83 protein-coding genes, 2 pseudogenes and 1 CRISPR repeat array are annotated in these 102,668 nt (G+C 38.4%); of the genes and pseudogenes, 42 read left to right on the top strand and 43 right to left on the bottom strand.

All coding sequences use genetic code 11. The features are described from left to right. The first annotated feature begins 33 nt into the window (after nucleotides 1–33). Nucleotides 34–400: a CRISPR direct-repeat array (repeat unit 36 nt; unit sequence GTTTTAGAGGTTTACAGAATTACACTACTCTCAAAC). A gap of 64 nt (nucleotides 401–464) precedes the next feature. The 5 genes from csn2 to RWZ05_RS04430 all read right to left on the bottom strand — a co-directional run bounded on the left by csn2 (nucleotide 465) and on the right by RWZ05_RS04430 (nucleotide 8,349). Beyond that, on the bottom strand, nucleotides 465–1,139 hold the full coding sequence (gene csn2, locus RWZ05_RS04410; protein WP_314642501.1) for a type II-A CRISPR-associated protein Csn2: 675 nt from the start codon (nucleotides 1,137–1,139) through the stop codon (nucleotides 465–467). After that, complete coding sequence (gene cas2, locus RWZ05_RS04415; protein ID WP_314642506.1) at nucleotides 1,136–1,456, bottom strand: CRISPR-associated endonuclease Cas2; 321 nt, start codon at nucleotides 1,454–1,456, stop codon at nucleotides 1,136–1,138. The genes csn2 and cas2 overlap by 4 nt, the downstream gene beginning before the upstream one ends. After that, entirely contained in the window at nucleotides 1,446–2,321 is an 876-nt protein-coding gene (gene cas1 / locus RWZ05_RS04420; RefSeq protein WP_314642508.1) for a type II CRISPR-associated endonuclease Cas1, read from the bottom strand. Before cas1 ends, cas2 begins: the two co-directional genes overlap by 11 nt. Before the next feature lie 28 nt (nucleotides 2,322–2,349). After that, nucleotides 2,350–6,546, bottom strand: coding sequence for a type II CRISPR RNA-guided endonuclease Cas9 (gene cas9 / locus RWZ05_RS04425; protein WP_314642511.1), 4,197 nt, complete (start codon nucleotides 6,544–6,546; stop codon nucleotides 2,350–2,352). A 543-nt stretch (nucleotides 6,547–7,089) separates the two neighbouring features. Continuing rightward, nucleotides 7,090–8,349 carry a hypothetical protein gene (locus RWZ05_RS04430; protein ID WP_314642514.1) on the bottom strand — a complete coding sequence of 420 codons (1,260 nt, stop codon included), beginning with the start codon at nucleotides 8,347–8,349 and terminating at the stop codon, nucleotides 7,090–7,092. A 715-nt stretch (nucleotides 8,350–9,064) separates the two neighbouring features. Here RWZ05_RS04430 and RWZ05_RS04435 point away from each other — a divergent pair. Continuing rightward, nucleotides 9,065–10,483, top strand: a complete 1,419-nt coding sequence (locus RWZ05_RS04435; RefSeq protein ID WP_314642516.1) for a sodium:solute symporter family protein — start codon at nucleotides 9,065–9,067, stop codon at nucleotides 10,481–10,483. A gap of 385 nt (nucleotides 10,484–10,868) precedes the next feature. Here the strand turns inward: RWZ05_RS04435 and RWZ05_RS04440 are convergent, their stop codons facing one another. Together RWZ05_RS04440 and RWZ05_RS04445 are read right to left on the bottom strand one after the other, a co-directional pair. Continuing rightward, nucleotides 10,869–12,089, bottom strand: coding sequence for a hypothetical protein (locus RWZ05_RS04440; RefSeq protein ID WP_314642518.1), 1,221 nt, complete (start codon nucleotides 12,087–12,089; stop codon nucleotides 10,869–10,871). 79 nt (nucleotides 12,090–12,168) lie between these two features. Beyond that, entirely contained in the window at nucleotides 12,169–12,579 is a 411-nt protein-coding gene (locus RWZ05_RS04445) for a YadA-like family protein (RefSeq protein WP_314642519.1), read from the bottom strand. Between the two features lie 69 nt (nucleotides 12,580–12,648). Between RWZ05_RS04445 and RWZ05_RS04450 the strand changes: the two genes are divergently transcribed. Continuing rightward, nucleotides 12,649–12,921, top strand: a complete 273-nt coding sequence (locus RWZ05_RS04450) for a hypothetical protein (protein WP_314642522.1) — start codon at nucleotides 12,649–12,651, stop codon at nucleotides 12,919–12,921. A gap of 349 nt (nucleotides 12,922–13,270) precedes the next feature. On the opposite strand, the pseudogene RWZ05_RS04455 reads toward RWZ05_RS04450, so the two are convergent. Further along, nucleotides 13,271–13,585 (bottom strand): annotated as a pseudogene (locus RWZ05_RS04455) (transposase family protein); the annotation flags it as partial. Between the two features lie 318 nt (nucleotides 13,586–13,903). Here RWZ05_RS04455 and RWZ05_RS04460 point away from each other — a divergent pair. After that, nucleotides 13,904–14,884, top strand: a complete 981-nt coding sequence (locus tag RWZ05_RS04460; RefSeq protein ID WP_314642525.1) for an alpha/beta hydrolase — start codon at nucleotides 13,904–13,906, stop codon at nucleotides 14,882–14,884. A 436-nt stretch (nucleotides 14,885–15,320) separates the two neighbouring features. On the opposite strand, the gene RWZ05_RS04465 is transcribed toward RWZ05_RS04460, so the two are convergent. The 14 genes from RWZ05_RS04465 to RWZ05_RS04530 all read right to left on the bottom strand — a co-directional run bounded on the left by RWZ05_RS04465 (nucleotide 15,321) and on the right by RWZ05_RS04530 (nucleotide 31,921). Continuing rightward, on the bottom strand, nucleotides 15,321–15,929 hold the full coding sequence (locus tag RWZ05_RS04465) for a hypothetical protein (RefSeq protein ID WP_314642527.1): 609 nt from the start codon (nucleotides 15,927–15,929) through the stop codon (nucleotides 15,321–15,323). Nucleotides 15,930–16,280: 351 nt separating this feature from the next. Further along, the gene (locus tag RWZ05_RS04470; protein WP_314642529.1) at nucleotides 16,281–17,246 is read right to left on the bottom strand and encodes a sigma-70 family RNA polymerase sigma factor; all 966 of its coding nucleotides are present in this window, start codon (nucleotides 17,244–17,246) and stop codon (nucleotides 16,281–16,283) included. Between the two features lie 275 nt (nucleotides 17,247–17,521). Continuing rightward, nucleotides 17,522–18,586 (bottom strand): ATP-binding protein, encoded by a 1,065-nt coding sequence (locus RWZ05_RS04475; RefSeq protein WP_314642530.1) that lies wholly within the window; start codon nucleotides 18,584–18,586, stop codon nucleotides 17,522–17,524. Between the two features lie 430 nt (nucleotides 18,587–19,016). Beyond that, on the bottom strand, nucleotides 19,017–20,165 hold the full coding sequence (locus tag RWZ05_RS04480; RefSeq protein ID WP_314642532.1) for a glycoside hydrolase family 3 N-terminal domain-containing protein: 1,149 nt from the start codon (nucleotides 20,163–20,165) through the stop codon (nucleotides 19,017–19,019). Between the two features lie 443 nt (nucleotides 20,166–20,608). After that, nucleotides 20,609–22,039 (bottom strand): [FeFe] hydrogenase, group A, encoded by a 1,431-nt coding sequence (locus RWZ05_RS04485; RefSeq protein ID WP_314642534.1) that lies wholly within the window; start codon nucleotides 22,037–22,039, stop codon nucleotides 20,609–20,611. A 264-nt stretch (nucleotides 22,040–22,303) separates the two neighbouring features. Further along, nucleotides 22,304–22,678 carry a hypothetical protein gene (locus RWZ05_RS04490; protein ID WP_314642536.1) on the bottom strand — a complete coding sequence of 125 codons (375 nt, stop codon included), beginning with the start codon at nucleotides 22,676–22,678 and terminating at the stop codon, nucleotides 22,304–22,306. A gap of 89 nt (nucleotides 22,679–22,767) precedes the next feature. Further along, nucleotides 22,768–23,811: a Fic family protein gene (locus RWZ05_RS04495; RefSeq protein WP_314642538.1), complete on the bottom strand. Its 1,044-nt coding sequence runs from the start codon at nucleotides 23,809–23,811 to the stop codon at nucleotides 22,768–22,770. Between the two features lie 90 nt (nucleotides 23,812–23,901). Further along, nucleotides 23,902–24,267, bottom strand: coding sequence for a hypothetical protein (locus RWZ05_RS04500; RefSeq protein WP_314642540.1), 366 nt, complete (start codon nucleotides 24,265–24,267; stop codon nucleotides 23,902–23,904). Between the two features lie 338 nt (nucleotides 24,268–24,605). Continuing rightward, nucleotides 24,606–24,977, bottom strand: a complete 372-nt coding sequence (locus tag RWZ05_RS04505; RefSeq protein WP_314642542.1) for a hypothetical protein — start codon at nucleotides 24,975–24,977, stop codon at nucleotides 24,606–24,608. Between the two features lie 186 nt (nucleotides 24,978–25,163). After that, a complete protein-coding gene (gene gyrA, locus RWZ05_RS04510; RefSeq protein WP_314642544.1) occupies nucleotides 25,164–27,638 on the bottom strand; it encodes a DNA gyrase subunit A in 2,475 nt (824 codons plus the stop codon). Between the two features lie 115 nt (nucleotides 27,639–27,753). Further along, nucleotides 27,754–28,956, bottom strand: a complete 1,203-nt coding sequence (locus RWZ05_RS04515; RefSeq protein WP_314642545.1) for an ATP-binding protein — start codon at nucleotides 28,954–28,956, stop codon at nucleotides 27,754–27,756. A 261-nt stretch (nucleotides 28,957–29,217) separates the two neighbouring features. Beyond that, nucleotides 29,218–29,340: a hypothetical protein gene (locus RWZ05_RS04520; RefSeq protein ID WP_314642548.1), complete on the bottom strand. Its 123-nt coding sequence runs from the start codon at nucleotides 29,338–29,340 to the stop codon at nucleotides 29,218–29,220. Nucleotides 29,341–29,665: 325 nt separating this feature from the next. After that, a complete protein-coding gene (sfsA, locus tag RWZ05_RS04525) occupies nucleotides 29,666–30,826 on the bottom strand; it encodes a DNA/RNA nuclease SfsA (protein ID WP_314642550.1) in 1,161 nt (386 codons plus the stop codon). Between the two features lie 231 nt (nucleotides 30,827–31,057). Continuing rightward, nucleotides 31,058–31,921 (bottom strand): HigA family addiction module antitoxin, encoded by an 864-nt coding sequence (locus RWZ05_RS04530; RefSeq protein ID WP_314642553.1) that lies wholly within the window; start codon nucleotides 31,919–31,921, stop codon nucleotides 31,058–31,060. A gap of 541 nt (nucleotides 31,922–32,462) precedes the next feature. Here RWZ05_RS04530 and RWZ05_RS04535 point away from each other — a divergent pair. The 3 genes from RWZ05_RS04535 (at nucleotide 32,463) to RWZ05_RS04545 (ending at nucleotide 34,637) form a co-directional block, all read left to right on the top strand. Then, nucleotides 32,463–33,419: a DUF1858 domain-containing protein gene (locus RWZ05_RS04535; protein ID WP_314642556.1), complete on the top strand. Its 957-nt coding sequence runs from the start codon at nucleotides 32,463–32,465 to the stop codon at nucleotides 33,417–33,419. A gap of 1 nt (nucleotide 33,420) precedes the next feature. After that, nucleotides 33,421–34,086 (top strand): hypothetical protein, encoded by a 666-nt coding sequence (locus tag RWZ05_RS04540; RefSeq protein ID WP_314642558.1) that lies wholly within the window; start codon nucleotides 33,421–33,423, stop codon nucleotides 34,084–34,086. 263 nt (nucleotides 34,087–34,349) lie between these two features. After that, the gene (locus RWZ05_RS04545) at nucleotides 34,350–34,637 is read left to right on the top strand and encodes a cupin domain-containing protein (protein ID WP_004694414.1); all 288 of its coding nucleotides are present in this window, start codon (nucleotides 34,350–34,352) and stop codon (nucleotides 34,635–34,637) included. A gap of 92 nt (nucleotides 34,638–34,729) precedes the next feature. Here RWZ05_RS04545 and RWZ05_RS04550 read toward each other — a convergent pair whose 3' ends face one another. From RWZ05_RS04550 to RWZ05_RS04595, 10 genes are all read right to left on the bottom strand, one after another. Beyond that, on the bottom strand, nucleotides 34,730–34,996 hold the full coding sequence (locus RWZ05_RS04550; protein ID WP_314642560.1) for a nitroreductase family protein: 267 nt from the start codon (nucleotides 34,994–34,996) through the stop codon (nucleotides 34,730–34,732). A gap of 260 nt (nucleotides 34,997–35,256) precedes the next feature. Further along, nucleotides 35,257–35,715, bottom strand: coding sequence for an OmpH family outer membrane protein (locus RWZ05_RS04555; RefSeq protein ID WP_314642563.1), 459 nt, complete (start codon nucleotides 35,713–35,715; stop codon nucleotides 35,257–35,259). A gap of 258 nt (nucleotides 35,716–35,973) precedes the next feature. Then, the gene (locus tag RWZ05_RS04560; RefSeq protein ID WP_314642565.1) at nucleotides 35,974–36,351 is read right to left on the bottom strand and encodes a spore germination protein GerW family protein; all 378 of its coding nucleotides are present in this window, start codon (nucleotides 36,349–36,351) and stop codon (nucleotides 35,974–35,976) included. A gap of 109 nt (nucleotides 36,352–36,460) precedes the next feature. Beyond that, nucleotides 36,461–37,600 carry a hypothetical protein gene (locus RWZ05_RS04565; RefSeq protein WP_314642659.1) on the bottom strand — a complete coding sequence of 380 codons (1,140 nt, stop codon included), beginning with the start codon at nucleotides 37,598–37,600 and terminating at the stop codon, nucleotides 36,461–36,463. 29 nt (nucleotides 37,601–37,629) lie between these two features. Then, the gene (locus RWZ05_RS04570) at nucleotides 37,630–38,208 is read right to left on the bottom strand and encodes a cob(I)yrinic acid a,c-diamide adenosyltransferase (RefSeq protein ID WP_314642567.1); all 579 of its coding nucleotides are present in this window, start codon (nucleotides 38,206–38,208) and stop codon (nucleotides 37,630–37,632) included. A gap of 176 nt (nucleotides 38,209–38,384) precedes the next feature. Beyond that, nucleotides 38,385–39,341, bottom strand: coding sequence for a peptidoglycan DD-metalloendopeptidase family protein (locus tag RWZ05_RS04575; protein WP_314642660.1), 957 nt, complete (start codon nucleotides 39,339–39,341; stop codon nucleotides 38,385–38,387). A gap of 9 nt (nucleotides 39,342–39,350) precedes the next feature. Further along, a complete protein-coding gene (locus tag RWZ05_RS04580; RefSeq protein WP_314642569.1) occupies nucleotides 39,351–39,872 on the bottom strand; it encodes a DUF4446 family protein in 522 nt (173 codons plus the stop codon). 89 nt (nucleotides 39,873–39,961) lie between these two features. Continuing rightward, nucleotides 39,962–41,323, bottom strand: a complete 1,362-nt coding sequence (gene hydF, locus RWZ05_RS04585; protein ID WP_314642571.1) for a [FeFe] hydrogenase H-cluster maturation GTPase HydF — start codon at nucleotides 41,321–41,323, stop codon at nucleotides 39,962–39,964. Nucleotides 41,324–41,604: 281 nt separating this feature from the next. Continuing rightward, on the bottom strand, nucleotides 41,605–42,534 hold the full coding sequence (locus RWZ05_RS04590) for a ParB/RepB/Spo0J family partition protein (protein ID WP_314642573.1): 930 nt from the start codon (nucleotides 42,532–42,534) through the stop codon (nucleotides 41,605–41,607). Between the two features lie 87 nt (nucleotides 42,535–42,621). Next, nucleotides 42,622–43,389 (bottom strand): AAA family ATPase, encoded by a 768-nt coding sequence (locus RWZ05_RS04595; protein WP_314642574.1) that lies wholly within the window; start codon nucleotides 43,387–43,389, stop codon nucleotides 42,622–42,624. A 1,258-nt stretch (nucleotides 43,390–44,647) separates the two neighbouring features. Here RWZ05_RS04595 and RWZ05_RS04600 point away from each other — a divergent pair. The 3 genes from RWZ05_RS04600 to RWZ05_RS04610 all read left to right on the top strand — a co-directional run bounded on the left by RWZ05_RS04600 (nucleotide 44,648) and on the right by RWZ05_RS04610 (nucleotide 48,898). Continuing rightward, on the top strand, nucleotides 44,648–45,415 hold the full coding sequence (locus RWZ05_RS04600) for a methionine synthase (protein ID WP_314642578.1): 768 nt from the start codon (nucleotides 44,648–44,650) through the stop codon (nucleotides 45,413–45,415). A 49-nt stretch (nucleotides 45,416–45,464) separates the two neighbouring features. Further along, nucleotides 45,465–47,900 carry a homocysteine S-methyltransferase family protein gene (locus RWZ05_RS04605; protein WP_314642580.1) on the top strand — a complete coding sequence of 812 codons (2,436 nt, stop codon included), beginning with the start codon at nucleotides 45,465–45,467 and terminating at the stop codon, nucleotides 47,898–47,900. A gap of 140 nt (nucleotides 47,901–48,040) precedes the next feature. Further along, on the top strand, nucleotides 48,041–48,898 hold the full coding sequence (locus tag RWZ05_RS04610) for a methylenetetrahydrofolate reductase (RefSeq protein ID WP_314642662.1): 858 nt from the start codon (nucleotides 48,041–48,043) through the stop codon (nucleotides 48,896–48,898). A 141-nt stretch (nucleotides 48,899–49,039) separates the two neighbouring features. Here the strand turns inward: RWZ05_RS04610 and rsmG are convergent, their stop codons facing one another. The 8 genes from rsmG to rpmH all read right to left on the bottom strand — a co-directional run bounded on the left by rsmG (nucleotide 49,040) and on the right by rpmH (nucleotide 57,062). Beyond that, a complete protein-coding gene (rsmG, locus tag RWZ05_RS04615) occupies nucleotides 49,040–49,792 on the bottom strand; it encodes a 16S rRNA (guanine(527)-N(7))-methyltransferase RsmG (RefSeq protein WP_314642582.1) in 753 nt (250 codons plus the stop codon). 929 nt (nucleotides 49,793–50,721) lie between these two features. Further along, nucleotides 50,722–52,593, bottom strand: coding sequence for a tRNA uridine-5-carboxymethylaminomethyl(34) synthesis enzyme MnmG (gene mnmG, locus RWZ05_RS04620; RefSeq protein ID WP_314642585.1), 1,872 nt, complete (start codon nucleotides 52,591–52,593; stop codon nucleotides 50,722–50,724). A gap of 402 nt (nucleotides 52,594–52,995) precedes the next feature. Continuing rightward, nucleotides 52,996–54,381, bottom strand: coding sequence for a tRNA uridine-5-carboxymethylaminomethyl(34) synthesis GTPase MnmE (gene mnmE, locus RWZ05_RS04625; protein WP_314642587.1), 1,386 nt, complete (start codon nucleotides 54,379–54,381; stop codon nucleotides 52,996–52,998). Between the two features lie 189 nt (nucleotides 54,382–54,570). Then, complete coding sequence (gene jag, locus RWZ05_RS04630; RefSeq protein ID WP_314642588.1) at nucleotides 54,571–55,371, bottom strand: RNA-binding cell elongation regulator Jag/EloR; 801 nt, start codon at nucleotides 55,369–55,371, stop codon at nucleotides 54,571–54,573. 8 nt (nucleotides 55,372–55,379) lie between these two features. Next, entirely contained in the window at nucleotides 55,380–56,048 is a 669-nt protein-coding gene (locus RWZ05_RS04635) for a YidC/Oxa1 family membrane protein insertase (protein ID WP_314642590.1), read from the bottom strand. Nucleotides 56,049–56,218: 170 nt separating this feature from the next. After that, a complete protein-coding gene (gene yidD, locus RWZ05_RS04640; RefSeq protein ID WP_012865047.1) occupies nucleotides 56,219–56,440 on the bottom strand; it encodes a membrane protein insertion efficiency factor YidD in 222 nt (73 codons plus the stop codon). Between the two features lie 48 nt (nucleotides 56,441–56,488). Beyond that, a complete protein-coding gene (gene rnpA, locus RWZ05_RS04645; RefSeq protein WP_105094806.1) occupies nucleotides 56,489–56,848 on the bottom strand; it encodes a ribonuclease P protein component in 360 nt (119 codons plus the stop codon). A gap of 79 nt (nucleotides 56,849–56,927) precedes the next feature. After that, nucleotides 56,928–57,062: a 50S ribosomal protein L34 gene (gene rpmH / locus RWZ05_RS04650; protein ID WP_004692946.1), complete on the bottom strand. Its 135-nt coding sequence runs from the start codon at nucleotides 57,060–57,062 to the stop codon at nucleotides 56,928–56,930. 1,525 nt (nucleotides 57,063–58,587) lie between these two features. On the opposite strand from rpmH, the gene dnaA reads away from it, so the two are divergent. From dnaA to RWZ05_RS04695, 9 genes are all read left to right on the top strand, one after another. Then, on the top strand, nucleotides 58,588–60,162 hold the full coding sequence (dnaA, locus tag RWZ05_RS04655) for a chromosomal replication initiator protein DnaA (RefSeq protein WP_314642611.1): 1,575 nt from the start codon (nucleotides 58,588–58,590) through the stop codon (nucleotides 60,160–60,162). A 436-nt stretch (nucleotides 60,163–60,598) separates the two neighbouring features. After that, complete coding sequence (gene dnaN / locus RWZ05_RS04660) at nucleotides 60,599–61,711, top strand: DNA polymerase III subunit beta (RefSeq protein WP_314642613.1); 1,113 nt, start codon at nucleotides 60,599–60,601, stop codon at nucleotides 61,709–61,711. Nucleotides 61,712–62,062: 351 nt separating this feature from the next. Continuing rightward, a complete protein-coding gene (locus RWZ05_RS04665) occupies nucleotides 62,063–62,296 on the top strand; it encodes an RNA-binding S4 domain-containing protein (RefSeq protein WP_314642615.1) in 234 nt (77 codons plus the stop codon). A 3-nt stretch (nucleotides 62,297–62,299) separates the two neighbouring features. Further along, nucleotides 62,300–63,400, top strand: a complete 1,101-nt coding sequence (gene recF / locus RWZ05_RS04670) for a DNA replication/repair protein RecF (RefSeq protein ID WP_314642617.1) — start codon at nucleotides 62,300–62,302, stop codon at nucleotides 63,398–63,400. Beyond that, complete coding sequence (locus RWZ05_RS04675; RefSeq protein ID WP_314642619.1) at nucleotides 63,387–64,289, top strand: DUF721 domain-containing protein; 903 nt, start codon at nucleotides 63,387–63,389, stop codon at nucleotides 64,287–64,289. Before recF ends, RWZ05_RS04675 begins: the two co-directional genes overlap by 14 nt. Nucleotides 64,290–64,302: 13 nt before the next feature. Then, on the top strand, nucleotides 64,303–64,551 hold the full coding sequence (locus RWZ05_RS04680) for a DUF370 domain-containing protein (RefSeq protein WP_105098632.1): 249 nt from the start codon (nucleotides 64,303–64,305) through the stop codon (nucleotides 64,549–64,551). A 73-nt stretch (nucleotides 64,552–64,624) separates the two neighbouring features. Next, a complete protein-coding gene (gyrB, locus tag RWZ05_RS04685) occupies nucleotides 64,625–66,526 on the top strand; it encodes a DNA topoisomerase (ATP-hydrolyzing) subunit B (RefSeq protein WP_314642621.1) in 1,902 nt (633 codons plus the stop codon). Nucleotides 66,527–66,536: 10 nt separating this feature from the next. Next, the gene (locus RWZ05_RS04690) at nucleotides 66,537–68,018 is read left to right on the top strand and encodes an amino acid permease (protein ID WP_314642623.1); all 1,482 of its coding nucleotides are present in this window, start codon (nucleotides 66,537–66,539) and stop codon (nucleotides 68,016–68,018) included. Between the two features lie 13 nt (nucleotides 68,019–68,031). Continuing rightward, on the top strand, nucleotides 68,032–68,349 hold the full coding sequence (locus RWZ05_RS04695; protein ID WP_314642625.1) for a YbjQ family protein: 318 nt from the start codon (nucleotides 68,032–68,034) through the stop codon (nucleotides 68,347–68,349). Between the two features lie 201 nt (nucleotides 68,350–68,550). On the opposite strand, the gene RWZ05_RS04700 is transcribed toward RWZ05_RS04695, so the two are convergent. The 3 genes from RWZ05_RS04700 to RWZ05_RS04710 all read right to left on the bottom strand — a co-directional run bounded on the left by RWZ05_RS04700 (nucleotide 68,551) and on the right by RWZ05_RS04710 (nucleotide 74,374). Then, nucleotides 68,551–71,613: an efflux RND transporter permease subunit gene (locus RWZ05_RS04700; protein WP_314642627.1), complete on the bottom strand. Its 3,063-nt coding sequence runs from the start codon at nucleotides 71,611–71,613 to the stop codon at nucleotides 68,551–68,553. Beyond that, a complete protein-coding gene (locus tag RWZ05_RS04705) occupies nucleotides 71,610–72,674 on the bottom strand; it encodes an efflux RND transporter periplasmic adaptor subunit (RefSeq protein ID WP_314642630.1) in 1,065 nt (354 codons plus the stop codon). The genes RWZ05_RS04700 and RWZ05_RS04705 overlap by 4 nt, the downstream gene beginning before the upstream one ends. Nucleotides 72,675–73,015: 341 nt before the next feature. Continuing rightward, nucleotides 73,016–74,374: a hemolysin family protein gene (locus RWZ05_RS04710; RefSeq protein WP_314642632.1), complete on the bottom strand. Its 1,359-nt coding sequence runs from the start codon at nucleotides 74,372–74,374 to the stop codon at nucleotides 73,016–73,018. Between the two features lie 499 nt (nucleotides 74,375–74,873). Between RWZ05_RS04710 and RWZ05_RS04715 the strand changes: the two genes are divergently transcribed. The 24 genes and pseudogenes from RWZ05_RS04715 to RWZ05_RS04830 all read left to right on the top strand — a co-directional run. After that, nucleotides 74,874–75,473: a class I SAM-dependent methyltransferase gene (locus RWZ05_RS04715; protein WP_314642636.1), complete on the top strand. Its 600-nt coding sequence runs from the start codon at nucleotides 74,874–74,876 to the stop codon at nucleotides 75,471–75,473. A gap of 398 nt (nucleotides 75,474–75,871) precedes the next feature. Continuing rightward, on the top strand, nucleotides 75,872–76,867 hold the full coding sequence (locus tag RWZ05_RS04720) for a transcriptional regulator (RefSeq protein ID WP_314642638.1): 996 nt from the start codon (nucleotides 75,872–75,874) through the stop codon (nucleotides 76,865–76,867). A gap of 313 nt (nucleotides 76,868–77,180) precedes the next feature. Continuing rightward, nucleotides 77,181–79,211 (top strand): sulfatase-like hydrolase/transferase, encoded by a 2,031-nt coding sequence (locus tag RWZ05_RS04725; protein ID WP_314642639.1) that lies wholly within the window; start codon nucleotides 77,181–77,183, stop codon nucleotides 79,209–79,211. A 44-nt stretch (nucleotides 79,212–79,255) separates the two neighbouring features. Then, nucleotides 79,256–80,929, top strand: coding sequence for a PIG-L family deacetylase (locus tag RWZ05_RS04730; protein ID WP_314642640.1), 1,674 nt, complete (start codon nucleotides 79,256–79,258; stop codon nucleotides 80,927–80,929). Nucleotides 80,930–80,931: 2 nt separating this feature from the next. Then, entirely contained in the window at nucleotides 80,932–81,927 is a 996-nt protein-coding gene (locus RWZ05_RS04735; RefSeq protein ID WP_314642641.1) for a glycosyltransferase family 2 protein, read from the top strand. A gap of 58 nt (nucleotides 81,928–81,985) precedes the next feature. After that, the gene (locus RWZ05_RS04740; RefSeq protein ID WP_314642642.1) at nucleotides 81,986–82,741 is read left to right on the top strand and encodes a glycosyltransferase family 2 protein; all 756 of its coding nucleotides are present in this window, start codon (nucleotides 81,986–81,988) and stop codon (nucleotides 82,739–82,741) included. 65 nt (nucleotides 82,742–82,806) lie between these two features. Next, nucleotides 82,807–84,831, top strand: a complete 2,025-nt coding sequence (locus RWZ05_RS04745; protein WP_314642643.1) for an LTA synthase family protein — start codon at nucleotides 82,807–82,809, stop codon at nucleotides 84,829–84,831. Nucleotides 84,832–84,901: 70 nt separating this feature from the next. Continuing rightward, nucleotides 84,902–85,972: a glycosyltransferase family 4 protein gene (locus RWZ05_RS04750; RefSeq protein WP_314642644.1), complete on the top strand. Its 1,071-nt coding sequence runs from the start codon at nucleotides 84,902–84,904 to the stop codon at nucleotides 85,970–85,972. A 4-nt stretch (nucleotides 85,973–85,976) separates the two neighbouring features. Further along, nucleotides 85,977–86,924: a DUF535 family protein gene (locus tag RWZ05_RS04755; protein WP_314642645.1), complete on the top strand. Its 948-nt coding sequence runs from the start codon at nucleotides 85,977–85,979 to the stop codon at nucleotides 86,922–86,924. Nucleotides 86,925–87,078: 154 nt separating this feature from the next. Next, nucleotides 87,079–88,209 carry an O-antigen ligase family protein gene (locus RWZ05_RS04760; RefSeq protein ID WP_314642646.1) on the top strand — a complete coding sequence of 377 codons (1,131 nt, stop codon included), beginning with the start codon at nucleotides 87,079–87,081 and terminating at the stop codon, nucleotides 88,207–88,209. A 227-nt stretch (nucleotides 88,210–88,436) separates the two neighbouring features. After that, entirely contained in the window at nucleotides 88,437–89,873 is a 1,437-nt protein-coding gene (gene wbaP / locus RWZ05_RS04765; protein WP_314642647.1) for an undecaprenyl-phosphate galactose phosphotransferase WbaP, read from the top strand. Continuing rightward, nucleotides 89,873–90,970: a UDP-galactopyranose mutase gene (gene glf / locus RWZ05_RS04770; protein ID WP_314642648.1), complete on the top strand. Its 1,098-nt coding sequence runs from the start codon at nucleotides 89,873–89,875 to the stop codon at nucleotides 90,968–90,970. The genes wbaP and glf overlap by 1 nt, the downstream gene beginning before the upstream one ends. 58 nt (nucleotides 90,971–91,028) lie before the next feature. Next, on the top strand, nucleotides 91,029–91,799 hold the full coding sequence (locus RWZ05_RS04775) for a DUF4422 domain-containing protein (RefSeq protein WP_314642649.1): 771 nt from the start codon (nucleotides 91,029–91,031) through the stop codon (nucleotides 91,797–91,799). An 8-nt stretch (nucleotides 91,800–91,807) separates the two neighbouring features. After that, complete coding sequence (locus RWZ05_RS04780) at nucleotides 91,808–92,872, top strand: glycosyltransferase (RefSeq protein WP_314642651.1); 1,065 nt, start codon at nucleotides 91,808–91,810, stop codon at nucleotides 92,870–92,872. A 14-nt stretch (nucleotides 92,873–92,886) separates the two neighbouring features. Continuing rightward, on the top strand, nucleotides 92,887–94,032 hold the full coding sequence (locus RWZ05_RS04785; protein ID WP_314642652.1) for a glycosyltransferase: 1,146 nt from the start codon (nucleotides 92,887–92,889) through the stop codon (nucleotides 94,030–94,032). A 17-nt stretch (nucleotides 94,033–94,049) separates the two neighbouring features. After that, the gene (locus RWZ05_RS04790) at nucleotides 94,050–95,942 is read left to right on the top strand and encodes a hypothetical protein (RefSeq protein WP_314642653.1); all 1,893 of its coding nucleotides are present in this window, start codon (nucleotides 94,050–94,052) and stop codon (nucleotides 95,940–95,942) included. Between the two features lie 9 nt (nucleotides 95,943–95,951). Beyond that, nucleotides 95,952–97,196 (top strand): flippase, encoded by a 1,245-nt coding sequence (locus RWZ05_RS04795; protein ID WP_314642654.1) that lies wholly within the window; start codon nucleotides 95,952–95,954, stop codon nucleotides 97,194–97,196. 22 nt (nucleotides 97,197–97,218) lie between these two features. Then, nucleotides 97,219–97,881, top strand: a complete 663-nt coding sequence (locus RWZ05_RS04800) for a hypothetical protein (protein ID WP_314642655.1) — start codon at nucleotides 97,219–97,221, stop codon at nucleotides 97,879–97,881. Continuing rightward, on the top strand, nucleotides 97,871–99,181 hold the full coding sequence (locus RWZ05_RS04805; protein WP_314642656.1) for an O-antigen polymerase: 1,311 nt from the start codon (nucleotides 97,871–97,873) through the stop codon (nucleotides 99,179–99,181). The genes RWZ05_RS04800 and RWZ05_RS04805 overlap by 11 nt, the downstream gene beginning before the upstream one ends. A 390-nt stretch (nucleotides 99,182–99,571) precedes the next feature. Beyond that, nucleotides 99,572–99,982, top strand: coding sequence for a hypothetical protein (locus tag RWZ05_RS04810; protein WP_314642657.1), 411 nt, complete (start codon nucleotides 99,572–99,574; stop codon nucleotides 99,980–99,982). Between the two features lie 225 nt (nucleotides 99,983–100,207). Next, nucleotides 100,208–100,372: a hypothetical protein gene (locus RWZ05_RS04815; RefSeq protein ID WP_314642658.1), complete on the top strand. Its 165-nt coding sequence runs from the start codon at nucleotides 100,208–100,210 to the stop codon at nucleotides 100,370–100,372. A 314-nt stretch (nucleotides 100,373–100,686) separates the two neighbouring features. Beyond that, complete coding sequence (locus RWZ05_RS04820; protein WP_303938717.1) at nucleotides 100,687–101,013, top strand: Tat pathway signal protein; 327 nt, start codon at nucleotides 100,687–100,689, stop codon at nucleotides 101,011–101,013. A 228-nt stretch (nucleotides 101,014–101,241) separates the two neighbouring features. Continuing rightward, on the top strand, nucleotides 101,242–101,703 hold the full coding sequence (gene tnpA, locus RWZ05_RS04825) for an IS200/IS605 family transposase (RefSeq protein WP_005380067.1): 462 nt from the start codon (nucleotides 101,242–101,244) through the stop codon (nucleotides 101,701–101,703). A 558-nt stretch (nucleotides 101,704–102,261) separates the two neighbouring features. After that, nucleotides 102,262–102,668: pseudogene (locus RWZ05_RS04830) on the top strand (IS256 family transposase); the annotation flags it as partial.

Here is a 102,668-nt window from a genome sequence, read left to right on the forward strand (position 1 = left end):
AACTATTGAACTGGATAAAACAAATTCCTAGTGGTTTTAGAGGTTTACAGAATTACACTACTCTCAAACTCCCATAGTTTCCCCTGCGCTCTTGCACCTCGTTTTAGAGGTTTACAGAATTACACTACTCTCAAACATGTGAGGTGGATAATATATGGCTAAATTAGTTTTAGAGGTTTACAGAATTACACTACTCTCAAACTGTTTGAGTGTTCCGCCCTCCGCTATGATAGTTTTAGAGGTTTACAGAATTACACTACTCTCAAACTCAATCCATAATGCAAGGAAACCTACTAATGTTTTAGAGGTTTACAGAATTACACTACTCTCAAACAAATTGTTCTGTGTCTTAACAATCGCTGTTGTTTTAGAGGTTTACAGAATTACACTACTCTCAAACCCCAAATTAAATTTGAGGCTCAAGAGTAACTCGGGCTACCACCAGGTGTAATTCTGTATTCTCTTTAAATAACACAGAAATCATTATCTAAAATATACCCATTTATAAGGCTTTTATCAAGTTTTTCTTTATTTAGAGATCCTGTTGTTAGACAAACTAACTGTAATTGCCGACTCAAAATATTTTGATAAAATGCATTAAGTTCATCATCATTTAAAACTAGATCTAAATTAACCACAATATATAACATAGGAGATAATAATGTGTCTACCACTTCTATATAGGACATTAGATCCATAATATCTCCTTTACGATTAAACTCAAAATTAAAACTTCCTAATTTAATAAGTTCAGCAGTACCAATTTCAAGTTTATGTTGAATCGATAAAGGATATCCAAATTCTAAAGAGTAATAAAACGCATGTAGTCGATTAACAATATCAGCTACCTCTTCTGTCATCAATAAAGCTTCTTTAGATAGCTGGTTTTGTAATTTAGTTAACAGAGTTTTACTATTTACATCCACATATAATGGGTTCAGTATTATATGACTATATTTATCTATACTAAATGCCTTATCCTTGTCATTTAAGATCCACGGACCTTCACCACCATCACACTGTATATCAAGTTCTGTAATCATACGTCGAAATACTTTACGATCTTCAAAGGATATCACCGTTACCTTGTCATGAGATATTTCAAAATCCAATATAGAATCTTGATACATCAATTTCATATCATGAGCACCCTCTCTGTTGAATCTATAACTTCACTTTGCTTATCCCCAACTACAATTTCCATTCTGGAAAACTGCTTTTCTGTGACAGTTAACATAAATAAGCTACCACTAGGCGGCTTATTTTTTCGTACATGTTCCATGATAAGATTAGCACTAGTTGTATTAAGAACTAACTTTGAATATACAGACTCTTGCAACATAAGGAAGCCAGATACAATTAAATACTTTCTAAAATTCCTATATTCTTTTCGATCTTCCGATGTTAACGTCGGCAAGTCAAACATCACTAGTATTCTCATAAATCTATAGCTCATATTCTATAAACCTAATCTGATTAGCATCTTGAGTACGCAATGCATCAAATACACTTTTACAATAAATCCGAATTGCAGCACTAAAGGTTTGAACGGTATCATTTATCTTTACATCTTCAGATAAAAGTTCTATAAGTGAAAGCTTTACATTCCGGTCAAATTCTGTAGGTCTTAACTTGATAACTACCGCATCAACAAACCCACGCAATGGTTCCATTAAATCAGATCCTAGATTATACGGATTAAATTGATTACAGTGATTTAGCCCTAACTGCGTAATATATCCTAAGGATAAAACCTCTCGATTTACTGCGGAAAGCAATATAGCATATCCATAATTAAGTGCAGCATTAATAGGATTATCTTGTTCTCGAGAAAATGATTTTCCAAATAAAGCATTGAAATATACCTTTGCAGCATGTCCTTCACGTTGAGTTTCATCATTTACAGTCAACTCATCTAGATATTGATATAGTAGCTCTGCCTCAGCTAACTCTTGATGTTGCAACAAGTCGGCTTGATTCATAATTTTATGCCGTACAATTTCAGTCCAAATATAAGCTTGCAAATCTTTCGACCACTCAGCCTGTTCACGACAGCGTTTACTACTATTATGACTACCGTATAAGGGAAGAACCTCACTAGCAGGATTACGTTTCTCATCACAAAAGACAATAGCGACCTTCTTTTTAATCAATTCATTTAGGAGTACGGCGGTGAGACTCACCGCCGTAGATTCAATAATCAACATATAGATTTCATCAATATATACTTTAGTCGTTTCAAAGTCTTTACGAACAATCATGTAATTCATTTTAAAATCTAACTTAGAACGACTACCTATGACCACTGTACGCCAACTCATAATAACCCCTAATACTAACTATCACGTTTTAAACTATAGTAATCTCATTAGAATATAGACCAGTAATTGATTCATTTATAATTTTAAATTCATCTAAAGTATGAATTTTAACCCCAATCGTTGAGCGAGAAGCTGTTATGCCTAATGGTTTTACATCAAATGTAGTTTTACTGTTAGTAAGTAAATTCAACACTTCAAGTAGATAAATACTTTGATCCTCTAGTGTCATATTCGTAAATTTATTGCGTCCTATCGTAGATAGCTCATCCACTTTATTTCCCTTCATTTTCATATATAATGGGGTACGCAATTTACCCATGAGATAATCATAAACAATAAGTCCATCCTTATCGTTTATAGAAACTATTGCTGTAGAACCCTCATTATATATGCGAGTTGTTACTGTAGATGCTTTAATCACTTTATTGTCTTTACGTAGCAAATCAAATTTTTCAAGTACTTTAATATAAGTAGCAATATTTGTAGGTACCACTAATTCTATCGCATTATCAATATAAATATTATTATTAGTTTTCCCGCCCAAATAGTAGTAGAATCCATTAACCTTAACAAGTTGATTAATACATAGCTTTCTATAAATAATAGAAATATCTTTCGCTTCTGAAGTGATAGAGGCTACATAATCAATTAAATCTTGGTCTGTTGTATTTCTATTTGTTAAATAAATTGGTAGTGGCACAATCTCTTTAACAATTTCACCTTTTTTACCAACATATTGAACAATGATAGAATAGGCATTTTTGATCTTTGTCATGCCACCATATTTAGATACATCCGCAAATACACTGGACTTTGTTTTCATACCAATGTAAGCACCATCTTTAGCCTTTCCTGCGATAGCGGCCTTATATACAGTTGCATCAGCTAATGCACCAGATTGTTCTAACAAACGTTTTGTCACTCGAACATCATTGCTATCCATCATTTTCTTAACGATGTCCATACTTGTTTTTACATCCCAAGCTTTACCATCTTTAGCATTAGTACATTTCACATCATAGTTAAACATCTTCGCTAAGTTGTATGTACGATTAGCACCATTCTGTCTGAAGAATGCGCGGAAGTTACGTGTGAATTTCTCATGGTACACATTGCCTACTACGATATTTAAATATGCATCTTTAGCGTGGTGATGGTGATTCAATGAGCGAACCTTGATAAAGTTATTATCATGACGGAAGTCCGTTACATTCTCTGCTTTTACAAAGACAACATCAACATCTGGGTAAAGACGACGCAACAATGTTGTAGCTGCCTTAACAGATTGATTAGTTTCTACTAATTGACGAGTAATAAAGCCACTTAGATCATCAGCAGTAAGAGGAGTGTTGCGAGTTAGACGCTCATATTTTCGTTCGCTAATAAGTCCTTGTTGTTTTAAGAAAGTCCAGAACGGCTTTTGTGACTTTTGAATGTCCTCAGCAATTGGATATGTATCTGACTTCTGAGCATTTGCTGTTCGTTTACATAACACTAAATTGTCAAAACTATCATCTTTAGTAAGGCTACGAGGATAAATATGGTCAATATCATAATTATCTGTATTTAACTGACTTAGATCTATAACTTCACCAGTATAAGCACAGCGGCCCATTTGAGTGTAGTATAAATAGAGTTTTTTACTTCTCAAAGCCGCATCATCATAGTTAGCTAGTCCTGATTTCAGACCGTCAAACTCTGTGCCCTTTAGCCCACTCAATAAGGCTTCATCTTTTTTAATCGCAGCATATAAATCAGATAATCGTTTTTGACGAGAATCCTTTTTCTTTTTCTCTGTTTTATTAGACCGCGTTACCTCTACAAAGATACGAGATGGTAGCGCTTTTTTTATATGTATAACCTCATCAACAATACGCAAAGCTTGCCATACCGCACGTTTAACAGCAGGCGAAAGCGCCAATTCGTCAATAATATCATGAGGATCTAATACTTGACCTTCTGTCAATTTATCATTTATCTCTTGAATATGTTCCATAAAGGAGAATTTATCTCCTAATAGTTCCATCAAGTTATAGCTAAAATTGCGCATCAATTCAATTATTGTTTCAGGTGTACCATCACCAGCTTTATCGCAGCCTTGGATACCATTCAATAGTTTTTTAGAGAGACGCCCCCAATCTCGATATCTCAATTTTGAAAGCTTTTTAATAGTTTCATCATCAAGGTACGAAGCAAATTTATTACGCAATGTTTCTCGCAACATTTTTTTGCTTTCACCAAAGATAGTAATATCCATAATAATGGCTTCTGCTATAGATCTATCAAAATTAGTCCCTAAAATACGAACCATATCACGATAGGATGTCAAATCATTTTTAATTTCCCCATCAAGGCCTGTAATATCTGGTTTATGCTTGTTAGGGATATAATTATTATCCTTCAAGAACTGTTCAATACGATTTTTGGTCATCTTCTTATGGTCTTGCTTAAATACAGCCTCAATAAGATATTCTTTTACCGCCGTTTCTAATGGTTTGCCATCAATACGTATATTATTTAGTTCATTGAGTAACATGAACTCACTATATAAAAGAGATGATTTAGGCAATACATCTTCACCTAAAAGGTATGTACATTTATTAGTGAGATTCTTGATAAAAGCTGCTGCTGATTTTTCTCGATCAATCTTATCATCAAAATTCCATGGTGTAACACGGCCACTAGCTTTACGAACAGCCCATGCAAAACCACCCTTATCTACATTATGATAAGTATTTAAAGGGCCTACATAATAAGGGATACGGAACTCAAGCATTTTAATAAGTTTCTCTGCTACAGTATAACCGTCTGCCACTTCATTCAAGAATGGGAATTTAGGTCCACAAGTCTTAAGAATAGTTTTAAGTTCTTCCAAATGTAATTGATACGGAATTACGCCATTATCTTTAATCCGTTGTAATGGCAATAACGTTTGTAATTCAATTTCACTAAGAATATATTCTTTATCCTTAGAATCTGGTAATCCCTCTACTACCTTCTTAGTGTACTTATAAAAATCTTCACGATTACAACTTGTTTCCTCTGTACGACCTTGTTTAATATAGTGCACATAGTTGTGTAAACCTTTTTCATCAGCCTTGAACATCGTATTGTAAATGCTTCTATCAGTCTTTAATAAAGATTTCAGTATAACTAAATCCTCTTTATGCTTGTTGAAAGCTTTTACCTTAGATTCAGAAATAGTAAGACCTGGTTCCTTAATAGCCATCAGAATAATAGCATCATACACAGACTTACAATCATCAATGATATGAATCTCATCGCCCCATGCTTTAGCTAGTTCCTCACGTTTATCGTCATATGTATCCCCTGTAATTTGAAGCTTTTTAAGATCATCATCTAACTCCTCTACAGATCCGAACAAGTCTGTAAGGCTAGCAGATAAACCTAATACTAAATTAGCAAACGCTTTCAGTCTTTTTTTATCCTCTTTGACCTGTTCTTTTTGAGTTTTACTTGAAGTATCTTCTATATCAGCAGCTATATATGTGTCGACTAGACGTTCGATAGCCTTTGCTTTATCAGATTTTGTTTTACCAGCGTCCATAAGAACCTGACCTATAGCGCTAATAGCAGAATTACAATCAAAGCAATTAAATGTAATATTTTCTAAAGCTTGTTTAAGAACATCATCAAGTGTTGATGCATTGGAATCAAATGTAGCACCTTCATAAAGGAAGTTACCACGATATTTTAAAATATGATGTACTGCTAAAAATAGTTTACGAATATCATCAGTACCAGACTTCATCAATTCCGCACGTAAGTGATAAATAGTAGGGTACTCTTTAAAGTAATCTTGATCTGTATAGTCTTTATCGATAAATAAAATATGTTTAGAACTATGACCAGTCGTTTTATCCTCATAGTGATATTTACTTTCGCGAAGACGCATGAAGAATGTAGGATCCACCTGTGCCATAGCATCAGCAAATAGTTCTTCTAGTAATTTTAATCGTAATTTACGACGCTCCAAACGACGACGTATAGAACGGAAGCTACGGCGTCCTACAGCTGATTCAGCTTCATCAAACAAACGACTGCCCCACATTTTATGAGATCTGAATTTTAATAACTCATATGACTGATTCGTTACTGCCCAACCGACAGAGGCTGCACCAATATCTAGTCCTACAAAATAATCCTTAATCGGATATTCTTTTAAATGACTTGAGATGAGTTGTTTCGATGTTTGCATTTCCATAAGACCTCTCCTTCGGAAATTAATAATTGACATTCATCAAATGCTTAACTATACTATAAGTAATCCAATTAGTTTTGGAGGTTTACAGAATTACATTACGAGTTCAAATACAAATTTATTTACAATGCCTTCGGGCCGCCCGACGTAGGGCACCTACTCTCAATTCTTCGGAATTGAGATTTTTTATTGCCAAAATTTACTATTTAAACGATACATATAATCTATAAGTCGCCAATCACCGTATAATTACCTTCATTTTAGCATAAAACAATAAATTAATTCATTATTTTTTCATAAAACTTATAGTTATACGGATATATCTCATTTTGACGATATATATCTTTATCCCTATAATATAGGTAGATAGTCAGACGAGTAGTTGCGTCAGGCTCATCTCGAAAATAATGAAATCTTAGGAAATGGCCTTTCTGTTTACTTAGCTACCATGCGGTAACGAAGGGCTATTTGCTTTTTGTAAGGCAAATAAAACCGAGCTACTAATCTAATAATAGCTCGGTTTTTAGTTTATATGATATTTATTTCTTATTGAGTCAACAGTTTAACCCATTCCATATACCAAGGAATAAATATAGGTCCGCGTTCAAGTCGCTCTTTATAGCTACCATCTTCTCGCCATTGTGGTCCTTTTCTAAGTTTTACCGCATCATCAAATCCTACATATTCAATCATATCTCTCCATTGTTTATGTGAATAAGATGTTTTACTTTCATCATAGTTAATACGATAACTATAAAAGTACACAGAATCTTTCACAACATGACGGAGATAAGACGCTCCATTAGGCTTGTAAGAATCAATCAAAGAACCTGCAATTCCATTATTCCATACAACTGCATATTGCGTAGGTGTTTCTAAATCGTTATATTTTTTCAAAAAGGATAATATTGAACTCTTGATGACCGTTCCATCTCGTTTTTCACCAAGGATTGATGTACGAACTACACGTATTTTAGCCCCTACATCCTCATAGGTTCGCACTTCATAATGACTATCTTCTACAGTCTCACTCACTAGCTTTGCAGTCTTAGGAACACGATAACTAAAATTACCCCAATGCTCAATCTGACTATAAGTATCTAACCCAGATAAAGATTCTATGGACGGAATAATATAATTACTCATCACCACTTCAGGTGCTTTATCTTGATATGGATCTTCCCTATTTACCCAACCACCATAGGTAATGCCATACGCATTTTTTGAATCATTCGGTGTAAACTCCGTATACATCACACGAGCACTATTCGACATAAACTTCCAAGATGCCTTCTGCAAACTAGGATACGTATATTTTCCTTCCTCCTCAACATATTTATTGAGAGCTGTACCATGTGGCGGCCCTACTACCAAAAAGGAGCTAAGGCTTCGAACAGCAAAAAATGGACCTCCTTTTCCGGATGGAGCCTCTACAACATCCCCACGGAAGCTAATGTTTGGTACGGATAGTCTGATATTCTTATCCCCTTCATGTATCAATACAACGGTAGACTGAGAATAATTTGCTAACTCCAACGCCTTAGCCAAACCAGGGCGTTCCTGATATAGCTTATCCATCCCTGACTTGGGATTTATAGGTTGTGATTTTATAAATTGACTATAGGACTCAGCCTTTTTCTCGGATACTTCATTAACATGACGGTAGTTTTCATAGGCATTGGCAGGAATACTTGCATCAGCACCTAGCATAGGTGGTTGTCCGGCGGGGACTTCGATCTGCACAGCGCTTACATTCATGGTGAAAGCAGCTGCTACTGCCATCATGATTATACTTTTACGTAACATAAAACCCTCTCTTCTTTTCGTCTTTCACATTTACAACATAAATAAGCACAACCTTATTAGCATAAGTATACTATGCAAACAAGGCTGTGCCTATTATTAATAATTTTATAATTTAGTATATAGGATGTACTTCTAATTAATATTTATAAGATATATCTCCATTTGACGATATATCTCTTTGTCCCTATAATATAGGTAGATAGTCAGACGAGTCGTGACGTCAGGCTCATCTCTAAATCAGTAAAAAATTAGGAAATGGCCTTTCTGTTTACTTAGCTACCATGCGGTAACGGAGGGCTATTTGCTTTTTGTAAGACAAATAAGGGCTACTAAGGCTCCAAAAGCAATGACAATAGCCAAGACTTGTAAGAGGAGCATGATTATTTCATAATCACTCATAGGCTTATCCCTCCCTTCAAAAACGAAGAGAGGCCCAACCTCGTCCAACTATCCTAAGTCTATTATAGAACGAACTAATATACGATACAATAAGGAACGAATAATAGAGATATACAGATAAATGCATAAATAGCCCGTCATTGACGGGCTATTTTTAGTTCCTAATATATATACATTCTCCAACATTCCAAGAAACTCCTCTTTGTAATTTCCCCAGTTTTTAGGGATAATAAAGTTATACTTGATATATGCACCGCAAGTAGTAAGGGTGATTTAGTATGTATCTCTAACTAGTTTGTAGTTTAGGAGGTGGCATATGGAGTCTTTAACTATTATATGGGTTATTGTTTGTGCCTATTTATTACTGAATTTATTGGTCGGCGTGTATTGTCATATTCGTGTAAAAGATAGTACTGACTATCTACTCGCAGGTCGTCGTATTGGGGTTCTTATGACGGCAGGCACGTTAGCAGCTACGGAGATCGGTGGCGGGAGTACCGTTGGTGTAGCCGCAAAAGCGTATGGTTCTTGGGGTTTATCTGCAGGTTGGTACGTAGTCTCTGCAGGGATTGGGGTTATTCTCGTTGCTTTCATCGCACCGCTTTTACGTCGTGCTATGGCAACAACAGTACCAGAGATCATCGGTCGTCGCTTCGGTGCGGCTAGTCATCTCATTACGTCTATTCTGTCTATGCTAGCAACGATTACGCTAGCAGGCGTACAGATTACAGCGACAGCAACTATTATTAGCGTTCTCACCGGGCTTTCAACAGAGCTCGCCATCCTCATCTGCGGCGCGGTTCTCGTAATTTACACCATGTCCGGCGGCATGTGGAGCGTAACGATGACGGACGTTATCCATTTCTTCGTTCTCGTTGGGGGCTTCTCCCTCGCTGTGCCGTTCGTATTGCACAATGTGGGCGGTTGGGAAACGGTAGTGGCAAAATTACCACCTGAGCAGCTCGGCTTCACTAAGGTTGGTTGGAAAACCATCATCGGCCTGATTATCATGTACTTCATGACCTTCTCCACCGGCCAAGAGTCCGTTCAACGGTACTTCGCCGCGAAGGACGAAAAAACAGCCGTTCTCGGTTCCATCATTTGTGGTATTATCATGGCTCTATTTGCCTTCGTTCCTGCCGTATTGGGCCTCGTAGCATTGGCTGAGTTCCCGAATATCGAAGCGAACAATGCGGTGGCAACGGTTGCCCTTAACCTCATGCCTCCAGTAATGGCGGGCTTCGTTATGGCCGCTGTCGTATCGGCGACACTTTCATCAGGCGCAGGCGACCTATTAGGCGCCGCTACTGTATTTACCAAGGATATTGTGGAACATCATTTTGGTAAAAGCCTCACCGATGCGCAGCTCACAAATTATAGCCGTCTATGCGTGCTATTCCTCGGCATCATCGCCATCATCATCTCCCTCGTAAGCAAAGCCATCATTCCGATGCTCGTATTTGCTTTCACCATGAGATCTGCTGGCCCATTCGCAGCATTCCTATTAGGCCTCACTTGGAAAAATGCAACAGCTGGCGCTGGCATTTGGTCCATCGTGCTCGGCTCCATCGCTGGCGTGTACTGGGAATTCATGGGCAACCCATACGGCATTATGTCCATCATCTTCGGTTCTATCGTGAGCCTCATCGTCTTTGTGGCTGTGGTGTTAATTGAAAGAGCAATGGGTAAACCACCGGCTCCTCCGGCTATACCTGATGATATAAAAGAAATATAATTAGTTTGTTATAATCTGTGACTTAATAATAGTCCTAACAGTACTATAAAATTACAATTATAAAACCGAAAACTCCTATCAGTGAAAGCCAATAGGAGTTTTTCTTATGTTACAACGACATCATCAAATTGTGTACCATACACATATTCATCATAATTTGACGATATATCATAACCTTACTATAATATAAATAGATAGCCAGACGAGTAGCTACGTCAGGCTCATCTCGGAAAATATAAGATTTTGAGAAATGGCCTTTTCGTTTTATACTAATCTCCAGATTAGTGGAAATGAGGGGCTATTTGTCTTTTGTGAGCCAAATAAGCGCTATTAAGGCTCCAAAGGCAACACCATAAAGACTGTACCATAAAGTACGGTCTTTTTCTTATTTCTTTAATCTTTTATTCCTATCATATCTTAGCTGCTTCGAATTTCCAAAGTCTAAATATTCCATTATATTGCGTAGCTCAATATGACTATATTTATTTTTACCATCTTCATAGGTAAGGAAAATATAATATTCATACTTATCATCTTTTATCAATTGGTAAATACGAGATTTCTTACCTGGATTATATTGATCTAGAAGATAAGAAGGAACGCCATTATTCCATACTAAAGCGGCTTGAAGAGGTATATCTTTCAATAATGTTGGATTCTTTTTATAGAAAAAATGATTTAAAACGGTCTTGGTATACAGTTGTATCGACTCTTCTTTATCAACTAAAGGACTTCGAGCAACAACGAGTTTCATACCATCTCCAACATACACACGCCCTTGGAAATTATCACTTTTATCCTCAATATCTAACATCATACCCTTAGGTAGTCGATAGGTCAGATTGTCCCATGTAATAGCATCACTAGTATTATCTAAGTTCTCTAATGGTTGAAGAGAAGGGATTACAAAGTTAGCCATTGTAGCCTCTAGATTTTTTGTAACAGGTTGATCTTTATTACCTAGGATTACCATATACGACTGATTTGGGTGTTTATCAAAAGTAACGGCAGCATACATTATAGGTAGATTCCCATTCGCATATTGCTCTCTTATACCCCAGTAGCCTTTACTAATACCTGGATATATAAACTCCCCTTTACGTTGAGCATTTTTATTAAATCCTGAATCTTCAACTCGTTCATTAGTACCTACTAGCCCCGCAACAACATGATGTTCAAAAACATACGAGCCTCTACCCTTTTTATTCAAGTCCTCATAATAACTTTCTACTACTGAAATAGGTAATGTCACTTTAGCCTTATAGTCACCTTCGTGCAATAAAATTACGGTGGATTCATGCGTAATTAAATCCAAATACTTCGCATAGGCTTTTTTTAATTGCTCTGCTTGCGCTGCAGTACCTTTCTTCGCAAGAACCTCGCCATCAATCCTATTATTATAATCTTCTAATTTCTTAATGTAATCAGCAGTAGGAATATTACGAGTCTTATCATAACGATAGTTCTGATACGCATTATCTGGAATGCTTGCGTCGGCCCCTGGCATAGGCGGTTGCCCTTCAGGAACAGTATACTGCGCCGCATCAATAGGCATGGTGAAAGCTAGCGCCACGGCTAAGCTCAACAATGTACTTTTTAGTTTCATACAATACCTCTCAAACAACAATAAGCACGTTCTCATTAGTATAAGTATACTATACCATCGAGAACGTGCCTATTTATGCTTATTGCAATTTTTTCAACGCTGCTTTAATTTCGTTTACTTCAGCGCGTAGTTCTTCGTTATCTGCGCGTAAGGATGCATTGTCAGCTTGTAGTTCTTTGATTTGTTTCGCCATTTCAAAGCGGCTTGTTTTGAGTGTTGGGTCTTGTTCACCTACTTTGAAAGAAGCGCCGATGTTAAACATGCTTTCACCACCAACGGTAACGCCAGCGTGAACCATAGAGTTTTCGTTCGGCTGATAAGCGGCACCGATAGCGCCAGCAGTGGAGTGTTTATAGTGGCCCAAGCTAGTGGCAAAGGACCATTTATCGTTTGGATTATAGTCCAAATAATGGAGGCCCGCTAACGCCGCAGAGGCAGCGCCCACCTTGGATACCTGTTGGTCGGTATAGGACTTGGCGTTATTGAGCACCTTGTCACCAATGTTAGCGGTGTTATTTTCGAGCGTAGAAAAGAGACGTGAATAGTTTAGGGAGTTAGCATGAATATTGAAGAGCTTAAAGAATTTTTACACCAAATTGGTGTACCTAAAAGTTCATATAACATTGATAGTGATGGAACTCTTATTTCGCCTGGAACTATTATTATAGAGCGAGTTGCCAATAGACTTTCTGTATACTGGACAGAACGTAATGAAGTATACGAACAACGTTATTTTGAAGATGAGGCTGAAGCTCTTTCATACTTTTTATTTTTGCTTGAGGGTAGCTCCAATACATACCGTAGCTGGTATCGCAAATATCTCCAGCTTTGACCTCGTAAACCGTACAAGCGTACCTGTCATCGTTATGTTCATTGCAAGTTCAATTGCAATCTGGATTATTCACTAATTTGAAGCTAGTAATTAACAATTAATAAAGAAGAAAAAAACCTCTACCTTAGATCTCTTAAGGTAGAGGTTTTATCTATAAATCTCTATAATATGATGCTTATTGTATCGTATATTTGTTTGGCATATAATTAGCATAGGATAGTTAGACGAGGTTGGGCCTCTCTTCGTCATCGAAGGGAGGGGTAAGCCTATGAGTGATTATGAAATCATTATGCTCCTGTTACAGGTGATGACTGTAGTCATTGCCTTTGCGGGGTTAATAGCGCTTATTTTCTACGATTCGACTAGTATCTGCGGTAAATGAAGAACCACATTCTCTGCAGAGAAATCTCTGCTTGCGTAGATTTAAGTAGGCCGGTAGGCCTGAAACAGAACAGAGAGTGATACGAGACGTTTTCGTACCGTTTTTAACGATATTATTATTTTGGCTAACACACCCACAAACAGCACAAAATTCTGGCTTATGCGTATATGTAGCTGAATAAAATAAAGATTTTCTCTTTTTAAATATCTTTTCTTGAACTTTATCATTCCAAATAATGTTTTTATCTTTGATTTGTAGCGTAGCTTCTAGTATATTGTTCATATGGTCATCATCCTTTCGTATTAGGTTTAGGAGCTTTTAATATAATGGATGTTGGCCTTTTTGTATACACTAAAATAGGGTTGGTGGAAAATTTCCATCAACCCTAAAAATTATAGAACCGTTTTTACAACAGTTCGCACCGGAAACGTTGGACTCACCAATGTTTAAATTAGCAGTAGGAATGACAGTTGGAGAACTCTCAGCATACTCGCCTGAAACAAAACAATTGTTTGACGGCCTACTTGCTTATATTAATCAGTAATGATACAATGAAGAGCGCATTTTTAGCTCTTTTTTTCAAGAAAGTAGGGAAGTAAGATGAATGGATTATTTATAGGACTAGGAATTTTTGTTATATTGATTATGTGCTGGATGGGTTATGTTAGAAAAGTGGAAAGACGCTCTTTTTCAAGCTATCTAATTGAAAGATTACTCTTTTTATTTTTTAAACCGCTGACTTACTCAAAAGATGAACCGGCTAAATTTGAACAAGCGTTTAATAAAATGTCCAAGGGAAATGACGTTCCCATCGCAAATCCAAAGAAATACATTAAAGTAGATGTCCAAGAAAAAGATGTAGATGGCATGCAAGTGTTTGTATGGAATGAAAAGAAAGATACTAACCAAAAAGTAATTCTATTTATACATGGTGGAGCGTATGTACAGCAACCGACGAGGATGCATTTTACCTTGGTGCATAAAATCGCACAGGCGATAGATGCGAAAGTGGTGTTCCCAATTTATCCTAAGACTCCAAAGCATCAATACCGTGAGACGTATGAGAAGTTAGAAAAGTTATATCGCAGGATTTTAGAAGAAAATACAAATCCGAATTCTATCATTTTCATGGGGGATTCTGCAGGGGGAGGGCTTTCCTTAGGATTTGCTATATACTTAAAAGAACTTTCGTTACCACAGCCAAAGGAAATCGTTCTGTTTTCTCCTTGGGTGGATATTGCAACGGATAATCCTGAGATTGCATTGTATGAACCATTTGACCCATTCCTTAAACAGAGTGGGATTCAGGAAGTGGCAAAGTTTTGGGCAGGAGAAGAGTTGAAACAACCGCTAGTGAGTCCACTATTTGGAGATTTATCTGGATTAGGAAGAATCAGTATTTATATTGGGACGCATGATATCTTTTATCCGGATAATCGATTGTTACATGAAAAGCTTCTTAAAGAAGGAATCACACACCGATATATTGAACGCGAAAAGATGAATCATGTGTATGTTCTCTTTCCTATTAAAGAGGCTAGAGAAGATATTCAAGAATTAATTGAAGAGTTGAAAAAATAAGGGGCTCTTTTCAACCTGTTCATAGCAAGCAAATTCCTTACCACGGTCCACGGTAAAAGTTTTAAATAATTTACTGGTTAATGTGTTGTATAGGAACTAATAGCAATAAGCATAGAATCCTTAGGTCAGTCCTTAGTGGTCCTTTTAACATTTAAGCAATCACGATTTTCTTATGTACCGGGCTTTTTGCCTTTCCGGCGAAGTACTTTTTCTTTAACTTCTTTTGTGTATTTCAACATAAAAAAACTGCACCCCCCAAAAATTGTGTCCAATTTTTGGGGGGGCAGTTCAATATGGGGTGGTTTTTCTCAAGAATAAAAAGATATTTGTATTATTTTAATGATCACCTATTTTATGTCTTCCCTATTATATTTTTCTCCCTATAAGCCCTCCTTTTCTCTCCCCTCTAACCCCTACTTTCACCCCTAACTAATCGTTATCTCGTTAGGTCTCTCCAGGCGATAAATAGTTCGGCCACGACTTGTGGGTTTTGGCTGAGTTTGATGCGGGCTAGCATTTTGCGCACGTAGTTGCAGTGTTCTAGCATGGCTTCGTTCAGTTTATGTTTGACGTGACGCGGGGATTGGTACACCAAGATTGGTGCAAAGTCCCCCACGTGAATATAGCTCGTATCGGGTTCGGGACCTTCCGTAACGATATATTTATAGGGTATAGCCACGTTAAAGAGGCCGTACACCACGTCTTTGCCGACAGGGCGCCGACATTTGATATGGGCAAAGGTTAGATGTGGACCATAGGTCTTAGGCGATGTATAGCTGCTGCGCCGACCGTCGCTGGTCATAATGTAATTGGGCCTCAGCCCTTCCTGTACCGCCAGCTCCCGCGTAATGGTGCGCATCGGCAGATGGACCAGTTCTTCACGACCATCTACGAAATAGCACTTCGTACTATCCCCACCACTAGGCTGATAAGTAGGTATAAAACAAACAATGTGGTTCTTTGGATTCGTATAGATCAAATCCAAATCCTCTCCCTTAGATAGCCGAGCGGCCATCAAATCTGTTAATTCATCATGTGTTAGCATAGGAATTCTCTCCCCTCTAATTAGGAACATTCCTTTCAACAATACAATGAACACGTGTTCTGTTAAAGCAGATTCGCATGCTTTAATCTGCTGCTGATTTAATTGTATACTACGTTGAATATTTTGTAAATATATACACAAAACTATAGAAATTTATGTATAATTAAAGAATTTATGATCTTGTAAAAGTTATATATACCTTGATGTGTCAATATTTTCTCATTTAAATTGAGAAATGCATATTCCATGTATATCTATTAATCGAGATTAACAGAAATATGCGGATTTTGGAATATAAATAAGAAATTAAATTATATTAACACATGTACATTACACTAGCTCCCCTTAAATTTAATGCACTTTTATTTTCTTAAAATCTGTGGTCAAGTATCTCCGCAGCTTACGAATGGCTCGCTCATGGCGTCGCTGGATGGCTTGGCGACTACAGTTCAGTTCTTCACTGACCGCTACCAAGCTTTGACATTCTCCGTAAACGCGGCGCAATAGGTCACGCTGATTGGGAGATAGTCTGCCTAAAGCCCATACGAGACGGGCTCGCAGCCTTTGTTCTTCATCGGCGGTCATAATCATGTCTGCTATGTTCTCGCCAGATGCGAAAATATCCATGCCCACCGCTACATCGCCATCGTCGGTACTGCGGTCTGGAATGTGAATCTCACGATGATAACGCAAGCGCTCTCGCTTCCAGTACCGCATATAGCCATATCTAATACCAGCTTTCACAAAGCCCGCAAATGGTACGGGACCGTCCAGATTAAAGCTATAGATGGACTCCACGAGGATGGCCCATAAGTAGCTCTCTACATCCTCCCGGAACTCGCGGTTCCCCGTGCGATTCGTGTAGTGCAAGATGAGCGGTCGATACCTGCGACACAGCTCGATTTGTGCCGCATCATGGCGCAGCTCATCAATGGACCATGGCTGATATCCCACAGTCTGGATTCGCATATTCGGCTGCTGACAGATGGACACGAGGCTCTTATCCGACAAAGACGATAAGACCTGATGACCGCAAATGAGAGTTTGCAATTTCAGTTCCTCTGGAGCTTTATATGGTGCTCCCTTATGAGAATCTGTTACAGCCTTCGGATCTCCATATGGAGCTCTCTTGTGAGGCTCTGTTACAGATGGTGATTCCTCCGAGAGTTCTTTAGCCAATGGTAAATCCTTTGATCGTAACCCATCAGGAGATAATGCCTGTGTTTCTAGTTTGTCTGATGTATCTGTATCAGATTGTAAGTTTGCAGTTTTTATACATGTTCTTTGTACTAGAGGTTCTTCGTTTTGGTATAACATAAATCCCCTTTCCTGCCATGGCATAGCGCTTAACTACACAATAACGCGGAACGGGGATTTTGACAAATCAGCAATTCCTTGGAATTCCTGTACATTTAACTGTATCGGTAACGTAATTTCTATCCATACTAGGTCATAACTATACGATCAACACAGTAATTGCTGAAAATAGAAAATTACTGAAAACAAAAATGACACCACATCCTAGGATGTGGTGTCATTTGTAAGAGGAAATATACTATCATTGGGTAATAGTATTCAAACTGATTGTCTGATTACATCGCAATGCATGCGGCTTGTACAAAGTCTTTCAGTTGTGGTTTTACGTGTGTGTGGTACACATCAGCGCCGTTGCCGCGCACGATGTCACCCCAGTATTTATACACATAGCGGTACCAGAAATGGAACATGCTATTGGTAAAGTGGTAATCTGCGTATTTGGCAGGTCCACGGCTATTGGCTTGAATGCGACCTACGAGCCCCATGGACATGAGATCGTTCAAGCGAGATGTAAAGGTGCCACTTTTAATTTGGCTTGCTTGTAAAAGCTCCACATAGTATGGTCTTTCAAGGGTAGCAAGGCCAGACAAGATAGCGTTAGCACCTGTTATGTTTTTCATATCTCGATGTAAGATATGCTGTGTTTCTTCAAATAGAGCGCCCGATACGGAGAAGAACAAATTAATAATATTCGTATCGATGCTTTCACCATTATCAAAGTACTGCACGTACGCAGGCAAACCGCCTGTTACAGCAAATACAGTGCGCAAATCGTCCTTGGCATAGTGAAGGCCCAAGGATTTCATATCCACCAAGGAGAACGGTTTCACCTCGAAGTATTCGGATACGAACGGACCGATAAGGCTACGCTCACCAATAATGCGGCCATCCAGCTGTTCCAAACCATTGGCCATCAAAATGATGTTCAAACGGCTCGTATCTTTATAGGTATCTAATAAATCACGCAAGTGAATCGGGAATTGCGGCACAGCCTCCACCAAGGAAGGATAGTCATCAATCACCACCGTTTGCGGCGTTTTCACACTGCTTTCAAAAAGCCCTACAAAGGCTTGCTGCAAGCTATCGACAGGCTCGAACTTGTCCTGATCATCAGTCGGAACAAAACGTGCCTCAAGAGCTCTATTCATATCAGCCACGTGGACTGATTCATTGGCCATGCGCCCCGCTAAATATAACGCCTTATGACGGCGTACAAGCTGCGAAGCCACATAGGATTTACCACTGCGATGAGGGCCGTACACAACACACAAGCTCATAGTGCCCTCAGCGATACGGGACTGGATACTCTCTATAATCTCAGCACGTCCCACAAAATTCATATACTCTCACCTCCAACAGTCTATGGAGATTATTATATCATAAATTTAAATCATTTTTAAACTTATTTTCATATTATTAACATGACTTTTGATTATGTTAAATTTTTTACGCATAAAATACACTTATTTTATGGTTTGTTTTTTACTCATACCATTTTGAAAGCATAGATATTTACTACATTTATATATGTATATAGGTATGGAAAGAGCATAGAGGGTATGGCATATAATCTATATTTTAAAATCAATAAATATTAAAAATGGCGTCCAAATATAAAAAATGACGTGTCCCCTAGAGGGTAGAACACGTCATTTGCATATTACTCATATGTAATGATTACTCAACATATATAACTAATTTGCAATACTGAATTCTTATCACTGAATTCGTATTACTAAATCTTATATGTTAACTACTTGTTATTAAATTCTATTGTTGAATTTGGGTTTGCATTTTCATGGATAGAATACGCTTAACCGCTTCGTTAAGGCGTTCATTGGTGATCGTTCCATTTGCCACCGCCTGTGTTAATGCCCGATGGACTTCGTCGATGTGAACGGTGTCCGCATCAACGAGGATGAGATCACTGCCAGCCACAATGGAGGCTACAGCGTAATCCCCTATCTTTTGGTTTGCCTGCAAAGCGCCCACGTCAATACGGTCTGTCATGACGATACCGTCATAGCCGAGGTCCTTGCGGAGCCAATCTTGGATAACTGGTTTTGATGCACTCGCCAAGTGCTGGTTATCGATAGTTGGAATTTGAATGTGGCTCATAACGATCATATAGGTATTGGCCGTCGTCTGTGCGATGAGTCGTTTAAAGACGGCTACATCATTATTGTTGAGGTAGTTTTTCGCCTCATCGGCAGTGTTAAAGGATGCATCCCCCAGGGTCACCGCGGGGAAATAATTATAACCGAACCATATTTGGTTGATTTGGTAACGTTCCGCCATGGCAAGGTCCATATAGCCTGCCCAGGTCGGGTCAGATGTGTAGGACACATTTGCTACACCAAGGTTCGCATTTGGCCCAATTACAAGATTAAAGCCCATATCGCGCATTTCGATGGCCGATCGCGTGGCCAAGTTAATGATCCGCTCCATCGGCAATTGACCTAACCGATTAGGCTCTGGTAAACGCAAGAAACTATCATTAGTGCGCAACACTTTATCACGATTCACCGCGATGTACGGCGTCACCATGCTAGCAGTTGTCGCCGTTTGCATGATATCGTTGTTGAAAGCTTTCACTTGGCTTTTATTATGTAGATTTTCATTGGTTAGCATAACGCCGCTCACACGATATTTACGGATTACATCCTTTTGGGATTGCCCCAACGTGTTGCCATGGAGGCTGATCATCATTAGCTGCCCTATCTTGTCCTCCCGTGACATGGCTGCAAGCCAGGTATTCACCTTTTCAGGAACAGGCTTGTTCGATTCCATGACGGCGCGGTACGATACGGTTCGTACATCCTCTTGCTCTGCCTGACTCTCATGTTGGCATCCAGTTGTACCAGCGGCAGCAACTATCAAGGCTATGCCGCACAGGATACGCCGTAAAAACTGCTTCATCTCTCCTAGAAACTCCTTACTGCTTATGCAATATGATAACTATGGGGCGCTCTATCTCTTTCTCCCTACCCCCCATAGGTCTCCCTTTACTCCGAATATTCCGTATATTATGATTCTATATTATACACTATATAGTTCATCTTTTCCTCATGCTGAAAGCAAGTTCTTATACAGAATTATCATAATAAGCTTATAAAGTGAGAATGGTTGAATCCTATAAGAATCGTCGAATCCTATATAAATAAAAATCCTACGAATCGTTTGTAAGGTGATGCTTACAATAGCTGAAGCTATTAAAGTATCAAGTCACTCATGACTCGTAGGATTCTATTTTTATATTGTTATACCCTAAAGAGCTAATACAATTTTAACGCCTTTGATTACTAAAACTTTCGCAGGTTCAATAATCAATCATTAAGTAATTGTTAACTAGCTATGCAAGATTAGCCTTTGAATTTAGGGGATGTTGGGCAAGTTTCAGGTGTTACGTCTTTGCGCTCACCAAGAATCGCACTGCGATCTGTGTAATGTGTATGCAAAAGCTCATGTGCTTTGTGGCCCAATGGTTCACCTAAGAAATCTTTGTACAATGCTTGGATTTCTTCGTTTTCGTAGGAAGCAACCCATTTGTAGTTTTCGTCAGCTTCGTAAAGACCACCAATACGTGCTTCTTTAGTTTTTACTGCTTGAGGCAATTTAGTGCGCGGTTGACCGCCGCCACCGATACAGCCACCTGGGCAAGCCATAACTTCGATGAAGTCGTAATGTTTACCACTATCTTTTAAGGCATTAAGGAAATCACGTGTATTTTTACCGCCATGCACTACTGCAACGGACAATGTTACATCATCGCCCAATTGTACAGTCGCTTCTTTTACGCCTTCCATACCACGAACTTCCTCAAGATGAGTCAATGCATATGGAGGTGGTTCTTTATCAGTGATGAGCTTGTACGCTGTACGCATAGCCGCTTCCATAACACCACCAGTGTTACCGAAGATGATGGATGCACCAGTTTCCATACCGATTAAGTCATCAAATTGGGAATCTTCAATAGCATTGAAGTCGAGGTTTTCCTCTTGGATCCAACGGATAAACTCACGAGTTGTAATGGAAATATCTGTATCCATGCCAATGGATTCATCATCGTAGTAACGAGCTGCCGCATTTTCTTCTTCCCGTTTCGTTTCTGCTTTTTTAGCAGTACAAGGGTTTACAGATACGGACACGATGTTATGAGGATCGATGCCTTTTTTCTCTGCAAAGTATGTTTTGATCATAGCCGCTTCCATAGCGATACAAGAACGTGTGGAAGACAAGTTAGGAATCAATTCAGGAAAGTAAATTTCCGCAAAGCGTACCCACGCTGGGCAGCAGCTTGTGAACTGAGGAATTTGACCACCATTTTTAAGGCGTTCTACAAGCTCAGATGCTTCTTCCATGATTGTTAAGTCCGCACCAAAGTTAGTGTCTACTACATAGTCTGCACCTAAGGCACGTAAAGCACCAACCATTTTACCTTCAAGGAATGTACCTGGTTCGTAACCGAAGCCTTCACCGATAGCTACACGAACAGCTGGAGCTGTTTGAATAACCACGATTTTTTCAGGATCGGCAAGAGCAGCTTTCACCTTATCTAGCTCGGATTTAGCATGCATGGAGTCGAATGGACATGCAGCTGCACATTGACCACAGTGGATACATACTGGCACATCGCCATTTGCATCAAGATCATAGTAGTCGAGTACGCTCATTACGTCCGCACAAGCACGACGGCATAACGTACAGTTTTTACACTTAGAAATGTCGTGATAAATGGATGGATTGTCGAGCGCAATCGGCACACGTTTATCGATAAATTCGTATTGAGACATGAGGACCTCCTCTAACAAACTAAAACTATCAAACCTTTTGGAGAAATAGGCCAAACTACAGAGCACTGTGCTCAAGGCACACTTCTACATTTTACTTATAGTATACGCTATGGTGAAAGTTTATACTATGTAGAATTGTTACACTTTTGTACAAAATCGCCAAAAAAAACGTAATATTAATCACATTTTATCATGAATGGAAAAATAATACAAAAACGCACGCCCTCCATAGGAGAACGTGCGTGTGAGAAGCTTTCACAAAAATTATTTACCGCCCCAAATCAATTGGAATACAGCGTACGCAGGCGTACCTGGCTCAACCTTGCGGCTGTTTTTGTTAGGTTGTTCCTCTTTTACAACATAACCTTGTGGATCGTAAAGAGTTACCTTAAGGTCTTTTACTTCCTGTTTTTTACGATTGAACTCTCCAGTCACAATGTAGTGGTAACCTTCGTAGTCCATAGCTTTAATATCCATGACAGCTTTTTTATCATCTTTTTTAACGGAATCGTTATCGATAGACCAAGTAATACCATTGCTGTCAGTACCTACAGTGTACCAGTTAGCAGCATCAACACTACCAATGCCACCAATCAATAAAGCGCCTGCTGCCAAAACAGCTGCTAATGTTTTTTTCATATTTTACCTCTCGAATTAAATACAAGAATACGAAATCTAGTATATTCGATAAAACTAAATATTTTATGAAAGACAAACGTACTCAACTGTTATGCCTTCACATAATAGGTCGAACGGCCACCACCTTTGCGATAGATACGACCATTTTTCACAAGTGTACGTATTGCGCCCTCAATAGCACTATCACTGAGATTGGGGCACCATTCCCGAATATGTTGCTTTGTGAAAGCTCCTAAATGATTGTCGATAGCAGTTTGCACCTGATGTATGGCAGAACCGCTATTTACCAATAGAGAACTGCGGTCTTCAAAATCATGATACGCGGCCAACAACATTTGTAACCAATACCGAATGAAAGCCTTAGGACAGGAGCTTTCACCATACCAAGCATCACTAGACTCACGTAAAGCAGCATAATACATATCCTTGTTTGCCGCAATTTTAGCCTCTAAGGACACATATTTACCAACCATAAATCCACTGCGATATAACAACAATGTCGTCAACAATCGGCTCATGCGACCATTGCCATCGTTAAAGGGGTGAATGCACAAGAAATCATGAATAAATATAGGAATCGCTAAGAGCGGATCCACCTCACCATTGCCGACAACGCGATTATATTCTCCGCAAATCTGATCTAAAGCCTGGGCCGTTTCATAGGGAGCCAATGGAGTAAATAGGACTTCCGTATGGCCATCTGGATACGTGGCACTAATATAATTCTGCACACTCTTTAACTGCCCTCCACGAGCATTAAACTGGTACTGATAGAGAATCTTATGTAACTGCAAAATATGATTTCGTGACAACGTTATGGAGTCATAACTATCATGGATGATATTCAACGCATCACGATATCCCATAATATCTTGCTCATCTCGATTTCGAGGCGTCGTCTTATCCGCCACCAACTGTCGAAGGCGTGTACTCGTCGTCACAATCCCTTCGATCGCATTCGAAGCCTCCGTACTCTGCACCTTTGCCAACTCCACAAGAGACTCCAACACCGCAGGACTCTGAGAAAGCAAAACCTCCTCTTTGCCATTCGCCCGATAAATCCCTGCGATAAGACTTAATATATCCATATCCCAGGACAAAGACCGAATCCGACTATACTCAAAACGACGCATACACACACCTCCATTTCGTTCTAATCCCTTACAAATAAAATTATTCCCTTAAATTATACCATAAAATAAGGGAATAATAATTTGGGAAATTTACCAAATCAAGTGATACACGTGATCTAGATTACTTCCTTCTTGTATTTGTACTTTTGTATTTGCCAATGTTTCAGAGCCAATCATATAGCCTTGCGGGTTATATACGGTAACATCAATGAGTTGTACCGTTTTATCAGCACGATTAAATGTCATCGTATAAATAGAATGATCTCCATTTGGATCTACAATCTTTAAACGCAATGTAGCTTGAGCATCATTTTTATCAACCGAATCATTATCGATGTAACCAGTACGGCCCGCTTGGTCCGTTTCTAATGCGTACCAACTTTCAGCATGACACACGCCCACACCAGCACTAAATAACAAACCTGCCACCGCTAAACATGCAAACCATTTTTTCATAACCGTTCTCTCCTGATTAGAAAAACTAAACATCTATGCATTTTGCATAATACAATTCACTATGACTTCATTATAACACCATAATTGCATAATGCTAATAAAAACTCTATAAAATGCATAAATTATATAAACCTCCCTAGGAATGTCTAGCGAGGGTCCTATGGGATTAAATAATCGTATTGTAATAGGAATGCCCATACTAAGATTAACGTAAATTAGAAATAAAAAGACCCAACACGTCTATGAAAACGACTTAGCTCGCTTTGGAGGCTTTCATAGACGTGTTGGGTCAGCTATCTAGACACATAATCTAGAATGGGCATCCCTCACACGAAAGATTATTTACCCCATAGGGCCTGCATAACTTCTGCGCCCATGGTATCTTCTTCAATTTTCGTAGGTTTTTGTGCTTCTTTGCTGGACAACAATGCTACGCCTGCAGCACTGTATACTGTTGTATCAAGTTCTGTCCATGTTTTTTCTTTGCGATCGATGCGTACTGTGTATATGTATGTGAAGCCTTCTACATTGTTAATTTTAACAAGTACTGTAGCTGCATCATCTGTTTTATATACAGAAGAGTTATCGATAAACCATGCTGCATCGTCAGCATCAGCAGCGATATAGTACCAATCAGCGGCACTTGCTTGGCCAAAGCCACCTACAAATAAAACCCCTGCTGCAAACATAGCAGCTAACCATTTTTTCATTTCTAAACTCCTTAACGCTAGAGACGACCATCTAAGATGGCCGCCCATAGTTACTTACATATTTGTATCTTACTTAATTATATTACTTATATTATTTCTAGCTCATTAGCTTATTTAGTTCATTAGACTATTTAGCTCGTTAACTTATGAGCTTATGAGCTTATGAGCTTAATATTCTTTAGCGTATTATTCTTCAGTTGCATCTTCTTCAATTTCAGAACCTGGAATAACAGCAATGCTAGCTACTTTATCACCTTCATCAAGGTTTTGTGTTTTCACACCAGAAATAGCTTTGCCTTTTTTAACCGCAATATCGTTCATGTTGAAGCGAATAATCTTACCTTGTTCAGAGATAAGCATCACTTCGTCATCGTTATGAACAACCTCTACGGACACTACGTCCCCAGTTTTGTTCGTAATCTTGAAGTTCTTGGAGCCTTTACCACCGCGTTTTTGCAATGTGTAAGCTTCCGCATCATTGCGTTTACCGAAACCTTCTTCGGAGATAGTAAACACTTGTGCTTCGCTTTCATCAGCATTAAGAACACCAGCGCCTACAACAACGTCACCTGCATTGAGTTTAATGCCGCGCACGCCGTGAGCCGCACGTTTCATGAGACGAACGTCATTTTCGCTGAAGCGAATAGCGATACCCAATTTAGTACCAATCAAGATGTCTTGGTTACCATTCGTTACGTTAACGGAAATCAAGTGATCCCCTTCATCAAGGTTGATAGCGTTGAGACCAGAACGACGGATGTTGCGATATTCTTCGATAGCTGTACGTTTAACAACGCCAAACTCAGTGACCATGAATAAGTTTACATCTTCTTGAATGCGTTCAAGGTCGATCATAGTCGTAACGGATTCGCCTACAGCCAGTGGCAATACGTTAACCATAGCAGTACCGCGAGAATTACGGGAACCTGCTTCTGGCACTTCGTATGCTTTGAGGCGATATGCACGGCCTGCGGACGTGAAGAATAGCAATGTATTATGCGTACGAACATGCATAATTTGCGTTACATAGTCGTCTTCCTTCGTCTTCATGCCGATAACGCCAGCGCCACCTTTATGTTGGTTGCGATATACGTTCGCATTCATCCGTTTGATGTAACCTTGTTTCGTCAAGGTAATAACCATCTCTTCGTCAGCGATGAGGTCCTCTACATCAAGGTCGGACGTATCGATTGTAATTTCAGAACGACGAGGGTCGCCGTATTTCTTCTTCATATCTTCTAGTTCGTCTTTGATGATTTGACGTTGACGCGCTTCGCTAGCCAAGATAGCTTTCAAGTCTTCGATCAATGCCAACAATTCCTTGTATTCCTCTTCGATTTTCTCGCGTTCCAAGCCTGTTAAACGGCGTAAACGCATGTCGAGGATGGCTACTGCTTGTTTTTCTGAAAGCCCGAATTTTTGCATCAATGCGTTACGTGCGATTTCGTCAGTTTGAGAACTACGAATCGTGGCGATAACTTCATCGATGTGGTCGAGAGCGATCAACAAGCCTTCCAAGATGTGAGCACGCGCTTCGGCTTTGTTAAGCTCGAATTGAGTGCGGCGTACGATTACATCGAGACGATGATCTAAGTAGTAACCCAATACTTCTTTCAAATTCAATACGCGAGGATGACCGTCTACGAGGGCCAACATGATTACGCCGAAAGATTCTTGAAGTTGAGTGTGTTTATATAATTTATTAAGAACGATATCTGGTTGCACGTCAGCACGCAATTCGATAACGATGCGCATACCTTGACGGTCAGATTCGTCGCGAAGTGCTGTGATGCCATCGATGACCTTGTCGCGGCTCAAGTTTGCAATGGTTTCGATAACGCGAGCCTTGTTAACTTGGTACGGAATCTCAGTCACTACGATTTTATGCTTGCCCTTCGCCATTTCTTCAATGGTTGCACGAGCGCGCATTTTTACACTGCCACGACCTGTTGAGTACGCTTTTTTAATACCTTCTCGGCCCAAAATGAGCGCCCCAGTCGGGAAGTCCGGTCCTTTGATAGGCGTCATCAATTCGTCCACAGTTACATCTGGATTATCGATGAGCATTTCAAGGCCATTACATACTTCATTAAGGTTGTGCGGCGGAATATTTGTCGCCATCCCTACGGCGATACCGCTGGAACCATTGATGAGAAGATTTGGGATCTTCGCTGGCAATACGGTAGGTTCTTGCAAGCTTTCATCATAGTTCGGCATGAAATCAACAGTTTCCTTGTCGATATCAGCGAGCATTTCTTGCGTAATCTTCGCCATACGTACTTCGGTATAACGCATCGCAGCAGCACTATCGCCGTCGATGGAACCAAAGTTACCGTGCCCATCTACCAAGAGGTAGCGCGTATTGAAATCTTGCGCCAAACGTACAGTAGCGTCGTAAACGGAGCTATCACCATGTGGATGATATTTACCGAGTACGTCACCGACGATACGGGCGGATTTTTTGTACGGTTTATTAGGCGTCATGCCTGTTTCGTGCATCGCGTACAAAATACGACGATGTACTGGTTTCAAGCCATCACGCACATCTGGAAGAGCACGCATTACGATTACGGACATCGCATAATCGATATAGGCGTTCTTCATTTCTTTATCAATCTGAACGGGATGAATATTCCCATGGGACCATTGTTGGTCTGCCACAATCTCACCTCATTTTACTAACACTGATTACAATTCATCATAATATTATAGCATTTTTAGGGGCTAAACGCTAATTTTATAGGCATTTTTGTGTTTTTGTGAAAGCTACTTTCATCTACTCCAGTAGCCAATCTAAAACATTCTTTTGCTCTATCCCATTATGGTTGTCTGTTTTATGTAATACATCCATTGTAAGTAAATATTTAGGATAATTGTCATCAAGTTGCTCCATCGGTGACAATTCACGCTGTAATGTTGTATCTGTCATAACGGTATAGCTTACTTGATAATATTCTAAACGGTGTGGTTTTTTAGCTACAAAATCTATTTCACCATTTTGTAGATGTCCTACATAAACACGATAACCACGTCTAACTAATTCCAAATATACAATATTCTCGAGTATATGACCGCGATCCGAATCTGTACGACTTAATAAAAACTTACGGAATGCACTATCTACAACATAATATTTTGCATTCCTCTGTAATAATGTTTTACCCTTTACATCAAAGCGATCTACTTCATAAATAAGAAGTCCATCCTTGAGACCTTGTAAATATTTCTCAACTGTCTTATTATCCGTTTTACGCCCATAACTAGTAAGAGTATTCGCAATTTTTGTAGGATTAATCAAACTACCTATATTAGCTAATAAATATTTAATAATATCCAACAATAATGGTACATCTGTAATTTTTAATCTCGTTACAATATCTTTCAGAATAACTGTATTTAGAATACTTTCTAAATACTCATCTATGCTTTCATCATCCTCAATATGCACGAGTCTTGGAAACGAACTATGCTCAATATATAAATTATATATTTCCATATCTGATAAGTTTTGCTGACTAAATGAACTATGAAATTCTTTGAAAGAAAGAGGTAACATCTCTATTTGTACATATCTACCAGTTAACAATGTAGCAATGTCAGAGGACATAAAATATGCATTTGAGCCTGTAATATAAATATCCACATTGGATTTGATAAACAAACTCCCTACGACCTTCTCAAATTGTGGCACATGCTGTATTTCATCTAAAAATACATACACAGGAGTCTCTGGAATCAATCTTTCCACTATATATTCATGGAGCGCATGATAATCCTGTAAAGGCTCATACTCTAAATCCTCAAAATTAATAGAAATGATTTGATTTGCCTTTACGCCATTAGCTAATAATTCTTCTTTAAACAATTCAAATAATGTAGATTTACCGCACCGACGCACACCAGAAACGACTTTAATCACATCTTGATCTTTATGGCGCCTTAAAAATTCTAAGTATTGCTCACGTTGAATCAAAGGCATAATAACCTCCTTAGCTCAACAATATTCACTATTATTGTACAAGCATAAATATATTTTAGGATAGCAATCCTAATTTAATGCATCTTTAATCTAAATAAGGATTACAATCCTTGTCTACTCTAATTATACAATATTTTAGGATTATATTCTTTGTTTACTCCAATTATACCACGTTTTAGGATTATAATCCCTATTTATTTTGACTATGCTATGCCTTATGAGTGTATTCCCAAAAGTCGTTTTATCATCTTACAAATTAAATCAAATAGAATGACGTATCATATGATTTAAAATACTTACAAAATCCCGTTCCACAGTAGAAGTATCTGTACCAGTACTGCCAATTCCCGTTAGCATAGTTTCTTTCCAATCATTTTTTGCCATAAACCTAAAGCCTCCTCATGAGTGGCCATCCTCATGCCATACCGCTTAGCACGCTCCACTAAAGAAGGGTTCAAATGAACTAGATACGCATGAGAATAAGCAAAATCAGCAGATTGTTGAGACTCTACTTCACCGCCTTTTCCTAATCAGGGGCCCTGCCCTATGCGAAAGGAAAAGGGCTTTTGTTGTTGGGACCGCTCAACATATAGAGTTGTAAAAAAGTTAGACACTTATGAATGAGCGACTTAGGCCACTATGGAGCGAAGAAATAAGTGTCTAACTTTTTTAACAAGTAAACCACTATGTGACGGGGCCCCAACAACAATCACTTAACTAGCGCATCCAATTTATTCATTCGGAAGTCTTCTATTACATCCATAAATTCTTTATTGTGTATCGGATTTTCCGTCATCCCAAATAGGTGGCTGTTACAGTCACAGTCAGAGGATCCAAATTTAGGCACGTCCCATTCAGCAACGCCACGGACCGCATCAGCGAGAGCGCATTCCGCATCATCTAGGCTAGTTCGAATCAGCAGGCCTGCTATCATTTCACAGTGACCGCGGAAGTAATCTAGATGCCAATGCATTTTCTTTCGTTTTCGTTTATGACGTTCAATGCGTTTCGCCAGATTTGCCTTCGCAGAACCAACGTACATATAGTAGCCCGCCTTGAAATGCATCATCCCTTTAGAACCGACCTCAAGATCTAACTCATGGTCGAGGTGCATGACCATTACATACACGCCACTATCGTGGGCCTCTGTGTCAAGGATGCCGCTAGGATAGGAACATTCGTGTGTCACAGTAGGCATGGTGAAAGTCTCATCCCAAGCCACAGCAACGGCTTTCCAGTCTAACGAAGGGGCTACCTCTTTAAAGGTCTTAGCAAATTCTAAATCCGTATGGTAGTCTGGCAAGAACCACTGCGCCCTATCCCATTGCACAAGGAATAAAACACCTGTGTGATAGCCTTCATTTTGCAATTCTTTTAGGTGTAATAAATGTTTGCGCCCTCGTTCGGTAATAGCATCAGGGAACATAGCACCAGTCTTAGAGAATAACGTACAAGACTTAACCTCTAACAAGAACTCATCGCCTGCATCATTAGTAAGAAGCAAGTCAAACCGCGATGATGTGCCATGTAGTTTAACCGTATACTCCCGACGCACAACGCACCACTCCTCCCAGCCAGGGATGAGTTTATTTTCAATCAAATGTTGCGCTACATCGTTGCTGTAGTTCGTATCGAGCATAATCACAACGCCATCGCGCTCGATACCGACAACGCGGTATTTCGTCTTTGCATCAGGCTTATCGTGAGGCACGATGTACATTGTTACGCCTGTAAACAAGAGCTCCCACATGCGCCCAGGATTTGGCAAATGGGCGAGCACACTTTCACCATTCAAATCTAAGGTCACCACAAAACGATTCGGGCGACCTGTATATGTTGCTTTTAAAATTGTATCGTAAAGGACTTTCATTGGTACTCCTACATCAAGAATATTCTATATGTCTATTATACGCTATTTTGTTATAGGATGAGAGTCTTACGGATTGTACTTGAAAGTCCTTACAGATTGTAGTTTTAAAGTCCTTACAAATTGCATGATGAAAGACCTTAGAAAAGCCTAAGAAGTAACACCTAAATAAGCCTAAGCAGTAATACCTAAGAAAAACCTAAGAGATAACAACTTAACTATTTACAAAATGAATTAATAATTCACCACAGTTACAGGGTCATTATTACGGTATTTGCGATTACTACGTGGATAATCTCGTTCTAACAAATTATGTAAAGCTTCTCCTAATAACGTCCAAAAATCATCAGAATCTTCCGTTGGTATACCAAGAACAATGGAGTTTCCTTTGGAATAGGTAATACATGTAGAGGTTATGTCATCAATAATTGGCAAATACACAATAATCACACCACATGCTGCTAACATGTCCTTGAGAGGCTCTTTTACACCAATTAAAGGTTCACTAGAAAGATCCTTAATTTTGGGTATAAATTTTTCTAGTAACTCTGCATCATAGGGATTGACCTCTACAAATCGCGCCCTTCCTTTCGTGATTTGTACCAATGTATAAATCGCACTCTTTTTATGAGGCTCCATATCCTTAATATTTTCATATACTAAGGGCATAACCATTTCATCAGCAACATGTTTTAAAGAAGCTACCTCAAAAAACTTTTGTAGATTATTAACCTGCTCAGCTGCCTTTTTTGTTTCTGGCACGATGCCTAACCGAGCAAGTTTGGCATAACCAAATGGCTTAGCAAAATTAATTTCTTCATCAATGGAGTTCTCGTACTCTACTTTTAAAATAGCTTCTCTATATGCAGCCTCTAGACCATTCCAAAAACTAGCCTCAATATCTAAAACACGTTCTAAGCGTATTGCCACATCTTGTGTCAGTGGCACTTCCCCATTAATTAATTTACTAATATGTTTTTCACTTAACCCTAAACGTGCAGCTAATTCTTTTTGAGTCATATGATGATCTTCTAGTACTTCTTTGATAGTCATCCCTGGTGGAACTGCTGTAAAGGTTTTACTTCTATAAATTTTCATACTACTTACACTCCTAATCAGTGATAATCAACAATTTCTTGGATTTCCACAATATCTACAGTATTATCGTATATCCAATATGTCACCGACTCTCTCAAATCATAGTGAATGGTTGGTACAATATAAATGGCCATTTATAATAATTTACCTAGCAGGTTAATTCTATTATACTCCCTCAAACATAAATGTAAATATATAATTTACCAATTAGGTAAATTACTTTATAATATCTAGTATCATAAATCATATATACTATTAATAATTAATATTAAAAACTTTCAATTTTGTAGCTTAGGTTACATTATTACGTGTTAAAATAGTTTATACTAGGAACATCAGGTCAGTATTTAATACCCGTACTGATCGTTACGCCGGGTTTTGATGAGGCATCGCCTAGTTGATCTCATCACGCTGTTCGTATACGTGCGACGCTTTCACAAAACCCAACGGCGTGTATAAATTATATACAAAGAATTATATAGATTAACTAAGTAGTTTTAGCCACTATTCTCCGCAGAGAGGGCTCGAGAAAGGATTTAACATGGCACAAATTGCAGCAAATTTACAACGCATTAAAAACGGCCAACGCCGTTATGCAATTACACCTCGCATTCCTGCAGGTTTCATTCAACCAGAACAATTACAAAAATATATTGACGTAGCCAATGAATTCGGCGCCGTTCTTAAATTGACTGGCAGCCAACGCATTATGATTACGAATTTGAAAGCAGAAGACGTAGATAAAGCTTGGGAAATGCTCGGCATGGAACCAGCGTACACTGTGTCCAACCGCGTGCGCAGCGTAAAAATCTGCCCAGGTACTACATTCTGTAAACGTGCTAAACAAGATAGCGTACATCTTGGCATGCAAATCGAGCGCAAATATTTGTCTCAAGAAATGCCAAGCAAAATGAAAATCGGCGTGTCCGGTTGTCTTAACTCTTGTACTGAAAGCCGCATGAAAGATGTTGGTATTATCGGTACTGTAGAGGGCTGGAACGTATACGCTGGCGGTAGCGGCGGTGCACACCCTCGCATCGGCGACCTCATCGCAGAGGTAACAACTGAAAAAGAAGCTCTTGCATTGGTAGATCGTATCATTGCATACTATAAAGAAAATGCTCAAATCGAACGCATGGGCGAATTCATTGACCGCATTGGTTTAGAGGCTTTCAAAGCAGCTGTATTGGGCGACCTTGAAGGTGCTCCAGCTGAAAGCAAATCCGATGAACCAGCTGTATTCTTACCTGGTCATGGCAACGACCCTGAACCAGAAGCACCACGCCTCGAAGCAGGTGCCCCTATTACACCAGACACAATCATTCGCGATATCGTAGATACATATCCAAATGTGGTGCCTGTGTTGCAAAGCATCGGTATGGGTTGTCTTGGTTGCCCATCTTCTACAGCTGAGCCATTATGGCAAGCTGCAGAAATTCACGGTGTTAATGTATACGATTTAGTTCAAAAATTAGAAACCGCACGAAAAGGAGCTTAATATGTCCGCATTCTTAGGTCACATCCATTACTGGTTATATCGTAAAATCCAATTGCTCGTTGAGCGCGAAAACTTGATTTTAGAGAAAACAACTAAAGTTGTTGATGATTTAGCAGAAGAGTTACACTCTATCTCCGTAGATACATACGGCGAACCAATCAATCCAAGCATTCCACTAGAAAACATCATCGACCACGGCAATATCCATGGCTGGTTAGCTAATCAAATTAACATCGCTTCCGTTCGCGAAGCAGCTTTCATCAAAGACATGCTCGACACTAACTCTGGCGACGAAGCAGTACACGTAGTAACAGCTATTCTTGATGCATTCGCTGTACAAGGCCAAGCATGTGGCGTTGTGGCTCAAGATAACCTTGAAGAACACACTGCTCCAGCGATTTACAATGCATTGCAAAACTTCTACGTAAATGGCATGCCTTGCGATGGCGGTGACCAAGTGGTTTCTGAAAGCCCAGATGAGTTCACATGGGTTGGTGACCACAGATTACAAGCAGGCTACTGGCGTACAGCGGGCGTTGACCCTAAATTCATGGCGGTAGCTTACCAAACATGGTTTGAGGCTTTTGTGAAAGCTATTGATCCAGCCTTTGAACTTGTAACGACTGAAGAAAACGGCACACGTTTGTATACAATCAAGAAAAAATAAGTAATAAATACATAACCGTTCGTTTGTTTAAGAACTATAAACGAACGAAACGAGCAAAAAAGCGAACGTAAAATTTTACGTTCGTTTTTTTGCCCGTTTTAAATCTATATTTAATATATATTTCTTTAAAACTGTAGCTATAGGCACAGCATTGATAAGTAATATCATTTATAATATAAGCATAAGGTAATTACACAAGTTAATTTAATTAAGTGATAGCGTCAGCTTTCAGAACATAAAAAGCTAGAATTAGGAGGTCTATTATGGCAGGCACAGTTAATCAAGAATTAGGTTTATTATTCCAAGGTCCTAACTATGTAATCGTAAAAAAAGGCGGCAAAGCCGGTGAAAAGGTGGAAAAACATAACCACCCAGAAGCAAATGTTATTTTTACAGTAGTAAAGGGTAAAGTACAAGTGTTCCTTAACGAAACTGAAGAACACGTACTTGTACCAGGCCAAGTATTAGAATTCAACGGCGACAACTACATCCAAGCAACACTCGTTGAAGACAGCGAATTCGTAGTAAACCTTATTCACAAACCTGAATAAACAACATATAAAGCACTAAAGGACAGTTCATTCGGAACTGTCCTTTTTGTATATAGTATTGTATAACAATTATGCGGTGTAGAGATTATAGATTAAAAGGAGTTATATATTGTAAATTCCTCTACATCAAAGCGTTTTGTATGGCCTGGTGCATTGAAGTGTCCATTAGTGCAGTCTTTTAGTTTATTAAGACTATCTGTCGTATTCAGCACAAGTAATCGTTGCGGCTGATAATTATGAGCCGTAGGTGCTAATCTCGCTACCTCTAACAAGATATCTAACTTCTCTTGCTCAACAGGTTTCGTATCAAATTTACGAACTGAATACCGCTCTGTGGCTAATGCTTTAAAATCTTTCATTAGAACTCACTCCTTAGTTGAAATAAGCTAATCTATTTTAAAGAAAACACCTATATAATACTTATAATATATGAATTTCCTATTATAGCTCTCCTTTTACCACTTGAACAACTTCATTAAAATCTTCTGAAAGGATTTCTATACAGACTACTTCTGTTACTATATTTCTCTATCTTAATATAAAAGTCCTTTAAATATAAAAGACCTTTAATTTAAAAACCCCTTATCTGAGATCAGATAAGGGGTCATTTCTAATCGTATTATTTTTTAAGACGGCTAATTACTTCGTTAGTAATGTTTTCGATTTTGCTGTTAGCATCAGCTGCACGGATTGTGTATGGATCATCCAATACTACGTCCATTTGTTTTTCAACGCGGATTGCTTCAATAGTGTTGTGAATTGCTTGCATCATAGGTTGAGCGATTTTGTTGATTTCTTCATTTTCTTTTTGAAGCAATGGAGCTACAGTTTTGTTGAATTCAGCTTCTGCTTGAGTTTGATCTTGAATTTTTTCAATTTCTTGTACTTTTTTCTCAATTTGTGGACGATATTGAGCGTCTACTTGTTGCATTTTCATATCTAATGCACCGTAGCCAGGGTAGCTATTTACTACTTGGCTCATATTTACTAAGCCAATGTTAGCAGCACTTGCTACTGCAGCAGTAGCAGACATAGCAGCAACGATAGCTAGGGTAGTTAATTTTTTAGATAATTTCATCTGAAATCCTCCTCGATTAAAAGTGTCACTATACAATCCAATAGTGTACTATTTTTACTATAACAAATCTCGCTAATTTTCACAAGACTCTGTTACATAGCATAATAAAGCCCTATGAAATGCTTATGAACGTCTATAGAAATTAAAACAATACCCACAGGTATGCTCTGAAGCCCTTAGGGCAGTCATGACGGACATATTCAGAACACACATGTGGGTATTGAGGCTTTCACCAATTATTTATAATTCGGTAACGAATTATTGTTCATCATTAATATAGATGTATTTATCGGATTTTAATTTGGACACAAGGTCAGGCACCAAACCGATGAGACGCTCGAAGCTACTGCTGTAAGGGTTACCTTTAATATTGAACAACTCGATGCGCTCCCCTTTGATAACGAGGATAGCGCTTGGTTCCATTTTGGCACCGCCGCCACCGCCGCCACATTCATGGCTTTTGTTCGCAGCGTTGTGGTTTGTACCAGTACCGAAACCAAATGTTACGTCAACGAATGGAACGAGCGTAGTATCGCCGATTTGCACAGCTTCGCCTACTACGGTTTCCACTTTGATCATATTTCTGAATTTCTCGAATAGGACTTCCAAATTCTCTTTTACATTACTGTTTTCCATCACAGTACCTCCGCTTTTTGTGAAAGTATCATAGCTGTGTTCGTACGATTGTACGTATCGTTATAATAACCGATGACAGCTCATTTACTTAGTTTGACTTAATATATCCTTACGCTGTTTGACCTTGTTCGGCTTTCAGCTTTTCTAACTGTTTTGCTTCTTTCCGTTTAATCCAGAAGACACGAGCGCTTTCACCCAATAGGGAACGCATTGGTTTAGATACCAAGAATCTAGTACCATGCCATGCCAATACAGCGAGAATCATGCGACCTTTGATGTGACCGCTGCCTTCGCCGGCCCAGTTCACATAATCTAGTTCAATATTCTCTGCTTGTTCAGGCCAAATACTGTACAGAATAGATGCGATAATCCCCATACGATAGGGGTCACCGATACCAAATCGACCTTCTATAGCTACATCACGTGGTTTAGAGTGGTTATAACATCGTTTTGACACAAGGAATAGCTGACGCCACAATTCTGTATTTCGTACATGTTTCATGAACCAGAATGTAGGAATTTCAGACTTGAATGATGCTACCGGATCGTTTGGATCTGACTTTTCAAAACGTTTTTTCACCGTCATTTTGATATCATTCACCTTCGTAAATACCTTTTCCTTAATGGAACCGTCGCTGTTGAAAGTAACGCGACTTACCACTTCGTCATCGTCTTGGATATGAGCCGTTGGATCTTGCTGAATGGAGTCATATCGTTCAGCACGAGCCTGTGCATCCATATCTTTAGGACCTGGTTCAGGACGTTCAACGCGTTCATTTGGATTTTGTGAGCTACCCGCCCCTGGTGACTCATCGTCACCAAAGGTTCTATGAGAACCTTGAGAGCTCTTCAAATCTTCAAAGCCAGTGCCATTTGAGCTTGCAGAAGGACCTTGTCCGCCCCCTTGCATAGCTTTAGCAAAAGCCTCCGCTTGCGACATGTCGCCATCGTCGTCTATTACCTTTTGGTATTCTTCGTCAACGCGATTTTCAAGCCATGCTTCATAGTCTTTCACAGGACCTATCTTGAGCGTGCCCAAAACGTATAATTCCTTAAAAAATGGTTTGTCCTGTAAGTATGCTAAATGAAGTGAAAATACACGCCATAGCCATTTAACGCGCACCTCACCACGATAAGGGGTGCGGCCGTCAACTTCGATGCTATATGTGATTGGTGTCAGTAGGATAATCAAGATGAGTGCTGCAATGATGGCCACAATAACGAGGGCCACAGTAGCCACTGTACTCAACCACATCACCTCCTTAGGTGTTCCTATGATTAGTTTTCAATACCTTTTCGAGCCATTACGCCTTGAAGGTAGTAATGTTTAACTTCTTTCATTTCCGTTACAAGGTCTGCCTCATCAATCAATTCTTGAGGAGCCCCACGGCCCGTAAACACGAGCTCCGTTTCTGGATGACGAGCATCGAGCAATGCCTTTGTTTTATCCCAAGAAATGAGTTCAAAGAAGAGTGCCATATTGTACTCATCAAGAACGACGAGATCGTAATCACCACTACTGATAGCAGCTAGAGCACGTTCGTAGCCTTTTTCAATGAGTGCTACATAATCCTTAGGCGGATTGCCAGATTCAAAGACAACTACTTCATCGCCCCATTTAGCGAGTTCGTCTTTGCTCTTCATCCCTTCTTTGATGATAAAGAATGGCTTGCCCACAGTTTCTAACGTTAAATTAGTTAAGGTAGGTAAAATAGTATGTTCACTATATACTTTAGATTTCATAAATTGCAAAAAGAGGACTTTCTTGCCAGCGCCGATGGCACGGATGGCAAGACCGATAGCGGCGGTCGTTTTGCCCTTGCCTTCGCCGGTATAAACTTGTACATAGGCCTTCATAGATATACCTCCGTTCATATACTTTTATTTTACAATATATATATACAAAAAGAAAGAAAAAGAACTTGCTATTAGTGCATTGGCACGCATAACAAGTTCTTTTTGTATGACTTTAATTAAGTTTTTGTATATCTTTTATTGAGTTTTTCTATGACTTTTATCGAGTTTATCTATGTCTAATTGCTAATTGGCAAGAAGATCATAGGGTCTACAGGGGCACCATTTAAACGTACCTCGTAGTGAACGTGAGCACCTGTACTTTTACCAGTACTACCCATCAAGGCTATGGTTTGGCCTTGTTTTACGCTCATCCCTACTGTTACTAGTACAGCACTATTATGGCCATAACGAGTTACGAAGCCATTGCCGTGGTCGATTTCAACGAGGTTACCATAACCACCGTCAGTATAACCAGCGAACGTAACTACACCAGCCGCGGTCGCCACGATTTGTGAACCATAGTCATCCGCGATGTCGATACCTTCATGGAACGCACCAATAGCACCTGTCACAGGGTCTACGCGACTACCAAATGGAGATGTAATAACGCCCTTGCTCGGCCAGATGCTTGGTGTGGTACTGTTCACAGCACCACCAGAACCAGCGGAGAAGTTGATAGATTGCAATGCCATCAAGTCTTGTGCACCACCATCGCGAAGGATGTTGCGCATCGTATAGAAGCTAACGAGCAGTTTTTGCGCTTCCTTGTCCATTTTAGACAAGCGAGCTGATAATTGTGCCGCTGTTAACGTCTTTACTTCGCCTTCATCAGCGGCTTGCTGCTTTGGGTCGCTACCATCCCCGCCACCTTGAGACGGTGTGCCAGATTCAGCGCCTTTTAGCATTTGCTTATTTTCTTCGCTAATTTGATTTAAGTTTTGGATTTTCTTATCTAGAACCTCTGTTTTTTGTTGTAATAATTTCAGTTGTTCCGATTGCAATTGCGTTTGCTGACGTAATTGCACCACCTCTGCTTGGCGCACGATGCCCCAAATGCCCAGAACCACTGCCGCGATGATTAGGATAGAGCCTACAATAGCTGCTATCTTCGCCTGCTTAGTGGTTAACGTCAATATGCAGTTGTCACCATTTCTTTCAACTTTATTTGAAATGAATGCCGGTAAATTCAATATAACCCTTCCTTATTTTGAAACGATGGCGCTCGTCAATGCTTCCTCATTGGTACGTTCGCCCAACGCTTCGTTCAAACTTTCTAATTCTTCTTGTGAAAGACTAACAAGACTTTTACCTTTCACAATTGGTTTACTAAAAATACGGGATTCGCTACGACCGTAAATACTGGAGATACAGATGCCGTTATTATTGCCATCAAGCAAAGTAAGCGCAAAGGACAGATCATTACCGATATTTTCAAAGGCATTATATTTAATAAAGCCAATTTTTTGTATCGTATTATTCTGCGTATTGCGGATAGCCGCTTGCTCGGTTAACAAAGACTCAAGGCCCTTCGCAGCATCGCGAATTTCACTAACCTCTACAGATAATTTACGCTCAAGGCTCGCTCCATTGTCCCCTTGCATAAAGAAATCGTATTTCTTTTTCAAGCTGCCTAGGCGAATGTGTAAGATGACACAATACACCAACACAGCGATAACAAGAACGATAGTTGCCATGCCAATCCACGGTTGAATCGATTCGAACATGTATATCCCTTCCTATACAATCATCAAAACTCCAACACTTAATTATACCATTATAATTGTGAAAGTTAAATGACTGTATACAATTTAATTTAATAATTATCTTTTAATTCATCAACAAATGGGCTTATTGCCCGTTCTAGTATACCATGTAGAGCTGCTATGAGTACACCGTAATTTACGATAGGCGTACCTTGTACAACGGCGCATTCGATGCGTCGCAGTACTTCCCGGCGTGTGAGCATACAAGCGCCACAGTGTATGATTAAATCATATTGTGATACGTCTTTAGGGAAGGCTCCCCCACTAGTGAATTCTAGCTGTAAATCTGTATGACCTTGCTTTTTAAGAAGATTCGGAATTTTTACAGTCCCAATATCGTCACATTGACGGCGATGTGTACAACCTTCGCTAATAAGAACCTTAGAGCCTGGTTTCAAATTCTTAATGGCATTAACACCAGCTACTAAGTCCTGTAATTTTCCTTTAAAGCGAGCCATTAGAATAGAAAAAGACGTTAACGGAATTGTATGCGGTGTCAATTCATCGACACGATCAAAGGCTTGAGAGTCACAAATAACCATTTTAGGCGGTTTCTTAAGAGAATGAATCATAGCAGGTAACTCTTCTGTTTGGCATACCAAGGCTAAGCCTTTGTAATCTAAGATTTCACGAATCGTTTGTACTTGTGGCAAAATAAGGCGTCCCTTTGGCGCTGCACTATCAATAGGACACACAAGAATGATGGCATCCCCCTCTTCTACCAGGCCTTGTAAAAGTGATTGCTCCCCTTCTACATCAAGAGGTGTTAAACCGCCCAGTAAATCTAGTAATTCTAGCCTTTTCACATTAGATGTAAAATCAGCTGAACCAATTACGGTAGCAAGATCACCTAATACCTTATGATTTACCAAATAGTTATCTATTAATGCGCCCTCACCTATTTGTATATCAGCATTCTCATTTATTTGTGTATCAACATTCTCATTTATTTGTATATTACTGTCTTCATCTGTTTGGTTGCTACTATTCTTTTTAAGATTAGCTACAGTCTTATCAGATATATGGCTATTAATTTCATTTACAAATAACGCGATAGGCACATTATTTTGTTTTAAAAGCCCTAACCAATGCATATCATCAGAGGTTGGTTCTTCATCGGTGCGAAGCACATAGACGGCAAGGTTAATTTTTTTAACAACCTCTTCTGTCTTTTCCATGCGCAATGCACCCAGTTCAGTTGTATCATCAATACCTGCTGTATCAGTAATCACTACAGGACCTAGGGGCAAGATTTCCATAGACTTGCTCACAGGATCTGTCGTCGTACCTGCCACATCAGATACTAAAGACACAGGCTGATCAGTTAACATATTAATCAATGTAGACTTACCAGCGTTACAACGGCCAAAAAAGCCTATATGAACGCGGTTTGCTTTAGGTGTTTGTTCCATAGTCTATCCTTGTAACTTAACGTATATATCGTACGAAAACCTTCTAGTTTTACTAAAGCAACTTTATTTTACTAAAATTACGTTTCTTTACTAAAACCACTTTGCTTTACTAAAATTATTTTCTGTTACTAAACCCTTAAATACAGTAAAAGCGCAGCCCGTAGACTACGCTTTCACCGTGGATTGTAAATTGTATTTACATTATACAGAAATATTATCAACTTGTCATTACTAATTTCACATAGGCTAATGCTAATTTTAGTATGTATTATATTATGCGGTTATACGCGGAACTCCATTGCTTCCCCGTCGCCAGTTTGGTCTTGGCTATCCATATAAGCAATGAGTCTTTCTAACTCTGCTTCAGAGGAGAATGCAATTTCAATCTTGCCTTGTACCTTTTTGCCAGCACGGAACTTGATATTTACAGGAGATCCTAAGCTTAATTTTAAACGGTCCATCAAGGCACGTACTTCTGCAGTACTTTGCGGTTTAGTAGCCTTTGCCTTAGGCGTTTTATTTTGCATAGACTTCACTAAAGCCTCTGCTTGACGAGCACTTAATTCGCCCTCTTTAATGCGTTCAGCTGCTTCTATTTGTTGTGCCGCACTACGAAGTGCCAACAATGGACGAGCTTGACCTACTGTTAAATCCCCTTCAATAAGGTCTTTTTGTACAGCGTCACACAGTTTTAAAAGACGAACCATATTGGCAATGTATGAACGACTGCGACCAAGACGAGCAGAAATCATCTCTTGCGTTTGTTTATACGTATCCATTAAACCTTGGTAAGCCAAAGCCTCTTCAATTGGATCTAATCCTTCACGTTGTAAATTTTCAACGAGGGCCACCTCAGTCATCTCTTCTGTATTATATTTCTTTACAATAACTGGAACCGTTTCTAAGCCAGCAATAATAGCAGCGCGGTAACGACGTTCACCAGCTACGATTTGGTATTTATTCTTTTGTTTACGTACTACGATTGGTTGGAAAATACCAAGATTTTTAATAGATTCAGCTAATGTAGCTAAACTATCTTCATCAAAACTTTTACGAGGTTGATCTGCATTCGGAACTAATTCAGAAATTGGCAACTCATGTATTTCCTTTTCAGGCAATACAGACTCTACAGAGTCAACTTTCATCAAATTACCAAGGCCCTTACCCAATCCGGACGCTTTGCTTTTTTTACTTTTAACTTCTCTAGGCATATAACTAACCTCTCTCACCTTACATACAGCATGTATTAAAACACGTTATATACAGCATTTATTAAGACACCTTACATATAACATGTATTAGGATTTAGATGCTTTAATAACCTCTTTAGCTAATTTTGCATATACATCTGCACCTTTAGATTTTGGATCATATACGATAATCGGTTCCCCATAACTTGGTGCCTCGCTAAGTCGTACATTACGAGGAATAATTGTTTTATAAACTTTACTGCCAAAGAACTTTTTAACTTCATCAGCTACTTGAATAGATAAATTTGTACGACCATCAAACATAGTCAACAATATACCTTCAATTTCAAGGTCTTTATTAGAGGTTTGTTGTACGATAGTTACAGTTTTAACTAATTGACTTACCCCTTCTAATGCGTAGAATTCACTTTGAATCGGAATCAATACGCTATCTGCCGCTGTGAAAGCATTTAATGTTAGTAAACCAAGAGATGGTGGACAATCGATGATAATAAAATCATATTCATCACGCACTGGTGCCAATGCTTTTTTTAACATTGTTTCACGTGAAACAACAGAAACTAATTCTACTTCTGCACCAGCTAATTGAATTGTTGCAGGCGCCACAAATAGCTTTTTAAGCATTGTAGGCTGAACAATATCAGCAATAGGCTCACCATCAATTAGAACATCGTGTACACAGAGTTCTAAATCATCTTTTTCAATGCCTAAACCAGAGCTTGCATTACCTTGCGGATCCAAATCAACAAGTAATACTTTCTTGCCTGCATCAGCTAAACAAGCACTCAAATTTACTGATGTTGTAGTCTTACCAACACCGCCTTTTTGATTAGTAATAGCTATAACTTTGCCCACGTAATTCACCTCGCATATTCGTTCAAAATAGTTCTTTTTCATTATAACACAAAACAACTGTAATTATGGTAATTACAAATCAAATTCTTATAAATTTCATCTATTTATATATGTAGTTGTATTATAAAAGTTAATCTCCAATCAAAACCAGGTAGTTTATATATGTAACCGTATTATAAATATTACTTTTCATTTGAATCAGTTGGTTTATACATGAAAATATAACTTTATAATCTATTTTTAATCTGCAATCACAATTGTTTCACGTGAAACAATCATTTTGCTATTAATAAAATCAAAATATTATTTTACTAAAAATGTTTCACGTGAAACATTTTATTACAAAAGAAATAAGAACAGAAGCAATAATAGCAATAGAAATCTAAAAATATAATAGTAAGAATAATAGGAAAAATAAAAGTAGATAAAAAGTAACAGCAAGAATAAAATTAACAGTAAAAGCAAAAGAACAATAGCACCAAAAATTTAAGAATAATAATCACAAAAAAATATTAGGTTAAAAAATATGGTTTTAATATAAATGTATACACAGCGATAAAAATTACCTAATTTTTTTATTGACACTTAAATCACATTATTAACTCATAATATATTATGTCTGAAATAATTTTTGCATAAGGTCACAAAACATATTAAGCAAAGAATACGTATAAATGTTTCACGTGAAACATTTATACGCTTTTAGTTTATTAAGATCAAATAGAGATGTGACAACTATACTACCTAATTAAAGTAGTGTTCTTAAAACTATAATAACTAATAAAATAGGGATGTAGTTATAACAACCAATTAAGATAGAGGATTTGAATCTATAATAACTAATTAAATTAGAGATATTTCAACTATGATAACTAATAAAAATAAAGATATTACACCCCTAATTATATTTATAGTAAAACTGGTAATAGTTTTAAAATCTTATGTGTATTAAATATATCTATTACTATATCTAGTGTAAGTAATAGTGTAAGTAAGCCAATAACTTTTGTTACAAAACCACATATAGATATAGCTTTAAGCTATATCTATATAGTACTAAATTATATGAGAATACAGGCCCCATATGCTTTGACAGGCTTTTATCATATCTATATACTATTAATTAGATAGTAATTAGATTGATAATCTTTAATATAGTTAAATTGATTATATTACGTGATCTAAATATATAAATAATAGCAAGCACACACGCTCTACGGGTACGCAGAGCTTTTTATTTTGAAGAGGAGGCGTTTCCATGCCTATTTATAACGGAATGCTTCCTGCCATCGATAAAGCAGAAGTAAAACGATACGCAGGACTTCGTCACGCTGAGGATTTCCCACAAAATTATGTTGACGAAGCATGTAAGGAAATCCAGTTATTAGCTACACCTAAAGGTGTATACCAAGAATACGATTATGATGCAGAAACTAAAACAATTTTGAGCAATCCACCGCTTAAAATTGAAGGTTCTATCATCGAAAAACACTTAGAAAAATCTACAAAGGTCTATGTATTAGGCGTAACAGTAGGTGAAGATGTAGAAATTCGCAGTGAACAGCTTTTTAAACAAGGTAATTACACTGTAGGTTTATTGCTTGATGCAGCGGCTACAACAGCAGTAGAGCAGGTAGCGGATCAAGTGAATGAAGTTATTAATACTATTGCTAAAAAACAAGGTTATAAACCAACATGGCGATTTAGCCCTGGTTACGGCAACTGGCCACTAGAAATTCAGTCACAATTAGCTAAAATCATCAAAACAGAGATGATAGGCTTACAAGTTACAGAAAATTATTTATTATTCCCACGTAAGTCTGTAACAGCTATTATTGGTTTAATGCCCGCTGATCAAGATATCAATACAAAACGTGGTTGCACATCTTGTTCCCAAAAGGATTGTGCATCTCGTAAATTACCAGAAAAGGCATCTGTAACCACTAATAATGAAGGAGAAGAGGGCTGTAGTAAAACGACAGCTGAAGCCTCTGGTATCGCTATGAAAGGGCAACCAACAGAATAATGTTTCACGTGAAACATTTCAAAATTTAGGATGATAAAGGAAGATATTTATGTATATATTTGACGGTGCTATGGGCACAATGCTTCAAGCTGCAGGCTTGGAAGAGGGCTATTGTCCAGAATTATTTAACATAGAAAAACCAGAAGTAGTAAAGAATATTCACGCTCAATACTTACAACATGGCAGTGATGTTATCACTACAAATACATTTGGTGCTTGTGGTCTTAAGTTAGAAGATTACGACTTACAAGATCGAGTAAGAGAGATTAATATTGCAGCTGTAAAAGTTGCAAAAGAGGCTATTGCAGAGTTAAAGCCAGCTGCTCGTGTAGCTGGTTCTATGGGGCCTACAGGTCGTTTCTTACAACCATTAGGTAATATGAGCTTTGACTCTATTTATGACACATATCGTGAACAAGCAGATGCATTGATTGAAGGCGGCGTAGATTTCATTATCATTGAAACTATTATCGACGTACAAGAAATGCGTGCCGCATTATTGGCATCTCTTGATGCTCGTGAAGCAGCCGGGAAGACTAAAGAAGATGTACAAATCATCTGTCAATTTTCTTTCAGTGAAGACGGACGTACCATTACAGGTACACCACCTGCAGTAGCAACAACTATTGTAGAGGCTATGGGTGCTGATATTATCGGTATTAACTGTTCTCTTGGACCTGAACAGATTACACCACTTATCGAGGAGATTGCTAGCGTCACTAATTTGCCAATTAGCTGCCAACCAAATGCAGGTATGCCTCAATTAATTAACAAACAAACTGTATTCCCGCTTACTGCAGAAGAAATGGGGCCATTAATGCTTCCAATCGTAGATGCAGGTGCAAGCTATGTAGGCGGCTGCTGCGGTACGACACCAGCACATATCCAGTCTATTTCCGAAGCTGTGAAAGCACATACACCTAAAGAACGTGCTCATATCGAACCTAAAACAATCATTACGAGTCGTACTAAATTGATAGAGTTAGGTCACAATACAAAACCGCTTATCATTGGTGAACGTATTAACCCAACAGGTCGTAAAGTTCTGGCACAAGAATTACGGGACGGCTCTTTCATTCGTGTAAAACGCGACGCTTTAGACCAAGTAGAAGCAGGTGCAGACATCCTAGACGTAAACATGGGTGTAGCTGGCATGGACCAAACACCATTGATGGAACGTGCTATCTTTGAATTATCCATGCTCGTTGAAACTCCATTGTCCATCGATACATTGGATCCAGCAGCTATGGAAGTAGCTCTTAAAAACTACCCAGGCCGTGCGCTCATCAACTCCGTAAATGGGGAGGAGGAGTCCATCACTCACGTTATGCCTTTGGCTAAACGTTATGGTGCAGCCTTGCTTTGTTTGCCAATCTGCAGTGGTGACTTGCCTGAAAAAGCAGAGGACCGCGTTGCGTTAGCTGAAAGCATCGTAAATCGTGCTTATGGCTACGGCCTACAACCACATGATTTATTACTCGATCCATTGGTATTAACACTTGCCAGCGGTGAAGATAGTGCTCGTCAAACATTGCGTACATTACAATTATACAAAGAGAAATTTGGCTTCCCAACAGTAATGGGCTTGTCCAACATTTCCTTCGGTATGCCACAACGCCCATACTTGAATGGCCAATTTTTAACAATGGCTCTAGCTTGTGGTTTAACAACACCGATTATGAACCCATTAAACTATCCAGCTAAAAAAGCATTCGTATCTAGTACTACATTATTAGGCTGGGACCCAGGTTCTGCGGAATTCATTAAAGAATACGGCTACGAGGACGAAACAAGTGCTCCTGGCAACGCTGCTCCAAAAGGTCCTGAAAAGAAATCCTTCGACAGCAATGATCCATTAGCAAACATCCGCGCTTGCGTAGAACAAGGCGAAAAAGAAGCTATCATCGATTTAGTTAAAAAAGCGTTAGCCGATGGCATTGATCCATTGGATCTTACGAAAAAAGGCTTATCTGAAGCGATGAACGTAGTAGGGGACAAGTTCGGTTCTGGTAAATTATTCTTGCCACAAGTAATGCTCGCTGCTGAAACAATGCAGGCTGCTTTCAACACCATTAAAGAAATTATTCCTGCCAGTGAAAGTTTAGATAAAGGTACAGTCGTTGTAGCTACCGTTAAAGGCGACATCCATGATTTAGGTAAAAATATCGTAGCAGCCTTGCTTGAAAACAATGGTTATAAAATTGTCGACCTTGGTAAAGACGTTGATCCAGAAGTCATCGTTCAAGCAATTAAAGACAACAAAGCGGCTCTCGTTGGTATCTGTTCCTTGATGACTACTACAATGCCTCAAATCGACAACACAATCGCTGCAATCCGTGCCGCAGGCCTTAATACTAAGGTCATGGTAGGTGGCGCCGTAGTATCTCAAGACTACGCAGACCAAGCAGGCGCAGATATCTACGCTAAGGACGGTATCGCAGCCGTTAACCACGCTAATGATTACTTCGAAACATTAGAGAAATAATTTTTTACTTTCATTACTCATAAATATAGTGAAAGCCCATCTTAAATAAACGTTCTTAAATGAGCGTTATAGACATTTCAAATCATGTAATAAATATAAGGAATTAAGCTTTCACTATAAGAATAGATAAGAGGTACATGATGACATTAAGAGAGAAACATCAACAAGGGAAGTTCACCATCACTGTTGAATTAGACCCACCAAAGAGTAGTTCAGCTCAAAAAGTATTTGAACAAGCGGCGCGTTTGAAAGGGAAGGTTGATGCTATTAATATCGCCGACAGTCCTATGTCTAAGATGCGGATGAGCCCAATTTCCTTGTCCTATTTATTGCAACATAATGAAGGCATTGAAACTATTTTCCACCTTACTTGCCGCGACCGTAATATCATCGGCTTGCAATCCGAATTACTTGGCGCTGCGGCGTTGGGCGTGAACAATATTTTAACCCTCACTGGGGATAAACCAGATAATGGGGATCATCCATTTGCACAATCTGTATTCGAAGTAGACTGTATGGGCTTACTTAACATCGCTAAAACATTAAATGCTGGCAAAGACTTGGCAGGTAATGATTTAGACGAACCTACAAACTTCTACATCGGTGCTACTGGCAATCCTGGTGCTCCAGACTTGGAAATTGAGCGTCAAAAATTGGCTGCTAAAATTAAAAACGGTGCGCACTTTGTACAAACACAACCAATTTACGATTTAGAACAAGCAAAACGCTACATTGATAAAATGTCCGAATTTGATGTGCCTATTATGCTTGGCTTGATTCCACTTAAAAGCTTCAAAATGGCTACATACCTACACGAAAAAGTGCCTGGAATTAACCTTACTCAAGAGATCCTAGACCGCGTAGAAAAAGGCGGTAAAGAAGCGGGTACAGAAATCGCTATCGAAACATTAGAACAAATCAAAAAAATCGCTGCAGGCGTACACATTATGCCTTTAAACGATATCGATACAACATTACATATCATTGACCATGTATAAGTCATTGTGAAATTATAAAAGAAAGAGGATGCAAATCACAGATTTGCATCCTCTTGTTGTTTATATAGAGCAGTATTTTTTTACCAGTACTTATAAGCAACTATATTAGTGCTTACAATCAAATATATTAACTATTAGAAATTACACCAGCGGTTTGTCTTTAATTTCTTTTGGTTTACGTGGATATTGTTTCGGTGTTTTACCTGTTTTCTTGATGTACAAAATTGCTCGTTTATCATCTAAGGTTGGCAGTGTAACGGTTCGTACCTCTTCAATCTTAGCTTTAAGTGTACTAAGGGCTTTGTTGGATTCTCCTACTTCTTCTTCGTAGATAGCGCCTTTTAAAGCAATTACGTAACCACCTTCTTTAACATAAGGTACTGTCCATTCCAAAAGAATAGGTAAACGTGCTACTGCACGACTCGTAGCAATATCGAAGCTTTCACGGTAATCTTGATGACTAAGATCCTCTGCACGGCCATGTAAAGTCGTACAATTCGTCAATTTTAGCTCATCCATAACGGACTCAAGGAAGGTAAGACGTTTTTTCAAAGAATCAAACAGCGTAACCTTAAGGCTACAATCATAAATAGCCAACGGAATACCAGGGAAGCCAGCGCCAGTACCAACATCGATGATAGACATGCCGGATTTAATGATATTAGAGTCATAGCAGGAGAGGGAGTCGATCATATGCTTAACTACGACCTCTTTCATATCTGTGATGCCCGTAAGATTGAGGTATTTATTTGTTTCAATCATGCGCGCGTAATACACATAAAAGTCTTTTGCTTGTTCTTCCTTACAGGGCAGACCAAATTGGGTCATTTGCTCCATCATGTATGAAACAAATTCAGACTCCGGTGCAACAGGTACATCGTATTTTTCTTTCATAAGTACTCCTAATAAATTATGCGATGTTTATATAAATGTAAAAGCTATCCACATCGACTCAATAAAACTCATGTCATATAGATCATCATATAAACAAATCTACGTAATTAACAATATATGAGATAGTAAAATAGAATTTCTAATTTAAAATGCTATAAAACTCAAAAATTTAAGCTCTACGGCTTATTTGATCAATTTTATATAAGTTTATATACAAAAACTAATAAAATGACCATATAAGCGAAATATTTAAGTATTATTTCTTTATATTATAGCACATTCTCAATGTATTCTCATTTACAAATCAAAATATATGACCCACGCAAAATAAAAAGGGTAGAGATAGAGATAAAGGGTAAAAATAGAGATGTGACTCCTACATTATCATTTAAAACAATTAATTGAGAAATCGGTCCATCTTTTTAACCTTTATTTTCAATTTTTTATCGAGTTTTCAGATTCTTATCCTATTTCAATTTCATCATTCATCTTTTCAGAAACCAATTTCATAGTTTATTTCTAATTTATCACTATGAGCTTTTCTTCACTTTTAGATTATTTTGTCTATTCTGAATGTACACTTGATGTACTTCTCTAGTGTACATATTTTATAGATAGAATAATAAGGGTTTTATAAATATTCATATAAATATACAAATCTTTACTTATATAGCTCTTTATTACTATATAAAATAAAACTTGCTACTTGCTAATAAACTTATTTATAGATACACTACCATTAATAGGGAGGTGGTACCCATGAATCAAAAATTTATGTGGCTATTATTTAAAATGGGTTTATCCTTATTTACTCCAGACTATATGAGCCAAGGTCGCGAAATCGATGAACAGCAAGAACGGGAAGCCTTATAACAGAAAAAGCTAGTTAATCATAAGATTAGCTAGCTTTTTATATGCAATCACGTATTTTATTTACTTCGATTGTATTGTTCTAGTTGAATCAACAAAACAGATACGTCCGCAGGGGATACGCCAGAGATACGGCTTGCTTGGCCGATGGAGTGAGGGCGTATTTTATTGAGCTTTTGTTGAGCTTCAAGAGAAATCCCCTTAATTTGCGTATAATCCCATTCTTTTGGAAGAATTTTTTCTTCTAGCTTGCGAACCTTATCGACTTGGTCCATTTGCTTTTTGATATAACCTTCGTACGTAATAGAGATATCAACAGCTTCTTCAACGTCAGGTGTATAGCGTTTCAAACCAAATGCATCAGCTACGATAGCATAGGAAAGTTCGTTACGTTTTACTAAATCGTAGGCGTGAATACCTGTTCTAATAGGTGCTGTACCTAAACTTTCAAGCAAGGCTTGAGTTTCCTTAGATGGATTAACAGGCGTATTTCGCAACATATCCATTGCTTCTTCGATATTAGCTTTCTTAGCTGTAAATTTAGCCCAACGATCATCTTTTACAAGACCAATTTCACGGCCTTTTTCAGTAAGGCGCATATCTGCATTGTCTTGACGAAGCAATAGACGGTATTCGCTGCGGCTTGTCATCATACGGTACGGTTCGTTTGTACCTTTTGTTACGAGATCATCGATGAGAACACCGATGTACGCTTCGGAACGAGCAAGGATGAAAGGTTCTTTGCCTTCAAGCCACAAAGCTGCGTTAATACCAGCCATTAAGCCTTGAGCCGCCGCTTCTTCATAACCAGATGTACCATTCGCTTGACCAGCAGAGTAAAGGCCTTCAATATGTTTCACTTGAAGCGCTGGCGTCAATTGCGTTGGGTTCAAGCAATCATATTCAATAGCATATGCAGGGCGCATGATTTCTACATTTTCAAGACCAGGAATGGTACGTAAGAACGCATATTGTACATCCATAGGAAGGGACGTACTCATGCCTTGTACGTACATTTCATTTGTGCCAGTACCTTCTGGTTCCACGAATAATTGATGACGTTCTTTGTCGGCAAAACGCACCACCTTATCTTCGATGGAAGGGCAATAACGAGGGCCTACACCTTCGATTTTACCGCTGTACATAGGGGCGCGGTGAATATTGCTCGTAATAATTTCGTGCGTTTCTTTATTAGTATAGGTCAACCAACATACGTCTTCATTACGATTAATCCATTCATCCATGAAGGAGAAGGAATGATGATGTGTATCGCCTTCTTGAACCTCCATATTTTCAAGGTTAAGCGTCCGTTTATCTACACGAGCTGGCGTACCAGTCTTAAAGCGCATCAACTCAATGCCATTATCTAGCAAGGATTGAGAGAAATGTTCTGCTACACGTTGCCCATTTGGACCGCCTACGTAATCGATATCGCCGATGAGGATTTTACCTTTCAAATAGGTGCCTGTACAAAGAATAACAGCCTTAGCACCATAGAATTCACCAAGCTCTGTAACGATACCCGTTACTTTGCCGTCCTCAACCTTGAGCTCAGTAACCATGATTTGCTTAACGTTGAGGTTCTCTGTATTTTCAATGGTTTGTTTCATCAAATGTTGGTATTTAATTTTATCCGATTGGCAGCGCAAAGAATGCACTGCAGGGCCTTTACCCATGTTGAGCATGCGCATTTGAATAGCCGTAGCATCTGCGTTAATACCCATTTGACCGCCTAAGGCATCAAGCTCATAAACAAGATGGCTTTTACCAGGACCGCCAACGGCAGGATTACATGGCATAAGCGCAATATTATCTAAACTGATAGTCGCCATCAACGTGCGATGACCCATGCGGGCAGCAGCGAGGGCCGCCTCACAACCAGCATGACCACCACCGATGACGATGACATCATAATTATCTACTGTGTACATATATGTTCCTTACTATCTATATAAATTTTAATTAATACTTATTAGTTCCAGAGTCCAGGTCGCTCGCTAAGCATTTTCCTTCGGAAAATTGCACGCTCCGACCAAAGCGATGCGTGACTATCTCTGAGTCCAGGTCGCTCGCTGGGCATTTTTCTTCGGAAAATTGCACGCTCCGACCAAAGTGATGTGTGGCTATCTCTGAGTCCAGTTCCTCACTGTGAATTTTCTTTAGGCTACGTTGTAGCCTAGAAAATTTTACATTCGGAACAAAGTGATGTGTGGGTTTAGCACAAAGTCCAGGTCGCTCGCTGAGCATTTTCCTTCGGAAAATTGCACGCTCCGACCAAAGTGATGTGTGGCTCCCATCGTCGCTAATGCTCCTCTGTTAGCTCACACCCTACTTTATTTACCCAAACAGAAGCGACTGAATAGTTCGTCGATCATAGATTCTCGGATGGTGTCGCCCGTGATGTCCCCAAGTAGTTCCCAGGCGCTACGCAGGTCGGTAGCGACAAAGTCTACAGGCATGCCCATGTCGATAGAGGAGAGGGCTTGTTCCACTTGTGCCTTTGCTTGTTCCATAAGGCTAATGTGGCGCACGTTACTGATCATGGCGCTGTTGTCTTGTTTTACGCGACCGCCGTAGACGAGTTCTTGCACCCATTTAGAGAGAACTGCAGATCCTTCGCCTTCTTTGGCACTGATGCGTTCGATAGCTGTAAAGGTACCGTGTTCTTTAATATTTCCGTCTGTAACGACTTGGGCCACATCGGACTTATTAAGGAGTACGATGGTGTTCAAACCGCTGACAGAGGTCAAAATTTCGATTTCTTCAGGGGTTAATGGAGTAGACCCGTCGATAACGCAGAGAACGATGTCCGCTTTGTTGATATAATCGCGAGCACGTTCCACTCCTAGGGCTTCCACCGTATCTTGTGTGTCCCGAATACCTGCCGTATCGATAAGACGCAGAGAAATGCCTTCTACAGTCATATATTCTTCAATACTGTCCCTGGTCGTACCTGGAATATCCGTTACAATGGCGCGGTTTTCATGCAAGAGAGCGTTCATAAGGCTCGATTTACCTGCATTTGGACGACCTACAATAACCGTCGTAATGCCATCCCGAATGAGGCGGCCCGTATTCGCTGTGGATAAAAGTTCATCCATGGCTTTCAAAATAGGCTCTAGCTGTTCACGAACCTCTTGGCTCGTTACGTCCTCAATATCCTCCTCAGGATAGTCGATAGTTACCTCTAAATGAGCAATCATGGCGATGAGCTGTTCTCGCACATCTTTTACAAAGGACGAAACGGTCCCGTCCAGCTGCGCCACAGCGAGGGAGAGGGAGTCTTCCGTTTTTGCTTCAATAATATCAATAATCGCCTCCGCTTGGGTGAGGTCGATGCGGCCGTTCATAAAAGCACGCTTCGTAAATTCGCCGGCCTCTGCCATGCGCACATCGTGGTTTACGAGGAGTTTCAAGATTTGTCGAACCGGCACAATACCGCCGTGACATTGAATTTCTACCACATCCTCTGCCGTGTAAGAATGAGGACCTTTCATTAATAACACAAGAACCTCGTCGATGGTCTTGTTCGTCGTAGGATCCACAATGGTTCCGTATTGAATCGTTCTATTTTGGCGGTCCATCAAAGGCACGGTGCCAGCGCTCTTGAACAGGCTATTTACAATAGGAAAACTATCCTTGCCGCTAACACGAATAATACCAACCCCGCCAATGCCGGGCGGTGTCGCAATGGCCGCTATTGTATCATCTATATACATAAATATCTCCGTATTTCGATTATCTATTATTTGCTTTTGTATATGTTCTTCGCCTGTGAAAGTTAAACTAAACTAATCTTTGCATGCGAAGATTAACTTAGGTTAGCTTTCACCATAACCTAAAGAATAAAGAGGACAGCCCTCAAGCAACCGATAGGCTCAGTTACTTGAAAGCTGCATCTCTATATTTTATTTTTTGTACGTAATTACAACGTGACGGAATGGTTCGTCCCCTTCACTGTTAGTAACAACGTTTTTATCCCCTTGAAGGGCAGTATGAATGATTTTACGTTCAAAAGCATTCATCGGTTCTAAGGAAACCTTTTGACGGTTGCGTTTCACTTTAGAAGCCAAGCGTTTCGCGAGATTCACCAATGTTTCTTCTCGGCGAGAACGGTAATTTTCCACATCTACAACGATGTGGCAGTGGCTGGATACATCCTTGTGAGCCACGAGATTCGTTAAGTATTGGATAGCATCCAATGTTTGACCATGTTTACCGATCAAAATACCTAGCTCTTCGCCGTGTACTTGGAATGTAATTTTATCTTTCGTTATCATTTTTTCGATAACTACTTTGAGGCCCATTTGAGTAAACATATCATCTAGGAATTGTTTACCTTTTTCAGCAATTGCTTGTTGGTCTTCTTTTGAAAGTTCCTTTTTAAAAGGTTTTTCTTCTACTTCTTCATCAAAAGTTTCCACAGCTGCTGTGTCTTGCACTTCTGTTTCAGTCGTTGCAACCGGCTCGGAAGCAACAGCTACAGATTGTTCTTCTGCTTGAGCTACTTCTGCCACTGTAGCAGTTTTTGCCATAGCTGTGAAGAATAAGCGCACAACTGCTGGTTTACGACCAATGCCCAAGAAGCCATTAGAAGGTTGTTCTAAGACCTTAGTTTCAACCAATTCTTGGCCATCTTCAGCCAATTGAGCTACACCTTTGGCAATGGCATCTTCAATGGTTTTAGCAGATACATCGATAAATTCCATAGTGTCTCCTATTTCTTAGCTTCTAAGCTTTTGTAAATGAAATGTTGTTGCACAAATTGGAACACATTGGATACGATCCAGTAAATAACTAAACCAGAAGGGAAGTTAAGGGAAATGTAACCAATGAATAAAGGCATAAAGATTGTCATAATCTTTTGTTGTTGCGCAGCAGCACCAGTTGCACTGCTACCAGTTTGTTTAGACATAATCCAAGTGGACACCGCACTCAATACTGGCAAAATGTACAATGGATCTGGTTCGCCAAGGCTAGGGAGCCATAAGAATTGTACATAGTTTTGATCGTATGGATAGCTTTGTAAAGCGTAGAAGATAGCGATCAAGAATGGCATTTGAACCAATAGAGGCAAGCAGCCAGCTAATGGGTTAACGCCCATTTCTTTGTACAATGCACCCATTTCAGCTTGCAGTTTTGCAGGATCATTTTTGTGTTTGTTCTGCAATTCTTGCATGCGAGGCTGTAACTCTTGCATAGCCTTCATGGATTTAATTTGTTTAACAGTAAGTGGTGCTAAAATCGCTTTAATGAAGATTGTTAAAAGGATAATAGCCACACCGTAGCTTGGATAGCCTACCATTTGAGTTAATTCGAACGCATAGGTTACCAAAGAACTCATTAAATTAACGATAGGTTGGAATATACTACTTAAAAATTCCATTGTTTCTCCTTTTTCATACAGTCCGAAATCGTCCTTTGCGCATCTATATATCGTTATGGTATGGTCTAAATTTCATCCATACAGATGCTCAGGTATTTCCAAATCTGTGCTAAATGGTGATGGTGAAAGTTGCTTTCACAAAACACATAACCAGCCTAAGCCCAAGTAGGTTAGGGAACTGGATCGTAGCCACCCTTATGGAAAGGATGACAGCGAAGAATGCGTTTTAAACCCATCCAGCTACCTTTCAAAGGACCATATTTTTCGATAGCCTGTAGAGTATATGTGGAACATGTCGGATAATAACGGCAACATCCAGGTTTTAAGGGAGATATGGCAAGCTGATAGAACCTAATTAAAAGTCGTAAAAGCATTGTTATACAGCGTTTCATACAAATCTCCATATACACAAAAAGGACCAAAGCCTCTAACTTGTGGTCCTATTTATCATTTTGTACCAATAATTTGCTTTTTCGCAAGAGATACAAAATCTCCTTTTCCGCTTTTTCGTAGGTAGCGTTTTTCAGAGGGCCACGTCCAACAATTACGATATGATACCCTTCGCGAATGGAATGTTGATTGAGGCGATACACCTCTTTCATAAGGCGTCTAGCTCGGTTGCGCTCCACTGCACAACCAACCTTTTTGCCTGTTACAAAACCAATGCGAGTCGATTGCTTCGCCACGGGCATACGATAGAGTACACACATACGGCCTACTTCGTATTTACCGTGCTTATACACAAGGCGATATTCATTATTGTGCGTCAGTCGTCTTGCTTTATCGAGGCAATAATCCATATGCATTGTCCTTAAGTCCTAAGAATAGAAAAACTTGGCAGCAGCGCCAAGTTTTTTCTCCTGCCTAACAGCTATTATATTATGCAGATAAGCGTTTTCTGCCTTTTGCACGTCTTCTTTTTAAAACGAGACGGCCACCGATAGTTTTCATGCGTTCACGGAAACCATGGGTACGTTTTCTCCAAAGAGTATTTGGTTGGTAAGTACGTTTCATTAGTAAAACACCTCCTCGTCATTTGTATTGTTTTACTTATACCATAACAGGGTAATTATAGAGTTAAAACGTAAATTTGTCAATATAATAAAGGCATTCTACTTGTGAGTTCTTGTATTTCTGTAATAATTCTATCACACATTTCATCTAGCAATTGATGTTACGTTTCCAGGGGGAGGAATATAGGGCTCCTTTATCGCTCCATACGACGCGTAAAGTCGCTCAAAAGGACCCTATATTCCCTCCCTAAGTAAACCCTAATCTCACCTTACACACCACTACACGATGTAAACGTAACATCAATTATCAGCAACACAAGAACTCACATTCTAATCTTTTATATATTGGAAAATTTACGTTTTGATCTCTGCTTGGAAGAAGGGAGGAATAGATGTGGTTTTCTCCCTCCATACGACACGTTTCGGTCAAAAATCCACATCTATTCCTGCTCCTAACATATTCTAATGACTACTATAATATCTACCACCAGTATAAAAAGTAGTATCAGTTTTATAGCAAATCAATAAAAGTCTTTCAGAATACGGATCTAAGATTTAACAAATTTTACCTTTTAATCTCTTGAAGGAGAAGGGAAAATTGATGTTACGTTTCCAGGGGGAGGAATATAGGGCTCCTTTATCGCTCCATACGACGCGTAAAGTCGCTCAAAAGGACCCTATATTCCCTCCCTAAGTAAACCCTAATCTCACCTTACACACCACTACACGATGTAAACGTAACATCAATTATCAGCAACACAAGAACTCACATTCTAATCTTTTATATATTGGAAAATTTACGTTTTGATCTCTGCTTGGAAGAAGGGAGGAATAGATGTGGTTTTCTCCCTCCATACGACACGTTTCGGTCAAAAATCCACATCTATTCCTGCTCCTAACATATTCTAATGACTACTATAACACCTACTACTCCTTCTTAGAAAAATCACTAGTTTGTCATTTTTATTGATTATTTAGTTTTGATTATCTGAAGGTTGGTGTTGTTATGTTCATCAATTACTTTTTCATTTATGTGTATTGTAATCATAAAAATTATCTTATAGGAAGAGGGGACTGAAAACTACTTTTTGAGTGACTTACGTGTCGTATGGAGCGATAAAAGTAGTTTTCAGTCCTCCCCCAAAAGTAATTGATGAACAAATGATGAGGTAATTACTGAGTTATTAACATTTTTCCTTCAGATAATCAAAAGTTATCCACAGAATAAATGACAAACTAGTGATTTTTTGGTACAATCATAACTGAAATTAGGAAAAAGTATATATTTTTATAAGTTTTTGTTGGATAATTTTTAAAGTTATCCACATTTTTTCTCTTTTGACCTGTGTAATCTATAAAGTCAGTTATTATCTGGTTGGAAGAGAATTTTATTTTCATTTATTCACAGGTTGTGCACAGGTTATTCACAAGAATACTATGGTTTTCCACAGCTTTTACAATAGTTATACACATTATTCCTAAAGTTATACACATTTATCGCAATAGTTATACACAAGAGGCACGTCATGCAATCATTTGATTTGAATACTATATGGGAACATATATTGCAAGAGGCGAAAAAGAACATGCAACATTTGCCTGACGCGTTGTACTTGCGCGTCACCGCATCGTTGATTCCCATGTCTCTCGACAGTCATTCGATCCATATTGGGGTCATGCAAACATTTGTTAAAAACTTAATCGATCAGCAACCGCAGATTAGCAAGGCTTTACAAGATGCTATTACTACCGTTATTGGTTCCCATCGGGATATGGTGTTATTTGATTTCAATCAAGAGAGCGTAGATACTACCTTTGTTGATGAAAGTCTCATTGATGATGCTCCTGTAGTGGCGCCACCGATGCCATTACCGCCAGTGGTAGAGGAGAAATCGCATCAAGATGAGTTCTACAAACCAATCTATCAAGAGCCTGTCTATATCGACCGCACACCAGCACCTGTGGAAATTCCAGATGAACCAATGGTAGCGCCTCCTAAAACAGCAGAAGTTACACCAACGTTACAGTCTGACAATGTACCTGTGGATTTGTCTTTATCCAACCTTAATCCAGCGTACCGTTTTGACAATTATGTAACGGGTAACGCCAACCGCATTCCATTTGGGGCAGCTCAAAATGTAGCTGAGTTCCCAGGGGGCGACTATAATCCGCTCTTTATCTACGGCCCATCAGGCCTCGGTAAAACGCATTTGATGCACGCCATTGGCAACGCCATCAAAGAAAATCATCCACACATGAAGGTTATGTCCATTACGAGCGAAAACTTTATGAACATTTTCGTCGAAACATTGCAGCGTAACCAAGGTAAATTATTCCGTAACACATTCCGCAATATCGACGTACTCATGATTGACGATATTCAGTTCCTTGAAAGTCGTGAAAGTACGAAAACTGAGCTATTTAATACGTTCAATGAGTTATTAAATAACAACAAACAAATCGTCCTTACTTCAGATACGATGCCAAACGATATGGAGCAATTCGAAGATCGTCTCCGTTCTCGGTTCCAGGCTGGCTACATTGCAACCATGGAAAATCCAGATTTAGAAACGCGCATTGCCATCTTTAGATCTTTACTGGAACGAGAATATAAGAAAAATCGCGTTATCCGCATCGATAACGACTCCATCAACTACGTGGCGCTTCAATTTAGCGAAAACGTCCGCGTGTTGCAAGGGGCTTTCACCAAATTAATCGGCACCGCATCCATCGATCAACGTCTTGAATCTATCGACCTAGAATATACAAAACAAGCCTTGGCTGGCCTCGTTCACACAGAAGAGGTGAACATGGTTAATATTGAAAGCATCCAGAATTTTGTAAGTTCTTATTTCAATATTAAAAAGCAAGACTTGCTCGGCAAAAAGCGTAAGGCTCAATTCGCATTCCCACGCCAAATTGCCATGTATTTATGCCGCGATATGATCAACGAAAGTTATCCGCAAATTGCAGCTGCGTTCTCTCGTGACCATACAACAATTCTCCATGCGTACGATAAAATTACGAAGGAAATTGAAAAAAACGAAGAAACTAAACGCATAGTAGCAGAAATTAAACAGAAATTAACAACCTGTGGATAACTCTGTGGATAGATGGTGTATAACTTTGTGGATATCCTAAAACTCGCACTTTGCTGTGAATATGTGGATAAGTAGGTACAGACTATCAACATAGTTATATACAGCCCAAAATTCGCACAGATAGTGGCGCCAATTCACTTTTACACATATGAACAGACCCCTACTATTACTACTACTAAAACTAACAAACAATCAAAAAACCAGTAGAAACAGATCTATCGTAGAATATCTATAGAGCATCTACGGTAGCAAACATAGAATATTACAAACAAGACTTAATAATTAGTGCTTCTACAATATATGGAAATAGTAATTACAAACAATATAAGTAGAAACATAAATAATTAAGAAACATAAAGTAGTTAGTTAATAACAAGCAATTAATAACAAACATAAAATTATAGAAATCAGTACAACTTTTACAAAAGGAGTAACTATGCATATTACATTCCCAAAAGCAAATCTCCAAAAAGCAATCAATGTATTGCAAAAGGTATCTCAAAATAAAACAAGCTCCAACTTACCTGGCGCTATCTACATGACTACAAAAAATGGTCAAGTAGAATTACAAGGTAACGATTTTGAACTCGGTATTCGTTTAACTATCGACGGTGACATCAAAGAACCAGGTACATTAGTGGTTGGTTCCCGCTATTTCCAAGAATTAATTCGAAAATTACCTGGCGATACCATCGAACTTTACAAACCAGAGGATGGCAATTCTTTAACAATCACATCTGGTTCTTCCGAATTCAACCTCGTAACATTACATCCAGATGATTTCTCTTTAGTAGAACAAATTCACGATCAAGATCATGTAAACATCGATAGCTTTGCTATGAAAGAACTCATCGATTTAACAAACTACGCAGCTGCAACAGACGAAGATCGTCCTGTGTTTACTGGTGCTCTTCTAGAAATTAAAGAAAATGAAGTAACAATGGTTGCTACTGATACACATCGCATGGCTGTTAAGAAAATTACTATCGATGAACCAGCAACTACGCCAATGCGCGCTATCATTCCAACAAAAACTTTGGCTGAAGTATCTCGTTTGTTACCAACAGATAATCCAGCGATGATCAACATCATTTGGAATCGCACACAAATCGTATTCAACTTTGAATCTATTTACATTATTTCTCGTTTGATCGAAGGCACATACCCAGAATATGAAAAGGTAATTCCTTCCCAATTCGACTCTAGTGCAGTTATCGACCGTCGCGAATTCGCTGGTGCCGTTGACCGCGTATCCTTATTGGCTAAAGACATCAGCTATAACGTAATTCGTTATGATTGGGCTGAAAGCAATGTAACATTGTCTACTCAAAATACTGAAATCGGTATGGCTAAAGAAGAAGTAGCTGTTGAATTTAAAGGTACACCATTCACAATCTCCTTCAACGGTCGCTACATCTCCGACATCTTGCGCCACAGTACAGGCGATAACATTCACTTGTTCTTAAAACAAAATGGTCCAGTTGTCATTCGCCAAGACAATAATCCGAACTATACATACGTAGTAACACCAGTCCGTACAAATTCTTAAAAGTAAAAAGTAAAAGCAGGGCAGTAGTCAATGGAGGAGCTTGCGACGACAGGGACACTGCATCGCTTTGTTCCGAACGTAAAATTTTCTAGGCTACAACGTAGCCTAAAGAAAATTCACAGTGAGGAACTGGACTCAGAGATATCCACACATCACTTTGGTCGGAGCGTGCAATTTTCCGAAGGAAAATGCTCAGCGAGCGACCTGGACTCTGGTACTAATTAATAAATAATATTAATATTATGTATATTTTATGAATTAATATACATATTTTTATTAGATAATGATGATTAAAAGTCATCGTTACCTAATTACCATATAGTTATAATTTGTCCACTATAGGAGGACGTTATGAAAGATAAGCAGCAGGTACCCATTCATACAGAGTACATCCAAATTGATCAGTTGTTGAAGTTAGAAGGCATTATCGAAACAGGTGGTCAAATTAAATCCTTTATCGATGAAGGCATCCTTACGTTGAATGGTCAAGTTGTGACAGAAAAACGCAAGAAGTGCCGCGTTGGGGACGTGATTTCTTGCGAAGGTCTCGATGTAGATCTGGTGATTACTCAAGAGGAGGCATAATCGGTGAGAATTGACTCACTGCAATTATTCCAGTTTCGTAATTACAAGGATGTACAGATTCAGTTCAATCCGGAGATTATCGTTCTTCATGGCACCAATGGGGCTGGGAAGACGAATATCCTAGAATCCATCTATGTAGGTACTATTGGTAAAAGCCATCGTACAAACGATACATCGGACATGCTCATGTTCAATGCTGAGGAAGCAGGCATTGTGGTTAAGTTCGAGAAAAAGGATACCCCTCAAAAGGTAAATATTAAGTTATTCCGCCAAGGGGCCAAGGATATTCGGTTAAACGATACAAAAATATCCCAAAAGGAACTGATTGGTACCTTAAATACAGTTATCTTCTGTCCAGAAGATTTACAGCTCATCAAGGGAGCTCCATCGGGACGTAGACGGTTTCTAGATATGGAAATATCTCAGACTAGTGCTACATACTATCATCAGTTGATGCAGTATAATCGGTTGTTGCAGCAACGAAATGCAGTTCTTAAGGAATATAGAGGTAAACAAAATATTCCTCTTGAAGAATGGGATTTGCAGCTAGCAGATATAGCGAGCTTTATCGTAAAGAAGCGGTTAGAGAGCTTGAAGAAAATCAACCTTCTTATCGATTTAATGAATCGTAAACTAACAGGTGGCCTCGAGAATTTAACCATTGGTTATGAACAGCCTTATATGGACAATGGTTCTTTAGAATACACCAAAGAAGGCTTTTACGAGCGCATTAAAGCAGCGTTGCCGCAGGATCGTCATCGGATGACTACTAGCGTAGGTCCTCACCGCGATGATTTACGATTCTTTTCCGATGCGATGGATTTAAAGAAATTTGGATCCCAAGGGCAGCAACGAACTGCTGTATTGTCCTTAAAATTAAGTGAGCTTGAGTTTATCAAGTCCGAGGTTGGGGAATATCCAGTTCTACTACTAGATGATGTATTGAGCGAACTTGATGAATCGAGACGAGCGAATTTATTGCAGTTTATTCATAAACGTATTCAAACATTTATTACGACTACAGATATTCACGATTTTAAAGATTTGAAATCGGTTCAATTTATTTCTTGTGAAGGGGGAAAGGTTCAGTATGGACAGCCTTGATCTTTGTTTACCAAAGGCCTTAGCAGAACTGAATTTACTAGAACAATATAAATTAAATACCCTTGTTCACAAGTGGCGTCATGTAGTGGGCGATGTTATTGCGGACCATACGAAAATTGTGTCTATCAAGCCTCCAGACATGGTTATCAGTGCAGATAATTCCATGTGGATGCAGGAACTACAGATGCAAAAACGGCGCATCATTGAGGCCATTAACAAGTATTACCACCAAGAGGTCATCACCGATATTCGCTTTATCATGAAACGTCAGAGCTATGTGAAAGCAAATACTGATACATCGATTTCATTACCTGATGAACCGATGATTACGAAACGTATTAATTTCGCAGATATCGTGCTTTCAAAAGAAGACGTAGACGCCATCGATAAATCATTGGAGCAAACGGACAATGAAGAATTAAAGGCTGCTTTCAGAAAGGTACAAATTACGGCACGAAAGCGTGAAATCTATTTAGAGCAGCATGGCTATCATCGTTGCGGTCGATGTGGCATGCACATGGAATCTAAAAAAGAAATCTGTCCCACTTGCGAATATGAATTGCATCGCGCTCATATTAAGGACATTAAGGCGGTCATTAGAAAGTATCCGTACTTTAAATATAGCGACTGTCAGCAGTTTATACAGTGTACCTTCCCAGACTTTGCAGAAGCCATGCGGGAATCTATATACTTTTACTTAGATAAAATTTATAAAGGATCTATCAATCGCCGTCATATGTATATGGTGGCTATGCTCATCACTCACAAGAAGCCTGATGAGCTGACGGATCAGCACGTTATTAATTTGTGTAACAAATATCGATCAAAATTCCTTGCTGAAGAAGAACAGCGCAAAATCGATTCATTAAATGGGACATTAGAAAAGTAGAGGAGGCATTCCTATGTACGTTCATATTGGGGATACTGTTTCCGTGCCTATCGAATCTATTATTACTATGGTGCATGCCAAGGGCGGAAAATCCCATAAAAGTCCTATTCATCACTATGAAAGCTTAGAGTATATCGCCATGGTACCAGAGGAGCAAATCAAGACCTATGTGGTCACTGATGATTGCGTATATGGATCTGGTATTAGCATTAAGACTTTAATGAGACGAATTGATGAGTTTTATAGTATAATAAAGAGATAAGATTTATTCTGTACATGTGTTGTTACATTTCAATCGAGTACAGTGTGATAGATTGTTAGGAGGAGTTTGTTTCATGCCTGAACAAAATTATGGCGCTCAGAATATTCAGGTTCTTGAGGGTCTCGACGCGGTGCGTAAACGCCCGGGGATGTACATTGGTAGTACGTCTGTCCGCGGTTTGCATCACCTCGTATACGAAGTTGTAGATAACTCTGTAGACGAAGCGCTTGCAGGTTATGCTACACATATCGAAGTGTCCATCAATCCAGATAACAGCATTACTGTTGTCGATGATGGCCGTGGTATCCCAACAGGGATGCATGAATCTGGTATGTCTGCGGTAGAGTTAGTATTAACAAAATTGCATGCTGGTGGTAAATTCGGCGGTGGCGGCTATAAGGTTTCTGGTGGTCTTCACGGCGTAGGTATTTCCGTGGTAAATGCATTGAGTGAATGGACTAAGGTTCAAGTAGCTCAAAATGGTATTATTCAAGAGATTTCCTTTGCTCGCGGTCATAAAACGTCTGAGTTACATGAAATCGGTAAAGCTGAAGGTACTGGTACTACTGTTATCTTCAAGCCAGATGCTGAAATATTTGAAACTACTGTATTCAACTTTGATACATTAAAAATTCGTTTACAAGAATTGGCATTCCTTAATAAAGGCCTTCGCATTACATTGAGCGATTTGCGCCAAGAGGAACCTCGTGTTGAAAGCTTCCACTATGAAGGTGGTTTGAGTTCTTTCATTTCCTTCTTGAACGAAAATAAAGAAGTTGTTAATCCAACTGTTATCAATATTGAAAATACGAAAGATGACGTTGTAGTAGACGTAGCATTGCAATATAACGATAGCTACAGCGAAAACTTGTTGTCCTTTGTAAATAACATCAACACTGTTGACGGTGGTACACATCTTTCTGGCTTCCGTGCTGCCTTAACTCGTACCCTCAATGATTATGGCCGTAAATCTGGCCTTATCAAGGAAAATGAGTCCAACCTTTCTGGTGAAGACGTACGTGAAGGTTTAACAGCAGTTGTATCTGTAAAGGTTTTGGAACCTCAATTTGAAGGCCAAACAAAAACTAAACTTGGCAATAGTGAAGTTAAAGGTATTACAGACGTTATCGTATCTGATGGTCTAAGAACATTCTTTGAAGAACATCCACAAGATGCGAAGAAAATCATCGAAAAAGCAATGATGGCAAGCCGTGCTCGTGAGGCAGCTCGTAAAGCCCGCGACTTAACTCGCCGTAAAAATGCGCTAGAAGTATCTAGCCTTCCTGGTAAATTGGCTGACTGCTCTGAAAAAGATACATCTATGACTGAAATTTATCTAGTCGAAGGTGACTCTGCGGGCGGTTCTGCAAAACAAGGTCGTGACCGTCGTTACCAAGCGATTTTGCCATTGCGTGGTAAGATCCTTAACGTAGAAAAAGCACGCCTTGATAAAATTTTGGCGAATAACGAAATTCGCTCCATGATTACCGCTTTCGGTACTGGTATTGGGGAAGAATTCGATATTACTAAATCCCGTTATAATAAGATCATCATCATGACCGATGCGGATGTTGACGGTGCTCATATCCGTACCTTGTTATTAACATTCTTCTACCGTTATATGAAACCATTGGTAGAACAAGGCCATATTTACATTGCTCAACCACCTTTGTACCAAATTAAGAAGGGTAAGTCCCACTGGTATGTATACTCTGATGCGGAATTAACTGCTAAACTTGATGAAGTAGGCCGTGATGGTATTACTATTCAACGTTACAAAGGTTTAGGTGAAATGAACCCTGAACAATTATGGGAAACTACAATGAACCCTGAAAATCGTACGATTTTACAAGTTAGCTTGGAGGATTCCATCGAAGCTGATAAAATCTTTACAGTTCTCATGGGTGATAAGGTAGAGCCTCGTCGTAAATTTATCGAAGATAACGCAAAATACGTGCGTAATCTAGATTTGTAAGAGGTGACCCATGGCTGATAATCAAAATAATAACGTAGAGTTTACATCTAATAAAGATCAACATCTAAAACGTTCCCTGAAAGCGCGTCATATGAATATGATCGCTCTTGGCGGTGCTATCGGTACTGGCTTATTCGTTGCTGGTGGTGAAGTAGTAAGTACGGCAGGCCCTGGTGGTGCTCTTGTAGCTTATGGCCTCATTGGCATTATGGTTTACTTCCTCATGACTTCTCTTGGGGAAATGGCTACGTACTTGCCGATTCCTGGTTCTTTCGGGACTTATGCAAAACGCTATGTAGACCCTGCCTTTGGTTTTGCTTTAGGTTGGAACTACTGGTTTAACTGGGCTATTACATTGGCTGCTGAAGTATTAGCAGGGGCGCTCATCATGAAATACTGGTTCCCTGATGTGCCTGCCATCGTATGGTCTGCTTTATTCTTGCTTATTTTATTCGGTTTGAACTATTTATCGACTCGTTCCTTTGGTGAAAGTGAATATGTGTTCTCTAGCATCAAGGTTATTACCGTATTCGTATTCCTCTTCTGTGGCTTCATGCTCATCTTTGGCATTGGTGGCACATCTCCAGGATTTACGAACTGGACAATAGGGGAAGCGCCATTTGTAGGTGGTTGGGAGTCCATCCTCGCTATCTTCATGGTGGCTGGTTTCTCCTTTCAAGGTACTGAGCTTATCGGTGTAGCAGCTGGTGAAGCAGAAAATCCAGAAAAGAATGTGCCAAAGGCGATTAATTCTATTTTCTGGCGTATCTTGTTATTCTATATTGGTGCTTTCATAGTTATCGGTTTCTTGATTCCGTACACTGATCCAAATTTATTGAATTCTAGTGTAGAAAATGTATCAATTTCTCCATTTACACTCGTGTTCGACCGCTTTGGTTTTGCCTTTGCTGCTAGTTTTATCAATGCTGTCATCTTAACGGCCGTACTCAGTGCTGGTAACTCTGGTCTATATTCTTCTACGCGCATGCTGTACGCACTCGCTAAAGAAGGTCAAGCACCTCAAATTTTTGCTAAGCTTAATAAACGTGGCGTTCCAGTGCCAGCGTTAATCTTAACAACTGCAATCGGTTTATTTGCGTTCCTTACAAGCTTTATCGGCGAAGGTACAGCCTATACATGGATTGTTAATATCTCTGGTCTATGTGGCTTTATCGCATGGGTTGGTATCGCAGTATCTCACTATCGCTTCCGTCGTGCCTTCATTGCACAAGGTAGAGATCTTAGTGAATTGCCTTATAAAGCGTGGTTGTTCCCAGTGGGTCCAATCTTGGCGTTCATTCTTTGTGTCATCATCATCGCTGGTCAAAACTACTCTGCTTTCACAGGCGATACAATCGACTGGTACGGCGTATCCGTTGCGTACATTGGCTTGCCAATCTTCTTCGCATTATACTTAGGTTACAAATACATCAACAAAACTAAAGTTGTGCCGTTGAAAGAAGTAAACCTAGACCGCGACTTCGATAGATAATGAGGAGAGAATTATGATTATTACAACAACTATGCATGTAGAAAACAAGCCTGTACAAGAGTACAAAGGTATTGTGTTTGGTGAAGTAGTAGAAGGTCGTAACTTCGTTAAAGACTTCATGTCTGGTATTCGAGACATCGTTGGTGGCCGTAGTGGCAGCTATGAAGATTCTTTGATGAATGCGCGCCAAGCAGCTCTTGATGAAATGTCTAAACGAGCTTCTAAATTGGGTGCTAATGCTATTATTGGCGTATCCTTCCAATACAGCACAGTAGGTGCAGAAAATGGTATGCTTATGGTTACATGCAATGGTACAGCTGTAGTAGTTTAATAGATTGTAGACTACATTAGATATAACTGTTACTATAATCCTAAGGAAAATAAGTAAGTTGCAATGTATTCATGGGACTAAGAAAAATAGCAGGGTGCCAGCCCTGCTGTTTTTTTATATGATAGTTATGAAAAATCCCCCTATAAAAGTATTAGAAACTTTTATAGGGGGATTTTCTATTACATTTTGCCTTATAGTATCTTATTTAATCTTATACCAGCTTGCATACATGACTGGCAATACGATGAGTGTGAGTACCGTTGCCACTAGTAAGCCGCCGCTGAAGGCGATGGCAAGTGGGCTCCAGAATACAGATCCCATAAGAGGAATCATGCCTAAAATCGCTGCGAGAGCGGTGAGCATGATAGGGCGGAAACGAAGTGTAGCGGAGTTGATAATCGCTTCACGAGGTTCTTGGCCTTCTGCCTTGTGGATTTCGATTTGGTCTAACAAGATAATGGAGTTACGAATGATCATACCCGATAGGGCGATGATACCTAGAATTGCCATAAAGCCTAACGGTGTTCTCGTAATGTTGAGTGCTAATACGACACCGATGAGGCCTAGTGGGGCAGTAAGTAAAGCCATTATCATGAGAGGGATACGCTTCAATTGGAACATGAGGATTGTCATGATCACAAAGATCATAATCGGCATTGGTTTTACTAATTTTTGAACCGCTGTGACGCTCTTTTCAGCAGAACCGTCTAGCTCAATCGTATAGCCTGTAGGCAAGGAGTCGCGAATATCTTGTAAGGATTTATAAATCTCTTTCGTTTTCGCATTGCCTAAGACGCCAGCTTTTACATTAGCATGAACACTGATGGTAGGCATCATGTTACGGTGCCAAATAATGCCATCTTCTTGGGTCATGGTAATGGTCGCAATTTGGCTAAGTGGTACGTAGGAACCGTTGCCTGTTTGAATCGGTAAGGACGAAAGGGCACTTAAATTGTGCTGTTCGTTGCCACCTAACCGGAAGGTAACAGGAATAGTTTGGTTCCCTTCGTAATATTCACCAGCTTTTGTACCAGATAATAGACTTTGTAAGTGCAAGGATACAGCGTAGCTATCGATTCCTAGTAGGCGCGCCTTGTTCGGGTCGATGTGAATATTGGCGACTGGTTCCGTATCTGGCCAGTCAAAGGCTATATTCTGTAAATCCTTGTCGCCTTGCATTTTGTCTTTTACTTGGTTTGCAATTTCTTTTACCACCTTTTGATCAGGACCTGATACGCGGAGCATCACTGGATACTTAGATGGAGGTCCAATTTGTACAAACTGAGTATTTACAAGAGCTGATGGGAATTCTTTGTTTAAATAAGATGTTAATTCATTATAGAGTTCATCTCGATCCTCTAAGGATTTTGTAACGATTACATATTGTAAGAAATTGTTTCGTTGCAATTCAGGCTCCAAGGTGAGTACGAAACGAGGTGAACCTTGTCCAATATAGGATGAGAACGTTGCGATGCGTTCGTCCCCTTGTAAATGTTCATCGATGAGCTTTGCTTGGTTAGCAGTGTACTCAATGGATGAGCTTTGAGGGAACTGCATGGACACGATGATTTCATTACGCGTTGATGACGGGAAAAACTCCTGTTTGATCAATGGTAGTGAAAGTATAGATAATACGAATATAACTAAAGTGGTTAGTAATACTGCTTTATGGTGACCTAGTGCCCAATGTAACAGCTTTTCAAACTTTTCATAGAAGGTCACGTTTAGCTTGTGCATAATATGGTCTCGTTTAGTCCATTCTGATTCAGGTTTTGGCGCCTTGTTTTCGATGATTTTATAACCCAGCACAGGGCTGACAAGAACAGAAGCAAACCATGATAGGATGAGAGCCATAAATACAACGATGGATAGAGATTTTGTAAATTCTGCTACCATCCCTTCTGCTAGTGCCAATGGCAAGAAGCCTGCACAGGTAATGAGCGTACCAGATAGCATAGGAAACGCTGTCGATTGGTAAGCATAGGTAGCTGCTTTAAAGTGTCCCCAACCTTCTTCGAGCTTAACGCTCATCATTTCTACAACGATGATGGCGTCGTCTACAAGAAGTCCCAGTGCCAAGATGAGGGCACCTAGGCTAACCTTGTGTAAATAAATGCCGCTTTCATACATCAAAATGAACGTTGTAGACACAACGACTGGAATGGTAAGGGCTACGACCACACCTGTTCGCAAGCCAAGGGATGCAAAGCTTACGAGCAATACGATGGCGATGGCTTCAAATAAGGATTGAGAGAAATCGCCAATGGATTCTTTAACAATATGAGGCTGGTTCGATACTTGACTAAGTTCGAGGCCGGCAGGAATGGTTTTCTTTAATTCTGCCAGTTTTTTATCGATAGCTTCACCGAATTCAATATTATTGCCCCCTGCATCCATAGAGATGGCAATGCCTATAGCTGGCTTGCCTTCAAAGTAGAACTGAGGATCCTTAGGGTCCTGGTAGGTCATAGTTACATCAGCCATGTCGCCGAGGCGCAATGTTTGATTGTTGATGCGAATTGGCATATCTTGTACAGCTTGCGGACTATCGAATAGACCGTTGACGCGGAGATATACATTATTTGTATCCGTCGTAATCATACCAGCTGGAACCATCATACTTTGCTGTTTAATAGCCGTTAATAGCTCTTGTGTACTAATTTTATAGGATGATAGTTTATCCTTATTAATCGTTATATTAAGAGTTTGTTGCTGAACCCCAATGAGGCTGATTTTTTTTACATTTGGAACAGATAAAAGCTGACGTTTTATGTCTTCTGCTTGTTGTCTCTTTTCTTCGTACGAGAATTCATCGCCACTAATGGCGTAGATAATGCCGTATACATCGTCAAATCTGTCGTTGATGGTAGGGCCTTGAACACCTTGCGGCAGTGATTTCCATTCATCGTTGATCATGTTCCGCGCTTCTTCCCAAGCGGGACGGATTTTGTCAGCTGGTAGATTTTCTTTCAGATTAATATAAATGACTGATTTGCTGCCATCTGTAAAAGATTTCGTATAATCTACACCTGGAAGGTCGCGCAGTTTTTCTTCTAGTTTGTCCGTTACCTGATCCGACATTTCTTGAGGGGAAGCCCCTGGCCAAGCAACGCCGACCACCATGGTGCGCATCGTAAAGTCTGGGTCCTCCATACGTCCCATTTGGTTGTATGAGAAGATACCAAAGGTGAGCAGCACAGCCATGAAGTAGTAGATAATGGACTTATGTTTAAGGGCCCATTCGGCTAAGTTAAATTGTTTCATTGACTAACTGCCGTCCCTTCTTGTAACTGTTGGGTACCTGCGGTGATGACAATGTCGCCTTTAGTCAAACCAGATGTGACGATCACTGAGTTTTGACCAAAATCGCCTGTTTTGATAGGCACGAGATGAGCCTTCTTATCGCGGATGATATAGACTGCATTGTTGCCGCTCGAGTCTTTCACAAGAGCCGTCAAAGGAATCGTAATATTGCTAGTATCCGTTGTGGCTAGGTTAACATTTACGGTCATGCCCAGTTGTACTTCGCGAGGTGGATTTTGTAAGGCAATTTTTACGGTATACGTTCTCGCCACAGGATCTGGAACTGGTGAAATTTCACGAACCACACCTTGGACCGTCACATTTGGCAAGGCCCAGAAAGTAACGTTAGCAGGGCTTCCTACGTGAATTTTACTCAATTCTTGTTCTGGTAAAGCGATAACTGCTTCCGGATCATGACCAGCCGCTAAGGTGCCGACGTTTTGACCTGCTGCTACCACTTGGCCTGATTCAAGATTGAGAGCCGTAATAATACCCGTATCTGGGGCTGTTAAAGTGGTATAACTACTTTGATTGCTACTCAAATTGAGGCCTGCCTGTGCCTGTTGTAGTTGTGCAGAGGCCACATTCAATTGGTTTTCCGCTTGGTCTAGCTGCAATCTGCTGATCGCTTGTTGCGCATAGAGTTCGCGGTATCGTTTGGCATTCGTTTCTGCTAATTCGAAAGCTGATTGAGCCGCTTTTACGTCCCCTTCAGACTTTTGCACTTGTGCCGCTGTATCAGAACTATTGATTTGAGCAATCACTTGTCCTGCTTGAACGGAATCTCCTACATTAACAAATTTGTTGAGCACGCGCCCTCCAATTTGAAAGGCTAAGTTTGTTTCTGTTTTATTATGGATGGTGCCTGCATAGCCAGCGCCGGTAGTGCCAGACTCTTCACCGATGGTGATGGTTCGTACCTTGAGGCTTGTATCCTCAGGTGGCTTTTCTGATCCACAACCACTTATAACGGCAGTCCCTATTAATAGGGCTCCTATGGTTGCTATGACTCGTTGATTCATAGAATCTCTCCTTTTAATACCACACATAAGCCCTATGAAAGCTGCAACATATTCGTTACAAGTAAACATCATAGGACTTGTATTATTAGCATATTTTTATATACGTACACACGATAAGGAAATAAAAAATATTCTGATTATATATTTTATACAATTTAATAATACTATATTTAAATAGAAAGAGCTAGCATTTATGTCCGAAATAAAAGAATTATATACTTTATTTACATAATTGATGGTATTTAGTTAAAAGTCTATATATGAACTAGGTTATGAACTTAAATGTTCATATAAAAAGTGAGTCCTCCTTAGAGAACTCACTCTTGTTATACATGTGTATCTTAATTTTTTTCTTCTTCTTGTTCTACTATAGGTTTTTCATAGGTAACAAGGATTTTATCGATACGGGTATTATCCATGTCGATGACTTCAAAGGTATAGCCATTCCATTTTGCCTTGTCTAGTTCTTTTGGAATACGACCAAAGAGGAGATTCAAAAGGCCACCCATTGTTTTATACAAGTCATCTTCTTCACCTGGCAATTCTTCATCGATGTGGAAGAATTCTTTAAATTCATCTATGTCGAGGAGGCCGTCTACGAGCCATGCACCATCGCGTTCGATGATTTTATCTTCTTCTTCTTTGATTTCTTCTTCACCAGAAGGCATAAGACCTACGATTTCTTCCATGATGTCATGCAAGGTTACGAGACCTGTGAAACCGCCATACTCATCGAGGATAATGGACTCGTGAACACCTTCGGTACGAAGTACGTTCAATAACTTCATGAGTGGAATGGATTCTGGCACTAGGACAGGTTCCTTGAGACAAGACTTGATAATATCTTGAATGGAACTTTCACTAGGACGAGACATAATTTGAACTAATACATCAGATACGGTAACGAGACCATTGAGTTCGTCCAAGGAATCGGTACCGACAGGAATGCGATAATGGTTGGAATTTTTGAGGACATCCATGATTTCGTCTTCAGTGCTGTTAAGATCAATCCATTTGAGTTGCGTACGGGGCGTCATTACGTCGCCAGCGTTCATATCTGCAAGGTGGAAGATATTTTCTACGAGAATTGGTTCCTCTTCTTCGTAAGCACCCATGGCAACGCCTTCGGTAAGCATCTTGTTGATTTCAGACTCTGTAACAGGAGCCTCTTCTTTCACAGTAACACCTAGTAATTTTAAAAGGAATTCTGTGGAAACGCCGAGGAAGCTAACGATTGGCTTTAAGGCTACAGACAACCAATAAATTGGCTTTGCTACTACTACGGCGATGCTTTCAGGATTATTTAAGGCCAAACGTTTCGGCACGAGCTCGCCAATAACGAGGGATAAATAGGTGATAACTGCAACGATGAGGAAAGAACTCACAGAGGCTGCGTATGGTTCGATGCTAGGAATATTAGCTACCAATATGTCCTCTAGAGGACCAGAGAAGGTCGCACCAGAGTACAAACCAGTTAAAACGCCGACGAGGGTAATACCAATTTGAATAGTAGAGAACATTTCATTAGGGTTCTCAGACAATTCAAAGGCCTTTTTAGCACGATCATTGCCTGCTTCTGCCATTTCTTCGAGTTTGCGTTTTTTCGCATTGACGATGGCTAACTCTGTCATAGAGAACAAGCCGTTGGCGATGATTAATACGATGATAATTATAAAATCTAAGGTCAGATCACTGTCCATGTAAGTAAATACTCCTTTTAATGATATATCATTCTGCACATGAGAATATTGAAATATTATTTTTTAGTATACCATATTAGCAGCAAAAAATGTTTGCATACAATAAAAGCACCCTATATATAAGGGTACTTTAGGTATATACTATAGGTGTTACCGCCCCAGACTGGTAACAGGAAGGGGGTGTATTAAAATGCTAGAAATATTTATTTCCTTCACAGTATCTATCATAGCAAGTATAATAAGTTATTATATTTGCAAGTGGCTAGATAGATATTAGGCCGGTAACTAGCACAAAAAGAGGAGGGCTGCCACCCTCCTCTTTTGTTTTGCATGCATTAAAATGCTTACAAAATATTTATTTCCTTTATCTATTATTATATTACACAATTTACTATTATTTGTAAATAACAGTAAATACATATAAAATATTGGATATGACTAGTCATTACCAATAGTATGGCTTATATAAGATAGATAATTATATTAATAGGAATTACATATGATAAATGAACAGGAATGGGAACAGGTTTTACAAATAAAGACAGCAGGCCGCGACGATAGTCGGTCTGATACGGAGCATCATCCGTACGAGCCCACCGATTACTGCGTCCTAGAGCGGTTAGCGAACAGCGGTCATATTCGCAAGAAACATACCCTTATCGACTATGGCAGTGGCAAGGGCCGTGTTGGCATTTTTATGGCGTACCAAACGGGATGTCATTCCATCGGTATCGAATACGATGAACGTTTATATGAAAAGTCTTTAGTCAATGGTGAAAGCCAAGCAGCGCGCAATCGGGTGAGTTTTGTGCACGGTGATGCGGCGCTCTATGAATTGCCAGTTCAAGCAGATCGATGCTTTTTCTTTAATCCTTTTGCGCTTCATACGATTAAGCGCGTCTTAGGGAATATTTTTGATTCCTTATACCATCATCCTCGGGAGATTAAGCTCTTTTTCTACTACGTAAATGAAGAGGTGGAAAACTTCTTAAATAACCATGTGCGACTCGACCGGGAAGAATCTATCGATTGCAGCGATCTCTTTGAAGAAAAGGATGCAAAGGAGCGAATTCTCGTGTATTCCGTAAATCTATTTTAAATAACTACACCTTGATCTAATTAATCTTTAGTAAACATCGATTTGAATGATAGTAAACCTCGATTTGAATGATCTTTAATAGTACTAATTTACAGTACAAGGATTTGTTTGAATCGAGGTTTTATGTTTGTGAATATAACAGATTTTAGATATTACAGTCATATAATTTGCCTACAATTTTATAATATGACTTCGGATTAATTTGGAATTAAGGAATAAGATTTTTTATTCTAATTTTCTGGCACTTTCACCTATATTATTAAGGAAAAAGCCTATAAATTCTGCTATAATAATATATTAGATATTATAAAATCAATTCTTTTTTATCATTCTATACATTGATTTGTATGCGCTATAGTAGCGGGTAGGGATGAATCTATTGAATATAGGAGGTACGCATGGAAGTCATCGATACAGTTTTGATTGAACGCATTCGCAAAACCTTAATTAAACGATATGACCGAGATCAACAAATTCAACAAATGATTGAAGAAATCGGCGCAGAAGAGGGCCTTAATGAGTCCGAATTGGCTATCGTTTACCAAGCTTATTTAGAGGTGAAGGAACGCTTATACTATACATCTACTCTTGTTGATTTATGGAACCAAATTGAAGAGGTTCAAAAACGGATGTCCTTATTGCATACCTACGAATCTCTTGAGCAAGATTTATTTGGTGATTTGCTAGGCGATGACAAGGAGGACATTATTATCTCCGATACGTCGTATCTTGGCAAGGGTGCTAGCCATAATGACGATATGTACGCCATGGAACAAGTGCAATTGTCCGAAGTGCCGGTGCACCATGATTCTACGGTGGGCATGAACCACATTAAATTGAATGAATTGAACTCTATGGGTGGCCTTTTTACAGGTTCTGGTGAAAGTTTAGAAGTGCATCATTTAGACGAGGAAAATCCCTTTGATAATGATGCTTTAGAAGAAACTTTAGCATCTAAGAACAAAGATAAAGGTTCTAAAAAAGATAAGAAATTAGAGGAAGAAAAGGTATTGGATGATAAGGATATGCCTTCTATCGATCCATATACAGCGGTAAATGCTTTGTTATTTGGTAGAGCTGGTTTAGAGTCTAATAAAGCAAATAAGAAGTTAGAAAAGATTCTTAAAAAGCAATTGAAACGCGTTGATGATGAATGGGCGCGGATCAATGAATTTGACGTAAAGACATCTAAGGACGAAAAAGAATCTAAAGAAGATAAGAAATCTAAAGAGGATAAAAAGTCCAAAGAAGATAAAAAAGAGAAAAAACACAAGAAGTGCAAGGAAGAAAAACAGGATAAGGAAGAAGAAAAGAAAAAGAAAGATAATAAAAAAGACAAGAAAAAGGATAAAAAGTCTGAAAAGGATAGATCCGAAAAAAAGCAGAAACGATAGTTTCCGTATGGGATAGCAAGGCCGATATATGGGCTATGGAGAGTGTTAGTTTTAAGAAATCAGCAGGTGCTGGGACTATCGACCGTGGATGCGGTAAATGCAAACGATGTAAGGGACCTAAATGTAAGAAATATCCAAAATAGTTGATAGTTATGTAATTACTAGAATATTACGTAATTTATATACTTGATTTACGATGTTTTTATAATTATTTAGGATGTATAGATATGTAGTTTTGTTACATTTGTGACAGTATAGTTGAATCATGTGATGTAACAATTAGGTTATAAGATTTAACAGTTAGGGGTTAATAATGAACCGATGGCAACGATTATTTGAAGGCATAAAGACAGAGATTAAGGTATTTATCTTTTTCTCTGCTTTGTTAACTGCATTTAGAATCGTGTTTCTTGCAGTATTTCAATCACAACTGGCTTCTGTGACGATGGAGAATATCCTTACGTCTTTATGGCTAGGCTTTAGATTGAGTCTCAAGACCGTCGGTTTTTTGTGTTTACTAGGCTTTTTAGGGGGGACGCTGGTGCATACCTTTGTACCAAAATGGCCGTCCTTGCGCATTAAACAAGTCTTCTATTCCATAGTGACTATACTGTTGACCTTCCTATTCTTAGGCCGCATTCCGTTCTATAAAATATTCAATTCCTCCTATAATGCGATGCTCATCAACGGTAAAAACGATGATATCGGCGCCATTGTAAATACGGCGATTAACGAATATAACGCATTGCTGTACATCGTTGGGGCTATAGTATTGAGCGCTGCTCTATGCTATTTCCTTGTTAAATTTTTGGCGTGGGGGACAAAGAAATATAGCGACTATATTGGTAATGAACTGAGTGGCAATAATCAACTAAGTGCAAGTGATCAACTGAATGGTAGTGAACAAGTTAGCTGTCCTACTTGGTATCCTAAGACGAAGAAAACGCAATGGATCACAGGCATTGGATTGACTGTGGTTATCGCCGTATTAGGTATATTCTTTAGATTTGGCGGCGCTTTTAGCTATACGAACTCCATTAACTGGGAAAGTGCGGCACGCCTTAGTTCTAATCTATTAAACGAAACCATTCTTGATGATGTGCAAGCACTTTATCGTGTTAAAAGCATTGCGAAACGGACGGCTGAGCTAGAGGTTATTAACTTAACGCCTCAAGAGTTAAACGAAAAAATCACTGCTGTTGGCGGTAAGTTTAATGGCACTAATTTCGATGGTTCTTTCACGAGAACCATTACAACAGAACGACTAGCAGAGCAACCACAATCCATCAATATCGTACTCGGTGAATCGTATGGTTTATGGCCATTCCTCGCTGAATATAACGAACCTGGCGCGTACCTCGTTGAGCAAGGTCGTAAATACGCCGCTAGTCCTCAAGCGATGAGCACTCAGCTAGCCCTCGCTCAAGGTACGGGGACGATGCCGGCTATCAACGGTTTACTCACTGGTATGCCTGATACAGGGCTATATCCTAACTACGAAGGTGAAAGCTTCAAACAACCGTACGGTTTGGGCATTGGTCCTGTTATGAAAAAGCTAGGCTACAAAACTGTATTCTGGTACGGTGGCTTTAGTACATGGCAAAATGTTAAGAACTTTGCTCTATCTCAAGGATTCGATGAATTCCACGATGCATCTGAAATGCCAAGTGATGAAAGTAATGCGTGGGGCGTAGCTGATAAGGATATGTTTAAAGCGATTTCTGCGTACATGGATCAACATAGAGGGGAAAAAATCCTCAATGTCATCATGACCACCTCTAATCATCCGCCGTATAGCATCAATGTAGCGAAGGAAGGCTTTGATGCGAGTAAGGTAAAAGGTCATGTACCTGATTCCATTTCCGATGATGAAAAGCAATTGAACGAAATGGGACATATTTGGTATGCAGACCATGTGATGGGTGAATATATTGCTAGAGAAGAAAAAGCAGATCCTTCTGCGCTCTTTGTCATCACTGGTGACCATAGCGAACGATTTAACTTTGCTCGTGAAGTAGGACCTAATGTGGCGTCTACGATTCCCATTATCTTCTACGGTCGCGGCATCCATAAAGACTGGCTCGCTCCAAACGCCTTTGGTATGAGCATTCAAATCATTCCTACCTTAGCAGAACTTGTGGGACGACCTGGTCAAACCTATGAAGCTATGGTGCCAAGCCTATTTACACAAGAGGAATTTGTTTTTAACCATAGACTATATCTAGATAAAAACGGAAAAGTTTTAGAACAAAGTGCGAGCATGCCTCAATCCTATGGGGATATGATTAAAAATATGCGGGAACTTGCGGCATGGCGGATCAAGCACGGGGATGTTATACAGTAATTGTAAATAATATATAGAATTAGTAATCGGGAGCTTTTCTATTTATGAATATATCTAGTTTTTCTTATGAACAATTCTTTCATGGTAATTCAGTTATGTTTATTGTTCCTCACGAAGATGACGAGATTAATATGGCTGGTGCCACTATATATGGGGCGATACAAGAAGGGTTAGAGGTATATGTAGTTTTTCTTACAAATGGTGATTATGAATATACTTTTGATGTGCGATGTAATGAGACATATCAAATGGCTAAAGAAATTGGATTACCTAAAGAGAATATTATTTTCTTAGGATTTGGCGATTTTATAGGTCATGAAGTTATACAGAATAAATTGGCAATTATCACTAGCCATGCTAATCATGATAAAACCTATGGTTTTGATTTTGCTAGCCTTGTTATGAATGAGGTTCAACCTTATTCTTGGTCTGGTATTATCCAATCTTTAATTGATGTTATACTGCACTTTAAACCAGATACAATTATTGCCACCGATTACGATACCCATGTAGATCATAGATTATGTACATTTACAGTCGCAAGTGCGATAGAGTGGATTATAAAACATACTCAGTTTAGACCTCAACTTTTAAAAGGTTTTGCTTATGCAACGGGTTATGAAACAATAGATGATTATTATAGTAATCATTTATTATCTACTGTAATTAATAAAAAAGCAGTGCCATCTAATGACTTTAGTACGGGAAATCCTACATTATCTTGGATACATCGACTCCGAATTCCTGTTTCTTATGATTGTCGGGCAGGTGCATTAGTTACTAATCCTATATTTAAGGCAATGGCAGCTCATATGAGTCAAGAAGGATATAAAAGGGGTTCACGCCTTATAAATGGGGATCAAGTATTTTGGAGACGAAGAACAGATAATTTATCATTAAATGCAGTAATAACTGTATCTTCTGGCGAGGCTACACATCTAAATGATTTCATGCGTTTTAATACAGAAAATGTGAAATCAAATACATATAATACTAAGGATTATATGTGGATACCAACAATAGATGATATAGAACGTAAAGCTCATATTGCATTTAAGAAGAATACAGTTATACAGGTAATTCAATTATTTGGAAATGTGCAAAATACAAATAGCTATTGTTCAATTCGTATTGAAATGAGTAATGGTAAACAAATTATATTAGATGAGATTGCTCACATGGGAAAAGGTATATCTTATGTTTTCGATGAACCATTATTATTAGAGTGGATTGATATATATATTGATAAACAATGTTTAGGGTTATCTGAAATAGAATTGTATAGTACTGTCAATGATGTGTATGATTATTGTCATATATTATCAGATAATCACTTTATGTATGATTGGATTGTATATCCTGGTGAAAAAATTCCAATGATTACACCTTATATTGAAAGTCTCAGAAAAGATATGACTACATATGGTAAAACAATACGAGAAGATTCTTATAGGTGGCTAATTAATGGTAAATATGTAGATGTTCTTGCATTACAGAGTACGATTGAGCGAGAGTTAAGTACTAGTCCATTACAAATACGATTAGAGTCTAGTGATAGATTAGTCTTTTGTGAGGCTACGATTCGTAAGGGCAGCATTAAGGATTGGTGTTCTTTAAAATGGAATCAATTACAAGATAAATTGGCTTATATAAGGGTTAAATCGAAATATAAACAGGGATATAAAGCGGCACAGGTATATAAACAAGGAGGTATATAATTATGGAGAATCAGAATAGACCATTAGTATCAATTGTTATTCCTGTGTATAAAGTAGAAGATTATATTGGTAAATGTATTGAGAGTTTACAGAATCAAACGTATAGCAATTTACAAATTATCTTAATTGAAGATGGATCACCTGATGCAAGTGGGCGTATTTGTGATGACTATGCTGCAAAGGATCATAGAATTATTGTTATACACCATGAATATAATATGGGGGTCAGTAAAACTCGTAATGATGGATTGGCTATTGTAAAAGGAGATTATATCGCCTTTGTAGATGGTGATGATTATGTAGCACCATCTATGATAGAAGATTGCTTATCAATAATTAATGATAAACAAGTAGATGTAGTTGTTTTTGATATCGCTGTTGTAGAAAATGGTAAGATAACTCCACGACATATGGATGAACGGTATTTTATAGATATAAAAAGTGTATATACCGCATTGATTGAGGATAAAATTCCAAATTATTTATGCAATAAATTTTTTAAAGCGAATGCGTGGAAAGAAATTCGATTAAAAGAAAATACAGATTTTGAGGATCTTATGATTATGCCGTTAGTATTTAAAAATCTTTCGTCTGTATACTATTTACAAAAACCCCTTTACTTTTATAATTGTGATAATGAAAATTCAATTACAAGTAATTGGAGTGCAAAGAGTAAATATGGATTATTTTGTTCCTATTTATATCGTCAACCATTGGCTGAAGAATTAGGCATGACAGACTTTGTCCGATACTGTCGTCATAGAGCTATTCGCAGTGCCGTTGGGGGAATTGGTTTTAACCTAGCAAAACCAGAACTACAAGAAAAACAGGTAAAACATATGCTAGAATACTTGAAACAAGAGGAACAGTCTTCTGATATGCCTTCCATTGGTGCCAAATATCAAGTGTTATTATACGGTGCACTCCATGCTCCATTTATATCAAAACTGTATGGACATATGATGTTTGGATTAGAACGAATCAAGAGATCTTTATGATTGAATAAGTAATTAATTTTATATCTGGATTGAAATTATATGAATACCGAGGAAACTTATGTCATCAATTACGGCTATTATCTTAGCGCGCAATGAAGAACAACATATTGTAGATTGTATTAATAGTATTCAATTTGCTGATGAAATTTTAGTCATCGATGATGGTAGTACAGATCAAACAGTATCACTTGCTACTGGACTGGGTGCAAAGGTTATACCGCATCCTTTAAATGGAGACTGGTCACAACAACGATGTTTTGGTATTTCACAAGCCCAGAGTGAATGGATTCTATTTGTCGATTCTGATGAGCGTGTATCACCAGAATTAGCAAAGTCTATTCAACGAGCTATCCAAGGTGAACCGAAAGCTTATTGGTTACATAGATATAATCTATTTCATCACAATCAGGCAACCCATGGTGTGGTAAGACCTGATAAGGTGTTACGATTGATGCCTCGAGAGGGAGCAACTGTAGAAGGTGCTGTTCATGAAACTTTTATCAGTCCCTATCCACAAGATACATTAGAGGGAAAATTGTATCACTATACGTATGATAACTGGCATCAATTCTTTGAGAAGTTTAATAAGTATACGACGGCAGCAGCTAACAAATACAAGGAACAAGGGAAGTCTTGTAGCTTTTTTGGGGATATTATATTGCGTCCAACATGGGCATTTTTTAAGATATATATTTTGCAAGGTGGCATATTAGATGGGAAAATAGGTTTTCTATTGTCTATCTATCATATGATGTACACCATGACAAAATACGTAAAATTATATTATTTAAACAAATCTAATGGGCAATTATAATTAGTAATTTAGTATTGTAAATTACTATGGGGAATTATTGTTCTTGAAGTAGATATGGAAGCATAATGAGTGAACAATTTTTTCTATCCTTACAACAAAATATAAAACTAATGCTTTGGGCTCCTATATTGAGCACTATCTTTCGAATCATATTCATGATTGTGTATAATCCTTACCCTACATGGAAGGGTCGCTGGAAATCTGTACTGGGTTCATTGCGTTACGGCTTCTGGTGGGGCATGGATTTTGATGCTTATGTCTTTTTAATACCCTTAGTATTTGTGACGCTCCCTGCATTATTATTTGATGGGTATCATCAAATAGAAGATACGGTACGATTGGTAGGATTAACCATTTATTCCTGCGTATTATATGTAGCCTTTGCAGGCAAAATGATTTTCTACAAGCATTTCCATGATACGTATAACTATATGATTCATTATGGAAATCATGCGGAAAAACATAATTTAATTGATGTATTCTTTAATCAAGATCGAGGAATGCTTGTCATCCTAGGATTGATTCCTATTGCATTTATATCCTGGTACATGGGAAATTTCTTTTTATCATTGCCATCTATACCATATCCAACTATTGAAGGAACTTGGCCTACTGTGGCTTGGAATATAGGGCTTATAGTAGCCTCTGTTTTGGGGTTTTATTGGTTCCGCTATGGTGGAACATTATCTCATGATGATAAACCTGAGTGGGATACGATTCCTACAGTAGTAAAAGAGGATATATTCTTTGCTCGTGCAACGGTGCCAGATTTATGTGCCTTAGAAACGGTGTTAAAAAATCCACTTCGTGATGAATATACGGCATCTGCTGAGGACATTGATGATGCAATTCACCGTATTGTTCCTAAGGAATATAAAGATACTTGGCAGGATTTGAGTACACCGCTTCATTCATTCAAGCGCGTTGCATCAGGTCCTCGTATTGATAAACCACAGCATATTTTCTTTATTGTTGGTGAAAGTATCCCTCAGTGGTCTCTTGATGAACCTTATAAAAATCTCAATATATGCCCTGGTTTATGGGATTTTAAAGATAATCCTCACACGGTGCAAGTACCTAATTTTTTGCCTGCCGGTAATGTATCTCGCCCATCTATTGTGAGTCTGTTATCTGGCGTTTATGATGCGGGTATGGAAATCAATGAACGGGAAGCCTTCTGGCATGAGCCATTGCCGACTTCTTTGGCATCTCAAATGAAGCGTTTAGGTTATGATACGATTTACTGGTATGGCGGCAATGCATCGTATGGTAACTTTAATCACTTTGGTAAGGCTCAAGGATTTGACCGCGTAGAAAGCGCTTCTATTTTTTGTGGCCCCGATGCACCTAAGACTTGGGTAGGCGTTTATGACCATGTATTTTTAGAACACATCGAAGAGAAAATTAAATTATTAGAACATCCTACATTCCACTTTATTTACACCACATCTAATCATGGTCCTTATAAAATGGAGGACTCTTTACTAGATTATGATCCTGAGAAGGTTATGCCACATCTTGGGGATGATTTAAAATCCAATAAGAGACGAAATAAAGAATTGGCTACCTATCGCTATAGTGATAAGGCGATTTTTAACTTTGTCAATGCGATGAAAGAGGCTTTTCCCGATAGTTTATTTGTTGTCACCGGTGACCATTCTAATCTATTTGGCTCTTTGAATAATACATCATTAATTCAACGAGACTATACCTTGCGCGACACATTCTGTACCGTAGGATTGTTGCAGCATCCTACTTTCACTAAAGATACGATTACGGCGCCAATTGGCACGCATATGAGCCTCATGCCTACCATTATTGAAGCTATTGCACCAAAGGGTTTCGAATATTATTCCATCGTACCGTCTTTGTTTGATGAACAGCCAGATACATTAGTTACACCATATCAGTGGATTACGCCTCATATGATGGGCGATGTTCGTATGGATTATGGTGAAAGTAATACACCAACGTATAAACCGGTAGAACCAATACGACCTATAGATAATCATGCAAGTGATGCACGGGATTGGACATTGTTGACCATGTGGTTCATAAATCATGAAAAGACATTGTTTTCTAAAAAATAGATGAAAAATAATTTTATATATGATTAACTATATATAGTTAACTATAGTAAATATTTAAAGGAGGGTATCTATGTCGATACTGAACGTAGTAGGCGCCAAAGTTTGGGGCGGCGGAGAGCAATATGTATATGATATGTGCGACGAACTACATAGACGACATATACCCTCTTTTGTTTTAGTTGATGCTTCTAATCATGAATTGCAAGAACGATTTGAGCAAGTAGCAGAGGTTTTAACAGGGAATCTTTATTCCTGTAAAGGATTTACATCGATTTTATCTATTGCTAGTCAAATAAAAGAACAGAATATCACCGTTATTCAATGTCACTCTGGTAAATATATTTTATTATGTATAGCTTTAAAGCGTTTAACAGGGGCTAAACTTGTATTTTATAAACACAATGTGGTAAAAGCGAAAACCGATATGTATCATCGTTGGATACAGTCCGAAGTAGATGCTTTTATATGCGTTTCCAAAAAGGTGTATGATGCTCAAATTATTCCAAGCATAGCTAGTAAGTATTATCTTGTTTATAATGGCATTAATACACATCGTTTTCCGGTGCTTTCTGACAGTAATAGCAGTATTTCCAATAAACCATTTATCGTTGGTTATGCAGGACGCATTATTGAGAATAAAGGAATCTTTGAGTTGTTAGATGCCATTAGATTGATTCATACTAACACGAAAGATATTCGTTTAGTTATATGTGGTGATGGTAAGCCTAATGATATTGAACGAATGAATTGGTATATCAATCAACATCAGATGGCAGAATATGTGCAGTATGTGGGCTTTCAAAAGGATATGAATCAATGGTATCGTTCTATCCATTGTTTAGTAGCACCTTCTAAGGTGCAGGAGGCCTTTGGTCTCGTATTATGTGAGGCTATGTATTGTAAAGTTCCAGTTATAACAAGCATATCTGGGGCACAAGCAGAAATTATTGAAAATGGTGTATCTGGTATTCTTATAGATACGATTAATAGTGAATCTATTTCTGAGGCTATTCAAGGCCTTATGAATAATGATGCGCTTCGAACATCAATAATTGAACAGGGGTATACACGTGTGGAGTCTACTTTCACTATTGCTAAGATGGTTGATTCTATAGATAAGATAGTTCGTAATTTGAGGTGATAAGGTGTTACAGTATATACAAAATCAATGGGAGAAAGGCCGAAAGATATATGGCAAACATAGTTGGAGGGAGACACGTCGTACTTTTCTTCATACAATGCGCTCCATACGAAATAAACGAGAAATAGAGGCACTGGAGAACTATTTTGCAAACTACACGTCTGACCCAACCTTATTAGACCGTCAAGTAGGTTTATTTGAGTTGATGACAAGATATTTTTTGTTTAAAAGCTCAACTCCACAGGAACGATTAGAGGCTATTATTAATCATTTTGATTATTTAAAAACTGTATTTACCGATGATGCTATTCGTGAAATGTACTCTGTAGATCCAGATAATTTTTATGATGACGTAAGCCGTATGAATCGTGGCTATATAGTATGGGAGTCAGAAGACCTTGACATGGTAGCTCGCTTATACTACGGACCAGGTCAACGAAAAGAAGGTTTTTTGACCTTGTTACTAACATTGGGAAAACAAGGTGTATATCATGCTAACTTCCGCTTTGGTAAAGGTTTTAATGGGGAGCCTGCCATGTGGATAGGAACTGTTCAAGGTTATAAAGATGGCCTTGATAATGCTAAAACAGTTACTAAGAAAATGTTTGGTTATCGACCAAAAAACTTTATTATGTTCCTTTTGCGTCATATAGCAGCCATTTGTAAGGTAGAATCTATCTATGCTGTATCCGATGAAGGTTTTTATGCTAATACACACTTAGTTCGCGGTCATCGTGCTAAAGTTGCAGAGCTAGATCCATTATGGGAGGAATCTGGTGGTGTAGTTTGTAGCGATGAACGGTTCTTCAAAATTCCATTGGAGGAATACCGTAAACCAATCGAGGAAATTAAGTCACAAAAACGTAGTCAATATCGTAAACGCTACGATTTACTCGATCAATATGAACAAGAAATTCAAGACCATGTAAAACCATTATTACGAGTAAAATAGATATCTATAAAGTAAAAGAGTTGTTAATATAATGAAAATTAGATTGTAACTATTTAGGGATAAAGGGGTTAGTATGCAATCGTGGATACTTAAGAATTCAGAAATGGTACTGACAGTACTCATTTCAATCATGATATGTACAACAAGGTCATCCATGGCATTGGGGAATTTACTATATGGCATCATTATATTGATGACCATTTTAACTTGTTGGTATAGACGGCATGAAATCTCCGTGCCAAAATTGATACGTCAATATGGATGGGCCTATTTAGGCATGCTACTATGCGTATTGCCGTCTGCATTAATCAGTACTGATATAGAGATAACTACCAAATATTTTTTTAATATTTGGGTTTGGAAGGTATTAGTCATCGTACCAATCCTGTTATGTATTAAAAGTTCTCGTAAGTTATATGCCTTATTAACGGTATTCTTCGTATATATGGGTATTGATGCTTTATCTGCCTTTGCACAATATCTATGGGGATATAATTTAGGCCCAGGAGGTCGTGCAGGTGGTGTTATCAACGGCTCTATGATGGGATTGGCTATGTTGTTGACATTAGCTTTTCCATTAGCTTTAATTGCCACCTATGATACAAGATTTCCTTCGTATGTAAGAAAATCAGCTGTATTTTCTTTATTTGGTATGTTATTGGGAATGTGGGGAAACCAAAGTCGAGGTTCTTGGTTATTTAATGGTATTAACGGTGTACTTATAACATTGCGCTATTGCTTTGATAATATTCGCTATTTATTGGTACTCCTTGTAGCCATTGTAGGTATAGGATATGCATTTACCAGTAATCAAGCCTATATAGCTCGTTTTGAAAGCACTTTTAATATAAGCACAGATGGTTCAAATCTGGGCCGTATCTATGTATGGGAAGCAGATAAACAGATGATTATGGACCATCCTGTAACAGGAGTTGGTCCTGGTTTATGGCAAAAAACATATCGAGAACACTATAAATTAAAAGAAGAAACTCAAGATTTAGGGCATTCCCATAATAATCTATTACAAATAACTTCTGAATCTGGCTTATTAGGGCTCATTGGTTTCTTAGGATTCTCAATTTTTGTAATCTGTAAATCTCTGAAAAATTATATTAAAACAAGAAACCCTTATGACTTATCAATACTTGTAGGTTTTATTAGTTACTTATTCTTATTTGGATCTATTGACTATACGTGGGGAAATTCATCTGGAATTCGCATATTTTGGATTATTATGGGTATTATGATTCAATTGAAAATAAATGAGAATGACAAAGTCGTTTAGGAAGTGTTTACGTACTATTTAATTGGTTTTTATATCTAGTTTAAATAGACTCAAAAATCGAAAAAATATATAAAGATAGTTAAAATCTATGTTTTTCATAGTTTTAAACATTTGAATATGATACAATATAAGTAATTATTGGTACATTGTATTCGTATGCAAGAGAGGTTGTTTTCTTTAAAGTTAATTGAGAAAACAACCTCTTTTTTAAAAATTGGGGTATTAGTATGAATAGTTCTGGATATAATAATCACAACAAGTTGCTTTTTAGCAAGATTATAGTGCTCATAACAGATTATGTTGCTATTGTTTTGGGGACATTAGCGGCCTATTATCTGCGAGTAAATTTATCAATTTTACCGGTCAGCTCCCACTTCAAAGTTGATGAAATTTATGTATATGGCATTATACCTTTTGTATTTTTGTCTATATTACTTCTTAATAATACATATTCTGTAGTATCTCCTTATTGGGATACAATGAAAAATCTTTTCCGTAGTATTACTATTGGCGTAGTTGTATCTATTGTGCTCATGTACACAGGACATGTCATTAATGATGTATCCCGTCTATTTGTAGTCTTTGCTTATATATTTATACTGCTCTTTATCTTTAGTGGTCGTTTTATTGTAGGCAAGATTCTTTCTCAGGCAGGATACTTAACTATACCAGTCCTCTTAGTTGGTGCCGGTAAAACAGCAGAGCTTGTAAAGAAATCGTTAGATCGTATGCCAGTTGCTACCTATAAGATTATTGGTTATGTAGATGATAATCCTAAATCCTCTTCCATTGCTAAAGAGTATCCATGTCTTGGTACTTTTTCCGATGTTGAAGATGTTATCAAGGATACAGGTGTACAAACAGTGCTTATTTGTGCACCAGGATTAGAACCTAAAAAGCTAGTTTCTTTAATCAATCAATTGCAATTACTAGTAAAACGAGTAGCCTTTGTACCTGAATTATTTGGTTTGCCTACAAGTAATATTACGGCTCGTGGCATGATGGAGGAGCAAGCTGTTGTATTGCATGTACAAAATAACTTGGCTCGCAAGTCTAACCGCATTATGAAGCGCATTTTTGATATTGTAGCTACCGTATGTGGGGGCATCTTGATTTTGCCTATTCTAGCCATTGTAGCTCTATTGATTTATCTAGATTCTCCAGGGCCAATTGTATTTGGTCATAAGCGCGTTGGCCAAGGTGGGAAAGAGTTCCCATGCTACAAATTCCGTTCCATGGTGCCGAATGCACAAGAGGCATTGGAGGTATATTTAAAAGAAAACCCTGCAGCTCGTGAGGAATGGGAACGAGATTTCAAATTAAAAGATGATCCTCGTGTTACTCGTATTGGTAAATTCCTTCGTAAAACGAGTCTCGATGAATTACCACAATTGTGGAATGTTCTCGTTGGGGATATGAGCCTTGTAGGTCCACGTCCTATCGTGCGTGATGAAATCGTCAAATATGGTGACTACATCAACGACTTTTACCTTGTACCACCAGGAATTACCGGTGTATGGCAAGTAAGTGGCCGTAGCGATACTACCTATGAAGAACGCGTTTTGATGGACTCTTGGTATGTTCATAACTGGTCCGTGTGGATTGATATTGTATATCTATTGAAAACTGTGTTGGCTGTCGTTAAATCGAAAGGGGCCTATTAATGAAATACGATTATTTAGTAGTTGGGGCAGGCCCATTTGGTGCTGTATTTGCTCATGAAGCGCACAAGCGTGGTAAATCTGTACTTGTTATCGATCGCCGTAATCATATAGCAGGTAATCTGTACTGTGAAAGCAAAGACGACATCAATATTCATGTCTATGGTGCGCATATTTTCCATACATCCTTAAAGCATGTGTGGGAGTATGTGAATCAATTTGCTGAGTTCAATCACTATGTAAATAGCCCTGTAGCGAACTATAAAGGTGAAATGTATAATTTACCTTTCAATATGAATACCTTCTCCAAAATGTGGAATATTCGAACTCCTAAAGAGGCACAGGATATTATTACAAAGCAACGATCTGCTATTACAAGTGAACCTAAGAACCTAGAAGAACAAGCTATTAGCCTGGTAGGTACAGACATTTACGAAAAGCTCATCAAAGGCTATACGGAAAAACAATGGGGCCGTAAATGTACAGAATTGCCAGCTTTCATTATTAAACGTTTACCTGTGCGTTATACATACGATAACAATTACTTTAATGACCGTTTCCAAGGCATTCCTATGGGCGGTTATACGAAGATGATTGAACGCATGTTAGAGGGCATTGAAGTCCGTTTAGGTGTTGATTTCCTTAAACATCGCAACGAATATGAAGCCTTGGCAGATAAAATCATCTATACAGGTCCTATTGATGAGTATTTTGATTACTCTGAAGGTGTACTGGAATATCGAGGTCTTCACTTTGAAACAGAACGTCTTGAAGAGGAAAACCATCAAGGTGTTGCCGTTGTGAACTATACGGAAGACGACATTCCGTATACTCGCATCATTGAGCATAAACACTTTGAATTTGGTACACAACCTGTTACCTATGTAACTAAGGAATATCCAAAGGACTGGAAAATTGGCGAAGAGGCCTATTATCCAGTGAATGATATAAAGAATTTAGATCTTTACGCAAAATATGTTAAAAAAGCAGAAACGATTTCCAATGTTATCTTTGGTGGTCGTTTAGGGGAATATAAATATTACGATATGGATAAGGTTATTGCTAGCGCCTTATCATTAGTAGAAAAGGAATTAGCATAAGCTCTGATTCTGTGGTAGGTATAAGTTTAACAATCATCACTCATGTAGGAGAGTACTAGTGAATATTAAGATTTTAGTAGCCACCCATAAGAAATATTGGATGCCAGAGGACTCCGTGTACATGCCAATCCATGTAGGTCGAGAAGGCAAGGAAGATATTGGTTATACAGGGGATCATACGGGAGATAATATTTCTTCAAAAAATGCAAATTACTGTGAATTGACAGGCCTGTATTGGGCTTGGAAAAATCTTGATGCAGACTATATCGGTCTCGTTCATTACAGACGCTACTTTACGCGCAAAGAGGTGCGTTCCATAGAGGACAAAAAGAATCAAATTCTTACAGGTCAAGAATGGGAAACAATACTTTCAAAATATCCTGTTGTGGTAGCAGATAAGCGTAAATATTATATTGAATCTAATCGTTCTCATTATAATAATGCTCATCATAGCGACGGCCTTGATGCGGCAGAGCAAATCATCGCTGAAAAATATCCAGAATATAGCGCTGCTTTCACAAAGGTTTGCAATCGCACATGGGCGCATATGTTCAACATGTTTGTCATGCGTCGCGACCTATTTGATCAATACTGCGAGTGGATGTTCTCTATCTTGGAAGAAATTGAACATCGCGTCGATATCTCTGATTACGATACATACGAAGCGCGTATTTATGGCTTTGTAAGCGAAATCTTGCTCGATGTATGGCTCGAAACAAATCAGATTAACTATAAGGAGCAAAATGTGTCCTTTATGGAGCCTCAAAATTGGTTGAAAAAGGGCAGTTCTTTTGTGTTGCGTAAATTTGGTTTACAAAGTAAAGGCTAGGTACCATTGTGAATCCCGTCTTATCGATTATCGTTGCTGCGTATAATGCTGAAACTACAATTAAACAAGTTATAGACAGTGTTTATTCACAAAATGTGGACCCATCCCTATATGAGTTGATCATTGTCAACGACGGCTCTCAGGACAAAACGGGGGAACTGCTTGATACAATGACTAGTGCCTATCCTGATATGTGTCTTGTGATTCACCATATTCCGAATGGTGGCGTATGTAATGCCCGCAATTATGGCCTATCTATTGCGCGCGGTGCATACGTAACCTTTATGGACTCCGATGATTATTATGGTGAAAGCATCCTTTCAGCCTTTTTCGAGAAATATAACCAGCATCCACATATAGATTTTTGGAAATATGGTGCCGTTGAGCATTATATTGAGCATGGTGAAAGTCTTAGAGACAAGGTAAATGATGTATCAGACTTTATGTCTAGTGATGCTACCGCTATTTTGCGGATGGCCCTTGAGATGGAATATATTCCACTCTTTGGCTATGTGTGGAACGGGTTCTATAAACGGTCCATTATCGAAGACCATCATATTCAATTTTCATCACAATACATTATGGAGGACTTTATGTTCTCCTTCGAATACTTAACTCACGCACAGTCCATGGGGACGATTCCTCATGTGTACTATCACTATATGCTCGACCTAGACAAGACGAGTCTATCTAAGAAATGGGAGCCTAAGTACTACGAAATGTACCGCTTGAAGGTAGAAACTATCCATCAGTACATGGTTAAGGCAGGTATTGATGATACGCATTGCTACCAGTTATTGAGCGTATTATACGTTAAATATATGTATTCCGCCTTGGAGCGGATGGGGGCTGTTTCATCCCTATATGGCAAATACAAATGGCTACAAGCATTGTGGACCGATAGTGTCTATCAAGCCATGGAGCCTCACATGAAGGGGGGCGCCTCTCTGATTGGCATATTATCGGGCCTCTTAAAGTATAAATGCAACCTAGGCATTATAGCTTGTACGGAGTGCATTTCCTTTGTACGCCATCGTCTTAAAGGTTTATTTGCGAAGATCAAATCTAATTAGAAAGAAGCACAATTATGACAAACCGAGAACCTCGTGTATTACGTGTATTACAAGTGGGAATGACACGTAATTTAGGTGGCATAGAAACATATTTGATAGAACAATTTAGACATCTTGATAAGACTAAAATCGATTATGATTTTGTGAACATCACAGGGGAATATTCTATTTGTTATGAAGATGAAATCTTAGCCTCTGGTAGCAAGATTTTTAAGGTTGTGTCTAGGCACAAAAACCCACTTCTCCATTATTGGCAGTGGTTCAATATATTGTTACAACATAAAGGTGTCTATGATGTAATCGTATTGAATACAAATAGCTTAGAATACGTATTTCCTATCGTTTTAGGCAAGGTATTTGGTATACCGGTTCGAGTTATTCATAGTCATAATTCAGGCTTTGAAAACAAGCAAGGCTTGGCTCGTCGCCTCCTTGTAGGGATGAACAAGAAATTACTAGCCTGGAGTGCTAATTTGCGCTTTGCATGTAGTCAGTTTGCTGGGCAATGGATGTTTAAAGATTATCCATACCATGTTATTTACAACGCCATTGATATTCACAAATATGATGCGGACTTAGCCGTTCGCAATGAAATGCGCCAAGCTTTAAACTTAGATACAGCGCTAACATTGCTACATGTAGGGCGTTTTTCGTACCAAAAAAATCACTCCTTCTTGTTGGATATTTTCAAAGAAGTACACAGTATTCAGCCTGATTCTGTGCTATTACTCGTAGGGGATACGAGTGAAGAGAGTGAATTTTTAAGGGATGTAAAAAGGAAAATCAAGGCTTATGGTTTAGAAAATTCCGTACGCCTCTTGGGTAGACGAGATGATGTAAACCGCATCATGCAGGCCGCCGATGTATTGGTGATGCCTTCCTTTTTTGAAGGACTTACCGTGGTAGGCATCGAAGCACAAGCCTGTGATTTGCCACTGCTTTTATCCGATACAGTAACTAAGGAATTAGGATTGTTACCATCTACCCGATTTATTTCCTTAGACGCCGGTGCTAAGGCGTGGGCAGTGGTGATTGTGAATAGTAAACAACATAATAGACGCAGTCGTTATGAAGAATTAAAAGCAGCAGGCTATGATATTGTGTTTGAAACAGAACGTGTAGAGAAGTTATTGATAGACGCCTATCATGACCTAGCATAATAGTTGGGGGAGAAGGAATGGATTTAGCATTACAACAAGCCATTGATGCACATCCGGTCATTACATTTGATGTATATGATACGTTATTGCATCGAATTATTTCTAAAGATAGAGATTTATGGAAATTAGTAGATCAAGAGTGGGAAAAAAGATTTGGAATCAAATCTTTTAACTTTTATGCAGAACGTAGCAAAGCAGATAAGATTGCACGAAAGGCATATGATTATTCTGAAGTTAATATTGATGAAATTTATGAACATTTATCTAAACTTATAGGTGAAGATAATGCAAAGCGTTGTAAAATTTTAGAATTAGAGTTTGAACATACTTTGGTTATACCGAATAAACCAGTTGTTGATGCATTTTATTATGCACTTAGCAGAGGTAAAGATGTTTATATAATTTCAGATATGTATTTGCGATACAGCGATATTGAATCTGCATTACATCATATAGGTGTTAATGGTTATAAGAAATTATTTGTTTCTTGTGAATATCGAGCTACTAAACATGAATCTGGAGAACTTTATAAAATTGTTTCTAAAGATATTAATGTAGATGTTACCAATATCTTACATGTTGGTAATGATAAGAACGCGGATATTAACAAAGCAAGAGCTATTGGGGCAGACACGTATTGGGTCAGAGAGCAATTAAATACTCATTATATAGATGAAAAAAAATCAGGTATATCTTTAGACTTCTCTATATTAAATGGGTTTATTAGTAAATACAGTAAAGAAGAGGATAATCTTGCTTATAAATTGGGTTTTGAAGTTTTTGGTCCTATTGTTAGTGGTTTTTTGTCTTGGATAGGACAATATAAAATAAAAGAAAAACTAGATAAAGTTATTTTTTTGGCCCGAGATGGCTATATATTAGAGAATATTTGTAAAGAAAATCATATACTAGGTGATACAGAATATTTTTATTTATCTAGACGATCTATGATTGTTCCTATGATTCAATATCAGGAGACTTTGGAAGATATCTTAAATTTGTATAAATCTTGGCCAACAAAAAGTTCTGCTACTATAGTATTTGATAAATTAGGTTTGGATAATGACCTTAATTTATTGCATCAATTTGGCATTAATGAGTCAGAAGAATTTACAAAGCAGGATTTAATTCAAGATAGTCGAATAGTAAACTTATTTGAATCTGTAAAATCTACTGTATATGAAAACTCTATTAATGAATCTAATTTGCTAAAACAATATATAGAGTCTTTAGGATCTAATATTCGTATTGGTGTTGTCGATTTAGGCTCTGGGACTATTTATAATGGTCTTGTAGAATTTACTAAATTTCATAATATAGATATTGAATGGATTCCATTATACTTTCAAAATACACAATGTCCTAATTATTCTTATATGGATATTGATAATAATCTTAATTTAAAGAGTGCATTACGTTTTGGATATCTATTTTTAGAAATTTTCTTTACGGCTCCGCATGGAACAACTTTGGGTTATATTAATAATTTAAATAAGGTACAGCCAGTATTATCAAAATATGAGTATGATACTTGTTCTGATAAATATAAAAGTAGATTGTCAGATTTACATAGTGGGGCAAAGGATTTTTACAATGTATTTCCTCATCAACTAGTAGATGAGACGTCTAGTTCAGTTATTTTTTCTAATATAGAGACCTTTTTACTACATCCGAGTAATTTGGATATAGAATACTGGGGAGAATTTCCATTTTTTGAAAACTATTATATTTATAATTCAATGATTAAAAGTAGAAATATAGTAGAATATATAAAACATCCCAAATTATTAGTATCTGATATGCGGAGTAGTTTATGGCTATCAGGTTTTCTAAGAAAATTAATAGGAAATAATTTAGGAATTGAGATTATATCAAAATTTTATCTACTTAAAGCTAAGTATATGCAATAGGTATATTCAATGAAAATAAAATTTAAACTAATGGAAAATATTGCATCTTTACTTACTGTAAAAGGGCTCCAATATATTCTGAGCTTTATTACCTTCCCGTACTTGGTGCGGGTACTACATGTTGATGGCTTTGGTCAGCTCGCATTTGCTACAGGCGTGGTGCAGTATTTATTACTGTTTTCTAACTTTGGCTTTGACCTCAGTGGACCTAAAAGTATCGCGCGCCATGATCGTGGGCCAAAGAGGGGCTTTTATTTTAGCTCTATCATGGGGGCTAAGCTCTTTATCCTCGCCGTTATAACTGCTGTATTTGGGATATTGATGTTCATCCTATCTAACTGGTTCAACTATAATGCACTCCTCTATGGGGCAGTGTATTTAAATGTTATTGGTACGGCTCTGTTTCCCATATGGTTCTTCCAAGGGATACAGAAGATGCGTTACATCACCTTTGTTAGTATCTTAGGTCGTATCGTATCGGTAGCGGGGATTTTTATTTTTGTAAATACCTTAGATGATATCGTGTGGGCTGCATTCTTTCAGTCTATTACAAATGTAATTGCAGCGGTATTCTCGTGGATCATCATTTACAAGGAATATCCAGATATTCTAATGAGGATTAAATGGTGCCATATTAAATGGGCTATCAAGGATAGCGTTCCTTACTTTGGCTCTATGGTGGCTATTAATCTCTATACTAGCTCTACCATCGTATTCCTCGGTTTAGTAACGTCCGACTACGTGGTGGGCATCTATACGGCGGCAAACCGCATTATCGATGCTTTCAGAGGCGGCCTAAGTCCTGTAGTAGACGCCTTATATCCATTTGTTAATAAAATCGCCAAGGAATCCAAGGAACGTGCTCAATCAGTGTTGCGTAAAGCGACCATCATTCTTTGTTCGGGTACATCCTTGCTCTGTATTGGTATCTTTGTAACTGCTAAATGGTTGGTGTACTACATTCTTGGACCAAGCTACGAGGAGTCTGTATCGGTGCTACAAATATTAGCATTCTTGCCGTTAGTGGTTATTACTAGCAATATTTATGGCCTATTCGGCATGATATCCTTTGGTCATCAAAAGGAATTTGTTACGATTTTAGTTCACTCTGCTATTTTAGATTTATGTATCGTCTTCCCTTTACTCTATTACATGGGGGCCGATGGCGCAGCATTGACCATGCTTTTAACAGAAATCTATGTACTATATAGATGTATCGAGTTCGTAAATGCTAGCGATTTTAGATTTTTATAAGTAAATAAAGAAGTGAAAGCATATGAATACATATATTTTAAAGGACCTTAAACAAAAATGGTGGCAAATTGCCCTCGTCGGCATTATATGTGCCCTCATCATCATTGTGTCCCGCACCATTTTGATAAAACCGACTATGGTTCATGGACCTATTAATGCATCTGTTATTTTTACAGTAGATAATAAAACCCCAGATGCTATTGTGAAGGATGATCTTCATTTAAAAGGAATGCTTCAATCCCAAGGTTTTATCATGGGCTTTATGAAGCAAAGCTCTAATGATCTTGATTGGTCTAAACTCAACTCCAATTGGGGTACTATGGATGCGGTCAATCAGTTTAAATGGTATCAACAACATATCTTTGTAAATACAGAAGATCCTAAAATTTATGAGCTGTATATCATGTTTAATCCAAACGATGTACAAGATCCGGATTATACGAAGGCTCATTTGGATATTTTAATTAATCAGTACATTAGCTATGCCAATAGCAAGGTACAAGCTATCAATCCAAACTATTCCGTACGCCTTGTAGATAAACAAATCATAGGAGGGAATGCGCAATTCCAAAACGAAGGCTTCCTTCCTGTGAAGTACGGCATTGTAGGCTTTGTATTAGGTGGTATGGTTATGACTTTATTGATTTCTGTAACAGCTGTAAGGAAGTATCGTCATGGTAGATAGCCAATTTTGGTTTATATCGCTGTCTCTATCATCAGTTTTGCTCTTGCTAGTGACACTATATGCACTAGATTTCGATTTATTGTCGCCTGTGATTGCCACCCAATCGTCTTTAACGATTGCCAGTATTCTGTGTACCATCATGGTGAAACAGTGGCAACTACCCATGCACGGCAGCACCGTAATACTCTTGATTACCGCCCAAATAGTGATGACCTTAGGCTCTCTCTATGTGGCCCATTGTTTGAACGATAGGTCTTTGGTGAAAGCCACTATATCTTCACAGTCTATGAGTGACGTATATATTCCTATATATCGTCAGTGTATCCTGTGGGTTTTACTAGGCATCATTTTAGGGTTAGCAGGTCATGAGATGTACACCTTGGCTGAGAAGGCGGGTAATAAGAACGGCATACTTGGTATAGCTAGTTCTATTCGACCTTATATTATGGCTGAAAGTTCTACCATAAAGCCATCGCGGTGGATGGCGTATTATCAAATCTTAGTGCAACAAATAACATATTTATCAATATTCGTCTTTATTCAGCGCACCGTCTTTAAAGCGTGGTGCTGGACTAACCTATGTTATTTAATACCTTTACTATTTTTCTTCCCCTTTGTGTATTTAACAACAGGGCGCATCTTGGTTATTACTCTTGTTATATTCATTTTTACCGTTGTTGGACATGCTATGTATCGCAAGTATGAAGGTTTGGCGTATGCGAAGAAATTGCTCACAACGGCAGGAGTATCCTTTGTTTCCTTCTTCCTATTATTCGTCGTACTAGGCGCTTTATTTGGGAAGGGTATTAGTGCTAATAAATCGGCTTTTGAGATTTTGGCACACTATGCAGGTATATCCTTATCGGCGTTCGACGTAATTTTACAGTATCAATTGGCGGACTCTACCTTGATTGGTCAAACCATCTTCGTTGGTCCCTATGGTAATTTGAATACTCTTGGTTTTAATCTTCCTAAGCCAAGTATTTTCTTATTCTTTACCTATTTCTACAATATTGATACTAATGTATATACGTCGTTGATGCGGTATTATCACGATTTCTCTCTCTTAGGTATGTATCTATTTGCGTTACTCATCATTTTAATCTATACGATTTTGTATTATCTGTGCAGACAGCGCAATAGCATTCCTATGATATTGGCATATGCCACATTTGTGTATCCTCTATACTTGTTCTACGTAGATGATCGAATCTTTATAGACTTCTTTGGGACACAAATCATTTATGTCCTAGTATTGCAGTTTATTTTGATTAAAGTGCTCTACAAATTCAAAACTTAATTGGGGAATAATAAAAGACTAATGTTTCAAATCAGTGGATTTGAGCATTAGTCTTTTTTCATGTCCATAATGTAGCAGACCTTATAAAGCAAGATATCGGTATGGGATACGATATACGGAGGATATACAGAAGAATATCTATAGGGGGTACACATATAGATGAGGTGTAGAGGATATACAGAAATTGTTTATTGATTATTATAAGAAATAGGTAAGCACTATAAAATAATTACATTTAATTAAAATGAGGGAATTGGTGAAAATTTTAAAAATAAACTATAGATATTTTAATATTATAAGCTATACTATCTATATTGAATTTATTGAATATCAAATATTAATGTTTGGGGTTAGTTTAATTCAGATTTGATAAATATTGAGGGAGAGAATATGAGTACTACATTTATGTTGATGAATAATCCAATGGATTTAATTATGAATCTAGTGGTAGATACTACAGTTGATACAGATCAAATGGTATTAGAAGGTGCTATTGAAAAGTATAAAGTTGATTTTGACGCAGTATCTAAACAAGCTATTTTTACTTTTAGAATGTATGGCGGTTCTAGGTTCTATAAACTACGGATTGTTGCAGATGCTAGAAAGAATTTAGAAGAACTTACTTCTACAGAGCACTTTTTCCAAGTTGTAAATATATTAGGCCTTACGATTAATATGGCTAAGTCTAAAAAGAAATCATTAGCCATTAAGGTGGATATGGAAAACTCTTATGTATATCTTGAAGACTTGAGTTCTAATGATGGAACTATACATAAATTTCATGGTTGGTTGGAACATTAAAATTTAATATTTATATTATTTTACTCATCATATAGATCTATGAATTTTGTTCTATATGGTGAGTTTTATTTTATATGCGTTATATTCTCATATATATTTTATATTTTATGGTGTATATGCTGATAAATAGGTGAAGTGCCTTATCATATAGTCATTAAAGTTGCTAGATGTTTATCATAGAGTTTGGAGAGATGTTTGATGTTTATAGAATGAGAGGTCGTGCGTATGAGAGAAAGCAATATTGAATTGCTGCGCATTGTTTCGATGGTGCTGATTATTATGCATCATTTCAGTGTGCACGGAACATTTCCCTTTACGCCAGAGTTAACATTTAACAAAGTATTCCTTCAAGTCTTTGGCCTTGGTGGTAAGGCTGGTGTAGTGGCTTAATTTGCCGCATACTACATTTGACTTTAAGCATATCTTTTCCTTTATCGTATTTTATTCGATGGGGGCGTACATCAAACTATATGGGACCTCTATTAAACTGTGCGGTTCTTCATTGTAGCACTCATTTTCATAGTTGGTATGGTGGTAGACTATATGCGGTTAGCTTTCATAGAAAAACCTATTATGAAACGCATTACGTTGTACATTGACAGCTGTCAATCGTGGATGGAGAAGAAGGTGCCATTTTAATGCGATTTTCACCGTTTTTTGGTATAATAAGCAAGTATTCCAACGATAAAACGGAGGTAATTCTAATGCGTAAATTCTTATATATGTTAGCGGCTCTTCTCGTGTTAATCGGCATTAATACACATGATGTAGAAGCTCGTACGGATGTATATGCCACAACCTATAACGGCAATAGCTGGTATGTAGACCAAGACTCTGTAAAGAGAGTAGGGGATGTACTTAATTTCACAGTATATACGACATCTGGTCTTAGCTATAAGGTCACATCTAGCGATAATAATTATTACAATGCAGATGTATTCTACTATAACAACAAACTCGTTTCAGACAATGGTCAATCCGTCTGGAAATCCCCAGGTATGATGGCGGCCATGCGCGTGGCGCGTAAATAAAAAAGATAATAGGTTTAGTACGTTTAGTACGTAAATAATAGAAATAAAGGCAGCGAGATAATCGCTGCCTTTTGGTTGTTGTCTTTAGACTGGTTCGCGATGTAGTCGCGAATCATAAAACCACCCGCTATGCGGGTGCGGCAACGAAAGTTATACAAAAAAATCACCTTGCTTAAGTATAATGTAGGTGTTCAAGCCGCATTATATGCAAAAGAAAGGTGATTTTATATGGCAACAAAGACACAGAGCCTTGCGCACACAAAATGGTTATGCAAATACCACATAGTATTTACACCTAAGTATAGACGTAAAGTTATATATAATCAATACAGAAATAGTTTGCGTGAAATACTGAGACGTTTATGTGAATATAAGGGCGTCAAGATTATAGAGGGGGAGCTTATGGCAGATCATGTACATATGCTAGTATTAATCCCACCTAAAATATCAGTTTCATCTTTTATGGGATATCTAAAGGGTAAAAGTGCGCTAATGATGTTCGATAAACACGCAAACTTAAAGTATAAATTTGGAAATAGACACTTTTGGTCTGAGGGATATTATGTAAGTACGGTGGGTTTAAATGAAGCAACCGTAAAAAAATATATACGTGAGCAAGAGTTACATGACCAAATGAAAGATAAACTTAGTGTAAAAGAATATGAGGACCCTTTTAAGGGTAGCAAGTAATACATATCCCCTTTAAGGGGAGCGTTACGAGTCAATGGCTATGCGGCTTGAACGTAGTGAAAGCCAGCGCCTTTAGACGCTGGCCTAGTACTACGGGCTTATAGCCCGTGAGCAAACCACCCGTTTTACGGGTGGTCCTGATTTATAATACAACATATCAGTATTGTTTATCTGTATTTGACGATATATAACATAAATCCTATAATATAAGAAGATAGCCAAGCGAGTAGAACCGTCGGGCTCATCTCAAGAAATAAATACGTGATGAAATGGCCTTTCAGTTATCCAGTTACTGGTAACGAAGGGCTATTTGTCTTTTCCAAGACAAATAAGCGCCACAAGTGTTCCAAAGGCAATGATAGGCTTATAGGACAAAAAGTGTGTGTAAAAACCCTTATAACACTAGATATTTACTAGTGTTATAAGGGTTTAATCTTTTTCTGGAGAAGTTTGAGGGTGGACAAAAAGTGTGGGTGAAAACATCAATTAACCCTTGTAATTACTGACTAAAATGAGGTTATATCTTCCTATATATAAACAAATATGGAGGAAGAGTTTATGCGACAAATAAAATGTCCTGATTGTAATGAAAAATGTATTAAACATGGTGTTTTAAAATCTGGTTCTCAGCGTTGGTTTTGCAAACATTGTAAGGTGGCATTTACCGTTAAAATTAATAATTTAAGTAAAGAGTTAAACCTATTCTTGAATTGGTTATTCAGTACCGATATTCAAGCTGATATGCCTGGTAAAGGTCGTATATTTAGGCGTAAAACCGCTAAATTTTTGTCCATATGGCCATTGCCACCAATAGTGGAAGAAGTACATGATGTGGTATATCTACCGTTATGAGCATGCTAGAGCTTGGCAGTGCTTAATGGAACGGATTGTTGAACCTAAAGTCGTTGTGTCTGATGGTGCTAATGGTTTACCTAAAGCATTACGAAAAGTTTGGCCTCATAGTA

Source organism: uncultured Veillonella sp. (genome assembly GCF_963543145.1).
Taxonomy (GTDB): Bacteria; Bacillota; Negativicutes; order Veillonellales; family Veillonellaceae; genus Veillonella.

What these genes read in the sequence shown, in the direction of transcription:
- csn2 (WP_314642501.1), bottom strand. Translation starts at nt 1,139, where the DNA reads ATGAAATTGATGTATCAAGATTCTATATTGGATTTTGAAATATCTCAT.
- cas2 (WP_314642506.1), bottom strand. Translation starts at nt 1,456, where the DNA reads ATGAGCTATAGATTTATGAGAATACTAGTGATGTTTGACTTGCCGACG.
- cas1 (WP_314642508.1), bottom strand. Translation starts at nt 2,321, where the DNA reads ATGAGTTGGCGTACAGTGGTCATAGGTAGTCGTTCTAAGTTAGATTTT.
- cas9 (WP_314642511.1), bottom strand. Translation starts at nt 6,546, where the DNA reads ATGGAAATGCAAACATCGAAACAACTCATCTCAAGTCATTTAAAAGAA.
- RWZ05_RS04430 (WP_314642514.1), bottom strand. Translation starts at nt 8,349, where the DNA reads ATGTTACGTAAAAGTATAATCATGATGGCAGTAGCAGCTGCTTTCACC.
- RWZ05_RS04435 (WP_314642516.1), top strand. Translation starts at nt 9,065, where the DNA reads ATGGAGTCTTTAACTATTATATGGGTTATTGTTTGTGCCTATTTATTA.
- RWZ05_RS04440 (WP_314642518.1), bottom strand. Translation starts at nt 12,089, where the DNA reads ATGAAACTAAAAAGTACATTGTTGAGCTTAGCCGTGGCGCTAGCTTTC.
- RWZ05_RS04450 (WP_314642522.1), top strand. Translation starts at nt 12,649, where the DNA reads ATGAATATTGAAGAGCTTAAAGAATTTTTACACCAAATTGGTGTACCT.
- RWZ05_RS04460 (WP_314642525.1), top strand. Translation starts at nt 13,904, where the DNA reads ATGAATGGATTATTTATAGGACTAGGAATTTTTGTTATATTGATTATG.
- RWZ05_RS04465 (WP_314642527.1), bottom strand. Translation starts at nt 15,929, where the DNA reads ATGCTAACACATGATGAATTAACAGATTTGATGGCCGCTCGGCTATCT.
- RWZ05_RS04470 (WP_314642529.1), bottom strand. Translation starts at nt 17,246, where the DNA reads ATGTTATACCAAAACGAAGAACCTCTAGTACAAAGAACATGTATAAAA.
- RWZ05_RS04475 (WP_314642530.1), bottom strand. Translation starts at nt 18,586, where the DNA reads ATGAATTTTGTGGGACGTGCTGAGATTATAGAGAGTATCCAGTCCCGT.
- RWZ05_RS04480 (WP_314642532.1), bottom strand. Translation starts at nt 20,165, where the DNA reads ATGAAGCAGTTTTTACGGCGTATCCTGTGCGGCATAGCCTTGATAGTT.
- RWZ05_RS04485 (WP_314642534.1), bottom strand. Translation starts at nt 22,039, where the DNA reads ATGTCTCAATACGAATTTATCGATAAACGTGTGCCGATTGCGCTCGAC.
- RWZ05_RS04490 (WP_314642536.1), bottom strand. Translation starts at nt 22,678, where the DNA reads ATGAAAAAAACATTAGCAGCTGTTTTGGCAGCAGGCGCTTTATTGATT.
- RWZ05_RS04495 (WP_314642538.1), bottom strand. Translation starts at nt 23,811, where the DNA reads ATGCGTCGTTTTGAGTATAGTCGGATTCGGTCTTTGTCCTGGGATATG.
- RWZ05_RS04500 (WP_314642540.1), bottom strand. Translation starts at nt 24,267, where the DNA reads ATGAAAAAATGGTTTGCATGTTTAGCGGTGGCAGGTTTGTTATTTAGT.
- RWZ05_RS04505 (WP_314642542.1), bottom strand. Translation starts at nt 24,977, where the DNA reads ATGAAAAAATGGTTAGCTGCTATGTTTGCAGCAGGGGTTTTATTTGTA.
- RWZ05_RS04515 (WP_314642545.1), bottom strand. Translation starts at nt 28,956, where the DNA reads ATGCCTTTGATTCAACGTGAGCAATACTTAGAATTTTTAAGGCGCCAT.
- RWZ05_RS04520 (WP_314642548.1), bottom strand. Translation starts at nt 29,340, where the DNA reads ATGGCAAAAAATGATTGGAAAGAAACTATGCTAACGGGAATTGGCAGT.
- sfsA (WP_314642550.1), bottom strand. Translation starts at nt 30,826, where the DNA reads ATGAAAGTCCTTTACGATACAATTTTAAAAGCAACATATACAGGTCGC.
- RWZ05_RS04530 (WP_314642553.1), bottom strand. Translation starts at nt 31,921, where the DNA reads ATGAAAATTTATAGAAGTAAAACCTTTACAGCAGTTCCACCAGGGATG.
- RWZ05_RS04535 (WP_314642556.1), top strand. Translation starts at nt 32,463, where the DNA reads ATGGCACAAATTGCAGCAAATTTACAACGCATTAAAAACGGCCAACGC.
- RWZ05_RS04540 (WP_314642558.1), top strand. Translation starts at nt 33,421, where the DNA reads ATGTCCGCATTCTTAGGTCACATCCATTACTGGTTATATCGTAAAATC.
- RWZ05_RS04545 (WP_004694414.1), top strand. Translation starts at nt 34,350, where the DNA reads ATGGCAGGCACAGTTAATCAAGAATTAGGTTTATTATTCCAAGGTCCT.
- RWZ05_RS04550 (WP_314642560.1), bottom strand. Translation starts at nt 34,996, where the DNA reads ATGAAAGATTTTAAAGCATTAGCCACAGAGCGGTATTCAGTTCGTAAA.
- RWZ05_RS04555 (WP_314642563.1), bottom strand. Translation starts at nt 35,715, where the DNA reads ATGAAATTATCTAAAAAATTAACTACCCTAGCTATCGTTGCTGCTATG.
- RWZ05_RS04560 (WP_314642565.1), bottom strand. Translation starts at nt 36,351, where the DNA reads ATGGAAAACAGTAATGTAAAAGAGAATTTGGAAGTCCTATTCGAGAAA.
- RWZ05_RS04570 (WP_314642567.1), bottom strand. Translation starts at nt 38,208, where the DNA reads ATGAAGGCCTATGTACAAGTTTATACCGGCGAAGGCAAGGGCAAAACG.
- RWZ05_RS04580 (WP_314642569.1), bottom strand. Translation starts at nt 39,872, where the DNA reads ATGTTCGAATCGATTCAACCGTGGATTGGCATGGCAACTATCGTTCTT.
- hydF (WP_314642571.1), bottom strand. Translation starts at nt 41,323, where the DNA reads ATGGAACAAACACCTAAAGCAAACCGCGTTCATATAGGCTTTTTTGGC.
- RWZ05_RS04590 (WP_314642573.1), bottom strand. Translation starts at nt 42,534, where the DNA reads ATGCCTAGAGAAGTTAAAAGTAAAAAAAGCAAAGCGTCCGGATTGGGT.
- RWZ05_RS04600 (WP_314642578.1), top strand. Translation starts at nt 44,648, where the DNA reads ATGCCTATTTATAACGGAATGCTTCCTGCCATCGATAAAGCAGAAGTA.
- RWZ05_RS04605 (WP_314642580.1), top strand. Translation starts at nt 45,465, where the DNA reads ATGTATATATTTGACGGTGCTATGGGCACAATGCTTCAAGCTGCAGGC.
- RWZ05_RS04610 (WP_314642662.1), top strand. Translation starts at nt 48,041, where the DNA reads ATGACATTAAGAGAGAAACATCAACAAGGGAAGTTCACCATCACTGTT.
- rsmG (WP_314642582.1), bottom strand. Translation starts at nt 49,792, where the DNA reads ATGAAAGAAAAATACGATGTACCTGTTGCACCGGAGTCTGAATTTGTT.
- mnmG (WP_314642585.1), bottom strand. Translation starts at nt 52,593, where the DNA reads ATGTACACAGTAGATAATTATGATGTCATCGTCATCGGTGGTGGTCAT.
- mnmE (WP_314642587.1), bottom strand. Translation starts at nt 54,381, where the DNA reads ATGTATATAGATGATACAATAGCGGCCATTGCGACACCGCCCGGCATT.
- jag (WP_314642588.1), bottom strand. Translation starts at nt 55,371, where the DNA reads ATGGAATTTATCGATGTATCTGCTAAAACCATTGAAGATGCCATTGCC.
- RWZ05_RS04635 (WP_314642590.1), bottom strand. Translation starts at nt 56,048, where the DNA reads ATGGAATTTTTAAGTAGTATATTCCAACCTATCGTTAATTTAATGAGT.
- yidD (WP_012865047.1), bottom strand. Translation starts at nt 56,440, where the DNA reads ATGAAACGCTGTATAACAATGCTTTTACGACTTTTAATTAGGTTCTAT.
- rnpA (WP_105094806.1), bottom strand. Translation starts at nt 56,848, where the DNA reads ATGGATTATTGCCTCGATAAAGCAAGACGACTGACGCACAATAATGAA.
- rpmH (WP_004692946.1), bottom strand. Translation starts at nt 57,062, where the DNA reads ATGAAACGTACTTACCAACCAAATACTCTTTGGAGAAAACGTACCCAT.
- dnaA (WP_314642611.1), top strand. Translation starts at nt 58,588, where the DNA reads ATGCAATCATTTGATTTGAATACTATATGGGAACATATATTGCAAGAG.
- dnaN (WP_314642613.1), top strand. Translation starts at nt 60,599, where the DNA reads ATGCATATTACATTCCCAAAAGCAAATCTCCAAAAAGCAATCAATGTA.
- RWZ05_RS04665 (WP_314642615.1), top strand. Translation starts at nt 62,063, where the DNA reads ATGAAAGATAAGCAGCAGGTACCCATTCATACAGAGTACATCCAAATT.
- RWZ05_RS04675 (WP_314642619.1), top strand. Translation starts at nt 63,387, where the DNA reads ATGGACAGCCTTGATCTTTGTTTACCAAAGGCCTTAGCAGAACTGAAT.
- RWZ05_RS04680 (WP_105098632.1), top strand. Translation starts at nt 64,303, where the DNA reads ATGTACGTTCATATTGGGGATACTGTTTCCGTGCCTATCGAATCTATT.
- gyrB (WP_314642621.1), top strand. Translation starts at nt 64,625, where the DNA reads ATGCCTGAACAAAATTATGGCGCTCAGAATATTCAGGTTCTTGAGGGT.
- RWZ05_RS04690 (WP_314642623.1), top strand. Translation starts at nt 66,537, where the DNA reads ATGGCTGATAATCAAAATAATAACGTAGAGTTTACATCTAATAAAGAT.
- RWZ05_RS04695 (WP_314642625.1), top strand. Translation starts at nt 68,032, where the DNA reads ATGATTATTACAACAACTATGCATGTAGAAAACAAGCCTGTACAAGAG.
- RWZ05_RS04700 (WP_314642627.1), bottom strand. Translation starts at nt 71,613, where the DNA reads ATGAAACAATTTAACTTAGCCGAATGGGCCCTTAAACATAAGTCCATT.
- RWZ05_RS04705 (WP_314642630.1), bottom strand. Translation starts at nt 72,674, where the DNA reads ATGAATCAACGAGTCATAGCAACCATAGGAGCCCTATTAATAGGGACT.
- RWZ05_RS04710 (WP_314642632.1), bottom strand. Translation starts at nt 74,374, where the DNA reads ATGGACAGTGATCTGACCTTAGATTTTATAATTATCATCGTATTAATC.
- RWZ05_RS04715 (WP_314642636.1), top strand. Translation starts at nt 74,874, where the DNA reads ATGATAAATGAACAGGAATGGGAACAGGTTTTACAAATAAAGACAGCA.
- RWZ05_RS04720 (WP_314642638.1), top strand. Translation starts at nt 75,872, where the DNA reads ATGGAAGTCATCGATACAGTTTTGATTGAACGCATTCGCAAAACCTTA.
- RWZ05_RS04725 (WP_314642639.1), top strand. Translation starts at nt 77,181, where the DNA reads ATGAACCGATGGCAACGATTATTTGAAGGCATAAAGACAGAGATTAAG.
- RWZ05_RS04730 (WP_314642640.1), top strand. Translation starts at nt 79,256, where the DNA reads ATGAATATATCTAGTTTTTCTTATGAACAATTCTTTCATGGTAATTCA.
- RWZ05_RS04735 (WP_314642641.1), top strand. Translation starts at nt 80,932, where the DNA reads ATGGAGAATCAGAATAGACCATTAGTATCAATTGTTATTCCTGTGTAT.
- RWZ05_RS04740 (WP_314642642.1), top strand. Translation starts at nt 81,986, where the DNA reads ATGTCATCAATTACGGCTATTATCTTAGCGCGCAATGAAGAACAACAT.
- RWZ05_RS04745 (WP_314642643.1), top strand. Translation starts at nt 82,807, where the DNA reads ATGAGTGAACAATTTTTTCTATCCTTACAACAAAATATAAAACTAATG.
- RWZ05_RS04750 (WP_314642644.1), top strand. Translation starts at nt 84,902, where the DNA reads ATGTCGATACTGAACGTAGTAGGCGCCAAAGTTTGGGGCGGCGGAGAG.
- RWZ05_RS04760 (WP_314642646.1), top strand. Translation starts at nt 87,079, where the DNA reads ATGGCATTGGGGAATTTACTATATGGCATCATTATATTGATGACCATT.
- wbaP (WP_314642647.1), top strand. Translation starts at nt 88,437, where the DNA reads ATGAATAGTTCTGGATATAATAATCACAACAAGTTGCTTTTTAGCAAG.
- glf (WP_314642648.1), top strand. Translation starts at nt 89,873, where the DNA reads ATGAAATACGATTATTTAGTAGTTGGGGCAGGCCCATTTGGTGCTGTA.
- RWZ05_RS04785 (WP_314642652.1), top strand. Translation starts at nt 92,887, where the DNA reads ATGACAAACCGAGAACCTCGTGTATTACGTGTATTACAAGTGGGAATG.
- RWZ05_RS04790 (WP_314642653.1), top strand. Translation starts at nt 94,050, where the DNA reads ATGGATTTAGCATTACAACAAGCCATTGATGCACATCCGGTCATTACA.
- RWZ05_RS04795 (WP_314642654.1), top strand. Translation starts at nt 95,952, where the DNA reads ATGAAAATAAAATTTAAACTAATGGAAAATATTGCATCTTTACTTACT.
- RWZ05_RS04800 (WP_314642655.1), top strand. Translation starts at nt 97,219, where the DNA reads ATGAATACATATATTTTAAAGGACCTTAAACAAAAATGGTGGCAAATT.
- RWZ05_RS04805 (WP_314642656.1), top strand. Translation starts at nt 97,871, where the DNA reads ATGGTAGATAGCCAATTTTGGTTTATATCGCTGTCTCTATCATCAGTT.
- RWZ05_RS04810 (WP_314642657.1), top strand. Translation starts at nt 99,572, where the DNA reads ATGAGTACTACATTTATGTTGATGAATAATCCAATGGATTTAATTATG.
- RWZ05_RS04815 (WP_314642658.1), top strand. Translation starts at nt 100,208, where the DNA reads ATGAGAGAAAGCAATATTGAATTGCTGCGCATTGTTTCGATGGTGCTG.
- RWZ05_RS04820 (WP_303938717.1), top strand. Translation starts at nt 100,687, where the DNA reads ATGCGTAAATTCTTATATATGTTAGCGGCTCTTCTCGTGTTAATCGGC.
- tnpA (WP_005380067.1), top strand. Translation starts at nt 101,242, where the DNA reads ATGGCAACAAAGACACAGAGCCTTGCGCACACAAAATGGTTATGCAAA.